Source organism: Paenibacillus yonginensis, from assembly GCF_001685395.1.
Taxonomy (GTDB): domain Bacteria; phylum Bacillota; class Bacilli; order Paenibacillales; family Paenibacillaceae; genus Fontibacillus; species Fontibacillus yonginensis.
Genome location: NZ_CP014167.1, coordinates 3280590 through 3395932 on the forward strand (window position 1 = coordinate 3280590; position 115343 = coordinate 3395932).

Genomic DNA, 115343 nt, shown 5'->3' on the forward strand with positions numbered 1-115343 from the left:
GCTGTGTACATAACGTTCGGATATGGGGTTGTTACGTAGTCGCTGCCGAGCTTGTCGAGCTGGAGCTTGAGGCCGTCGCCCGTTTTTTCGCTCAGCTTGATGTTCTGCTCGAAGGACGGGCTTACGTATTTAGGCCCGAAATCGCGCAGAGATTGATCCCAATACCAAGCGTCCGCGCTTGTGCCGGCCGGCGGGTCCATCAGGGAATACGTGCCGTCGTCATTTTTCTTGATGACCGTGCCAATGGCGCCCCAGAAATTCTGGATGCTGGCTTCGTTCGTGTAGAACTGGTCAGCCCAGCGTGCAGCGACTTCCGGATATTTGCAGGACGTGGTAATCAGCAGTTCGTTGCGGTTAAAGCTCATACCGTTCGGATCGCCCGGGTTGTAACGTTTGCCGTCAGGTCCGGCGATCGGCGGAATCGTTACGTATTGGTCGCTCCATTTGCCAAATACGGCGTCAGGCGTCCATTGGTTCGTGAAGCCGACGATCGGCGCGTCCGCATTCTGCTGCTTCGCCGAGGTCATGCTGGCGTCCTGGGTGAACAGTTCTTTGTCCAGCAGGCCTTCCGCATACAGCTTGTTGGCGTATTTCAGCGCTTCTTTATATTCGTCGGTAATCGGATAATAAACCGGCTTGCCGTCCTTCACCATCATGTTGTTGGCGTTGATGTCGGTAATGCCGAACGGATTCAGGAAGTCCATGCCCAGGCCGGTTTCGGTGTAAGGAATTTCGTCCGCTTTGCCGTTGCCGTTTGGATCCTGGGTTTTAAACGCTTTCAGGACGCTGTACAGGTCATCGGTATTGTCCGGCACCTGCAGTCCCAGCTTGTCGAGCCAGGTTTTGTTGATGACCGGCTGGTTTTTCGTTTTTGGACGGGATGGCAGCCGGGTTGGCAGCGAATAGATTTTGCCGTCCGGGAACGTGCTGATTTTCTTCAGCTCCGGCGTTTCCGCCATAGCCGCTTTCAGGTTCGGCATGTACTGGTCGATATAATCGTCCAGCGGACGGAAATAGCTCAGGTTGTTCACGATATCGGAATCAGAGAACGTCTGGTCGCCAAGGATGATGTCCGGCAGCGTTCCGCTCGCCAGCATGATCGATTTCTGCTCGGCCCAGTCGTTTGAGGAAACGACCTGCCATTCGATTTTGACATTGGTGTTCTTCTCAAGATCCTTCAGCCACTGATTTTGTGTAAATGTATCGCCCATATTGCCCCAGCGCATCGTCAGCACTTTCAAGGTAACCGGCTCATTAACGATCGGCAGCCCTTCTTTATTGAAGTTATCGGTTGCGCTGGCCGCCGTGTTGTTCGCGTTGTTCGAGCCGCCGCAGCCGGCGAGCCCTACGATCAGCGATGTTGCCAGCACCACTGCGCCGAGCATTTTGCCGGACTTTTTGTTTAACCATTTGCCCATATGAAATCCCCCATTCTAGTTTATAGAACCTGCCTTTATTCCTTCACAGCGCCGATCATCACCCCCTGGTTGAAATACTTCTGGATGAACGGATAGACACACAGAATCGGCACTGTAGCTACGATAATAACGGAATATTTCATCATGCTGGCCAGACGCAGCGCGATTTGTGCCGCTTCGCCCGTGCCCATGCCCGACTGCATCTGATTGGTGATCAGAATGTTGCGCAGGATGAGCTGCAGCGGGTACAAATCGGGATTTTTCAAATAAATCAAAGCGTTAAAATATGAGTTCCAATAGCCGACCGCAATCCATAAGCCAAGCACCGCAATAATCGCTTTCGAGAGCGGCAGGACGACCTGGAAGAAATACCGCAGGTTGCCGCAGCCGTCGATCTGCGCCGCTTCCCACAAATCCCCCGGAATGCTGGTCTGGAAAAAGGTCCTGGCTACGATAATATCGTATACGATAACCGAAAAAGGAAGCACCATCACCAGGAACGTATCGTACAGGTGGAAATCGCGGACGGTCAGGAATGTCGGAATCAAACCGCCGCTGAAGAACATCGTAAAGATAAAAAACAAAGACAAAAACTTCCGGCCCACCAGATCTTTGCGCGATAAGGCGTAGGCCGCCGCGATGTTGACCGCCAGTCCAATCGCCGTGCCGACGATCGTATACAGAATGGTGTTGCGGTAGCCGACCCAAATGTTTTTATGCTTCAAGAGTTCGGTATACCCGTCCAGCGTAAACCCTTTCGGATAAAACCACACCTTCCCGTTCGCCACGGAGGATGGATCACTGAACGATGCGATAATGATGAAATACAGCGGGTAGATCAGGATGATCAGGAACAATACTGCAAAGATGTACAGCAGCACTTCCATAACCGTATCCGAGGAACGGTTGTTTTTGATTTTCGGGTTTTTGGTTTTCTTGTGATTCAGCTGTTCGGAACCCGCCTTCTTGTTAAGTTCTGCCTCCAGCATCGCCATCCTTCATTCCTCCTTTCTACCACAGGCTGTTTTCGCTGAACTTTTTGGAAATCTGGTTGACCAGGATCAGCAAAATAAAGTTAATAACCGTATTAAACAGGTTGATCGCCGAGGAGAAGCTGTATTGGCTGCTCAGCAGGCCGATCTTATACACGTACGTCGATAGAATCTCGCTGGACGTGATGTTGAGGTCATTTTGCATCAGGTAGACCTTCTCAAACCCTACACCCAGCAGTCCGCCGACCCGCAGAATGAGCAGCGTGATTGCCGTAGGCATCAGCATCGGGATATCAATGTAACGAACCTTGTGCCACCGGCTTGCCCCGTCCACCGTAGCGGCTTCATACAAGCTGGGGTCCACCGCGGACAAAGCTGCGATATAAATGATGCTGTCCCAGCCGACATGCTGCCACACGTCCGACCAGACGTACAGGCTGCTGAACCAGCCGGCAGAGCCCATCAGATCAGGCGCTTCTGCGCCGAACAAGCGGTATACGCTTCCAAGAAGGCCGCTGCTTGGCGACAGCAGAATCAGCATCAGGCCGACCATAACCACCGTGGAAATGAAATGCGGCATATACGACACCGTCTGAAAAAACCGCTTAAACCGGTTGCCCCGCATCTGGTTGACCATCAGCGCCAGCAGAATCGGAATCGGGAACGTAACTAAGCTGTACACGCTGATAATCAGCGTATTTTTAATGGTGGTCGAGAACTGGTACGAATGAAAAAACTTATCAAAATATTTGAACCCTGCCCACGGGCTGCCCCCGATGCCGAGCGCCGGACTATAATCCTTGAAAGCAATCAGCACGCCGTACATCGGCTTGTAAGCGAACAGCAGCGACAGCACCACAGCGGGAAGCAGCAGCACATACAAGCCCCAATTTCTTCGGATCTGTCCCCATTTTTGTCCTGAGACTGCAGGTTGACCGGCTCTCATGACATCCCCTCCTTTTTCTCTATTTAAATGTGCCCGGGAAAAATAACCGGCGTTCCGGTCCTGGATGAGTCATCCGTTCGGGAACACCTTCAGTATATAGGCGGAATATCCCGCTTTACCGGACCTTGTGAAGCCGTTATCCGGACTTCTGAAGTCTGGTTCGTACCGGCCGCGCCGGAAGAGGAGTGCTGCGGACCGTTTTCCCTGACGTTATCCAGACTTTCCGTTGCACTATCCGGACTTTGCGCCTTCCAGGCCGGAAAAGTTTATAGTCGAATCCGGCAAACCTTTTTATAATGAAATTAAAGCGCATTCACAATGCGCCCCACGAAAGGATGCGGATAACTGAACCTATGGCTGCCGAAAAAGCGAACAAACAATATCCGATCCGTCATTACGTCAAGATGATGTTCCTGATCTCGTTTATCGTGCTGGTGCTCGATTTCGTCATCAGCCTTGCTACCATATCCATCGTCAAGCAGCAGTCCACCCGCTATCTGCAGGACACGGCAGATCTGTACATCAACCGGATCAACCACGATTTCGCCTACATCAGCCACTATATGGGATGGACGCTGGCCAACGACGAAAGCGTGGCGACCATGACCGGCTATCCGCTGAACAGCTGGGAGTTTTTTAAGGCAGGAGAACGCCTCCATAAACGGTTTACGGAGCTGCAGAAGAATTATGGCCAGGAGTATAACTTTTTCTTGTATTTGAAGAATCAGGATTATTTCCTGAACTACGCGCCGATCAGTATTCCTTACGGCGATTACCAGGATCTGAAGGAGCAGATTACGTCCGATTTGCTGAGCTCCAATGTGCAGGACAACGAGATTTATGAACGGTTTTATTCCAAATGGACGCCGGTGATGGTACGGGGAAAATATTACATGATCAGCATCGCTCCTTATCAGGACAGCTACATGATCGCGCTCATCTCGGCCGATAACCTGATCTCGCCGCTGCGGCAGATCAACCTTGGCGAAGACGGCCTGGCTTCGTTTGTCGCCGAAGACGGAACCAGCCTGACCAGCCCCATTCTGAATAATGGAACCCGGCTGACCCCTGAAGAAGCCCAGGCCAGCCAATCGCCGCCTTCCTTCCTTAATCTGATCCAGACCCGGACGACGGTGGACGGCGAATTTACGAATGCCACCTTCCACGTGAAGCTGGTCATTCAATTTGGCACCTTCGAGAAGATCGTCATCGCCCAGCTGCTGATCCTGCTGCTGGCCTTGATCATTGCCGGCAATCTGGCTTTTATCCTGATGTACTTCAGACGCAAGGTGCTGACCCCGATCAAACGCTTCTCCTATAATCTGTCCTTCTGGACGGAGGATGGGGAGACGATCGACATGGAGAGCAGCAAAATTATTGAGCTGGAGAAAGCCAACACCCAGTTCCAGCATCTGGTGGGCCAGATCAAGAAGTTCAAGATTGACCTGTATGAACGGGAGCTTGAGAAGCAGCGCATCCAGCTGGATTACATGAAGCTGCAGATCAACCCGCATTTCTTCCTGAACTGCCTGACCAGCATCTACAGCATGGCGCAGATGCAGATGTATGAAGAGATTGAAAATATGGCGATGTCGACGTCCAAATATTTTCGGTATATTTTTCAGAACGGGGAAAATTTCGTGCGTCTTGAGGATGAGATCGACCATGTCAGGACGTATCTCGACATTCAAAGGCACCGTTATCAGAACGCCCTCTCTTTCCGGATTGAAAGGGACACTGTTGAGGACACTGGCGAGAGCGAGAATGAGGGCAAGGACGCGGACCAAGGGAAGCGTGGAAATGATACTGGCGCCCAGACGGACGCCGGCCTGATTCCGCCGCTGGTGCTGCAGACCTTTATCGAAAATGCGGTCAAATACGGCGTATCCCGGACCCGCGAGGCCCAAATTATATTGAAGCTCCAGCGCAAGGCATCTGATCCGCCGGTTAAGGAACAGGAGAACCCGGCTTCTGCGCCGCCGCGGAACCTCATTCAGATTGCCGACAACGGCCCCGGCTTCCCGCCGGACGTTCTGGAAGCGCTGCGGCAAGGACGCCCGCTGGATCAGTCCAAAGGCACGCATATCGGCATTATGAACACGCTGCAAAGACTGGAGTCCCTTTACCGGCAGCAGGCTTCCGTCACCTTCTCGAATCTGGCAACCGGCGGGGCCTGCGTGACGATTGATCTTCCGGTTTACCCGCCTGAATAAAAGGAGTGTATGTTATGAACGCTTTTCCCGCGGATGCAAATCCGGCTGGAACGACAATAATGGTCCGGGGGGACGGAAGGAGCGAAGCCAGTGGCATAAAAAAGGACAGCCATGCAAACGAGGTCGATCGCCGGAACGAGAGCGACAGAAACGGACCGGACACACAATCGGACACTGTCCCTTTGTCCTCTTCTGCCTTTCCGGCTCCTTATCCCGCCCTCCGTACGCTGATCGTGGACGACGACTATTTTGTCGTGACCGCGCTGGAGCGCAAGATCAACTGGCGTTCCCTGAATATTGAACAGGTCTATACGGCGCATAATGTCGCCCAAGCCCGGGAAATTTTACAGCAGCATCCGGTTCATATCCTGATATCCGACATCGAGATGCCGCAGGGCAGCGGTCTGGAGCTGCTCGCCTGGATTCGGGAAATGAACTACAACGTGCAGGCCATTCTGCTGACCAATTACGCCGACTTCAACTACGCCCAGAAAGCGATCGAGCTGCAAAGCTTCGAATATTTCCTGAAGCCTATCGAATTCGACAAGCTGATGCTGATCATCCAGAAGGCGGTTCAGCGCGTGAAGGAGCAGCAGAGCGCCCAGCGGGCGATCCAGGAAGGCCAATACTGGCAGCGCAACCATTCCAAAATGCTGGAGCATTTCTGGAGGAAGCTCATTAGCGACAGCTCCTCTTCCCTGATTAAACCGGCCGTACTTGCCGAGTCCATCCGGGAACAGAATCTCGATTACCGGCTGGATGATAAGGTGCAGCCCCTGCTGTTCCACCTGTTCCCGCATAACGGGAGCATGGGCAGCCAGGAGAAAGGGTTGTTCGATTTCGCGCTGCAAAATGTGTTTTATGAGCTGTTTCAGCAGCCGTCTTTTTCCGTGGACACGATGCTTGAATACAAGGACGACCACTGGATGGCCATGCTGAAATGGAAGGGGGCTCCGGAGCAGGACCTGCTGCGGGAGTTATGCGCCTCTTTCCTCCAGAAGGCCCGCCCTTATCTCAAATGCGAGGCCTGCTGCACGATTGCGCTGCCCTCGCAGATGGAAGGCGTCAGCCTCTGCATCCGGCAGCTGTTAACCATGGACAGCGAAATGGTACAAGCCCGGAACGAAATATACGACGTGCAGGATTATTTGGAGCTTGCCCGGGAGCCAGCCGAATATGCCGCGCCTGATCTGGCCCACTGGGAGGAGCTGCTGAACCGCAACCAGCCTGAAGTTCTGCTGGCCGAAACCTCCCGTTACTTAAGGGGAAGGCTCAGCCACCGCATGCTGAACGTGTCCGTGCTCAGTTTGTTCCGGCTGGATCTGGTGCAGCTCGTTTATTCTTTTCTGAAAATGAAAGGCATTCAGGCCCACAAGCTGTACACCGGCAAAACGCACGAGCAGCTGCTGGCCCAATCCCTTAATTCGATTGAGGACATGGAAGCTTTCGTTCAGGATTTGGTCACTACCGCGATGGAGTACCGGGACTTTACGGAACGGGCCACGTCCGTAGTCGAGGAGATCAAACAGCATATCCTGAGCCACTATGGAGATGAGCTGTCGCGCAATGATCTTGCCGAAATCGTTTACCTGAACCCCGATTACCTGGCGAGATTGTTTAAGAAAGAAACGGGCATTTCCTTGGGCAGCTATGTGATCCAGGTCCGTATTGCCGCCGCCAAGCAGCTGCTGGAGACTACTTCCCTGTCGGTATACGCGGTAGCCAACAAGGTCGGATACGGGAACTATTCGTATTTCTCCAAGCTGTTTAAGCAGGCCGTCGGCTGCTCGCCGAATGAATATAAGAAAGAGCAGCAGGGCAGCTTCTAATACGAAAAAGGCAGAGATCACTGGCCAGTCCAGGATTCCTGCCTTTTTTCGTTAAAGAGGGAACACTATGTTATTGTCTAAGGGGTTTTGGTCCGGATCCCATAAAAGGCCGCATTCACAATCTGATGGACATAAGCTTCGTTTAATTCGCCGCCCGTCATGATCAGCCGATAGAAAAACGGCCCGTAGATCAGGTCAATAAACAAATCCATGTCGATCTCCTTGTTCAGTTCCCCCCGTTCGATCCCCCGCGCAATTATTTGTTTGGCTTCTGCACGCCGAGGGGCAAAATACCGCGTTTGATAAGCCTCAGCCAGCGTCGGATCGGACTGGCCTTCGCCGATGATTTCGGACAGAACCTTTCCTTCGATGCTGGTCAGAAACGAAACGACATAAGCCGCATGCTTCAGTAGATCCTCGTATACGGAACCTGTGTCGGGTACAGGCAATCTTTTGGATACGCCCGACAGAAATCCGTCCATGACCACAGCCGCTTTATTCGGCCACCATTTATAGATCGTCGCTTTGCTGACCCCTGCCCGTTCGGCGATTTTTTCAATCGTTACCGAAGCAAATCCCATTTCCAGCAGCAACTCGAAGGAAGCCTGCAAGATGGATTTTTCGGTTTCTATACTGCGCGGACGTCCTCTTTTTCCTGTCAAATCAATTCTCCTCCTTAACAAACCCACCGTACGAATAAATAAATGCAGTTAGTTATTATACTAAACAATAAAAAAACTATTTACAATACGCGTCGTTCAGTATATGATGAAGTCACAAATTAGTAAACTGTACGTTCATTATTTAATTAATAAACGTTTTTCCCGATTACGTACAGGGATTAATACATTTAAGGAGGCCTTTTTCTTATGAACGCTTCAGTACAACAGCACAAAAACATTCCCGGCTGGCTGTCTTTTTTATTGGCCGTCTCGTGCGGAATTATCGTCGCTAACCTTTATTATGCGCAGACTCTGGTGGGTCCAATCAGTGAAGCTACAGGACTTTCCGCTTCAGCGGCAGGACTGATCGTGACCATCACGCAGATCGGTTATGTGCTTGGACTTTTGTTTATCGTCCCGCTTAGCGACATATTGGAGAACCGGAGCTTATCCGTCGGGTCGTTGGTGATCGTCGTGGCGGCGCTGCTTGTAGCCACCTTTGTCCGCAACTCGGGGTTGTTTCTGGCCGCCTCGCTGGTGATTGGCTTAGGTTCAGTTGTTGCTCAGATTCTGGTGCCTTATGCCACATACCTGTCTTCTGACGAGCAAAGAGGCCGGGTTGTCGGCAATGTCATGAGCGGACTGCTGCTCGGCATCATGTTTGCCCGCCCGGTCGCCAGCTTTGTTGCCAGCCTGCTGGGGTGGCAGGCTATCTTTGCGATCTCTGCTGTTCTGGTAGCGGTGCTTGCCCTTGTGCTGGCACGGGTGCTGCCAAAACGCCTGCCAACCCATTCGTTGAGTTACGGGCAGCTTGTTGTCTCTTTGGGCACGCTTTTCAAGAATACGCCGATTTTGCGCCGGCGCGCTTTCTACCAAGCCTGCCTGTTCGGTTCGTTCAGTCTCTTCTGGACGGTTGTTCCGCTGCATTTGGCTGATGAATTCGGCATTTCGCAGCAGGGCATTGCCTGGTTTGCACTCGCCGGTGTCGGCGGAGCGGTCGCCGCTCCGATTTGCGGCCGGTTAGCCGACAGAGGGATGTCCCGTGTCTTAACCGCTGTCGCTTTAATTGTAGCCGTATTGTCTTTCCTGTTGGCAATTCTGGTACAGGGTCATTCCTTTGTCGCTCTGCTGCTGCTTGTCATTGCTGCCATCACGCTGGACATGGCGGTTTCCGGCAACCTGGTGCTCGGACAACGGGCCATTTTCTCCATCGGCAGCGAGGCCAGAGGCCGGTTGAACGGTTTGTTCATGTCGATCTTCTTCATTGGTGGAGCCATCGGCTCATCCGTGGGCGGCTGGGCTTATTCGCACGGCGGATGGAAGTTAGCGGCCTTAATCGGCATGATCCTGCCGGTCATCGCTTTGCTTTATTACCTGACGGAGAGAAAACCGCTAGGGAGCAAGGTGGAGGAAAGCTGACCCGGAGAGGAAATAGAAGAAAAATATAGGGAGAAGAACCACCAGGGTTCTTCTCCCTATATTTTGTCCTTTTGCGGTAATGCAATTGGAGAATTAGGTCATGGATCACCAGACCATAATGGGGTTCTCTGGCAGTCGTTTGATTGCTTCAGCCATAGCTGCCTTAACTTTTTTATAACATGGGATCCATATCTTTCCCGTATCCTCCTCTGAACTCAATTTTACCCTTTCCATTAACAAGGTAGCTTACAGGCCCGAACTTCCCACTTCGCCCCCATCTTCCCACAAAGGATCTGAGTTGTGGAACGTCTACTTGAACAACAAGCGGATTCCAGACATAAACCGACTTATCTGGATCCCAATATAAAGATTCATCACGCAGAACCTCTACTTTATGTTTGGCCTCGAAATTTCTCATGAATTCTTCCATTTGTTTCACCTCTTTTCTGGATGAATTGTCCTCAGAATACACCCCCTAGATAAAGAGATAAAGTTCGAAAATTGGCCATTTCTGAAGCTGCGTTTTACGAGCGGTAAGCTTGCCCTCGCCGGTTGACAAGCGTCTCCGTCGACAACTTTCAAATGCTCTGTTTTTCTTAGAATTTAAGATTTTTTGCTTATTGAAAATTTAGTAGATTCACAAACAAAAAAGACAGAAAAATGACCGGCATAAGCCAACCCATTTTCAGTCTTTTTTGAAACAAACAACAGTCAAGTTCGGCGGTTAGTTCGAATCCACGGTAGTGCTTTATCCCTTAAAATCCCGCTGCCGCGAAGCCTCAAACAGCAGCACCGACGCGGCCATCGCCACGTTCAGCGATTCGGCCTGGCCTTTCATCGGGATGATGACCGCGTCATCCAGCAGCGCCAGCGTGTCCTTGGACAGTCCCCCGCCCTCACTGCCGAACACCAGCCACTTGGCTCCGGTAAAATCATATTCATAACAGCTGCGCGCCGACTGCAGGCTTGTTCCGGCGATGCGCACGCCCCGCTCTTTCGCCTGCGGGAGCAGCTCTTTCAAATCCCCCTCCACAATCGGAAGATGAAAAAGCGAGCCCATTGTCGAGCGAATGACCTTGGGTCCGTACACATCGGCGCTGCCGCGCCCGATGACTACGCCCGCCGCGCCAACAGCGTCCGCGCTGCGGATAATGGTGCCGACGTTGCCGGGGTCCTGCACGCCGTCCATCACGACAACCAGGCTGTCCGGCTGCTCGAACAGCCGGGCCGGCGAGACGTTCTCCTTGCGGATCACGGCAAAGACGGGCTGCGGCGTTTTGGTGTCCGTACATTTGGCAATGACCGCCTCCGACACGCCGATCCATTCAACGCCCAGCGAATCGGCCGCCGCCCGTGCCAGTTCGGACGGTATTCCCCTCTCCAGCGAGAAGGCCACACACTCGATGTCGGCGTGCGCTTTCAGCGCCTCCTGAACCAGATGAACACCCTCAACGATAAATTTTCGGTGTTTATCGCGGTGTTTTTTCTCCAGCAGCGAGCTCCATTCCTTCACCCGGCTGTTCTGGATCGATTCAATTTGCATGCTTACACGACTCCTGTTTCTGATAGTATTAACGGTTTATGGCCTGATATTCCTGTTTAATTTCCTGTTTAATCCCTGCTAATCCCAGCATCTTATTTCCCCTGGGTCATTGCCAGCTCCAGCTTCACCAGATCATCCTTTTGCCCGACAACCACCAAAATATCGTCGCTGTTCAAACGATCATTGGCATCCGGGGAAATGTTCATCTGTTTGCCGCCTTCTTTTTTGATCGCCATGACGTTACAGCGGTATTTAGCCCGGACATTCAGCTCGATCAGGTTCTTGCCGATCATGGAAGGCGTTGCCTTCAGCTCCAGAATGCTGTATTCATCGGAAATTTCGATATAATCGATAATGTTCGGAGAAGTCAAATGATGGGCGACCCGAAGGCCCATATCCCGTTCCGGATGGATGACCTTGTCCGCACCAATCTTGGACAGAACCTTGCCATGCAGCTCGTTTTGCGCTTTAGCCACAATAATAGGGCCGCCCAGGTCTTTCAGAATTAACGTTGTCAGAATACTCGACTGTATATCCTGGCCAATCGCCACAACCACGACATCAAAGTTGCGGATGCCGAGCGCCCGCAGCGCCTCTTCATCCGTGGAATCCGCGGAGACGGCATGCGTAACCATGTTGGCAACGGCCTGTGTTCTATTTTCATCCGAATCAATAGCCAGCACATCAAAGCCCATCTGGCTTAACGATTTGGCGACGCTTAGTCCAAACCGTCCCATGCCGATAACGGCAAACTGTTTTTTTGGCATTGTTACCTCACCCTGTTGTATGATTTGACGCACTTATATTTTCCTCTATCTTAACACAATCCAAACGTTGCTTGTATTTCCACGACTCCTTAAGGGTACATTAAAAACGCTGCCTGTGTGCAAAGCCAAGCGCCACCCCCGCTTGCAGCACTCAGGACAGCTTGAGGATTAGACAGCTTTAAGCCCTGCTTCCCCCTGAAGCTGCGGCTGACAGCATTACTTCGAACCATGAGGAGGATGTCATCATGGCTATTATGATGAGCTTGAGAGAAGCGGTCATGCACAAAATGCAAGGCAACGATCTTGAGGGCCTGCGTTCGATGATCGACGGATCCATTGATGCCCAGGAAGCGGCACTTCCCGGTCTTGGCGTAGCTTTCGAGCTGATCTGGAAAAAGATCGACCCGGCCAAAAAAGACAAACTTGTCGCCGTTTTGGACAGCGCATTAAAAGCTTCTTCCGCATCGAAGTAAAACAACAAATCCCTCTTCCGGCCTTAAACCGGAACGAGGGATTTTGTTGTTTGCCATCAAGGCGCGGTTTCCAGAAACTTTGCTTCCGGAAGTTTCTCCATCGCCGTACGCATCGCGTATTCGTTCTCAAACAGCACGACATCATTGTCTTTCTTATCCTTCACCAGCACGGAATTAATCCGGAACTTCGAAGGGTCCACTTTATCCATCACGATCCAGCGGGCGAACTGGTAAGGCATCCGCTGAAGCTGCACATCCACCCCGTATTCGCCTTTCATCCGGTATTCGAACACCTCGAACTGCAGCTGGCCGACTACGCCAAGCAGAATGTCGTCGAAGCTGACCGTCCGGAACACCTGAATCATGCCTTCTTCCGTCAACTGGTCGATGCCTTTCTGGAACTGCTTCGACTTCAGCGCGTTTTTGATGCTGACCTTGGCAAAAATCTCCGGCGAAAAGGTCGGCAGCTCGTCAAAGACGATCTCGCTTTTTTCGCTCAAAGAGTCGCCGATCCTGAAGATGCCGGGATCAAACAAACCGATAATGTCGCCCGGATAGGCTTCATTGACGATGTCCCGGTCCTGCGCCAGGAACTGCTGCGGCTGGGCCAGCTTGATGTCCTTGCCCGCGCGGACATGTTTGACTGTCATCCCCCGCTCGAACTTGCCGGACACGATCCGCAGGAACGCAATCCGGTCACGGTGGGCCGGGTTCATATTGGCCTGGATTTTGAAGATGTAACCGCTGAACTTCTCGTCCGTCGGCTCGACCAGTCCGGCCGTGCTTCTGCGCGGCTCCGGCTTGGGCGCCAGCTCCAGGAAGTTCTCCAGGAACGTCTGCACGCCGAAGTTATTGACCGCACTGCCGAAGAAGACCGGTGTCAATTCGCCGCGCATAACCTTGTCATAATCAAACGGATCGCCCGCCACGTCCAGCAGCTCCAAATCCTGGCACAGCTGATCGTGCAGGTATTCGCCCGCAATTTCGCCGATCACCTTGTCTTCATACCCATCGACTTTGCGGACCTGAATGGTGGAGTGGTCGTCGCCCTGGAACAGTTCGACCTGGTTCTTCATCCGGTCGTACACCCCGGAAAGCTCGCGGCCCATCCCGATCGGCCAGTTCATCGGCACGGAACGGATGCCCAGCACGTTCTCCAGCTCTTCCATAAGCTCAAACGGGTTGCGGCCTTCGCGGTCGAGTTTGTTAATAAAGGTAAAGATCGGAATCCCGCGTTTCGCGCACACCTGGAACAGCTTGATCGTCTGCGGCTCGACGCCTTTGGCGACGTCAATCAGCATGACCGCGCTGTCCGCAGCCGTCAAAGTCCGGTAGGTGTCCTCACTGAAATCCTGGTGACCCGGCGTATCCAGTATGTTGATCCGGTGTCCTTTATAATCAAACTGCATCACCGAAGACGTAACGGAGATCCCCCGCTGCTTCTCGATTTCCATCCAGTCACTGGTTGCGTGTTTGCTGGCTTTTCTTGCTTTAACCGAACCTGCCAGACGGATCGCTCCGCCGAACAGCAGCAGTTTCTCCGTAAGGGTCGTTTTACCCGCGTCCGGGTGAGAGATGATGGCAAACGTACGGCGTTTGTCCACCTCTTGCTGCAGCACATTCAAAGCATTGTTCATTTCTTCACGGTTCCCTTCATTCCTCAAGTATTACGAACGCACATGTAATCCTATTGTACCACAATTCGCGGGCCAAGGCAGGAAAGCATTTGCAGACCCTTTCGTTTCCATATCCACATGCACAGCTGCATCTAGAACTACCTCTACAGCTACATCCACATTCCCGTCCAGGCGAAAAACATCCCCATACGTTAAGCGTATGAGGATGTTTTTCATCAGGTTCATATTCCTTTTTAACTTGCTTAGATCCGGCCTGCCTTATTCCGCCGGCTTCAGCCAGATAACGTTGTCTTCCTCCTGGCCGTTCACCGGCCACCATCTGAAGCCGTCTTTGGCCAGCAGATCGTGGGTCGCCTGAGGCCCCCAGGTACCGGCCGGATAGGTTTCCAGCTTAGGCGTCCCTTCCTTCCAGGCTTTGGCGATTTTATCAATAAATGACCAGGCTGTGGCCACTTCGTCCCAGCGGGTAAAATACGTCGAATCGCCGTTAGCCGCATCATGAAGCAGCCGTTCATAAGCTTCCGGCGAATTGATGCCGACCAGGCAGCTTTGGCAGAATTCCATCGCCGTTGGTTTGATCTCCGACTCCGTGCCCGGATTTTTGGCATTAATTTTGATATAAATGCCCTCCATCGGATTGACCCGGATCACCAGCAGGTTCGGCTCGAGCGAATGCTTTTGCCCCAGATAAACGTTATTCGGCATGTTCTTGAATTCCACAACGACTTCCGTTGTTTTCACCGGCAGGCGTTTGCCCGTCCGAATATAGAACGGCACACCCGCCCAGCGGAAATTATCGACGAACAGCCGGGCTGCGAAATACGTTTCCGTATTGGAATTCGGGTCCACCTTGTCTTCCTCCCGGTAACCCGGCAGCTTCTTGCCGCCCTTCTCTCCGCCCGTATATTGGGCACGCACGACGTTCTCGCCGACTTCCTCGTTCGTATTGTAATGACGAAGCGAGCGCAGCACCTTAACCTTCTCGTCGCGGATGTCTTCGGCCAGCAGCCTGCTTGGCGGTTCCATCGCAATCATGGTGAGCATCTGCAGCATATGGTTCTGCCCCATGTCGCGCAGCGCCCCCGCGTGGTCGTAGTAACCGCCCCGTTCCTCGACACCTACCGTTTCGCTGAGCGTGATCTGGACGTTCGAGATATGCTTGTTGTTCCAGAGCGGCTCAAAGAACGCATTGGCGAAACGGATCACTTCAATATTCTGAACCATCTCTTTGCCAAGATAGTGGTCGATGCGGTAAATTTCTTCTTCCTTGAACACTTCATTTAATTCAGCGTTGAGCTTCTCTGCCGACGGCAGATCGTAACCAAACGGCTTCTCAATCACCAGACGATGCCAGCCCTCGCTGTCCAGCATGCCGCCTTTCTTCAGATTCAGCGATACGCTGCTGAACAATTCCGGTGCCAGCGCCAGGTAGAACAAACGGTTGCCCGGGATGTTGAATTTCTGCTCCAGCGCTTCCGTGTGCTGCTTAAGCTCAACATAACCGTCCAGGTTGTTGATATCCAGCGATTTGTACTCAAAATGCTCGGCAAACCGGTTCCATTCTTCCTCGTCTTTGATTTTGTACCGGCAGAATTCCGTAATGGATTCCCGCAGATCACTCCTGAACTGTTCGGGAGTGCGGGGCCGGCGGGCTACGCCGATTACGGCGAAATCCTCGGCTATTTTCCCTTCGCGGTACAGAGAATAAATTGCAGGATAAAGCTTGCGGTGCGCCAAATCTCCGGTGGCTCCAAAGATAAAAAAGGCCGTTCCCGGCGTTTGCAGCGCTTCAACATTTTGATTATCAGCCATGGCTCCTCATTCTTTCTATAGTGGATTAGAAAATGAATTGATGCCTGAATCTTCTTCATTTCTGAACTCGATTCTCTGCCTTACCCATAAACATTGATATGCTCATCCAAGCGGATTTACGTGATGTATTTTAGCATATCCGAAATAGCAATTCCATCATCTTCCTGTTGAAAAATATCGCAGCCTCAGTATTCAATCGTGAGCATCGGCGAACCCCATGAAACCTCCTGCTGGCCCGTTACCGTATCCGTGTGCGCAGCCATCTGCAGACCGGCCTTCCGGCCGCCAATCAGCGTGGTAATCCCGAAGGAAGGCACCTCATAAGTTCGGGAAACCGTAGTTCCGTCTTCAAATGAATCAATTGGGCTCGCTTGAAGATCCCCCGCCTCCTTCTCCATGTGGTTCAGCATGACAAAAGTGTCTTCGGACGATCCGCCCGCGGATGAAGCTGCTGCCGCCTGCTTCCCAGGAAGCGGCGCCAAGCCTTGAACGGAGCCGTTCCACGCGGCAGCCACGCCATTGTCCAGCAGAAGCTGTCCGGCCTCATGCTGCAGCTGTACAAGCTTCGCCGCTGCTGAAGCTTCGGCATCCAGCCGGTAAATGACATAGAGCGCCCCATCTACTTCCATCAAGGAAAGTTTACCCATTACGGCGCCCTTTAACCCTTCGGACGTATAAACCTTGTGTCCCTGGACATTCTCCGTTCCCGCCGCAGGAAGAGCTAACTGGGCTGCCAGCCGTTCTGCCGCAGGTTTCGCCTGCAGACTGGTCTTCCACTCCCCTTGCCATTTAACGACCGTGTCCAGCTTGCCCGTCACCTGCTGGCGGCCAAGCTGCAGCAGCTGCTGCAGCTGTGCATCCGCCTGATCCAACTGAGCTGTATTTCCAGCCGCTAAAGCAGAATTTCCGGTCACGGGGCCAAATCCAACCACAAATAATAGAGCTGTAACCCATGCAATCATAAGGCTTATCAGTACAACGGCATTCCGTGTTCTCATCGTTTTGTTCTCCTCCGCACCGGCCTGCCGGAGCTATGCTCCCGCTGCCTCTCATTTTTCCGTTTATAGGAATCTATGAGACTAGCATGGACCGGATTAAGAGATTGTATTCATATCTCGAGCAAAAAAATAGAGAGTCTAAGAAGACTCCCTTCGAATCCTATCATCTCGTAGCCTACTCTGCCGGCTGCGCCCACCGCGGTTTGCTCGCCGTCACGGTCTCGCCCGTCTGGATCGCCTGCTCAATCATCCAGCCGAGATAGCAGTCCTGGGCCGCCTCTTCCAGACCGTAGAAAGCCGGCCCTCCGGCGATATAATCGGCCATTTGCTGCAGACAGGCCGCAATCGCGATTTCATCATCGTACAATCTGGCAGGGACAAACGGATTCGTATAAAGCCACTCCTCCCCGCACAGGATGCCCTGGAGAAAATAACCCTCCTGATTCTCATATTCGCCTTTGTTAACCCGCTTCAGCTCGAGCTGCCGGGGAATCCGGTCCTCCGGCTGAAGCAGCACCCGCAGGTCGAAGATTTCACCGCGTTCGCCCCTGACCGATAAATGGTTGGAGCGGATCCAGGAGCGGTGCTGGTCTTTCGTGAAATCATAAATGCCCAAGGCATCGCCGAAATCCAGCCAGGCCAAATCCCGCTGCATAGGGACCATTTGGTCTGCCTGCGGCGGGCCACTGCGGGTCGGCCCCTGCACCCACTCTGATTCAAAACGCATCGCTTTGATCTTCACTGCTTCAAACGACTTGCCCAGCATGCGTCGGATGAGGCTGACGCCATGATACATATGGGAAATGGAAACCGTCGTCTCCGTGATTCGCCCTAACTTCCCCGAGCGGATCAGCGCGAGCCTAGCCTGCTGAACCGGGTGGAACTGGTATTGCTCGGCCACCTGAATCCGCGCATTTAAAGAGGCCGCACGATCCAGCAAAGCTTCCAGCTCATTCAGCGCCGAAGCCGGCGGCGTTTCGGCCAGCACCGGCATGCCAAGCTCGGCCAGCTTCAGCAAATATTCGCTGGCGCCGCTTCCTGATACAGCCACAACTACAAAGTCCGGCGTTTCCTTCGCCAGCAATTCATCCAACGTGCGGTAAGAGGAGGTTCCCCATTCCGTCTCCATTTGTCTGCCTTTGGCTTCATCCCGCACCACCATGCCGCTGACCTGGAAGCGGTCCGGCAAAGCCCGGGCAATCCGCAGGAAATATTGGGCTCTGAACCCTGCACCGCCGATCAGGCCGAACTTGACCATTACGATTCGCCTCCTGAATTGCCCGGGGCTGTCAATGGAGCGGTCTTTGGGCCCCTACAGCCCGGCAACGGGGAAGCAGACGCTGCCTCCAGAAAGCCCTCCCGGGTATAGAAGCGGCTGTCCGGCTTGAGTGGGAGCTCGACCCGCTCCCCGGTCGCTGCGGCTTCATAGACAGCCGTAATCAATTCAAGCGTCTTCCGGCCTTCGCGACCGTCGATCAGCACCTTAAGCGAGCCGGTCTCGATCGCCGTCAGCACCTCATCCACCTGCCCGGCATGACCGTCATACTTCAGCGGCTCCAGCCGACTCACGAACAATTCGATCTCTTCCTCCAGCTCCGGGCTGCGGACCGGGAACCCGTCCTCCCGCTCCCGGGACGCATAAACCTTCCAAGGCGCCGACACCCTGGCCCGCTCTCCCTGAAAAATCATCTGCCGTTCCTCTCCGTGATGCACCACCGAACTTGTCATTTGAGCAAGCGTGCCGCCGTCATAAGCAAACACCGCCACGGACAGGTCCTCCACCTCCGAATTCGGATGGGACGTGTTGCTCATCACCGCCTGGACAGACCTCGGCATGCCCATCATCCACTGCAGCAAATCCATATGATGTACGCCGTGATTCAGCGTACAGCCTCCGCCTTCTTTCTCCCAGGTTCCCCGCCACCATACGTCGTAATAGCTGAGTCCTCTCCACCAGTAGGACTCGACCTGCGCATGCACGATCCGGCCGGCCAGCCCGGATTCCAGCACCGCCTTCAGCTTCACGTTCCGGTCCACGTACCGCTCCTGTCCGACTACCGACAGCAAGCGGCCGGATGCGGCCTGAGCCTCCAGCATCCGGTCGCATTCCTCAAGGGACATTGCCATCGGTTTCTCGATCAGCACATGGACGCCTGCCTTCAAACTGTTCACGGCAATCTCCGCATGCAGATGCGGTGGCGTGCAGATGGAGACCAGGTCCAGCTCCCCGCCTCGCAGCAGCTCCCTGTAGTCCTGGACGAGCCTGCAATCCAATCCGAATTGATCTCGCAGAACGGCCGCCTTATCAATACTGAGATTAGCCAGTGCCACTACCTGACACCGTCCGCCAAATTGTGCATACGCTTTCAAATGGGTCTCTGCAATTTTGCCCGTGCCGATAATCCCTACTCTAATCATGCGTTCCCCTCCCTTCCAATTTAAAACTCATTTAATAAGTTCAGTCGGATTCTGCCCCGTAATCTTTTTGAACAGCGTGCTGAAATACGGGATGTTTTTGTAGCCGACCCGTTCGGCCACCTCATAGACCAGCATCTTCCGTTCCAAGAGCAGCTCCCGCGCTTTCTCGATCCGCACCCGGGTCAGATACGTGTTGAAGGTCTCGCCCGTTATATTTTTAAAAATAATCGACAGGTGGTTGCGCGAAATGTACACCATATCGGACAAATCGGCCAGCGTCACATCCTCCGCATAATGCTCATGGATGTAACGGGTCATGAAATCCACGATTTGCCGGTGTTTGCTGCTGCCCTTCCACTGCCGGTCGTGGATGATGGCGCCGATTTTGCCGGACAGCCATTCCGTCAATTGATCGGGCTCGGACAGACTCATCAGCTCCTTGGCGATTTGGTCGCCGGAGAACAGCTCCTCCACCGCCAGTCCCGACTCGTACAAGGAATAAGTCACGATCCCCCAAAGCTCGCTGCCCAGAAGCTGCACATAGTCCTTCGTAATCAAGTCTTTGCTGGCTTTAAGCTCGGTAATATATTCGCTGATCAGCTGGACGGCCTCCAGCTCCTGGGAAGCTTTAACCGCCCCTGCCAGTTTGTACAGAAACTTCGCCGGCAGCAACGGGGCCGCATCCGGCTGCTCCGTCCGGATCTCCGCCGGATACCTGTACAGCTCATAACCCGGGCTTAACCGCTCCTGCTTTAGTTCGATAGCCTGGAAAGCTTCGTCCGTAGAATAAGGAATATCCGTCCAAGCTTCTTTGAATCTCCCGATGCCGATGCGGACCTCCAGCTTGAGACAGCTTTTGATGCTGTCGATCAGCTGTATGCCGAGCCCCCTCAGACTTTGCGTCATACCTTCCTGCTGCCCGGCCCCGCTTGGCGGGTGAAGCACAAGCAAAGCCCGGGTGCTGTGCAGCTCCGTATATTCCATGTTTGGGAACCCTTGACGTGCGACCTCGCAGGCAATGTTCCCGATTGCAAACCGGAACAAATTCCAATCGGATACGGACAAAGTCCGCGCCCAATCCTTGCGCACCAGATCAATGCCGAGGGTAACATGGCTGCAGTCGGTCCAGTAAGTATACGGTTCCGGCAAATAAGCCGCTCCGTCCCGGTTCCTCTCCAAAGTTCCGATTGCGGCAGAACGGACCCATTCTTTTTCGATAAACGGTTTGTATTGGACCATCGTCTGCTCCAGCTCCAGCCGTCTTAACCGGCTCTCTTCCTCCTCCGACAGCTCGTTGATGACTTTGGTTAATATGGCTTTCAGAGTCGGCACGCTGATCGGCTTGGAGACGTAATCGCTGACCTGATACCTCAGCGCCTGTCTGGCATGCTCGAAATCCGAATAACCGCTTAAAATAATAATCTTGCCGTTATAACCTTCCTGTCTGATCCGCTCTATCATATCCAGCCCGTTCATTTCGGGCATATAAATATCGGTAATGATGACGTCCGGCTGCGAGAGACGGGTCATTTCCAGTCCATCCGCCCCGTTCAAGGCCTCCCAGGCCCACTCCGCCTGCAGTTCATCCCATGGAATGACCCGCTTCATGCCCTGAAGCACATGACGTTCATCGTCCACAATCGCGATTCTCCACACGACGCATTCCTCCCTTAATTTCGGCAGTGATGACCAAGGTATATGGGGGCGCATTTTCGATCTCTATCCTAGCAACGAACCCCTGGGGTTAACAGATGACGAATACACGATCTATTGCAGAATAACACGGAATTATGAAGCGCTTTCCTCTTTGTTTGGAGGATGAGCCAGCAAAGGCAGCACGATATCCACCTTCGTCCCCCCCTCCGGACGCTCGGACAGCTCGACACCATAACCGTTCCCGAAATAACCGTCAATCCGCTCCTTTACATTGCGGATGCCGTACCCGCCGGTCCGCCGCTTCTGCGCTTGAGGAGGTGTTTCGGGGGGAATCCGTTTCAGCCCTGTCCCGTTATCCTCAATCGCAATCCGCAGCCGTTCGTTGTCATGCTCCATCCGAATCCGGATATGGCCGTGGGATTGTTTGTTGAATCCGTGTACAATTGAGTTCTCCACAAACGGCTGGAGGGTCAGCTTAGGCATGTAATAGACGCCCAGCTCCTCGGGAGCCTCAATCGTATAATCAAGCCCTCCGCTGCGGCGCAGCTGCTGGATTTCCAGATAACTTTCAATATGCACCAGCTCCTCGCTGATCGGAATAAAGCTGTCGCCGTTGGACAAGCCGATCCGGAACATGCGGCCCGTCAGCTCCAGAATCCGGCTGAGCTCATCCTGTCCGGCTTCGATGGCCATCCAGTTCAGCTGGTCCAGCATATTATATAGAAAATGAGGATTGATATTGGCCTGCAGGGCCTCAATCTCAGCTTTTCGCTGCTGCTCATAGCGGCGCTGCAGGGACAGGTAAAGCTCCTCAATCCGCTCATTCTGCTTGCGGTAACCGGCGAACAGGTAGCCAAATTCATTTTCGTAATCGGTCGGAAGCTCCGGCTGCTGCCCGCCGACCGAATACATCCGCATCGCCGTCACCAGCTTTTTGATCGGTTTGGTGAACTGGCGGCTCAGCAAATGGGTCAGCAGCAGGACAAACTGAATGGCAATTACGCCGATGAAGCCGATAATTTCCGCCAGCCTGAAGCTGCTCGCCGTAATCTGTTTCCATGATGTGATTTCGATCAGCGTCCAGTTGGAATTCGGCAGCCTGGAGTAGACCAGCAGAGAGTCTTCCTGTTTCTGGCCGCTTTGAATATGGACGTAACCGGAAGACTCCTCCCTTCTGGTATCAATCCAGCCCTCCAGCTCCTCCTGATCCAGCACGTTGCCGATCTTGAGCAGCTGCCGTCCTTCCCCGTCCGTCATAATCCGGTTGCTGCCTTCGGAATGGCCGGCCAGCAGCGTCTGAATTTCTTTGGCTTTGATATGAATGACCAGAACCCCCAGATAGGTGTTCTCATACATGATCTTCCGGGCAAAGCTCAGCACCGGAACATGGCCCTGGAAGCTGGACACTTCGTGTTCTTCCGACCAGGCGAAATCATTTTTCTGCAAATATTGGGATAAATCCCACTTCTTCAGCTCGGATAAATCATGAAACTGGATGTAGCTCTTGTCGTCTCCCTGAAACGGGTGCTCCATATACAAATCAATGCCCTGGATCAGCGGAATGGAATAAGTGAGATTGGCCAAGGCATGCTGGACGCCCTGATACCTGCGGTAGCGGTCATATTCGTCCCCATTGTCCCGCAGGAACGTAATCAGCTCATTGTCGCGCGACGTGGACAACGAGATCTGCTCGATGGTCACCATCCTCGTCGTAATCTCGTTGTTCAGCTCGTCCAGCAGCTGCTGCTGGTAATGCGAGGTGGTTCTGACCAGCGATTTGGAAGACAAGCTGTAGCCTGTCCAGGCGATCAAAGCGATAAAAATGATGATGACCAGAGCAAAACTCTGGAAAAACAGCCGGTCGATCCGGTATTTCTTAAAGGGATTAGTCACAGATGCAGGCAAAGGCCGCTTCACTCCTTCCGGGCGGTTCATAAGCAGAAAACGGCAAAGCAGGAGATCGTCAGAACCCCCGCTTTACCTCTGGAGAAACCCGATTTCGAGTTCACTTTATCCCTTAATGCCCGTTGTGGCAATCCCTTCTACGAAATACTTCTGAAGGAACATAAAGACGATTGTAGCCGGCAGGATCGAAACGAGCGCCATGGCAAGCAGTTGTCCCCACTGCTGGGCCGATTGCGAATCGTTGATCATGCGCAGCGCAAGCCCGACCGTATATTTGTCCACGGAGTTCAGATACAGCAGGTGGCCGAGGAAATCATCCCAGTTCCACAAGAAACAGAAGATCGTTACGGTTACGATCGCCGGCTTCGTCAAAGGCATGACCACCCGCCAGTAAATCCCGAACCACGAACAGCCGTCGATCTTCGCCGACTCGTCGAGCTCTTTGGGGATGCCCCGCACAAACTGGATCAGCAGGAAGACGAAAAAGGTTCCGCCCGCTCCGCCGGCCAGCAGATGCGGCACGATGAACGGAAGGTAAGTGTTGACCCAGCCAAGCTGGTGAAACAGCGCGTACTGCGGAATGATCAGCACCTGGCCCGGCAGCATCAAGGTCAGCATCAGCAGCGAGAACCAGAAATTCTTAAGCGGGAAATTCATTCGCGCGAACCCGAACGCCACAAGCGTGCAGGAGATCAGGGTCGCAACGAGAACGGCGGCTTCGAGCTGAAAGGTATTGAGATAGAAATCGGTAAACGAATGACCGGGAACCGAATGCCAGCCTTTCGTGAAGTTGCTCCAAGTCGGAGCGGAAGGGAAAATATTCGGCGAGCTCAGCTCCTGATTCGTTTTGAACGCGGCGCCGATCCACCAAAGGACCGGATAGACCATGATGACGCTGAATAGGATCATAACAACGTGGCGGACCATCGCTTTTCCTTGTTTGGTCATTTCTGCTTCCTCCCTTCCGGCTCCGTTTCATAGAACACCCAGTAACGCGAGGTGCCGGCGATAATGAGAGCCGCGATAACGATGATGACCAGCATGATCCAGGCCAGCGCCGAAGAATAACCAAGCTGGTAGCGGCTGAATGCCCGTTCATACAGATAAAGCGCGTACACATACGTGGAATTCACAGGTCCGCCGTTTGTGATAACGAAAGCAGAGGTGAACATTTGAAAGGAATTGATGACCGCCATAATCAGGTTGAAATACATGATCGGCGACAGCATCGGCAAGGTGATCCGGAAGAACTGGACAAACCGGTTGGCGCCGTCTACGGATGAGGCCTCGTACAGGTCATTTGGAATTTGCTTCAGACCGGCCAGGAAAATCACCATCGTCGAGCCGAATTGCCAGGCGGCCAGCAGAATCAGGGTCCACAGCGCCGAATCGGGGCTGGTAATCCAGCCTTTGCCTTCGATCCCGAACACAGCCAAGATTTTGTTAAAGATGCCGTCAACGCCAAAAATATTCCGCCACAGCAGCGAAACGGCAATGCTGCCTCCGATCAGCGAAGGGAAATAAATCGCCGTCCGGTAAAAGGTAATCCCCCTAACAGCCCGGTTCAGCACCATGGCAACAAGGAGAGCCGCAATCAGCTTCACCGGAACGGAAGCGATTACATATTTGAACGTGACGCCCACAGACTGAACAAATTTCGGGTCATTCATGAAGATGCGTTCATAATTCCGGGTGCCTACCCAATGAATGGGCTCCAGCAGCGTATAATCGGTAAAGGAGTAATACAGCGATAAGAACATCGGATAAGCCGTCAGCCCTAAGAAGCCGATCAGCCAGGGCGAAATGAACAGATAACCTGCCACGGATGTCTTCCAGCTGCGGTTTGCAGGCCGGCGCTTCTTGACTTTGGGGGCCGTGCCTGAGGTTACGGCTGCGGTACGGTTCATGTGCAATCACTTCCTGTAGTCAGTTTTATAATCTAAATATATAGGCAAGCCAGAGCGGTTGAAATGAGGGGAATGTTTGAATTCTTTCAAAATATAACGAAAAAAAGAAGAAGCGCGGTTGGTGCGCCTCCTCTTCGCTTTTTGGGCCATTTGCATTTGCCTGACAGCACCGGCATCCGGGCAGCTTGCCGCGTTCCCAGCATAAGGCACAGGGTCTTCCGATTAATAAATCGTCCGTCCCTGTTCGTCGGCAATCCCGCATCTCCGGTAGAAATACGTATTGATCCGGTCACGCCATTCCTTGGCATGTTCGGCCTGCTCCGCCAGCCGCTCGGCGACCTGCCGGTGCAGCCCTTCATCCATGCTTCCAGCCAAAGCTTCCCACTGCGCGGCCAGGCGTTCAGCCTGCTCCGCTCCGTCAAAATGGGTATCGTAAATATGCTGGATAACCGTTTTGCCGGAATGCAGCTTATGGGTATACGGAACATGATGGAAGAACAGCAGCAGCTCATCCGGACAGGTCTCCAGCGATTCATACCGCTCGAAATTAGGCCCAGCATACTGCCCGGTATATCCCGTTCCCGTCGCTTTTGTCCGGTCTACGCCGATCCCCTGCCAATCCGCAAAATGATAAGTGCCCCACATCGAATATTCATAACCCTCCACATTCGGGCCGTAGTGATGATCGGGATTGACCATGAACCCTACGCCAAGCGGAGCCGTATAAGATTCGTAGATTCCCCAGGAATCCAGCAGCATCTGCTGAACCGTACGGATCAGCTTCTCGCTGCCATTGCCGAAGGTAAGCCTGATCCACTCCTCGGCGATCGCCGAGGAAGTCAGCTCGGGATTCCAGGTCAAACGCCCATAGCCGTACAGATTGGCCTGAGCCAGCCGATGGCCGGTCCAGTTGGCGTCATCCCCGATGTTCGAGACGGCGGCAATACCCGCCAGGCGGCTGCCATGCAGCTCCCCGCTCGCAATCCTCTTCACGGTCGAGCCGTTCCCTTTGAGATGGGTATCAAAGTCCAGAATCTCCCTCCACTGCGGCACCAGATAACACAAATGCCGCTGCTGGCCCGTATATTCCTGCGTAATCTGCAGCTCCAGCACCTGATGGGTGGACGGCATCGCGCCCAGCAGCGGCGATATCGGTTCGCGCACCTGGAAGTCGATCGGACCGTTCTTGACCTGCAATATGACATTGTCCTTAAAACGTCCATCCAAAGGTTTGAAATGATCGTATGCCGCTCTTGCCCGGTCGGTCTTGCGGTCCCGCCAGTCCTGCTTGCAGTTGTAGACGAAACAGCGCCAAATCACGATACCGCCGTAAGGCTCAAGCCCTTCAGCCAGCATGTTGGCTCCATCGGCATGATCGCGGCCGTATGTGAACGGGCCGGGCCGGTTCTCCGAATCGGCTTTGACTACATAACCGCCGAAATCGGGAATCGCGGCATATACGTCTTGTGTCCGGCGCTGCCACCATGCCTGTACAGCCGGGTCCAAGGGATCTGCTGTTGGCAGCTCGCCCATTTCTACCGGCGCGGCGTAGTTCACGCTCAGAAACAGCTTCACAGCATATTCGCGGAAGATGGCGGCAACTTCAGCAACGTCCGGCAGAAACTCCTCCGTAATCAGCAGCGTTTCCTGCTTGTGGACGTTAACGTTGTTGATGGATACGGCGTTAATGCCGACCGAAGCCAGCAGGCGCGCATAATCACGGATGCGCTGCTTATCAGCTTTGAAGCGGTTATTCTCAAAGAAGATCGATTTACCGGCATACCCCCGTTCAATCGAGCCGTCCATGTTGTCCCAATGGTTGATCATACGCAGCGGATTGACCGGGTTCTCTTGGATATTCAGCCCGTCCACGGATTGGCCTGCTGCGAATAACCGCAGCAAATGAAACGCCCCGTAGAGCAGGCCCGCGGGAGCGGCTGCTGCTATCACGATCCGGCCTGTATCGGCTTCGGTTTGCATCGTAAAACCTTCAGGGCCGATTTCGGTTCTAACGGCCGCCGGAAACAGCCGATCCATCCCCGCAGCAGGGCTGCTGAACAAAGCCAGTTGTATGTATGCGCCAGATTCCGGCACCTCACCTTCGTTCACAACAGCTGCGGACAGACCCGACAGGCTTTCCAGCCCCCGGGCCAGCTCGGCAGCTGCCGATTGAATCACAGCCCCGCCGTCCTCGGCAGCGGCCGCCACAACAATCTGGCGGTAGGCTTTACAGCGCTCCAGCCCCTCTTTGGTCTCCTGCCTGCGGTAAGGCAGCCAAGCCAAATAACCGTCTTCCCCTTGCTTTCGTTCCGGTACACTCATTGCTAGTTCCTCCTCGGATCGCATCCTGATTATTGGGGTAGTGCTATCCTTCATATCCACTTAAATAAGGGCTCGCCCGGGATACAATGAACCGGAACGTCCGGAAACCTCTCCTTAAGCCGCTTCGCCAGCAGCTTCATGCCCGGTTCTTCGCTTGGCGCATGGCCGAGCAGCAGAAGACCTTTTGGCCAGCCTTGACTGCAGGCGTCCCGCACATACTCCGGGGTTTCCCATTCCGGCCCTTCGCCGGCGATGATCAGATCCAGACGTTCCTGCTCAAATAAAGGAATCGCCTGGCCGCCTCCCCCCCGGTACCCGACCAGTAGACCGACGCGGCGGCACGGCATGGCCAGGTCGCCCACCGCACGGACAAGCGGAATGCCCAGCCTCTCCTTAACAGCCGAGGCCACCTCCTCCAGCCGCATCGGCGGTATTTCCGCTATCGCCGCTACTGGCTGCCGGTCCACGATATATGGCTCCCAGCCGAGCTCCTGAATCAGCCCTTCCGTGATGCAGTCCGGCTCGTAGCGGTGGATGTAGTCGTGCAGCCGGAAGACGGCCAGACCCGACGATTCGATAAGCTTGCGCTTCTCCCGGTATACGGAATCCCTAGCGTCCATATCCGGCGGATCATGATGGCTGTAATACAGCCCTTCATGGGTAATCAGCAGATTGACGCCCAGCGGCGCAGTCTGAGCGATTACGGAATGAGTGGCCATAAAAGCTGTTGCAATCCCGTTTACCACGGCAGATTCGTCCCCCGCTTTCAGTCCATCCACCGTTTGCTCCGGTCCCTGAGCCTGCTCTGTCGTCAGCCAGGCCAGCACCTCTTTGATCTGCAGAGCCAAATCGTCCACCTCGCTTCAAACGCAAGGCCCGGAACACAGCTGCTTCCGGGCTTTGGCGTTTGTTTAATTATTTTTCGTAAGCAGTGGAAGCATCCTTCAGTTCATCAAAGGCTTGCTCCGGCGTTACTTTCTTGAAGCTGAGCTCGTCGCGGACCAGCGCCCAGTCCTTGTCGATGAAGTTCGTCCAGCCGCCGGCGCCTGCCGTCCAGGTTTGACCATCTGGCTCTGTAGCGCGAAGCAGCGCGAGACCTGCTTTGTCCAGATCGCTCATGGTGGATTCAAGCAGCGATGCGTTGTCTTTGTTGACCGGCAGCCCCCGTGAGGTCTTCAGCACTTTTGCCGCTTCCGGATCATTCAACAGCCAGTTGACGAACTTTTTGGCTTCGGCCTGCTGCTTCGAGTCTGCGGACACGCCCAGGAACATCGAAGGTTTGATCCAGCCGCCGGCTTCATTCGAGCGTGGCATTGTAACCAGCGCATAAGCGCCGGGCTTCAGGCTGTCCCAGGAAACCAGGTTGTTGGAGAAGCCATAACGGATCAGAATTTTACCGGCTACCAGCAAGTCCATTTGCGGGTCAAACTCTTTGTCAGAGGCGTTGACGTCCGCAGGTGGAACCAATCCCTCGTTGCGCAGCTCTTCAAACTGCTTGGTCCACTCCAGGAACGTATCCCGGTCGATGTTGAAATGGCCGTCATCCGTGATAACAGGTCCTTTGCCTTTACTGTACTGGTATGCGGAGTACATAAAGTAGTTGCCTGCATAATCCAGCGTAAAATATTGCCCGCTAGGCAGCTTGGATTTGCTTTCCTTCGCCAGCGCGAAGAAATCATCCCACGCCCAGCCGTTCGCCGGGCTTTGGATGCCCAATTTATCCATTGCCGCTTTGTCGTAAATCATGCCGAAGGCTACAGACCCCATCGGTATGGCATATTGCTTGCCGTCCAATTGGCCGCCGACCAGCAGATTGGGATCAAACTTGCTGACGTCGACTTCGGAAGGGGCCAGTTCGGCCAGCTGATTGCGGCTCATCCAATCCGGTACCCAGCCTGGATCCAGCTGAATGACATCCGGTGCGTTTTTGGCGGCTGCCTGCGTGGATAATTTATCCAGGTAGCCATCCATACCGGAATATTCAGGTTCAAAGGTGACATTCGGGTTGTTTTTTGTATACAAATCCAGCGCCGCCAAAGTGGTTTCATGCCGGTCCTGGGATCCCCACCACATAATGCGCAGCTTCACCGGACTGCTGCCCGTCTCCGCAGATGCCTCCGTTTGGCTGCCGGAACCGGAATTTACAGACGCATTGTTCTTGGCATTGCCGGAACTGCCGCAGGCCGTAAGAGCACCTGCCAGAACGGCCATGACCAGGATCGAAAGAGAACGCTTCCATTTTACCATTCGTTTAACCCCTCCGTTAGTTGTCTTTTTACATTAACAGCATAACAAGCCAGAGCGGCGGTGGGTATGAGAGCAATGCACGATTTATTTTAAAATCGTCCGAATATGGACGAAAAACAAGCCGTCCAGGTTCACAAAACATTCCCCCAAACGGCTTCTAGGCTGCCCGATATGATCTTGTTGTTAAGGAACCCGGTTTCAAGCTGTCCTCTATTCGGCCAGGCCGTTCTTGTACGCATAAATCGCCGCCTGCGTCCGGTCTTCGACCCCCAGCTTGGCCAAGATGTTCGTAACATGGAATTTGACCGTCTTGACCCCGATGATCAGCTCATCCGCAATATCCTGATTCGATTTGCCTTGAGCCAGCAGGCGCAGCACATCCATCTCGCGTTCGGTCAGCTCCTCATGGGCCGGTGCCGCCTGCTTGGGTTGACGGAAGCGGTTCATCATTTTGGAGGCTACCTGGGATTCCAGCACGGATTGGCCCCGGGCAGCAGCCCGGATCGCATCGGCGATTTCCGTCGCACGCGATGTTTTCAGCAGATAGCTAAAGGCCCCCGCTTCGATGACCGGGTACATTTTCTCATCATCCAGATAGCTGGTTAATACAATTACTTTGCAGTCCGGATACAGCTTCAGCAGCTGCCGGGTGGTTTCAATGCCGTCCATGCCTTCCATCACCAGGTCCATCAGCACCACATCCGGCCTGTATTCCGTTGCCAGCCTGATGCCTTCCTCACCGCTGCTGGCTTCGCCGACGACTTCAATGCCGTCTTCAGTGCCCAGCACCGCGGCCAAACCAATCCGCACCATTTCGTGGTCATCCACCAGCAACACCTTGATCGGATTCTCAAGCTCCATCCTGCACGTCATCCTTTCTTTCTTCGATTCCCGTCAGCAGCGGGACCGTGATTTCAATTCGTGTTCCTTTGCCCGGCGCCGTAATAAACTGGATCGACCCGCCGATCTCACGGACACGCTCCTGCATATTGGACAAGCCATAAGAGGCCTGTTTGGCATCATCCAGCTCGAAGCCAACCCCGTTGTCCCGCAGAATGACCCGCACTGCATCGCCACGCTTGAAGATCCGGATCTCCATTCTTTCGGCTTTCGCATGCCGCAGCGTGTTGGACATTGCCTCCTGGATGATCCGGAACAGGTGATTTTCAATTCCTTTCACCAGGCTGAGGTCACGGTCCATTTCAAGCACGATGTCCATCGGCACCTTCGTTTTGAGCTCGCGGACCAGCTCCTCGACGCCTTGCGTCAGTTCCTTGCCTTCCAGGTACACCGGACGCAGATGCAGCAGCAGCGCACGCATTTCGGACTGGGCGACCGAAGCCATCTCCTCGATCAGCTCCACCTGCCGCTGGGCTTTGTCGAAATCTTTTTCCAGTGTCCGCCCGACCGCCGTCGCCGTCATCGAAATGGCAAACAGCTGCTGGGACACCGCGTCATGCAGCTCGCGCGCGAGCCTTTGCCGTTCCTCCACGATCGCCGATACCCGGGCCTGTTCCGCCAGCTGGGCATTGTTGGTCGAAAGTCTCTGCAAGGAGGTCACCTGCTCTTCCCAACGTTTGCCGAGCCGCTCAAGCTGCTCACTCAGCTGTCCGACCTCGTCTTCTCCCAGCTTGGGTACCGTTCGGGACAAGTTGCCTTTCTCCCACTGCAGGAGCGAGCTGCGGAGCAGATCCAGCCGGCGTTTGATCCGGTAGACATCGTAGAAGCCGTATGCAGCGCCAACAACAACCAGCACCACCGCCAGCGTCAGACCCGCTACGACTGCCTGCTGCCAGGAGCTGTCCAGATTTAAATAGCCGTATGTATTAAGAACGTACAGAATCACGACCAGCAGAAAAAGAGACAGGAGGATCCCGTCCCGCATGCTGCGTGAAACGATGTTCACCGGCTTCTTCCTTCTCATCGGATCAAGACCCTCCCGTCAGTTGTTAATTCGTATATCTATATCTCCAACCAGGTAAGAGACGATAATTTTCACCTTTTGTTCACTCTGCTCATAGTTCGGGGAACGCCAATGAATACGATTCATCAAGCCGGTATCCGATTCCCTTCCCAGGCCGATCCGCCCGAAGAACACAAAAGCGTCGATCTCCACGCCATAATCCTCCGACAGGACCAAATCGAGATCCCCGACAATCCCTTGGAACATTAAAATATTGTCCCCGTCCTCTATGATAGCCAAAGTAAGATCGACATCAAGCTCACCCAGCACGTGCATCATGCCAATATTGCGAAGGGTCCAGGGATCGCGGTCCCAGTGAATGCTCTGCACAAAGTTGTGTCTTTGAATATAATCCTTATTCGGTCTTGCCTTTCGCGCCTTGGCGTAGAAGACCGCAAGCGAAATAGCCAATATGGTAATCACCAGCAGCAGATGATCGAGCAAAATAATGCCGCAGCCTACGGTCAGCAGGATGTAGCCGGTTTTGACATCGTCCCCCTGCCGGATCTTGTAAACGCCGTACACCAGCAAGACAAGTGCGACAATCGTAAAGAAGCCCATCCATTTAAACGCAATCAAGGCGATGCCGATGATCATCAGCGTTATCGCCCACATTCGGGTTCTGTCTCTCATGCCGCACCTCCTCTGGCTGTGATTTTAACTGTAGAAAAGCCATAGCAGCACCTCCGTGCCGTATGGCTCTTCTGTCCGTACAGAATCCCGTTCTGCCTGCAGGCTTCAAGCGCAGCAGCAGACAGATCGTCCATGCCTGTACAGCATAACATATTTATCGGGGTTCCTGAATCACTTATTCCTCAGAATCTGCAGCCGGTTTGGCCGTTCCGCCGCCCAGCTTCGATTTCAGCGCGTTCAGCTGCTCTTCAACTTTCATCTGTTTCTCTACATCCACCGGACTCGAATTGTAGAGGCTGCTGCCACCGCCATTATATGGCGTACGCATCACGTCCGCTTCGGCTTCCATCTGCATGATTTTCTCTTCCATACGCTGGAAGCCCATCGAAGCGCTGCCGCTCTCAATCGTATGCAGGCTGCTGATCGAAGACATTTGTTTCTTCGCTTTAGCCATTTGAGCTCGGGATACCAGCTCATTGCGTTTGTTGCGCAGCTTGTAGAACTCGTCTTTCATGTCATGAAGCTGCTGCTTCAGATCCTGGGCATGCACCTCGGCCTGAGTATGCAGATCATGGAATTCGACCTGCTTCTGGTCGTAGTAGATTTTCTCCTCAAGCAGCTTGCGGGCAAGCTCTTCCTGGCCGTTCGACAAAGCTGCGGCAGCCTGGCTTTCACGCTGTGCGGAAACGCGGACCGCTTCATCCAGACGCTGCTTCATGCGCCGCTCGTTCGCCATCTGCTTCGCTACTGTTACCTCAGCCTCGCGGATTTCAGCCTCCATATCGCGTAAATATTGATTGAGCATTACAATCGGATCTTCCACTTTATCCAGCAGTTCATTGACAGACGCCTTTGTTATATCCTTAATTCTCTTGAATACTCCCATTGTTATTCGTCTCCTTTCTCTTGCTTCCCATTTTCGTATTTAGCCAGCTTCTGACGAAGCTCTTCCAGTTCCTTCTGCATCGCTTTCTTCTCAATATCGCCCATCATGTAATCCAGATTGGATTCCTCTGTCCGGCCGTAGCCTTCAGGACCTCTGCGGTTATCATGCCCGAATTGCGGGGATCTTGGCGAAGGTGCATCAAAAGGTCCGCGCCGTCCCGAGAAACGCTCCTCGAAATCACGTTTGAACTCCTGATGCGAGAATCGGCGATCCGGTCCGTATCCTCCAGGACCTGGGCCAGGGCCAGGGCCAGGTCCTGGACCCGGATTGTAGCCGGAGTTCCAGCCTCCGCCGTAAAAAGGATCATGCGGCTGATAAGGTTCCTTCGATACCACCAGTGATGCGATCAAATAGAGCAAAATAACAGCTCCGCTTGTAAAAGGAATCGCAATGACGAGAAGCAGACGCAGAATGCCCGCACTGATGCCGAAGCTATCCGCCAGTCCTCCGCACAACCCGGTGATCCACCGGTCTTTGCGGGATCTGTATACTCTGTTCACGCGCTTACACTCCTCCCTGTTTGTTCAGCTTCTGTTTCAGCCGCTCCAACTCGCGCTCCAGAGTAGACTGAAGTCCTGCCGAGCTGAAGGTACCGGGGTCCCCGGCTGTTTCGTGTCTCCGGAGCTCGCGCAGGCTGCGCTGCTCCCACTCCATGTCGGATACGCGGTCCTCAAGCCGGCCGAACATCTTCGGCACGTCCCGGTCCGTCCCCATCCGCTGGTTCATACGCTGCTGCAACCGCAGCGTCTCCATCCGTGCATAATAATATTGGCGTTTACTATACACCGTCTGGTATTCGGTCTTCAGTTCCCCAAGCTGCAGCTCAAGCTCCTGCAAGGAATCAAAACTTTGATTGTAGAGCTCTTCATATTGCTCGAGCTTTTCCTCATACAGCATTTTTTCCTGCAAAGCGAGTTTGGCCAGGTTCTCTTCACCGGCTTTCAAAGCCAGCAGCGCCTGCTCTTCCCTTTTGGAGCGCATGGCCTTAGCCTGCTCAACCTGCCCTTTCAAATTGCGGGTATGGCTTGAGCATTGCTGGTACAGCTTTTCTACTTCCGCAATCTCCTGCCGGGTTTCGTACAGAAACCGGTCAATCATCTGTACCGGATCCTGTGCTTGCTCCAGCCGTTCGTTTAATGTAGCCAATGTGATGTCTCGTACCCGTCGAAATACGCCCATGCTGAGTTGTCCCTCCTAACCCTTCCGGATTTTGTGCTTGTTTATGCTATAAAATCCATTCGGTTCATTTCATTATTAATTTCGCGTCTAAAGCATTTACTTGCTGAATTCAAGCTCTCAGGAAACTTGGATCGCGAAGCTGCTCAACCTTAACCCTGCCTTCTTCCATGCCGGAATACGGAGATGCCGTACAGCACTATTCCGATGCCGATTGCCGGAACGATCAGCCAGGCCAGCTTGGACAGCAGGACCAGCACGCCGATAATCAGAACGATCCAGCCAAAAAAGGCGTTGCCCCGGCGAATTCCGTAATAACCTAAAGCAATCATCGCCGCCGCGATAATCAGTCCGAAGAAGAATCCAAATACATGACTGAGCAGCGGGATAAACTTACCGGTAATCACCAGCACTCCAATTACAATAAGTATAACCGCAAGCCCTTTAGATCCGCTGTTTCTCATATTGTTCACCGCCTCTCCTTAACCTTATGACTCTATTCTAATCTTCATCGGCTTTTCCCAAAACAGACCGGGGGCGGTTTTTGAACCTAGACCAAAGTCGAGGATCGCCTCAGACCGGAAGTTTAACTGCAAATGGTTTACAGGTTCAAAATTAAAATTTATACTTATTATAAGGGTATGCGGACATGCTTATGGACCATAAACTTATGGTCATTAGACGTACGGACAACAGAATGATGCAGTTTTATTGGGAGGAGCCTGTCACCGACGGGCTCCTTTTATCTTTTTTTAGAGCCGGAAGCTTTCATAGCGTGTTTATTTCCGTCATTCGCAGCTCATATTAAACTTATTAGGGAGGTTGTTATGCACGCACAAGCCTGGTGGGCAGTTGCTATCTTTCTAGTTACCTATGCCCTCATCATCAGCGAAAAGATTCACCGCACGATCATCGCCATGTTAGGCGGCATCCTGCTGATTGTCTTTGGCATCCTAAGCCAGGAGTCCGCTCTGGAGCACATTGATTTCAATACCCTGGGCCTGCTTCTTGGCATGATGGTCATCGTGAACACCACAGCCGAAACGGGATTGTTCAAGTTTATCGGCCTTTGGACAGCCAAGAGATCCGGCGGACACCCCATCCGCATTCTCTGGATGCTCGTGGTCATTACGGCGGTTGCTTCCGCCTTTCTGGACAACGTCACAACGATCATGCTTATGGTCCCCGTCACCTTCAGCATTACCCGGCAGCTTAAGGTTCCGGCTTTTCCGTTTATCTTCACTCAGGTCATGGCCTCCAATATTGGCGGAACCGCGACGCTGATCGGCGACCCGCCGAATATTATGATCGGCAGCGCCGTGAAGGAAATGACCTTTAACGCTTTCCTGCTGAATCTGGCGCCGCTCGTCCTGGTTATTCTGGCAGTCAGCATCCTGTTGTTTATTCTGATATTCAGGAAACAGCTAGTAACCTCGGATAAAAACCGGGAACAGCTGATGAATTATAATCTGAACGGAATCATTCATGACCGTAAGCTGCTGGTCAAAAGCTTAACCGTTCTCGGCCTTGTGATTCTGGGCTTCTTCCTGCATCAGGCCTTACATCTGGAGTCGGCAACCGTTGCGCTGGCTGGAGCTTTCCTGCTGCTGCTGCTTACTGGCGAACAAGTTATGGAACGTGCTTTCCGCTCTGTTGAATGGCCGACCCTGTTCTTCTTCATCGGGTTGTTTGTTCTGGTAGGAGGGCTTGTGGATACAGGAGTCATCGCCCAGCTGGCCGACCGCGCTATTTCGCTTACAGGCGGAGACGCTCTTGCCGGAAGCATGCTCATTCTGTGGCTCAGTGCCATTGCGTCCGCCTTTCTTGACAACATCCCGTTTGTTGCCACTATGATTCCTTTAATTCAGGACATGAACCAGATGGGCGTTCATCCTATTGAACCTTTATGGTGGAGCTTGTCCTTAGGAGCCTGCCTCGGCGGGAACGGGACCTTGATCGGAGCCAGCGCAAATCTCATTGCAGCCGGACTGTCAGCCAAAGAAGACGAGCCGATCAGCTTCCTGAAGTTTATCAAATACGGCTTTCCGCTGATGATCGTCACCGTCCTGCTGTCGACCGTATACATTTATTTGCGATATTTCTGAATGTAAACAAGCGCCTTTACACCCATTCTCGAAAGAACGGGTGTAAGGGCGCTTGATTTTGGTTGGTTTTGCATGCCTATGTATGAAAACCACAAACCGGTGTTTATTTTCTTAAAAGTTATTTGTGGTTTTTCTTAACTACTCTGCGTGTTAATTCAAGATACCGGACAGACTGCTCATAATTCCGGCTGGATACCGCCAGATACAGAATATCAATCAGATTAAGCTGAGTAATCCGGGAAGAAGTAGCTCCGCTGCGGATCTCCATTTCGGTTGAAGAGATATACAGTGGAATATCCGCCAGTTCGCTGACTGGGTTGTTTCCATAACGGGTAATCGAAATGACTGCTGCTCCCCGCTCTTTCGCATGTTTAAGACAATCCACAACCGTCTGGGTTTCGCCGGAATAAGAAATGCCAACCACCACATCCTCTTTAGTCAGCATGACGGAAGAAATCAGCTGCTGGTCCGGATCCATGAAGGCCATACTGAGTTTATTGATGCGCATAAATTTCTGCTGAGCGTCCAAAGCAATAAGATTCGAAGCTCCAACGCCGTAAAAAAAGATTTGTTTGGCTTTTACCAAGGTCTCCACAGCTTTCTCTACAAAAGCAGGCGTCAATATTTTCATCGTATCCACAATGGACTGCATGTTATTGTTGGAAACCGTCTCTATCAGCTCGGCGATCGTGCTGTCCGGTTTAATTTCCTGATAGCCGTTTGCGAAGCCCTGAGTCTGCAGGTCTCCGGCTACTTTGAGCTTCAGCTCCTGATACCCCTTAAATCCTGCAGATTTGCACAGCCGGATCACGGCGGCCTGAGAACCGCCGCTTTCTTCGGCAAGCTGAGCGACAGACATGTCAATAATCCGCTGCGGATCGTTTAATATAAAATCGGCCACTTTGCGCTCGGAAGACGTTAAGGTATTCACGAGTTCCCTAAGCCTCACTAAACCGCCATTCATGGAGTTCCCTTCCTCTCTCTCTTATCCTTGGTCCTCTATAATTCGTTCAGAATAATTCGTTCAGAGCCGTATCCTTTATTTTACAGCACCTGCCGTAAGCCCGTCCATAAACTGCCGGGAGGCTAAGGCGAAAATAATGATCATAGGCAGTGAAGATAAGGTCAACCCTGCAAACAGCACGCTCCAGTCAGTCGTGAATTCACCAAACAGCTGCAGCATACCCAAAGGGATTGTTTTCTTCGCTTCATCCTGAATAAAAATCATCGGGAAAAAGAAGTCGTTCCAAACACCAATAAAATTGATAATGACTACCGTCCCGATAGCCGGCTTCATCAGCGGTACAAGAATGCGAAGCAGCAGACCGCCGCTGGAGCAGCCATCCATACGCCCTGCCTCCTCCAGCTCTGAAGGCAGCGTCCGAAAAAATCCGCTGAGAATTAAAGCCGCCATCGGCAGACCCGCCCCGACCTGAATCAGAATGATAGACCAATAGGAGTTAATCAGGCCTAGATCACGAACCAGCAGAAATAGTGGTACCAGACCCAATTTAATCGGCAGCATCATTCCCAGCAGGAAGTAGAAAAACAACAGACCATTCCATTTAAAGCGGAACCGGGCGATATAAAAGGATACCATCACGCTGCACACGACCAGTATAACCAACGTTGCCACACTTACGAATGCACTATTGAAAATATACTTGGAATAATTCAATTCTACAAATAATTTATCATAGGAAACCACCGAGAATTTGCTGGGCCAGGCGAGCGGTTTGGTGAAAATCTCCACGTTAGGTTTAAAGGAAGAAATCAACATCAACAGCAGGGGAAATAAAGACACGATTGCATAACCCACAGCCAGCACATATAAAACACTTCTTTTCATTACCCTTAGTCTCATGTGCCTCCCCTTTCTGTCAGGCCGTTTCTTTATGATTGACGTACTTCATAAAGACGGCGGAAATAATGGCGATAATCGCAAACAAAACAACGGCAAGCGCAGAACCGATGCCCAGTGAACCCGTGTCACCGGAATTACCGCCAAAAGCGGTGCGATAGAAGAAAACAGCAAGTAAGTCCGTCGAATAAAACGGCTCTCCCGTTGAGCCCTGCATCGCAAATACCAATTCAAAAGCTTCGAAAGACTGGATGAAGGTCATCACGATCACAATCACCATAGGCTGGAACATCATGGGCAAAACGACCGAACGAATCAACCGGAAGCCCGTAGCACCGTCTAGACGTGCAGCCTCCATCACTTCTTCCGGAATGGACTGCAGACCCGCGAGTAAGATCAGCATATAGAAACCGATCGCAAACCAGGAATTGATCAGGACTACTGCCGTCAGCGCGGTGTCCGGGTTCCCCAGCCATGCTGTAGTGAACGATTCTAAACCGATTTTGCGCAGAGCTGCATTTAAAATGCCCATGTTGGGATTGAGAATAAGCTTCCATAGGAAACCTACGATAATAACAGACAGAAGACGGGGCAGAAAATAGGCCACTTTAAAGAAGGATGCTCCTTTGATTTTTCGGAAAATGAGATATGCCAGACCGAACGCAATGCCGTTCTGAACCACCATCTCAACAACAAAATAATAAAGGTTATGCCTGAGCGCCCGCCAAAACATCGTATGATAAGGCTCCTGGGTGAACAGGCGAATAAAGTTGTCAAAGTTGTTAAAGCGGCCCATCACGAGCCCCTTCCATTCGAAGAGACTGTAGGTAAAAGCCGCAAAAATAGGATAGACGATAAACAGGGTATAAAAGAGAATTGCAGGCACCGGAAATAAATGTATCAAATGTTTTTTCCATGTGCCGTTTCTCGGAGGGGTGCCGGCTGTTGGCGTATCTTCCACATTGTTCACCTCGCAGACCAAATGAGTTGCTCTTGTATTCCAAAATGATCCCATGACCAAAGCCGGATATTCTTGCTAACCTCTAAATATCCGGCCATTAGGATCAGGGTTTAAGACATTTGTCTAGAACGGTATCCTTTACTTAAACCAGGTATCTGCACTTTTCTGGACATCGGCGGCCACTTGCTCCGGCGTCATAGCATCCAGGAACATGCCCTGCAAATCCGTCTCCAAAGTGGATTTGGTCGTCGGGTTGCCCGAATTCAAATTAGTGACAGCGAAATAAGGTTGACCGTATTGGGAAGCCAGATCCGAGATGGCGTTCACCAGCTCGTCGTCTGTCGATACTCCTGGAATCGGAGAAGGAGACTTCGTGCTGCCGAGGATCATGCTTCCGTACTCTTTAGTTGTCATAAATTCCAGAACTTTGCGGGCAGCTTCTTTATTTTTGGAGTTCTTATTGATGGCGAAGCTGCCGTCCACCCAAGTGCTGACAGACGGCTCATCGCCCTCTTTCACCGGCGGCACTGCAAACGCACCAATCTTGATTTCCGGGTTCAGGGCCTGAATAGAAGCAATCTCGAAGTGCCCGTCGATGACCATACCAGCCTGCCCCGTGGCAAAGATCGTCCGGATATCCTCCATGCTGAGGCCCTCAAAGTTGGCTGGGAAATAAGGCTGCAGGCTCTTTAACGCCTGGATGGAGCTGATGTATTCCGGGCTGTTCAGCTTAGCTTCGCCTTTCAGGAATTTATCCACAAAGTCATGTCCATAAAACTGCGGAGCAATCGCACCGTGCATCAGGGACAATACCCAGCCTTCTTTGGAACCGAAAGCAAGCGGCGTTACATTGTTCGATTTGAGCGTATCCGCTAATTTGATGAATTCGTCCCACGTTTTAGGCTCCTGCAGATTGTATTTTGCAAAAATATCCTTATTGTAGAGTATTTGAGTAGAGCTTAGCATGTATGGTACACCATATTGTTTGCCATCAGATCCTTGGGCGGCCTTCAGTTGCTCGGGTGTAAAAACATCCAGCCCCTTCAGATCGTCTATCGGCTCAAGATAACCGGCATCAGCTATAGCGGTACCCGCAGCATAAGGGCGCAAATGGATGATATCGGCAGCCGTATCCGTACTCAGCGCTACATTAAGAGAAGTATTATATTCCGTAGCTTTTACCGGCTGGTAGTCAATCACGATTTCCGGCGCCGTTTTGTTCAGCTCTGCCTGGAGCTGTTTATAAAACTCCTGCTCGCTGGCTTCGGCCCTCCAGGACGTAATACTGACAGTGACTTTAGCATCCGGTGAAGCAGAGCCTCCGGTATTGGATGATGCCGAAGAACCGTTACTTGTATTATTTCCCCCGCATGCCGACAAAGCCACAGCGGTTGCAAGAGGTAGCAGGACAGTTGACATGAACTTGATTTTTTTCATTCCTATTCCTCCATTCCTTATTGGGTTTATCCTGATTCTTTAGCCAAATGATCCACGGCATCGGCCGCTGCATCATGAAATGTTTTTCTAAGCTCTGTTATATCCTGCTGTCTTCCAAAATGAACACGATTCGTCATAAGCACTGCAGCTAACCCACGCTGCGGATCCATATAAAGACTGGTTCCCGTAAATCCGGTATGTCCAAAAGAACGTTCAGAAAGCCGGCTTCCCGACACGTCATGACGATTTCCTTTGAGCACCCAGCCAAGCCCCCGGTTTGATGGATCCAAACCGTTTCCATGCCTCTTTTGCGCTTCGTCGATGGCAAAACGAGACAAAATCGGTTTTCCTTCAAACTGTGTTTGTTCAGGCTCAAGCCATAGCTGAGCGTACTGCAACAAATCAGAGCAGGTGGCAAACAATCCAGCATGGCCGCTGATCCCCCCTAAAGCCCGAGCGTTCTCATCATGTACGATGCCTGTCCAGAAATCGCCAAGCTCCTCACTCCATTCTGTCGAGGCAATTCGAAACCTTAAATCCGGGGATGGGCAAAAGCAGCTGTCTTTCATTTCAAGTGGAGAAAAAAGATACCTCCGGGCCGCTTCGTTCATAGTAGTACCAAAGAGTCTCTCTACGATTACTCCCAACAAAATGAACCCCAAGTCACTGTATACGGTTCCGTGACCGCCAAATTCGACTTTATTCCCCAGGAAATACAGAATATGCTCCAGTCTCCATGAGCTGCTGTGGAAATCCCACGTAGGCGGCAGTCCGGCCGTATGGCTTAGCAGCTGGCGTACCGTAATCAGGCTGCTATTCGGGCTGCTCAGCTCGGGAATATACAGGGAGGCCGGGTCATCCAAATCCAGCTTTTTCTGCTCCCACAACTTCAGGATTAGCGGAAGAGTGACTGTAACCTTGGTTAACGAAGCACAGTCATATAAGGTATGAATCCCTGCCTGACGTTCCTTTTCTCCTGCCTCGGCCAACCCGACTGCATAATATAAACAAACACTTTTATAGCGGATGCCGGCTACACCTCCCGGAATCAATCCCTCCTGAACAGCCTTTCGCAGCGGCTGCCAAACGTCCCGTAAACGTTCTCTGTAATCCGGCCCCCAAGCTGTGCCGGTTGCGTCCCATTCCTCGTAAGGCACAGCAGCATCAAACCTATTCATATAACAGATACGGACGGCGGATCTCCCGCCATTGTTCACTGTCCGCACGCCAGGCACTCAGGATTGACTGAAGTCCCTCGGGATCGGCTGCCTTTTGCCTGACCTCGGCAGTACCGCTTAGAATATCAATAAAAAGTTTGCCGTCTTCCCGGCCCCGCCACTCCAGCTTCTCCGGATGCAGCTCTAAAATCTGATGAAGCAGCGTTAGCCCACTCTCTACAGATCTAAAGCTGTCTTGATCCGTCACATAAGTCATTATTCCGTTGCAAAGTTCCCCGGCATATTTATGGAAAGAGGGAGTAAAGGTGACAGGATGATAGTGCACTCCCGGAAGCTTTAAGTCCGCCATCGTTTCTGCCAGCTTTCGATGGTTCAGCCATGGGGCTCCAATCATCTCAAAGGGTCTGGTCGTTCCTCGGCCCTCCGACAGATTGGTGCCTTCAAACAGACAATTTCCCCCGTATATACGAACCGTTTCCATGTTCGGCATGTTGGGGGATGGCATAATCCAGGGCAGCCCCGTATCAGGAAACTCCATGGACCGATGCCATCCTTCTAGAGGAATCACTTCCAAACGACAAGGCTTCTCCATTTGGCTGTTTACAAGACGTGCAAACTCTCCGATCGTCATTCCGGTAAGAATGGGCATCCGCCAGGCACCAACCATCGATTCAAACTCTTCCTCCAACATCCCTCCCTCAATGCGATGTCCTCCGAGAGGATTCGGACGATCCAGCACCAGCAGTTCTACTCCATAATCTGCGCAAGCCTCCATCACATAAACAAGTGTCGTTAAATAGGTATAAAACCTAACACCCAAATCCTGGATATCATAGACAATCGCGTCCAGATTTTTTAAACTTTCGGCAGTTGGTCTTCGGTTTGTCCCGTAAAGACTGTATACCGGCAGGCCATACCCCGCATCCATTTCATCTTCAAACTGTAGGCCCGCCTGCTTCTCATTCCGCAAACCATGCTCACAAGCAAAAAATGCAGTGAGTTTGCCCCCTTTTACGTTTTGACAAAGATCAATCGTTGACCGAAAGCTGGAATCAATGCCTGTTGGATTGGTCAATAAAGCGAACCTTTTGCCACCCAGCAGCTTGGGCCCCAGTCTTGACAATTGGTCGGCTCCGGTCTGAACGATTCCCGGCATTTGCAATCCCCCTTTCCAATAAAAAAATGTGGTAACTTTCTTTACACCGAAAATTATAACAGCATAAAACAAAATTTCAATATAAAATTTTACTTCAAAACGAATTTCGATGTATGCGTTAAACCAGTATATATATTGGAATATATTTTATAGTATACACCTAAAAACTCTTGTTTTAATAGTGATTCTTAATATCTTTCATACTGATAAGTAAATATTGTTTTGAAATTTTATTTTACATAAATGATTTTTTAGCTTATTCTATTAATGTGTTGAATGTGGAATGAATTACACCTGGTGTGATGTTTGGAACGGAGGGATTATGAGACACGTCATCGGAATTGATGGAGGCGGTACAAAAACCGAGCTGTGCGTGGCCGACCTGAGCGGTCATACATGGATAACCCATGGCGGGGCTTCCAGCAACGTAAAAGCCGTGGGGTTAAACCGGGGATTGGAAGTCATCCATCTTATGTTAGAAGATGTTTATAGAAACCACGACCTCCTGGCAAAAGATTGTGTGGGGATTTGCCTGGGACTGGCAGGCACCGAGCAGTTGGATGAACGAAACGCTGTTGCCGACCATGTCCGCCGTTACTTTGAGAAACAAGACCATACAGACGTGGGGATTCGGGTTACAAATGATGCCGAAATCGCACTTGCGGCCGCTTTCGGGAACAACCGGGGAGTGATGGCCATCAGCGGCACCGGGTCCATCGTTTTCGGTATTGCTTTATCGGGAGAACATCACCGTACTGGAGGATGGGGTCATCTGTTAGGGGATAAAGGAAGCGGTTATGAAATCGGCCTCTCCTCTCTTCAATCTGTCATGTTAAGCTTCGATGGGGTAAAACCTCCGACACTGCTCACCTCTTTCATCTTGAGAAAGCTTGGCTTGTCTGCCCCACCAGAACTTAGAACCGTGATGTATCAATCCCTTATCGAGAAGAAACATATAGCCGAATTGGCCGAGGTCTGTATCCAGGCAGCCGAAGAACAGGATGCAACTGCTTTGAACATCTTGTATACGGCAGCTGGAGACTTGGCAGCCTTAACAGCAGCACTTCGCAGACAAGACCCTTCATTCTCGGATGTCCCCCAAGGGGTAACGGGGTCGATCTTCAAACACTCCTCGTTATTCCTGACCTTTTATAAAGAACAGCTTGAAAAGCTTTGCGGGCCCATCGCCATCATCCAGTCCAAGCATCGGCCTGTCTATGGAGCCGTGAATTTGGCGTTACGATTGAAGGAGGAACCATAAATGAAAGAACCCTTGCATATGCTGGCAACCGAACAGCAGAATCCGAATACTCGACATATTGATCGCAAACCCCTGGAGGAGATACTACGTCTAATCAATCAAGAGGACCAACTTGTTCCCAAGATCATAGAGCAGTGCATTCCCGAAATTGCAAAAGCTGTCATTGCCATCACGGATGCCTTTACCGCTGGTGGAAGATTGCTATATTTCGGAGCCGGCACAAGCGGTCGTTTAGGCATTCTGGATGCGGCAGAGTGCCCGCCCACTTACGGAACGCCTCCAGAGCAAATCGTCGGAATAATCGCTGGTGGACAGCAGGCCATCCAGCAGGCCGTGGAAGGCGCTGAAGATGATCAAGAGGCAGGCAGGATGGCCGTGGAACAAATGAAAGTGACCGCTTTGGATGTGGTGGTCGGCATATCGGCAAGTGGACGTACCCCTTATGTGGTTGGCGCCATGAAAAAGGCAACCGAGTTCGGCTGCACCGTAGTGGGGATTGCCAATAACCGCAACTCTGTTATGAAGCAGGTTGCTGACATTATGATTGAGGCGGAGGTAGGCCCTGAGGCCATCTTAGGCTCGACCCGAATGAAGGCCGGAACGGCCCAAAAGCTCATTCTGAACATGTTGACCACTTCATCTATGATTCTCAGCGGCAAAGTATACGACAATCTGATGGTAGATATGCAGCCCTCCAATCTGAAGCTTGTTGACCGGGCCAAACGTCTTATCGCTTTGGCCACTGGAGCGGATGACCAAACCATAAAGCAGGCCTACGAAACCTCAGGTCGAAATATCAAAGCGGCAATCGTCATGATCCAGTCCGGCTCTCATCCCGATCAAGCCAAAGCCCTGTTGGCGCAGTCAGGCGGATTCGTCGAAGAGGCAATCCGAATGGCCCGGTCAGAGGTATAGAAGAAGCTGGCTGCGCCCAAAGTCTTTGCCCCTATTTGAAGAGCCAAGTTCATCTATGCTATCCTTTTAGTACGGAGTATTTAAAGCTGAGGAGGAGAGCGCCTATGACAATTCGCCGATTTGATTTAAGCGGTTTGAAACTGATTTGTCTGTTTGCGCTCTCCTTGATTCTTTTTCTGACGCCTCCCCACAGCACCGCGGCTACAGCCGCCACTTCTTTCACAGGGGTGCCGGCGGCTGCAGAAACCAGCGATGTGACAGAAACGGAAGAAATGGAGAACACCCTCCAGTTCCGTCCTGTCGTTCGAGTATCCCTTCAGCAGCCCTTCAAAGACTCCCTGCGCTTCTCCCCCATGCTGCTCTTTATTCTATCGTTACTGTGCTCCGCTTTTTTGGCCTTATCTTTTATGGATATCCGCCCCATTATCTCAAGGCGCCTCAAACGGATCATGCTTTACCCTGTTAAATTCACCTCCAGATTTGTGGCTTAAATTTCTCCAATTCACTCATGGTTTTCGGTTTTTTTAAACCTGACCAGCGGGTTTATTTTCGTGCTGCCATTTTGCGAAAAAAAAAAGTTCAATTGGAGGAATTTAAGCGATGAATTTGAAAGAAACCGATCTGCCGGGCATTGGCAAAAAATTTGTAGTGACCACCCGCAGCGGCGACAAGCTGGTTATTATCGTTCACGATGACGGAAGACGCGAGCTGTACCATTTCAAGCATGACGATGAAGAGGAAAGCATCTCCATGGTTACGCTTGACGATGATGAAGCCAGACACATCTCCGCTATTGTAGGCGGGATCAATTATAAACCTAAAGCGCTCGAAACCATTGAAGTCGCCCTCGATGATCTGATCATCGAATGGTACCGCATTGAAAGCGGATTTAAGTGTGTAGGCCTTTCCATCGGAGAGTTAAATGTAAGACAACAAAGCGGCGCAACTATTATTGCTCTTATCGACCCTACACACGGCAAGACAATCAATCCCGGTCCGGATGTAGTCATCACGGCCAATTCGATGCTGGTCGCCCTTGGCGAACGCCAGCACCAGAAGCGGCTCCGGCAAGTCCTCTTGAATGGGGGCGGTTAATTTGGACCATCTGATATTTGAGATCGGTTTGGCTGTGGCTTTGATCGCCGCAGGCGGGTTTATTTCCGCCAAGCTGAGGTTCTCGGTGATTCCCTTCTACATTCTTATCGGCATGGCCGTAGGCCCGCATGCCGGACAAATCTGGCATCTGGACTTTCGTTTTATCGAAAGTGCGCCTTTGATTGAATTTATGGGCCGGATCGGCGTATTGTTCCTTCTGTTCTATTTGGGACTGGAGTTCTCGGTGGGAAGATTGATCAAATCGGGTAAATCGATTGCCGTTGGCGGAACCATTTATATAGCCATTAACTTTACTTTAGGGCTTTTATTCGGCTGGGGGGCCGGGTTCCCGCTTCAGGAAACGTTGATTGTTGCCGGCATCACCACCATCTCTTCAAGTGCGATTGTGGCCAAGGTATTGGTCGATCTCAAGCGCACGGCCAATCCTGAAACGGAAATGATTCTGGGGATCATCATGTTCGAGGATGTTTTCCTCGCTGTTTATATCTCCATCTTGTCCGGTCTGGTCCTCAGCGGATCATCTACCCTTGGAGGCGTGCTGTTATCTGCCCTGCTATCGCTTGGGTTTATGCTGGTGCTCCTGATTGTCGGCCGCAAAGCCGTACCCCTGCTGAACAAATGGCTGAATGTATCCAGCAATGAGCTGTTTGCTTTAATCATCTTTGCTTTGCTGTTTATCATAGCCGGATTCTCGGAGACGATCCACGTAGCCGAAGCGATTGGCGCGCTGCTGGTTGGCCTGATTCTCGCCGAGACGGAGCATGTCCACCGGATAGAACGCCTGATCATTCCGTTCCGGGACTTCTTCGGGGCCATCTTCTTCTTCAGCTTTGGCCTGACCATCGACCCTCTCGCCTTGGGAGGAGCCTTATGGTATTCGCTTGGAGCGGTAGTCGTGACCTTGATCGGCAACTTTGTGGCCGGCATGTTAGCCGGCCGGAGCGCCGGATTATCGCCTAAAGCTTCCTCCAATATTGGCTTGACAATCGTATCGCGGGGTGAATTCTCCATCATTGTCGCCAACTTGGGCAAGGCCGGCGGGCTTCTACCGCTGATCCAGCCCTTTGCGGCTCTCTATGTGCTGATCCTGGCCATTCTCGGACCGCTTCTGACCAAAGAAAGCAAACATATTTATAAGCTGCTCAACCGGATATTCAAATTTGAGAAACGAAATCGGACGGATGAGAAAGCAGCCTTAGGAGATGACCCGGCCGGCTGATGTAAAGTACCTTTCAGTCCACAAATATACAAGCTTTTATGATTTTCGGGTCCTGCTTTCGTTCCGCCGCTTGGGAGGCCTACGATGGACGACATATTCCCGAATCCAAATGAAATTGCCTCAATCGAAGTTGTGGAAGCATCAGGTAGTGAACAAATTATCGGTTTTATCTTTGTGATCGCCGTTCTGCTGTTCGTTTATATTTGCATAATCAAAAAGGTGGGCTTTGCCGCCCCCAAAACGGCGCGCATTTACTGCAGCCATCATGCCGAGGTCGCTTTAGCGATCAAACAGAGATTAAATCGTGAGACCCGGTTAATCTCCCCGCCATCTCAGGCTGGCTCCAAAGCCCTGCTCAGCTGCGATATCAACCGGCTTGAAATTAGCAGGCTTGCAGCGATCGCCAGACTCGCCGACCCTGCATGTGATATCGAGGTCTCCGATAATTGAACCTGACCTTTCTTCCTTGTAAGGCAATCAAAAAAGCCTTCAGATCGCTTATGGCGATTTGAAGGCTTTTTCGCGGAAGCTGCACCGCAGCTGCTTCTTGGATCTGTTAATGGCCGGCCGGAATCCGGATGGACAAAGCGCTTTTGGCCGGCATAGGGAAAGCGATGATCTCGGCTCCCTGGAGTTTTAAGCTGACCGCTGCCTCCTGCTCACTGTCATTAAAGAGGACAACAGCCCTAGAGGCATCCTTATTCACAAAAGCCACGGAACGGATCGCTTCCTCACTCGATTCAGAGGCGATTCGCAAAGCGCCCGGACGAATGATTTTGCTGAAATGAGCCAAAGCATAATAATCCAAAGTATAAACAAGCTCGCGCGTCTGCTGGTTAACTTGCACGATTCCCCGGCATGTGCTGTTGCCAAATCCCGGGACCGTGGGTCCATTTTGCTCATCCAGCGCCATATTCCATAAGATAAAAGATTTGCTGTGGTTGCGCAGAATCTCAATCCCTGTCCGCATTACGTTGCTGAAGGCCTGCTCGAAAGGAGGAATCCATTCCCCGCCGGAGCCTTCCGTGAAATGCACTTCTTTGTTCGGGAATTTCTCGAACACTTCGCTTTGCGCCGATGGTTTCCCGCCGTACCAGTGCCACGCTACGCCGTCCACCTGCTCCATCGCCTGTTCCAAAACGGTCGTCGGGTAATCGGGACGATCCCAGTTATGATCATAACAAAGGATTTTGGTATGGAGTCCATGGCTAACGAATGCAGGCTTCAAATAATCTCTAACGAATTCGGCCTGAGCTTCAGCCAGCATCTTCATGCTCGGATAATGGCTTGGCTCATATAGGGGTTCATTCTGCGGCGTTACCGCATAAATATCAAGACCTTTTTCCCGATAAGCCTGGATATAACGTGCAAAGTATTCGGCAAAAGCCGGATAATATTCTTTCTTCAGTTCCCCCGTTTTCATGGAACCGCTTGTCTTCATCCAGGCCGGTGCACTCCATGGCGAAGCAAACAGCTTCACTTCAGGGTTCAGCTTCCTGGCTTTGTGCAGCAGAGGAATAATATCTTCTTCATCATGGGCGATGGAGAAATGCTTCAACTCCGGATCAATTTCGCCATCAGGCCTATCATTATAGCTGTAGATGGATCTTGCGTAATCAGAGGCTCCCATCGGATTCCTTAACACGGATATTCCTATCCCTTCTGACGGGTCAAACAAACGGGTCATGACCTCCGCCTGCTGCTCCATATCCAGAACTTGATGAATCAGATAAGCGGCCGAATCGGTAAAAGAAGCTCCGAATCCATCTATCTCCTGAAAGGTTTCTTTCTCGTCTAAGGTTACAGTAACTTTGTCACCCTCCGGTTTCGGACGGTTTGTCAGCTGCTGCGCAGACTGCTGTATAAACAGCTCGCCTTCCCCTTTGGACTGGTAAATCAATAGCTCGGACATGAAGTCGCCTCCTGATGTCAAATTAGGTTGAAGAAGAGAAGAGCCCTGCTTGTTCGGGGCCCTTCTTTCTAAACTGATTACTTGATTCCCAGTTTATCTCTGTTGGCCTGCATCTTCTCGCTGCGTATCTCAACGATTTTGCTCCAGTTGTTCTCATCAAGGAATTTCTTGTAAGCATCCAGCGTTTTATTGAAATCATCATCCGTCTTAGCTCTGATCAGACTAACGAGGGTCGTATTCCATGTAGTGTCAATTGCCGATAACGACCGTGCTTCCGGCGTACCTTGATCCGGGTTGATATTTTCCAGAATGAAATGGGGTTTCAGCTTGCCGTTGCCCCACTCCTGCAGCTGTTTGATCGCTTCCGGAGAGGAATCTTTATTCAGTGCTTTATAACGGTCGTGTCCAAAGAAAATAAATTCACCCATCCGGTAGTCCTTCTTGAACTTATCGGAATTGGTGAGCTGAAGCTCTTTCACAGCTGGCAAGAATTCTACCGTTCCATCCGAATTTTTCTTGTACGTTTCGCCTTCAATACCGAAGTTCACAAGCGCTTGGCCTTCGTCGCTCAGCAAATAAGTAAAGACTTGAATTGCTTTGGCTGGGTCCTTGGCTTTTTTCGTGATGTAGTTGATCATCCAGCCTGTAATCCCCGACTGGTTCAGTGTCGGCTGGTTGCCCACCGTGCTTTGTGGTCCGTCAACCGCAATGTATTTATCTTCAGGGTTATTGGTCATAAAAGTCTGCAGGTTGCCGCCTTGCTGAGGCACCCCGTCGAGCAGGATCGTCGCATATTTACCTGATTTCACCTTCTCTTCAAAAGCCGTACCGTCATCGGCAAAGCTGTCATCGCTGATATCGCCGTTGCGGTAAACGGTGTTAAGCGTTTTCAACCAGGTCAAGTAATCTTCATCCAGGTTGCGGTTATAGAACTTGCCGTCTTTGTCTTCCAGCGGAACGCCCAGATAGTCCTGAAGGACGTCGCCCAGCGAACCTGTACCGGTTCCGATCGAGTTGAAACCAAACGGAATCAGGGACGGGAACTGGCTTTTGATCTTCTCCATGGCACTAACAAACTCTTCCGGCGTCTTCATGCTAGGCTTGCCGATCGCCTCATAGACGTCCTGGCGGATAATGAAAGCCGTTTTAGCCGGAATGTCACCGCTGTCATAATCGGCCTGTGTATTGGAATAGTCCGGGTATCCATACGTTTTGCCGTCTTTCTGCTGGAACCAGTTCATCGTATCTTTGGCTGCTACCTGATTGAAATACGGATCATATTTCTCGGCCAGATCGTTAAGCGGCAGAGCCCATGTGGAGGCTTTCTGCGCAACAGCCGAATTGGAATCAAAAACAGTAATAATGTCAGGCATATCTCCGCCGGCGAAGAAGGTATTCAATTTCGTATCGTCACCGGTAATAAATTTGATGTTGATATTCAAATCTTCTTTAATTTTTTTGGTTACTGTATCTTTACCGAAGTCTGTATTCCACCAGTCCGCATTGACGTACCAGGTCAAATCGGTTGTTTCCTTTTTCGTATCCAGCTTCCATGCCGGTGTTGACGGGTCAGGTGTATAGCGGCCGTCCAAATCCGGAAGAGAAGCGCTTTTGCTCCCCCCTCCGCCACCGGAGCCGCAGGCGGTGATTGTCAGCATGACTGCCAGCAGGATGGCACCCAGCGAAAGTCCTTTTTTCCGCAATACTCTATTCATCTTTATCATGTTTGTTTACCTCCCTTTTTTATCAAAGCGATTACCCCTTGGACCAGACTTCACGTTAGTGTGCAGAATGTTTTTTATTCCTTCACCGCCCCCATCATAATGCCAGAGATAAAGTACCTTTGAAGCAATGGATAAATGACAACAATCGGCAGAGTGGTGATCACGATTGTCGCAAGTTGAACCCCTTTGGTGGTGGTTTCAATCACGGCCGAGCTTGCATTTTGCATGGACTGCGTCTGGGACTGCACAATGATCTCATACAGCTTCATCTGCAGCGGATATAAGGCCTGATCAGTAATGTACAGCTTAGTGGTCAAGAAATCATTCCACTGGCCGACCCCATTAAATAAAGCGATGGTAGCCATAGCCGGCATGGACAGAGGTATAAAAATCTTCAGGAAAATGCGCCATTCACCGGCACCGTCAATTTTCGCCGATTCTTCAAGGGCATCTGGCACATTGCGGAAGAAGTTCATCAGGATCACAACATCGTAATAACTGAAGAGGGCAGGAATAATGTACACCCAGAAGGTGTTTAACAGTCCCAGGGACTTAATCAGGAGATAGATCGGAATCATGCCGCCTGAGAAGAACATCGTGATGACACCCATCGCGACATACAATCGGCGTCCACGCAGATTTTTTTTGCTGAGCGCGTAACCGATCATCGCACAGAAGAAAACGTGAGTGACAACGCCAAGCACCGTCTTGGATACCGAGATGAAAAAGGCCTGCCAAATGCTGTCATCCTGGAATACGGCACGATAATTTTCCATAGAGAACTCGGGGCTCCAGAATATAAATCCGCCTTCTGCCAAAGCCCGCCCTGAGCTCAATGAGGAAATGATGACATTCCACAAAGGGATGATAATAACAAGGGTAATGATAATAAGCAGCGTTAAATTGAAGGCATTAAAGATACGGCTGTTTAAATCTTCCTTAATCGCCTTTCGATTCATGTAAATGCCTCCTCTTATAACACGGATTGATTGTCGTTCAGCTTGCTGGTCACTTTATTGGCTGTGACAAGCAGGATAACGGAAACAATGGAAACGCCCAAACCTACAGCGGTTGCGTAAGAGAAGTCCCCTTGAGTCAGACCCATACGATATACGTAGGAGTTGATGACCTCCGCCTTTTCCCGGTTCTGCGAGTTCATCAGCACCAAGGTTTGATCCAGGTTCGATCCCAATAAACCGCTTACAGTCAAGATCAGGTTTAAACTGATGATGGATCGCATGTTAGGGAGCGTAATATTCCAGATTTGCCGCAGGCGGCTTGCGCCATCGATCTTCGCGGCTTCATAGTAGGTAGGGTCAATCTTGGCCATGATGGCGAGATACAGGATCGTTCCCCAGCCTGCTTCCTTCCAAATATCAGATAAAGTGGCAATCCACCAGTATTTGCCCGGATCCAGCAAAATGTTCTGGCCCTTCGAAATAATCCCGAGATCCAGCAGGATTTGATTAAACAGCCCTGTTGTCGAGAACCAGTTGATCATCATGCCGCCGAGTACGATCCAAGACAGAAAGTGCGGCAAATAGGATACGGTTTGAACAAATTTCTTCATGCGTGTGAAGCTCAATTCGTAGATCATAATGGCCAAAATAATAGGAATGATGAACCCAATCCCTAATTTCAGAAAGCTGATGCCCAGCGTGTTGATAACCGCATCCCAAAAATATCGGTCAGACATAATAATTTTGAAATTCTCCATGCCTACCCATGGAGCAGAGTCCAGCGTATCGATGACCGTGTAGCTCTTAAAGGCAATGGTCAGACCGTAAATAGGAATATAACAAAAGATAATCATAAAAATGATGCCCGGAATGATCATCGACTGCAGTTCCCGTTGTCTCCAGAAATCCACAGCAAATTCCTTGATCTTTTGCCCGATCGTTCTTTTCTCGTTCAAATTGCTGCCAGACGGCTGTGTTACCGCTAATTTGGCCATGTCCTCTTCTCCCCCTTCAAGCTTTTGCCTTGTTGATTAATGAATGCAGTACAATAAAAACGTTTTTATTTTAGTGTAAAAAACCCCTAAAAAGTCCCTCCTCCTACCCGAATCCCGTTTCTTCACCTGTCTTTATCTCATTTGGACTCAAGCTTGACCTGGCTGCTGCCTCTGACAATCAGTTCGCCTTTCAGTCTTTGGCTGTGTCCCTGCTCTTTCTTCTCGATCATTCGGATCAGCTGCTCAATCGCCAGAATCCCCTGTCTTGCAATCTGATTCCTTACCGTTGTCAAAGGAGGAGAGAAATATGGAGCAATATCAATGTCGTCAAACCCAACGACACTAACCTGTGCGGGCACCTCATAACCGTGATTCTCCAGCGCTTTCATGCACCCGATCGCACTCAGGTCGTTCCCTGCCAGGAAAGCGTCCGGCAGCCGGTCTGGGTGCTGATGGATAAAGGACTTAATGGCGTTATAGGTGCTCTCTTCCTCAAAATATCCCTGCAAAATATATTCCTCTTTAATCGGTAGCTGGTATTGCTTGAGTGCGGCCAGGTAGCCTTCCTTCCGCTGCTCACTGTCAAACATCGTTTCGACCCCGGAAATATAAGCAATATGCTTATGACCCAGGCTGATTAAATATTTGGTGGCCTCATAGCCGGCGACGTAAGAATCAAAAATAATGCTGCCCATCGTCTCATTCTCAATATCGCGATCCAGAAAAACAGCTTTGACTTTGTCTTTCTTCATAGCGGCAATATCATTCTCATCAATCCGCAATTCTTCATAAATAATCACGCCATCAACCCGGCCGCCCAATATATTGTTCATAATGACCTGCTTATCACGGGTTACAAAGACATTCAGCCCATATCCATACCGGTCGCATTCCCGCGCCATCGTTTCAACCAGCTTGTAGAAGTATGGCCCCGACACACTTGTTGTAAAAAATCCGATCATATGGGTCTTCCCCGACTTTAACAGCTTGCCATTCAGATTAGGGACATAATTCAAACGTTGTGCCACTTCAAGCACATGCATTTTTGTCTCCGGATTAAGCACATCTACATCATTAAGAGCATTTGAGACCGTAGAGATGGAAACCCCAGCCTCGCGTGCTACATCTTTTATTGTTATTTTTGCCAAGGTGTTCACCTCAAAATAAAAACGTTTTTATAGTTGTTTCTAAGATTATCATAAAAGCGTTTCCATGACAACCCAAATCTTTCATGAAATTTCGAAACCGGCAGTATCCAAGGCTCCCCTAGGATACACAAAAACAACACCCACTTCCCTTCTGATAGGGAGCGGGCGTTGTACTTATTTTACAATAGAGCGCACGTCTTCAATTCCATTCCTGTTCTAACCTTCGTATCCATGAGCACCGTTATTGCTGTCCCGTCCAGAGCGGCGATTCCGGGAATCACTTCAGAACAGGATCGAACTCCGCTTCCTTCACTTCGAATCGAAACCAGTGAAACGGTCCCGTTCGCAGGTTCCAGCAAATCTCACCTTGCGAAGGAATGAGTATCCCCTGAAAGGGTTTGTAGGTTCCCATCCGAACCTCCCACTCTTCCATAGTGCAGGTTCCTCGATCTTCTTTAAATCGCTGCGCCACAAAACGAACGGGCTCTCCAGTTTCTTGAAAATAAAAGGTGCCCGACGCGTTGATACCTCCATAGGAGATGTTGGCTCGCGCTACATCGTCAGCGACGGCTTCCCAAGTAATATACGGCGACAAAGCCGCCGGGGGATACCAGACCATTTCAGCCAGATATCGTACCAGCGATCCCTGGTCAATCTCGCGGCCACGTGCATGCCCCACTTTAAACACGCCCATAAGCTTGATAAGCATATCGGCTTGACCGTTCAAGTACAAGTCTCTGCCATAAATCGCAACCCCCGGTGCCGCTGAATTCTCGCCATCCAGATGAAAGATGGCTGGTCAAGCAAGGAGTACTGCTTGGCGCGGAACGGCATCCAGGCTCCCTCGGGCTTCGTGCGCAGCATCCCTTCCTGCCTAATCCTAACGGATCGAATCGGCTTCCCTGCATCCAACGAACGAGTGAGACGCAACCACCTCAATACCGGCGGCGGCAACTGCTGCAACCTTTCTTCATTGAGTTGGATAACGGGCTCATGAGCGCATGCCTGCAGGAGAAGAGCGGTTTCCTTTTTTACGTTTCGCCGAAAAGTGAAATTTTGAACAAGCGCAGCTATGAGTAATCCTGATCCGATCACGACAACCGTAATGACTAAAATCTGAAGCCAATCCATGCGCCGCCTCCTCTACGATTCTCAATGATTAAGATGAAGAACGTGCTTCCAACTTCATGATGTTCGATATGAACTGGTCAATCAAGGCTGCGAAGTGCCGGAGATCATCCTCCGAGAAGCCGCCGAACAAATCATGTAAAAAAGCCAGCTCCCGATCCCCTCTCGCCGCAAAATACTCCTGACACCTCTCGGTAAGGCCGATTCGTTTGAACCGGCGATCCGAATCATCGACGGAAATCTGGACAAACCCTTTCTTTTCCAGACTCCGGACCATTTGCATGACATTCTGATGAGAGACACCGAGTACGCCGGCAATTTCTTTCACAGAGAGTATGCGCGGCTGACTTTTGTACATAATGGCAACCAAGAGCCACTGCTTCACCGTTACTTCGGGATCCAGCCGATCCCCGAGCACCTGCAGCCGATTGGCGATAATGAACAGCGAGGCGAAAATCTTCCCTTTATGCTCATCCACAGTCATCCCCTGCCTCTCCCGAACCAATAGGTAATATATTATATATCTAGCATGAGGATATTTTTCCTGTCAAGGAGATATGTTTTCTGTTCGTCAAAACCGTAACAAAACGCCCTGGCCTTTTTACGACCAGGGCGTACTTTTCGATTCATTTCTCAGCACTGAATGGTGATAACCGCTTGGGCAGGATCGCTCTGACTTGCAGCTACCTCCACCTGCTTCACACATTCCTGACCATTCGGTACAATGACAGGCGTTATCACGGGATAACCCGCTTGCTCAATCAGGGCGATGTCGAACTCCAGCAGCAGTTGTCCCCGGGTGATCACATCCCCCGTTTTGACATGTGCCGTAAAGCCCTCCCCCTTCAGAGATACGGTATTCATTCCGACATGAATCAGGATTTGCGCGCCTGAAGCGTGCTCCAGTATAATCGCATGGTTCCTCTCCTTACTCTCTACTTTTCACCGAGCTTCTTTCTATAATTTCCGAATGGAAAATAGCGCCCTTCTGCAGCTTCTGGACCAAATCGGCCTTAACTTTATTCCCCTCTAGCATGGCGATTAAGGATTTGGCCACTCTACGCATAATTTGCTGCTGATGCAGATCCACCGTCGTAATCGGCGGAGTGACCATTCTGGAGATTGGATAGTTGTTGTAACCTACAATGGATACGTCATCGGGCACAGCGATCCCTCTCTCCAGCAGCTTCTGCAAGCCTCCTACAGCCAGATCATCCGTAGCGTAAAAGATTCCGTCAACCCGGCCGGATTCAATGTGTTCCACAATGCTCTCCGTAATGCCGTAGCCGTGGTCATAATCGCTGCCGCGCGCTTCAAACACAAGCTCTTTATCCAGCTCAAATTGATATCTCTTCAACGTTCTCAAATATCCTTTATACCGATAGTTCGAGCCAATGGATGTCCGGCTTCCCCTCACGAAAGCAATCTTGCGATGTCCCTTGTCAATGAGATACTCGGTGATATCCTCCCCGACACGCTTATAATCGAGGGGGACATTGATCACATGTTCATTTGTAATCAGCTTGGCGGCCCGGCCCAGCACAAACACCGGCATATTCTTATTGGCATAAAGATTAATAAATTCCTCAGAGATAAATTTGGACATGCAGATGACCGCGTCCGCCCGATTCTCGGAAATAAACCGCTCAGCCGTTCCTTTATGCTTGTCATTCGCTGTAATAATGACCAAATCGATTTGCTTCGCAATCAACTCCTGCTGGATGACCTGCAAGGAGTCGGTAAAATAGGAACGGGTCGGGTTATCCGTAATCAGCAGCACGATATTGGTCTTCTGCCGCTGCAAATCAATCGCCGAGCCGTTCTTGATATAGTTAAGCTGCTTGGCAGCTTCTCTTACTTTGATCTTGGTCTTCTCGCCAATTTCCGGACTGTCATTCAATGCCATAGAAACCGCCGAAACTGAAATATCGAGTAATTTTGCAATATCCTTAATCGTTGCCATGGTTGTCTCACACCTCGCGCCTAGGGTTCCGTTTTTCTTTATATTATAGAGTACGCTCAAGGGATTTGCAGTTTCGGTTGCTCTATGGCTTCTGCTTGGCTAGTAGCGTGACAAACGGTTGGAAACCTACGACTTCTGTTTCTTGAACTGAATGTTTTGCTTGCTTAATAGAATCGTAGCAAAGAAGGAAACCGCCAAAGTTACCCCCACTGCGATGAAATAGGTCGTTGCCGTTGGCGAAGACAGAAAGGCCGGCAGGCCGAACAGACCCGTAAACGCAAAGTTCGTAATATAGGACTTGGTCATGCCGAAGATGATACCGCCAACTAAACCGCCCAGTGTGAGCGAGATGAAATATTTCTTGTTCTTCATGACAACCCCGTACAATCCCGGTTCAGTCACACCTGACAAGAAGTTGACGAAGGCGGAGGAACTGGCAATCGTTCTCTCTTCCTTGCTCTTGGAGATGACCATCACGGCGAGGCACACTCCAAGCAGCGCGTAGTTCCCCATTCCGCCTGAACCCAGGCTGTATTCCATGCCGTGTTCAGCCAGATAGGACAGTTGCAGGGGCAGCACAACCCAATGAATCCCCAGCATGATGACGTAAATGAACAGAGCGCCAAATACGGCGTTAAAAAGAATAACGTTGGAGTTCAGGAAGAACTCGTACCCATCAGCTACCAGATTCGCCAGCAGTCCGCCGACAGGGCCAAATACCATCAAAGTCAAAGGAACCATAATCAGCATGGACAAGAGCGGCACAAAGACGAATTGCAGCATCTTGGGCAGAAATCTTTTCAGGAGCTTATCCAGATGGGAGTAGGCCCAGATAGCTAAAATAATCGGAATAACCGTACTGGAAAAGTTCATCGCCGTAAACCGGATCCCCAGGAAGTCGATCACATTCCCCGTCGTCGTGATGCCCGTAATGTTCGGTTCCATCAATGCTGCGCCAATCGCTGCCCCGATGTAAGGGTTAGCCCCGAACTTCTGAGCTGCTGTGAAGGCAAGCAAGATCGGGAAGAAATAGATCAAGGCATTCCCTGCGCCAGCCAGGATTAAATAAGTGTTGCTGGTAGCCGGAAGTACCCCCGATTGAGCCAAAATATCAATAAGCCCTTTAATAATCCCCGATGTCGCCAAAATAGGAATATACGGCGTAAAAATCGCGGAAATCGTTGCCAGCAGCTTATCAAACCAGGACTTCTTGCTCCCCTTGGCATTAGTAGCCGGGCTTGCCGAGCTCGCCGCCGCGGCTCCTTCAGCCCCTGCGCCGCTCTCCAATTGCTGCATGATTTCAGCGTGCATCTCATTGACTGTAGGGCCGATGATGACCATCGTTTGCCCTTGAGCATCCATCACCCCCAGCACTTTCGGCAATGCTTTGAGCGCCTCGCGATCGGCCTTGGAACTATCATGCAGTTCAAAGCGCAGTCTTGTCGCGCAATGAATCAGGCTCGAAATGTTTTGGCTCCCTCCCACGAGTTTAATGATGCTTGTTGCCGTCTCTTTGTTACTCATTTGCGTCACCCCAGTAACTTTATCATGTACTAAAACCCGTTTACTGAAACGTTACAGTAGAAGCCTAAAAAAATATTTTGAACAAACTGAAACGTTTCAGTTATGCTCAAAAAAATAAATCCCTGCAGGTATGTGCCTAGTATAAGTGACAAGATTCGACTTGTCAATAAACCGTTTTCAAAAATAATGAAACTCCAGAACAAGACCATGAACTCCTTCACTGGCATTGGGTCAGTGAAAGAGCTTATGGTCTTGTTGGTTAAAGAGGCTGCTCGCTTTATTCCGCAGCAGCCCTGTGACAAAAAAATCAAAATAGGGTCGGTACCATTCCCCCATCCATGCGGATCGGGGATCCTTTGAAGGCGGATGCCATCGGGCTGCAGATGAAAGCAGTCAATCGGCCGATCTCCACGGGTCTGATAAACCGTCCGATTTCCGATTGAGGCAGGTTCTTCGTCATGAAGTCCTTCTCTTTCGCTTCAAAGGTCATCTCTTCGTTTGCATACACGCTCTCAATAATCTGGCGCACGTTCTCGGAGAGGGTGGGTCCCGGCAGGATCGTGTTCACTGTAACTTCGGTGCCGAGCGTCAGCTTGGACAAGCTCTTGGACAAGGACAGCAGCATCGATTTGGTTACGCTGTATTGAGGCATCTGTCCGGAAGGCATGACGGCCTCCTCACTTGCGATGAAGATAATACGGCCGTATTCGCGGCTCATCATGGAAGGCAAGTAAAACTTGCTTAAGGCGTTGGCAGCGAGAAAGTTCGTACGGAAGTACTTCTCCCATACAGCATCGTCTACGTCGTCATAGGACATGATCTCATAGATCCCCATGCTGTTGACGAGGATATCGACGTTGGGGAATTTCGCGAATAAAGCCTCCCTCTGCTGCGAATCGACGAGATCGGCAGCTGCATTTCGAGGTTCCGTTTCCGGGAATGCCGCTTGGATCTCAGCTACCGTACGCTCTACGTCATCGTTGTTACGACCATTTATGAGAACATGAACGCCTTCCCTGGCAAGTTCAAAGGCAATTGCTTTTCCTATGCCTCTAGTTGATCCCGTTACTAAAGCTGTCTTATTCTTTAATCCCATATCCATCTTGCCTACACTCCTTGTGTCTAGGATAGGGATTATGATACCTTGTTTCGTCTACTCGGTAACTAGTCCGGAACGCCAATTCTCTTGCGCAACACGCCAATTGGCAGGCGTCTCCCCTGTCCATAAGCGAAACGCGCGATAAAACGAATTTTGATCCTCATAGCCGACTAGAAAAGCGACCTCTTTGATCTCCAGCGCAGAGTCCGCCAAGTAAGCGACGGCCATCTCCCGCCTCGTTTTTGCCAGCAACTGCTTAAAGCTTTCGCCTTCTTCCGTCAGCCTGCGCTGCAAGGTGCGCTCGCTCATCCCGAGCTCGGCGGCTACGGTTTGGATGTTGATTCTCCCTTGAGTCAGGCATCGGGACAGGACCCACTGCACCTTAGCGCTCACGGTGAGCTGGCCCTGCCGTTCTTCCAGCGTACGATCCAAGGAGGGCGTCAGAATCTCGAGAAGTTCTTCGTTATATGACGTGAAGGGGCGGTCCAGATCCTCACGCTTCAGCGTTAGACGATTGCGATCCGCCCCTATCCGTACGCGGCAGCCGAAATAACTTTCAAGGGCTTGGACGTCGCCCATGTAATTTATAAATTCTACGGAATGTGCCTTCAGTTGACGGCCGGTTCCCCGGCGTCCGAGCTCAAGCAGGTAGGCGAGCGTAATGCCGACAAGCACCGGCGGTCCGGGCAACTCGGCATGCTGCCATTCCAATTCAATTGCATATTGCTCGCCTTCTTCCTGAATCCTCAAGTTTTCCGGAGGACACATTTGCTTATAACGGGCCATTCGGTTCAGCGCGTCCCGGTAGTCGCGAGCGTGAAAGGTCGCCAAAGCAGCCGGCGGATACTGAGCGGTCTCGTACGCGGTTGCAAGCTTGACGATTCCCGTAGCGATGTCCCCGACTAATTCGGAATAAGCTTGCCAGATGGAATAATATTGTGCCGTCGTCACGAACGGTTCGGTGATGACGGTTAGCGGCAGACGTGCCTGGCGCGCTACCGCAATGGGTTCCACCCCTATTCCCTCCAGGCTGGTCCAGAAACCCGGCGCAATCTTGATTCGGTCTACAGAAGGAGCATTCATAGTTGGTAATCGACCTCCAAGGACAAAGTCAAATTGCAATCATCCACGAACCGCGGACCATTGATTCTTGATTATAGCCTATTCAAGGGGGGCCAGGCCACCCGGGTCATTATTCCTTTGCGGTAGACTCGTGATATTTTGTTCTGCGTTATCGTTGAACACTCCCGCCAAGAAATTCATGGCTATATATATCAGTGATTCTATCCAGCACACGCTGCGCGTGTTCTGTAAACTTCAAGCCCGCAACCCGGTTCTTGAACAAAAACACGCCGGTTTCATTGCGGTGTTTGCCGAGGGCCGCCTCAAACAACAGGTTGGCGCCATGCGTAGGTGGAGAGGAGAAAAATCTCATAAACAGTTCAAAGCCTGCGGTCAGTCCGGAATCTTTCCCTTTTCTTAGCGTGTTGTTAATGCCTGGATCAACGCTGCGGATTTTGATGCCTTCCTTGGCAAGCTGCGGTGCGATCGCTTGGGTCCACAACGAAAGGGCCAGCTTTGAAGTCGCATAGGGTCCATACATTTTGCGGAAGGTTTTGGGGTGCTCCAGATTTTCCATTGAAAAATCCTTCGTAAATCTGAACACCTGCGACGAAGTGTTAATCACCGTTTTTAAGCTGCCGTTCTTTATCAGTTCCTTCAATTCCATCAGAATAATATAGGGAACGACCGTCAACAATTCATAATGCAATTCGCGGCCTTGCTTCGAATAGCGCAGCTCACTTAAGCCTCCTCCGGCGTTGTTAAACAAAATATCAATCCGCTGCTCCTTGCTTTTGATTTCTTCCAAAGCGTGTCTCAAGCTGTCATAATCGGTGAGATCCTTCACCTTATAGGCCCGGAGCTGTCCGTCCTTGAGATGATCCTGGAGGAATTTATCATCCGCTGGAAAATCCGACCGGATTAAAGCAGCCACCTGCCAATTCTCCGCCAACATTTTCCGGGTCAATGCCAACCCGATCCCGCTGCTTGCGCCTGTAATCAGTGCGTTAGGTTCCCGTTGGTTCTTACTCAAAGCATGTCCTCCTTCATTCAGAATTCCACCAGTTATATCTGTTTATCAGCCGGAGTCGGCAGGAAGATCCGTTTGCCATGGGCACTCCCACTCCGGCTGATTTCGGGCAGCTGTACGCCCCCTGCTTAACTTTAATAGTCAGGTATACGAACTGAGGAGCTTAGATCTGGGAGCCGCCTCCATCAACAGGGAACTCAGCCCCGGTGGTATAGGTGGCCTCAAATGCCAGGAAGGCAACAGTCTTGGCTACCTCAACTGGATCGCCTAAACGCAGCATAGGGATCTGCTGTCTCATCTGTTCCTTTGTCTGCTTTGCAGCTTCTTCCGGCATTGACTTCTCCATGATGCCTGTATCAATAACACCCGGACTGACTGCGTTGACGCGAATATTTCGAGGCAATAACTCGCGCGCCAGCCCCCGAGTCATGGAGCGAAGCGCCGCTTTACTAGCTGCGTAAGCACTGAGCATCGGGAGACCCACTACGTTCACGATTGAGGTGGTAAGGACTACCCCGCTTCCTGAGCTAAGCAACGGAGCGAGTTTCTGCACGGTAAAGTAAGGTCCTTTGGCATTGATGGTAAGTATCTCGTCGTACTTTTCTTCTGTCATTGTCTCGAAAGGGACAAACCCTGTGACACCAGCGTTAACGAACAGAGCATCTATGGTTCCAAATTCAGCTTTCACTCGATCAGCTAACGCGGCGATATCCTTCGATGAGGCGGCATCACTTATAACGGTGATTGCGTTATTGCCGAGTTGTTCACGAGCCGCATCCAACGTCGCCTGAGTACGTCCAGTAATCAGAACTTGTGCGCCTTCATCCACCAGCAACTTCGCCGTTGCAAGACCGATTCCGCTGCTACCTCCCGTGATCACGACCTTTTTGTCTGAGAATTTCCCCTTATTGAATGATTCCATTTAAATGCTCCTCCCTTTGGTTAATCCGTAATCGGATGATTAGGTACATGAGCGATTATACTGCAATAAATTTAATAAGTAAACAAAATTAATTAGATTAGTTAATTTAATTATTTAAGTACATAAAAGTCAGCAAATTTGTTATACTGTATTTTATAGGCATCAAAGGGAGGTACTTTTCCGTGAGAAAAGCTGTGAGTGCAGAAACATATGTGGAAAAAATAAAAACCATTATAAGAAAAACAAAATTCAGCCAGCTGAAAATCGACGATCTCGCAAAATATATGGATATCAGCAAAGTGACACTTTATAAGCATTTTTCCTCCAAGGATGACATCATTGAGCAAGTCGTTAATTATTACATTGATTATTCGAAGAAAGCTGACACCGTTGTCAAAGATGATTCCGTCTCTTTTTTGGATCGTTTTCAATTAACATTTTTACAATCCTTGATGTGTGCCGCGTATATCTCTGATTTGTTCTTGCAGGATCTTAAGGAATTTTATCCGCGCCATTTTGAGAATCTGTCCGTTGCGCTGCAAAATCGGAATAAAAGCCTACAAACTTTTTTTGAATCCGGTATGGAGCAGCAGATCTTCAACAGATTGAATGCCGTGTTGTTTATGGTTCAGGATGACGCTGTGCTGCGACGCTTTATCGAGCCGTCATTTTCGATTCAATATGATATTACTTTGAAACAAGCAATTTTGGAGTTCTACTACATGAAGCAGTATCAATTGCTAAAACCTGAATATCTAAAGATCATAGATAATTCCGATATTGAACGGAAGATCATTAATATTTTGCAAGCCATTTCATAAGTGAAACGCCGATATCCATTTTCCGTGGTGTTACGCTGAACGCAGGATAGGTCAAGGGCGTCAAAAAAAGGAACTCCCCTTGAGGAATCCCTTCTTATAAAAATTATAATTTTCAACTTTACATCCTCTTTTAGTTGGAAGCTGGGGCTGGGCCGACATCTTCTGCTGGAGGTGCGCCAACCTTGAAGCTTTCACCTCAAGTACAGCTTTATTCCCCTTCACGCTTCCCATGTTCTCCTTCCCCGTTTGCGATTTTTTCTTTATGTTGAATTATCATTTGAAAGAACTTCAGGACGGCCTGAAGCTCCGATTCCGAAAAGTCGTTCATTGAATCGATAAACCGGTTCTCGATGATGACATGCATCCTGGCATGAACCTCGAAGATCTGCCGGCCTTTGGGCGTCAGGCTGAAATAGACTTCTTTTTTGTTGTCGTTCATTTGGCTGCGCTTGATGTAGCCTTCCTCCAGCAGCTTGGTGCTGATCTTGGTAATGCTCGCCTTGGATAAATTCATTTTCTCTGCAATGGAAGTATTATTGATAGGCTCATAATGACCGATGCAGTCGATGGTATGGACGCTGGTTAGATTGGTTGGGAACGAACTGAGCCCTTCCAGCCGGGCAAAATCCGCAAATTCTTCGCTCTCGATCGCAAAGAGTTGTTCGGTCAAATGTGAAAAATGAAGAAATCGGCTGTACAGCAACCTCTTAAGTCCCTCGGACGAGTTCATATCTTCTGTCTCCCCTTATTGTTTATCTGTAAACCAACATATCACAATTCATTCAAGCAATCAAACCGCATCATTCATCCAAATTTCCATTTGACAACACACCACACCTGAATATATAGTTTACTTATTAACAAAATAAATTGTTAACCAGTTAATAATATGAGTAAAGAAGGGAATTCTTATGAATACTTCTGCAACGATAAGAGAACGAAGAACGATTCGCAAATTCAAGTCTACGCCGGTCCCGCAAGAGCAGATTATTTCCTTGTTGCATGAAGCCGCCGGTTTGTATGAAACCGAGGGCAATCCAAGCTGGCGCTGCATCTATTAAAATTCCCTGGAATCGCGTCAACGACTGGCCGGAAGCATGCTCTCCAAAATCAAGGAAAGTCGTTTCGGCAAGTTCATCCCCGACAAAATGACCGACTTCTATAGCAAACAAGCCACCGAGATTCCCGCTCACTTGGTTTTCATTACGGAATCCGCCAACACACGGCAGCAAAGCGACGAGAATTATTCCGCGGTTTGCAGCATCATGCAGAATTTCCAGCTGCTAGGCTGGGAGCAAGGACTGGGCATGCTGTGGTATACGGACCCGCTAATCATGAGCGAGACTTTCTTCAAGGAAATCGGATTGCAGAACGGGGAGCGTTTTGCCGGGATTCTGAGTATCGGATACTTTGATAAAGTGCCCCGAGCCCGGAAGAGAACGCCGGCGGAACAGAAATGGACGATGATCGGTGGGGATGACCACCCGCATCCGCATACGAATGCGGACACGCTGCCGTATTCCCCGCAAACCATTCTGGGAATGTTGAATGAAGCTGTCTATGCGCCAAACGACGGGATGCGGGAACCGTGGCGTTTTGTTTATGTAACAGGAGAAGAAGCGGCCGGCAGGCTTCGCAGTCTGCAAGGGAGCTCGTCCACGACATTCCTGCTCATCGTAGCCAAGGAAGAAAGCGATCTCCACAAGCAGGATGAAGATTACGCGGCCGTATGCTGTCTGATTCAGAACTTTCAATTATTGGCCAAGACCAACCTCGGGCACGTTTACCGAACCCTTCCGGAATGGACTTACAATCGAGAAAATTGTACGCCATTTGGAATTCGGCCTCAGGAACGGATCGTCGCAGTGCTGGAATTCGGTGCAGACATTCGCCGCCCAAGCTCTGCATCCACACCTCCGGCGGTGAACGTCACGCAACGTTAGCTTTTTCGAAAGAACCTATAGTTTTAAGCACCAGATTACGCAAAAAATCACCCTTTCTGTAGCGGTTTTGGTTGCCATAAGAGTTGTGTGTTACGCTGAATGAACTCCGCGGCACCTTGACCTTGCATCCGGCGATATGGAATGAATGTGAATTTCCATAGAGTTGCCCTCATAAAAAAGTAATAGCTGCCCTCTAAATCGAAAAAGCGACAGCCGTGGACGAGAAATAAAGTCCTAGACTTTCGCTTTTTCATTGTTTCATTGAACGTTTTGTTACCTGTTAAATTAAACCCATAAAAGGATTAAGCAATCTACCTCTTCAGCGTAATTATTCACCGTCCCCTAGAATCATTTGGTCCAGCGGCGTACCGGCAAGCACCATGGGGTACACATTCTCATTAGCCGGGATGACGAACTCGACGAGCACAGGTCCTGTCGTCTGCAGCGCTTCTAACCAAACCTTGGCGGCTTCTTCTTTGTTCGTTGCCCTTAATCCCTTGACTCCGTATGCTTCCGCAAGCTTGACGAAATCCGGACTGCCGGACAGATCAATTTGGCTGTAGCGACGTTCGTACATCAATTCCTGCTGCTGCTTAACCATGCCGAGCACCTGGTTGTTCAACACTACGATCTTGACCGGAATCTGATGAATTGCGCAGATCGCCATCTCCTGCGCGCACATCTGCATGCCCCCGTCGCCGTTGATCGAGACGACGAGACGATCCGGATTTCCGACTTGCACACCAATCGCAGCCGGGAAGCCAAAACCCATCGTGCCAAGACCGCCCGACGTGATGAGTGAGCGAGGATGCTTGAAGCGGTAAAACTGCGCGGTCCACATTTGATGCTGACCTACATCCGTAGTGATGATTGCATTTCCTTGCGTCGTCTCGCTAATCATCTCGAGCACATATTGTGGTTTAATGACAGTATCCGAATCAGTATACCGAAGCGGATGCTGTACCTTATACTCTTGAAGCTGCTCGAGCCAGGTATCCGTCTGGGCTGCTTGCGCTTTCGTGTTCGCATAAGCCAGCAGGTTTCTAATATCGCCGGTGCATGCGAGATCTGTCTTGACGTTCTTGCCGATTTCCGCAGGATCAATATCGATATGGGCGATACGTTTGGCATGAGGCGCAAACCCATCCAGCTTCATCGTAACCCGGTCATCGAAACGCGAGCCGATCGAAATAAGAAGATCCGCATTCTGTACCGCCATGTTCGCCGCATATACGCCATGATGTCCGAGCATGCCCAGCCGCAACTCGTCATCGCTCGGAAACCCGCCGAGGCCGAGCAAAGTCGTCGCGACCGGAATCCGAGTAGTGTGGACGAACTTGATCAGCTCCTGCGAGGAGTTCGAATAGACCACGCCGCCGCCCGCGATAATAACCGGCTTACGCGCTTCTGCAATCGCTTGAAGCAGCGCATCCATTTCTGCCGGATTCGGTTCCGGAGCTCCGTGGTATCCGCGCAACCGAACCGTTTCCGCTGGACGATATGCCATCCGCTGATGGGTCACGTCTTTTGGAATATCGATCACGACAGGACCTTTGCGGCCCGTATTTGCGATGAAGAACGCTTCATGAATGATGCGAGGAAGGTCGTGTACATTCCGAACCATGTAGTTGTGCTTCGTAATCGGCATCGTGATGCTAATAATGTCCGCTTCCTGAAAAGCATCCGTGCCCATTACGGCCGTAGATACGTTCCCCGTTATGATCACCAGCGGCACCGAATCCATATAGGCGGTTGCAATGCCGGTCACCAGATTTGTTGCTCCTGGACCGGATGTCGCAAGGCATACCCCAACCTTCCCCGTCGACCTGGCATAACCATCCGCCGCGTGAATGGCACCTTGTTCGTGCCGGGTCAAGATATGTTTGAATTCAGGCTGATGGACCATTGCGTCGTAAATATAGAGCACATTACCTCCCGGATAGCCGAATACGCACTCTACCCCTTCCTGCAGCAAGCCGCGCAAAAGCACCTCCGAACCGGTGATATGTTCCTCTGATGGCGTCGTTGTTTCATTCGTCATTCCTAATTGCTGTTCCACTCGGGCAGCCTCCTTTGCAAAATAAAATCCCCTCTCCTCCTGAGCAAACTGACAGCGACCCAGTCAGCTTCATACAGGGACGAAAGGGGATTTTTTCGCGGTACCACCCAAGTTCGCTGCCACCCTCGCGGATGCAGCCTCATGAGGTAAGGCCGATGCCTTACCTGCGGCGCGTTAACGAGCACCATTTCGGTTGAGTCTACTTGCGGTCATGGAATAAGAACAGCCGCTTTCGGTTAACAGCTCCGAGACGACACTATACATGCGTTACGACGGAGGTTTCAGCAATCCCTCCGCTCTCTGGGCATAACCGCCATTGCTGGCTTTCTCTTCATTGCCTGTTGATATTAAACAAATAACCCCTTCCTTCCCAAGGCTCGAAGCAGATGCTTAAAGCCTTGGGACGAAAGGGGAATGTTCGCGGTACCACCCAGGTTCACTGCAATCTCGCAATTGCAGTCTCACGAGGTAAAGCTGACGCTTTACCTGCAGCATGTTAACGGATGCCAAGCCGGTCGATCCTAATTGCGGGCGTGTTATCACGCTTTCCGTGTTCGGTCAACAGCTCCGAGACGACACTATACATGCGTTACGACGGAGGTTTCAGCAATCCCTCCGCTCTCTGGACATAAACGTTATTGCATAGCCTTCTCTTCTTCGCTATATTTGAACTTTTTTCTGATAATAACACAGAATGCTCCAGATGAGAATTCACGGTTTCGAAAAATATAAAATGGCCGGCAGCACCACATGATCAACAATCTCTTCCAATTTCTGATGCGACACCCGTCCATTTTCAAGCATAAACGTATAGCGAATTTGCTCAAAAAGAATGAGTTTGGTCGCTTTAGGCGGGAGCTTTGTGATTTCTCCCCGTTGTACGGCCTGTTGAAGAACGCAATCCATAATCTTGATATTGGAACCTGTTGCTTCGGCCAACATCTGGCTGGTCCGTTCCCGCTCCTGCTGGCTAATCATCTCGGAAAACAGCATTTTAAATAGTCTAAACGGTCCATTGTCGGACTCCAAAATAAAATGCTGACCCACAGATACTAAATGATCACGGAGACAGCCCCTGTCGAAATCCAGACTCTTGAATACCCCTTCCGATTGTTGCATCCGATGTTGAACAGCTGCAAACACTAGATCAAACGGAGTATCCCAATAACGATAAACCACCGAACGACTGGTATTCGCCTCGCGAGCAATACGCGCAAAATTAATCGCACTGTACCCTTCCGTCTCCAGCAGACGATACGCTGCTGCATAAATATCATTTTGTAATTGGTCGCCGCGGCGGCGGCTTTTATTTGATTCCGTCATCCCTTTTTCTCTCCTTGTATGCTCATTATACAGGAAACTGTATCTTAAATAAATAAGATCCATTCATGTATCTAATTGACTCATTAAGATACATTGATGTATCTTAATTATAAAATAAGATACAGTCATGTATTTAAAGGAGAGATCATCATGAAGGTTATTGTTTTAGGAGGCTCGCACGGGGGGATTGAAGCGGTTGAAGCGTTACGGCTGATGTGTCCGAAAGCGAACGTTCAATGGTATGACAAAGGGGACTTCTCCTCCACTTCGGCCAAGGATCTTGAAACCATTCAACAACAAGGAGTATCCATCTTCAGCCACACTGAAATAACTAAAGTAGAACCTGGCAAACACCAAGTAGAAATAAACGATCTTATGACAGGGGAAACGCGAAAGGAGGGTTATGACAAAATCATTTTAAGTCCAGGTGCAAAGCCGTTTATTCTTCCTGTCCCTGGACAGCATTTAACAAACATCGGTACGATGAGCAGTCGACAAGATCTATTTACTATGAGAAAACATGCTGCAGATCCAGATATTAAAAACGTTGTTATTGTTGGCGCAGGATACATTGGGACGGGAGCCGCTTCATTATTTGCCGAATCAGGGAAAAAGGTTACGTTAATGGACATCAACAATCGTCCTTTAAGCTCCTATTTAGATCAGGAATTTACGGATGTACTTGAAGAAGAAATGAAAGATCGGGAAGTGGAATTGGCACTAGGCAACTCGATCCTCGAATTTGTCGGTGATGAAAATGATCGAGTCGTCGAGGTTGTCACTACAAAAGGCACCTATTCAGCAGACCTGGTCATCTTGTCTGCCGGCAATCGTCCCAACACGGAATGGTTGCAAGGCGCAGTGGAATTATTGCCGGATGGCAGAATTAAAACAGATGAATACATGCGTACAAGTGATCCCGATATTTTCGCCATTGGGGATGCAACAACGGTTTGGTACAATCCCGGAAAAATGCGGATGAATGTTTCATTAGGAACCAACGCGCGTCGTCAAGCCCATTATGCAGTAAAAAACTTATACGAAGCCATTCATCCGCTTCCCGGTGTACAAGGCTCTTCAGGTGCGCATAATTTTAATTATTATTTCGCTACAACTGGTTTGAATGATAAAACGGCAAAAAAGCTGGGCATTGAAATCAAATCCGTCTACTTGGAACAAGGGGCTGCCCTGTTCTCTCCGGAGAAGACCGTTATGTTCAAACTGGTTTACGATCCGGCCACTTTAGAGATTTTAGGGGGACAAATCATGTCTAAAGTCGATATGACTGCTCATATCAATACGGTCTCCCTTGCGATTCAAACCGGATGCACCTTAGAACAATTGGCCTATGCCGACTTCTTCTTTCAACCCGAATTAAACACACCATGGAATGTAATAAATGCGGCAGGATTAAAAGCATTACAACAAGAGAAATTAATGTAACCGGCTTTCCTTTTGCATCCATGAGAATGCAAAAAGATATTTTCTAATATAAGGAAAATTTCTCAGATTGCAGACAAACTCCTTTGTTCCGAATAGAACTTAGGAGTTTGTCTTGTTTTGAAAGCTATGAAAAGGAAAAATCCATTGAACCGCCGGCCTTGGCCACCTGGCTTCCAGAGCCAGGTAGCTAACTTTGTGAGGTTCATGCAAGCAAAAACAAGCATGGCATGCACAGGCCGTTGTAACCGCAAGAATTATTCAAGCAGCTGGTGCTGCGGCTATTCCCTCCCTAGCATATGTAGTTCCGCCTAAATATTTCAAACCCGAGAACAGAGGCAAAGCGTTGAGCCTTGTGTCTACTACTTTCACGCTAATGGACGGAGTATACCCCATTAGTATCACCCGCTGCCAATGTTGTGCCATCGACCTTGAAAAAGACGGAGATTGGTTATCGGGATGGGACTCTTCACCCTTTTAAGTATTTTAGGAGGTGCATTTGGTCCTTCTATTTTAAGTCGATTTTTATCCTTCAATACTAACTTTACAATCTCCTTTATCATTGTCATCGTTATGTCAGTTATCGGCATTTTTCTAATACTCGCAACGTGAGCAAGATAATTCCAAGGATGATCTGAACAGGCACCCGGCCAATGGCTTAAAGTGATTTAGGGATATCCCAGTGTACGTAGGAACGCTATCAAAAAGACCTTCCCGCAGCGCAAGACCCTAATGCACCTGATGGTGAAGAGGATCACGCTGGACGACAGGAAGCACATCGGCAGCGTCGAGCTCGCCTTCAACGAGGAGACGAAAAGTATTTTTTAAGCTTAGCCCCTTCCGCTGAAACAATAGCGCAAAGGGCTTTTCCTTTATCCAACACTTGGGCATTCTGTTACCCTTCACTATGACAATATTACCGCTAAATTCGTTTTACTGTAGATCCTCAAAAGAACCGAATCCCGCTATCAGTGGCCTTTTGGCCTTGACATGCGTTCCATGAACAAGGCTACCCTGCGTCTGCTCAAAAATCGAATCATCTGACCCATAAGGTAATTGTTACGGCCATCGATGATATAGCTGCGTCCCTGATCAATCCCGCGAAATCCGGCCTGTACAACCTTATCCGGGGTCGAGAGTTTTTGGCCCGCACCCATTTCCTCACTGCCGACCGCATCGAAAAAACCCGTCTCGGTTGCACCTGGACACAGTGCGAGCACGCGAACGCCTCTCCCGCGCGTTTCCGCCCATAGCGCCTCGGAGAAGGACAATACAAATGCTTTGGTAGCCCCATAAACGGCTGAATAAGCACAAGGCATGAACGCGGCCATCGAAGCCACGTTAACGATGACTCCGTCCTTTCGCCTCAGCATATCGGGCAGCAACCGATGCGTAAGATCGACTAACGCAGCCGTGTTCAGCATAATCTCTTCCTGCTCGCGCTCCGGGTCTATTTCTTCGAAACGGCCATAGGTGCCAACACCTGCGTTGTTGATGAGAATATCCACGGACAAGCCCAGTTCGGAAATTTGTTCGACCAATTGGCGCGAGGCGTTCGCTTTGGACAAATCGCAAGCGAGTGCATAAGCCTGTACGCCATACTGGCGGTTGATTTCCTTGGCCATTAAATCCAGTTTGTCCTTGGAGCGCGCTGCCAGAACAACACGACAGCCTTGTGCTGCCAGTTCGTTGGCATAGGCTTTCCCTATTCCGGATGAAGCACCGGTGACTACCGCTAGCTTGTTACGATAAGTATACTTGATCAAGAGAAAAACCTCCTATTTAGAACTTTTCTGATATCAATTATCTTCATCGTACTGTCGATAGGAATGGGTTAACCACATCATGTTTATACTATTAGTGACATTAATAGCCTCAGTACTCGTTTTTGGTTCTCGTTGGGGGCAAGGTCAATTGACATCAATTATAGTAATAATCATCATGCATGAAATACTTTTGGTCCATTTGGTTACTAAAGGTATGTATTTTTCCATATGATTAAAAGAGGTGATCTATTTGATAATAAATCGCTTCTCATCCGCATTGGGTGACTATGTAGACGCGGAGAGTATCGTGACAGTGTCAAATAACGGTGGGCCGGATACGGGAGTTCTGCAGAAAATCGTAAATCAACTGCATTATCCTTCTTCTAGTCACAGACGAAGGTACGGATATTATCGTCTGGAATCGAGCGGCAGAACTGATCGTAGCCGATTTCGGCAGTCTGCCGGACAACGAACGGAATATGATGGACATTATGTTTTTAAAGCCGGATTACCGCAACAGACTGGTGGATTGGGTAAGCAAGCAACGCCGTATTCAGATGATGTGGTGAAACCCTCGTAAAGGGATACCAAAGAATGCGGCATCCACGATAACTGTATGCTCCTCTGCAAGTAGCCGGTTTATTGATTAAACCTCTTACTTAAAGGGGGGCATTTTTAAAACTTGCCGTTACTTATGATACAATTCTCCGTTTCAACTACAAGCGAAACTATAAGGCATCCGCTCGGATGTCTTGATTCATGCCGAATAAGACTTCTGATTGCTTTCCTAGTCCTAAACATTTGAAGATGATTCGAGCTGCTCTGAATGCTGGCTCCGATAGTCAATTCACAGTTGCTGCATATTATCCACCGTGCCATCCGGATGAGGAACATGAAGGGAAACGGCCAAATTGGAATTGTGTACGAAGCCACTACTTACTTGACCAACTCGTAACGGGTCGCAATAATACCTGAACCAAGCGTTCGACTGGACCGCAAGTTGAGCTTGATTTTCTCGCCGCCGCCGTCAAAAACAGACTTCCCGCCGCCCAAGACAACCGGACAAAGGGTCAGCAGGAATTCGTCGATCAGGCCAAATTGAAGCAATGTCTTTGCTGCTCCCGGACTTCCAAAGATGACCAGATCCTTGCCAGGCTGTTGCTTGAGTGCCGCAATTTCCTCTGCGATACGGTCCTTAATCAGCATCGTATTCTTCCACTCCGCTTTGTTCAACGTACTGGAAATGACGATTTTCTTTACGTCCTGCAGCCAAGTGGCATGATCCAGATCATGCTTCGACGCATTCGGATCATTCAACACTGCGGGCCAATAACTCTCCATTAACTGATACGTGTTGCGTCCATATACGGGCGATCCAACTTCGGATACAACCTCCTCGGCATATTTCTCCATTTCCTCATTGTATGGAATCCAGTCCAATCCCCCGTTTAAATCCGACGCATACCCGTCAAGCGAGACATGCATAAATAATACGAGTTTCCTCATGCCGATTCTCCTCCAATGCAAGTTATAATTAGCTGACGTAAGGTGCAAGTAAAATCTTATCCGGGGCACCCGGTGCCGATATGGTCATTCCCTCTAATTTTATTGTCATGCGGGTCCTCCTTTGGGAGAAGGCTCGCCATAAAGCAAGCGCATGGCTTCCATTTTTCGTCGCATATACGCCTTGGCCTCAGCAGGCTCTACAATAATAACTTCTTCCCCCCACTGCCAGATCAGGTCCAGATAGAAGGCCATATCCTGTGCCGCAATCTCAAGGGTCAGGGTTCCACCGCCATCCTCATGGCGATGGAGGTGTGGACCAAAACGAGCATTCGATTCCAGCATCCATACCCCTTTTTTCGTGACCTCAAGTTCGAGTGTGATCTGTTCCTGGTCCGTCTGTACAGGCTTATCCAATAAAGTCTTCCGGCTTACCTCCGCGCGGCCAGGAACAGCTCTGTTCAGCTCGGCGGAGAGAATCCGATCGGCTCTAAATTGCCGGATATCCTCTCTGGTGAAGCAATACGCGGGACAATACCAGTAACCGGAACTGGCATACAGGCCAATCGGCTGAATGTCTCGCTTCGAGACCCCGCTGCTGGATTTATATTCAATGGTCACCACACTTTGGATCATGATGGCTTGCAGCAGAGTCTGGAGAATTTCCACAGACATCGAGCGGTACGGGCTCCAGAACATAACCCTGTTTTTAAGGCGGTCAATCTGTTCTCTTATATCAGCGGGCAAGTAATGATAAAACTTGTGAAGCGCTCCTTCGGCTCCCTCGCCAAAAGGCATAGAACTGTAATAGTCCATCGACTGACATGCAAAAAACAGGGCTACCGCCTCATTTTCGGTAAAGCTGATTGGCGGCAAAACTCTCTCCCGGAGCAGCTTGTAGCCCCCTCCCCTGCCCTGAATCGAATACACCGGTACACCGAGTTCACTTAGCTCTTGCAGATCCCTGGTAATCGTTCGAGTGGATAAGCCAAACTCTTCAGCCAACTCCCTGACCGTGAAAGATCGCTTGGCGTTAATCCTCATCATTAATTGAATGAGACGCTGTGATTTTTGCAAAGGCCACCTCGTTCCTGTTTTATGATCTTAACGCATAAATAAGACATGATCTGTCTTGTTTTGGTGATACCATTATCTTATAAGATATCTGAATAGACAACCAACAGGGGGCATGATCCGTATGCAACAGCATTTCCACGAAGAAATAGGCTTTGTGTTCATCCATGGGGCGGGCTTGGAGGGCCAAGTTTGGAGTAAAGTCGTTGAAGGGTTCGAACATCCTTATTTACTTGTTGAGTTTCCTTTGCGGAAGAGCTCGTTTGATTCCAGGAGCGGTCTTTCGTTGGAGGATTACGTCACCCATATGAAGAAGCAAGTAGAGGATTGGGAAATTCGCAGGTTTGTTATCGTAGCGCATTCGCTTGGGGGCGTTTTTGCTTCCAGACTGGCATCCGAATGGACGGATCGGTTGGTAGGCATCGTCGCTGTAGGGGCCGCAATTCCGAAGAACGGCGGTTCATTCTTATCCATTTTGCCGTTCCCCCAGAAGCAGCTGATGTCTGTTATCCTTCGCTTGTCGGGTACGACACCGCCGGAATCGGCCATCCGGAAGGGGTTATGCAGCGATCTCTCACCGGCTCAAGCCACAGAAGTCGTAAGCGGATTTATCCCCGAGGCTGTCCGTGTTTATACCGATCGCATCCACGTGTCCGTTCCGGATGTACCCAAGTTATACGTGAAGCTCACCCAGGATAAAGAGCTGAGTCCTTCTTTACAAGATAAAATGATCGCAAACTTCTCCCCGCAGTCCGTACAAGTCTTGGAGACCGGGCATTTACCGATGCTAAGCCATCCGCAAGGTTTAAGATCCATCCTTGTAAACTTCCTGTCGGAAGAACTGAAGCAGCGCAGTCTGCAGGGGCAAATTTGAATTTGATATTGGCCCCTGCGGCATTCCCTGAATCAAGATCAGGTCCGCTCGTTTCCCGATACGATATTCAAATCCGGGAGGTTGAACGACCGGTATGGCATAATCCCGTCCTTCTGCGTTGAAGTGAAGCTGAAGAGCTTGACCTCGGTTTACATTTCCATACCGTTCGATCCGGGCGAGGACCACACGAGGAATAACGGGGGAGAGGACCATCTTGATTTCAACCTCTTTCACTTGACCTTCATCCTCAAACTGGACAACTAATCGGACCTGCGGACGTTCATTCACATAGGCCCCCGTTTCTTCCATACGGATGATCCTGCCCTGAATCGGCTGGCCTTCTCTCACTTTTTTTCAAATGGGATCTCGCCAATAGGCGAGGGACGAGTGCGATGCCTAGGAATAAGAGAAGATCGATGAGTATCCAAACCACCCAGTTTATCACGAGGGCACTGCCCTGTTTGAGATAGTTCCAGAAACTTAGAAGGGAAACCTTGTTTTCTTCCTCCTTCAGCAGCCAGCTTTCCACCTGGTCGTTCGAAAGGACCTTAGCCTCCTGGTGTTCAGATTCACATAACCTGACGCAAGATCACCGCTGCTAAAGGCATCTTGGAATTTACCGGATTTCTCATTGAATACATACCCCGTCCCCGTTCCATTTATTTCATCTTCTGCACTAGATCCGGCAATCAGCACTTCCTCGTCATTCAATAGGAACACCCGGGCTTGATAAACCGGCTTCGGTGTAGGAACCACAGCCCCCCACTTCTTCTCGTTCGCATCATAAAAGGAGGCTTCTTCCGGGTAGTTCCCGTTTTCGCGCACCCATTTGCCGTTATTGAAACCGAAGTGATCAGCGAAATGAGCGCCCGCTCGATCCTGTGCAGCAAATGTCCCTTCCTCTTCGCGTTGAAGCAGTACGGACACATCTCCATTCTTATCCAGAATCCCGCTGACGAACGCCGTCCGATCGTCCTTTAAACTGACCGCAAACAGCGGAACGGCCTGGCCGTTCTCCCTACTCCCATGCACTTCATCGATCCGAACCGGCCTGGCTGGAAGCAGTCCCTCTTCGCCCAAATTGACAATCTCCAACCTGCCGTCCTTCACCTGGGCTACAAAAAAGGCTGAATCCGGCGATTCCCATGCTGCAAGGAGTCTGCCGTGCCAGGAATAAACGCTGGAACGCCAGGAGGATGGGATATGGATCGTCTCCCCTGAGCCAACTCCTCAACCTCACCTGTTGCATGAAAATAATTGACTTGCAATCCACGCGAATCGTCGTAGGTTGGTACAAGGATCCCGTTGTTCTGATACACCGCCGGGCCCAGTTCGGCTTGGAAATCGGTAGGTACCGTCGTCATGTTCACCACGGTTTCCGTGTCGGTATCCATGAGATAAACCTCGTATTTCTCCTGGAATCGATCTCCGTTTGAAAAGCCAATCAACTTCTTCCCCTCATCCAGTAGGTAAGCCCGGTTCAAGGTTGGGGTTGAGACCGCCATGTCACTCTTGTAATCTTTCCACATGAAGAAACTCAAGAGCAGTACAGGAATCAAAAACACCAAATTGCCGAGAACAAGCGCCCTCCTCTGCTTCATCCTATTTCCCTCCGACATCCCCAGTCTCATTTTCATTATAAGGATCGGCTCTCCCTAATCCACCTATTTTATACCCAATTTCTGGAATCTCAGCTTCGCCAGTGTCTGCGGGCCCCGCGCTGTCACCAGCGGCAAATGTCATAAACCGTCCTAACTCAAAGCGAAGTCAACAGCAGACTCTGCGTGAAGTCTTGTTGTATCGTAGAGAGGGACCCGGCAGTCCTCTTGTGAAATGAGCAGCGTGATCTCCGTGCACCCAAGAATAATAGCCTCGGCTCCCTGCTGACTAAGCTGATCTATGATCCTTAGATAGGATTGCTTAGATTCATCCTTAATGACTCCAAAGCACAGTTCTTGATAGATGATGTCATGAACGATCATCCGATCTGACTCGCCCGGGATGATCACATCGAGTCCGAACTTATCCAGAAGCCTGCCTTTGTAGAAATCTTGTTCCATGGTGAAAGCTGTACCCAATAAAGCCACTTTCTTAATCCCATCCTTAACCAGCTCTTTTGCTGTCGCATCTGCGATATGAATCAGAACCACCCGTCCAACGGGTGGTTTGCACTAGGGGTATAACCCCTTGTTGCCAAACTGCGCCTAAAGACGCTAGCCTGACCACAAAGCGTTCAGGCTCAGTGTTATTTGTCTCTTTCACTTACCAGTTAAACTGGTTTTACTTTTTCTTGCTCTTGTTGCTGCTGAATGGATCTTCATACTCTTTTACACTCAGCTTATCCACTGCCTGGTCATGTGCCTCTTGCTCTCGAATGTATTTGGCGACGGTGGCTTCATTTAGCCCCACTGTACTTACGTAGTAGCCTTCCGCCCAGAATTTACGATTCCCATACTTATACTTCAAATTGGCATGCTTCTCAAAGATCATGAGTGCGCTTTTCCCTTTTAAATAGCCCATAAAGGAAGACACAGATATTTTCGGTGGAATCGCCACCAGCATGTGCACATGATCCGGCATCATATGTCCTTCTAATATCTCGACTCCCTTGTATTTACATAGACGCTTCATGATTTCAATTAGATCTCGTCTCACTTGATTGTAGATCTCTTTACGTCTATACTTCGGGGTGAACACAATGTGATACTTACACATCCACTTTGTGTGCGCTAAACTAAAGTTTTTATTTGCCATTTAAGACCATCCTTTCGAATTGAGCCTGAACATCTCAATTTTATCGGGATGGTCTTATTGGTGTAACCCTAGATCCCTCCACCCGCATAGCGGGTGGTTTTATATTTCGCGCGTTTCACGCGCTCAACAGGCTGAAGCCTAAAAACAAAAAGCCGCTTTTGGAGCGGTCAGATAGGGATTTATAATTCCTGAAAAATTCGGCATAGTCGTTGATATTCGGCTATGTCGTTTTTCGTTTAGTTTGGCAAATCAATAGCGCCAATGCAGTTATAGAAAATTTGAATCCGCTGGGTTCTGCGGCCATCTACCTTTTCAGCCTTGAATACTATAATTTTGTCAATGAACTCTCGAATAATCTCTGCATCCAATTCTGTAATTTCTGTGTACTTTTTAACCAGTGCCAAAAAGCGGTCGGTATTGAGGGACTGTTCATTTACTGTATCAATGGTATGCTTTAATTCAGTTATCCTTTCTTCCAGTGCCTTCTGCTCGGTTTCATATTCAGCCGACATCTTGTAAAAACGCTCTTCGGGAATTTTGCCCATCACATTGTCTTCATATAGCTTTCGAATGATTTTGTCTATGTCAGCAATACGAGCCTGTGCTTGTTCGTATTCCTTTTGACTTTGGCGGAGTTCCTTGGCAAGTTCCTTTTCTGAATTATTCATAACTATACGGATGAATTCCTGTTCATGGTCTTTTGCAAAGGAGGTTACACGCCTTAAGTCCTCTAGCAAAAGCTGTTCCACTACTACATTGCGTATCTGATGTGAACTGCACATACCCTTTTTCTTGCGGTAAGTCGCACAAACGAAGTATTCCTTATCGTGTGTCCATCCCTTGCCTCTAACCTGATACAGCTTTGCTCCACAGTCGGCACAAAACATCATGCCAGAAAGCATTCCCATTTCACCTAATCGTGATGGTCTTCGCTTGCCATCTCTAATTTTCTGCACTGTTTCCCAAGTGCCTTCATCAATAATTGCTTCATGGGTATTTTTGAAAACCAGCCAATCTTCTGGATTGTTCAATATCTTGACTTTGCTCTTATATGACTTTTTAGAAGTCTTGAAATTCACCGTGTGACCTAGATATTCCATTTTAGCCAGAATATCTGCTACGGTACGAGCCGACCAAGCATATGGGTTTTCTGGTGGTCTTGCTGGAGTGTTAATACCCATTTTACGAAGATGAACCGTAGGTGTATCAATGCATCGCTTTTCAAGTTGCTTTGCTATCTGCGTGGGTCCAAAACCAGCCATGCACAGTCGGAAAATATCTCTGACCACTTCGGCGGCTTTCTCATCTATTATCCAGTGCAACTTGTCTTTAGGGTCTTTAATATAACCGTAAGGCGGATTGGTGCAGAGCGGCTTGCCAGATTGTCCCTTGGATTTGAACACAGCACGGATTTTCTTGCTAGTATCCTTAGCGTACCATTCATTAATAATATTAAGAAACGGTGTAAAGTCACTGTCTGCTTGGTTTGCACTATCAATACCGTTGTTAATAGCAATGAATCGTACATCTGCTTCAGGAAACATAATCTCGGTATAATAACCTACTTTAAGGTAATCCCTGCCGAATCGGGACATATCCTTGATGATAATCGTTCCGATTCTACCGGTCTCCACATCTGCAATCATGCGGTTAAAGTCTGGTCTATCAAAAGTTGTACCGCTGACCCCATCATCCACATAAAATTCGATGTTGCGAAAACCGTTGTCCTCAGCATACTTTTTTAGAATTGCCTTCTGGTTTACTATACTATTACTGTCTCCTGCAAGCTCATCATCACGTGAAAGCCTGCAGTAAAGAGCAGTAAGTTTTGCTTCTTCAAATGCTAATGTTGATTTACGTATAGTGCTAAATGTTGACTGTCTATTCATTTTTCTCCTCCATTTCCGACAGTCTTCAAGCGGTTTAGCACTATGTATATTACCGTACTACCTTGAAGAAGTCGAGTTGATTTCCGTGGATTTATTTGAACTATCTGATAACTTTGAAAGGCTTTTTGCGTTGACTGTAATCAGTCGTTTCAGCTTGGAATATGCACTTTCCTTTGCTGAATCACTTATTCGTGATTCCACCACATAGACCGTACCTCCGATATCGGATTTGGTTGTTCGGCTGTTAATTTGGTTTTCCATATCGTGACCTCCTGTCCGATGTTTTGAAGGACTGGCACTGAGCTGAATTGATGACTCAGTGCCTAATCCATTATTTAAGCCTTTATTTGTAATATTTTCAGAGCATCCGGTTGAATTAGCTTTCCATCCAATCTCTCGTAAGCAGAAAATCCAATTTGCCCCTGCAATGCATATAACTCACTTAATTTTTTTATTGTTATTGGTTGACGCTCAATCAGCCAGTAGTATGATAAATCTCCAAATACAAGGCTTTTTGCTCCTGCTAATACTGTAGGCATATATGGAGAGGTAACTACAGGCTTTCCGAAGATGGTGTTATCTGAAGGATTCCACAGATAACTGCCGCTTGTATCCTTAAGGGTTCTAAGAAGCATAGCTGTATTATCGTGCATGATAAACACAGCGTTGTTGCGATATTCATCTTTTAATGAAAAATACAGTGAAATAATCTCGTCAAAAGAGATGGTACTATTGTCTGCTGTAGTTACATCTGCGTCTGCCGTAAGTATACCTGTTGGCTGTGTTGTGCCATTTCCATTAAGCAATGCATTTTCCTCAGCCTTGCCAAAACGCTTCGCAAAATCACCCATCAAATATTTTTCAAGATTAAAGTTCATATCGGTGACAAATGAGCGGTTTAGCTTGACAAGAGATGCCAGCTTGTATGATTTCACCAGAAACTGTGTAAATGTATCGGCACTTTCAGGGATTGGATCCCCGTCTTCAACCCAATCTGCTGTACCCGTTGAGGATACCGCTTGAATTTTACCTTCTGCAGAAGATAGATTGATAACAGTGGCAAATCTGCGGAATATATTCTCCTTTGCCAAAGCAGTGTTAAAACCTTCCCTGAATTCATCTGGTGCGACATATGCTCCGACATTATCGTACCCCTCGTTCAGATTCTGATAATTTTCGTCTTTTCCTTTCATAACGTTCCAAAACGCTCTATTATAAGTTGTTGATGTTGCCATAATCGTTTACCTCCTAAATTTAATTCGATTGTGGGGTATATACCCTGTTTGAAACCGCGTTTTTTTACGCATTGCCCCACGCCCGTTACACAAATGAAAAGCTGTGGAGATTTGACCTCCCCTAGGGGGTAGGTATTAACACATAGGGTTGTTTCAGTGTTTTTTGTGGTTTTAAGCTTTGTAGCAAGATGTAGCAGGTAAAAACTAAACTCTCTATACGAGAGTGATTTTTAATATAACCTGTTTTTCTTGCTACAAGCTGCTACACTGTGTTTAAATAAGAAAAAATTCTTCTTCTGTCAGCTTATATCCGATAAGCATTGTGGTCATCCCACCACCAGAACGTGGTCGTTTCCGTTCTACACGGGCGATAGCTGTTAATGCTTGTTTGAAGTTTCTTGCATTCTCCGAATAACATCCATTGGCACTGCACCAACGCTGATACCGGGCATACACTTCGGATGTCCGCACCTCACTATTAGGACTTTCCTCCAAGGCATCCTCGAAAAATAATGCTATTTTGTCGCTATCACGTTTATAAGCCTCCGTTGCTGTCTTAACAGAATCAGGTAAAGTCAAGCCTTCCTTCTTTAACAGCTGATAGCCTTCAATTAGCCAGTTAAGGATAGCACTCTGATTCTTCGGTTTAGCGAATTCACGTTTTAGGTTTTTATCCTGCTCGCTTTCATCAAAGTGTCGTTCAAAAGGGATAATCAACACTCTGCCACTGGAAAACAGCGTCATATCCGTAATAACGGGCAGATAATTGGTGTTGATATACAGCTTAAACTTTGGCGAAAAGTCAAAAGAATTCTCATGTAGAAACCTTGCGTTGATGGTGTCACCACCCGTCATGCTTTTTACCTGTGCAGCATTTAGGACAAGTCCTCTGCTAGGTTCGGAGATATTCACAAAGCGTACTCCTGCAAGCCGGGCAATATCTTCACTTGGACTTGAACTGTTATTGTTCTTTTTCAGACTGATAGTCTCCGGCCTTGCGGTACAGCCATAACTGCCTAACACCTTAAGAACGCTCTCACATAGCGTACCTTTACCGTTTCGAGTTGTAGCACCATAGAGAACAAACAGGCATTCATACCGAGTGTCTCCGCTGATACTGTAGCCAAAGGCTTTTTGGAGGAATTTTGCCTTTTCCTCATCTCCGCTCATAATCTCATAAATAAATCTATCCCATCGCTCACTTTTTGCTTCTGGATCATATTTAACGCCAGATATCTTTGTAAGTCTGTCCTCGCTGTTGTGGGGATGAAAATCCATGGATGTTAAAAACAATGTTCCATTGGCACAGTTGAGTACCTGCGGGTCTTGGTCGAATTCAGCCATTGATATGGGATATACACTCTGTGCATCTTTAAGTACCGTTTCTCGGTATCTTCTTGACTGCCACTTTCGGCAATAGTCAATGTATGCTTTTCTTTGATGTTCATCCTGAATAGTCAAAGCATAGGTTAGCAGTTGATTAGCCAATGATTTACACATTTCCATCACTTTGAGATTGCCGACATCAGGAATCCAAATGCCATTCGCATAGCAAAACCACATCTTCCTTTCGGGAACAAAGCGGGCAAAAGACTTATAATAATCAGCAAACAACCTGCTTGCCCCAATATCCGTCCAAGGGTAGCGATCGTTACTCTCAGGCTTAAAGCCAGCAAGGGAACATTCACCAAAATCTTCTGTAGCTGATGAACGCTTGCCACCTGGTTTATATATTTCAGTAGCATTTGCGATTGCTTTTTCTATGGTTATCATTCCATAAGTACTGCCGGACTGTGGTCTATTCCATTTATCTCGCATTAGGCCGCTCTGCCGGAAAAGTCTGTCTATCTGTCCAATATCCCTGCCACACCAAAAAGCCAGCATACCGCAAAGTGCCAAATCAGCTTCACTGGCAGAAGCATAGCCTGATGTATCCCCTTGCCATAATGCTTTGAACCTTTCTCCATTTGCCGATTTTAAAGCCTTCTCAATAACAGACTTGTCAGACAGATATGATTGACTTTCTGTATCCAGAAGTTGCTTCACAGTGGTAGGACGTAGCATATACTTGTCTAGTATCATCTGTAGTTCATTCGATTTCTCCGCTATATCACCATCTGCATATACATTGCCTGTTACGGTAACAAAACGATTTGTTGCTCCAGCCACATAGACCTCAACTCCCAGCTTTCTGTTGTTGATATAGTATTTTGTTTTGTCAAAGTTAAAGCCTGTGGCCTTAAAGAAAATATGAAGCCCTTTTTCAGATGGACTGTGTTCCATATAACAACCACTAAAAGCCTCTACAATACTTTGGGCAACAGGCTTAAGCTTACCGCTGCTATCGAAGCAATCATCTAAGTCGATAGCACAAATATCATTACCTACCAAAAATCCCATACCATCATAATCACTTACAGTAGCTACCGCCGAACTAAAATCTTTAAATGTACTCCGCTGATCCGCTTTTGCCCTTTTTCCTGTTACAGGGTTATAAGGAACTTTGGTTTTCCTACCACTTCGCTCTTCATATTTCCAACAGCAGAACTGTGGCTTATCTTTAAGTTTCTGCGGCAAGTTATCGTATTGTGTATTCAGTTATTTCACCTCCTTGCCTTTCATAAATCGCCCGAAATACTACCGTTCCAGAGGGCTTGCCTTGTTTGGCATAGCCTCGTTATCTTTCAAGGAATACGCTCGGAATCTTCGTCATGGCATATTCTGCATGATGTATCTCTTGCATTTCGGGGTATTCAGTTGTCAAGGAGCAGTGAGAGCAAAAACGTTGCTTTAATTAGTAGTCCACGAGAAAAGCAAATCCGCAGAATATGTTTTGAAGGTTATTTCCTCCCACCAACCACTGGACAAGTCTGCAGTTTGAGTACTGGAACAAATATTTCTGTAATTTTGATTTCCTCTACTAATAGCCGAAATAATTAACTCCCTAGCTAAATGCCACAGCAAATAGTTACTCGGACGGTCGTGCATAGTATTTTTCCTCTCACCTTATAGCCTTGGTAGAGCAAATTAGTTGAGGATTTTCAAAAAATATTTTTTGTTCCTAATTAATAAGCGAAGGATTTGGTTGATTCAAATCCATAAAATAAAAAACAACCTGTCCTCCTTGTGGCGGAGTTGGTTGTAATGGTTATGCTTTTGCTCAAATAAGAGCAAAAGTAATATTTAGTTTAAAAAGGCTTAATGCTATAGCTTTGACTTTATAATAGACTTTCCGACTTTTTTGTCTAAATGCCTTAACTTGAACACATTTAAATAAATTCGTAAATATGAATATGCAATTAGAACAAATGAAAATTGATGTGTAATTAAAAATTTATACTGTTTATAGCGTATTTTTGTGATATAATTATTAATATTTGCGGGAGGTGCAAAAAAATGGCAATACATTATAACAAGCTATGGAAGCTGTTAATTGATAAGAATATGAAAAAGAAAGATTTGCAACGCTTATCCGGTGTTAGCTCTGCAACTATCACAAAGCTTGGCAGAAACGAAAATGTAAATACAGAAATACTTCAAAAAATATGCACAGCTTTAGAATGTGACATTTGTGATATTTTAGAGTTTGTACCTGATAAAATTGAGAAAGGTGAGGTAGATTGAAACAATGATTAAAGATATTATGAATGCCAATGAAGGTGTAACACCGAACAGCCGAGAAATGGCTGTATTAAAAGAGAACTTTCCGTCATGCTTCAAGGAAGACGGTTCCTTTGATATTGAACGGTTTAAGGAATTTTTAAGTGATAAGATTGCTGTAACTGGAGAAGGTTATGAACTTAAGTTTCTGGGTAAAAACTATGCTCGATTGCTGGCTTCAATTGATACCACAACAGTTGTAGTGCCAGACGAGGAACATAACTCAAAACCAGAAAATGTGAACAGTGAGAACATTTACATAAGCGGAGATAACCTTCATGGATTAAAGCATCTTTTGAAGTCCTATTCTCGCAAGGTGAAAATGATATATATTGACCCGCCTTATAATACGGGAACAGACGGATTTGTGTATAATGACCAGTTCAATTTTACTGTGGAAGAACTTTCAGAAAAACTAAGTATTAGTGAAGAACAGGCACAGCGTATTTTAGACTTAACAAAGCGTGGTTCGGCATCAGACTCAGCATGGTTGATGTTTATGTATCCAAGACTTCTACTCGCAAGGGATTTACTGAGTAATGAAGGGACAGTATTTATATCAATAGATGATAATGAACAAGCAAATCTTAAATTAATATGTGATGATGTATTTGGAATTGATAACTTCGTTGCCCAAATCATTGTTCAGTCAAATAAAAGAGGGCAGACATACAAGCAACTAGCTAAGACACATGAATATATTCTAGTTTATACGCGAAATATTGATGGTAAGATAAATGAACTTATGAAAGAGATAGGTTCATTCAAGATGGAGGATAATATAAGTGAATTTTCAGAACGGGAACTTCGAAACAGGAATCCGAAATTTGGAAGATTTAACAGACCTAATTTATATTATCCAATTTATGTAGATACCACTCAGGTAGATAAAAATGGATATTCGCCTATATCCTTGTCTAAACATGGTAACTTTATTGAAGAAGTGTACCCACTAAACAGCGAAGGACAAGAAAGTTGTTGGCGATGGGGTACTAAAAAATTGGAAGCCAATAATAATGAGGACACTATGCTTAGTAATGTTGTCGCTAGGCAAAAAAACACTGGAGAATACGGCATTTATGAGAAGTATCGTAAAACAACATATAAAGCAAAGACTATATGGTTTAGCGATGCAATCATTGATGATTTAATCGATGAAGATGATGACATTTGGGATGAAACAGGCGTAATTACAGAACAAGGTTCTGTCGAGCTAGGAAATTATGAAATGGGCGATGTTTTTGATTTTCCGAAACCTAGTTATTTGATTAAAAAGGTTCTTACACTTGGTTCAGATCATGATAGCTTATGCGTCGATTTCTTTTCTGGTTCTGCAACAACAGCAGAAGCAGTTATGCGTCTTAATGCTGAACTAATGTCGAAAGGACAAAGACGTTATATAGCTGTACAATTGCCAGAGGATTTAGACATAAAATATGAAAATGCCTCCGCATCGGAGAAACCTAAAATTCAAAGAGTTATTGATTTTCTTGATAGTGTAAACCGACCTCATACACTCGACCAGATTGGTATGGAACGCATTTTAAGAGCGGCAAAAGCTATAAAGGAAGAATTTCCGGACACAACGTCTGACCTTGGTTTTAAGCACTTTACTCTTGCCGAGCCTGAGCAAAATACTCTAGACAAGCTTGAAAAGTTTGATCCTAACGAGAATAAATTATTTGCAGATAAAGACCTTCTTGGTGAATTTGGAAAACCTACAGTCCTTGCTACATGGCTCGTTAGAGATGGATATGGACTCACTACAAATGCCGAGGAGTTAAACTTTGCGGGATACAAAGGCTATTATATAGGAAAACATCTTTATCTTGTTGACCCTGAACTGTCAGATAAGGCGATTGAAGCCATTGTTGTAAAATATGAAACTGACGGTAGCTTTAATCCCGAAAATGTGGTGTTATTCGGTTATAGTTTCACTTGGACGGAAATGGAAGCTTTGAAAATTAATTTGAAACGGTTGAAGGATACAGAGAAAAACTTGCGTATCAACTTCGATATCCGTTATTGATTGGAGGGTATGTCATGGAACTTATCCTACAACGAGGATTACCACACCAACAAAAAGCTGTAGATGCAATAAGCACTGCCTTAGATGGTGTACAAATTACCTCACCAGTACAATTTTATGAAAACCCACATATTTCTCTTTCTGACTCTCGGCTTTCTGCAAATATTAGAGAAATTCAAAAAAGCATACCTGCAGAATATCGAAGCAGTATGCCAATTGGGGATTGCCTAAATATCGATATAAAAATGGAGACAGGAACAGGAAAGACTTATGTTTATACACATACCATATACGAGCTGCATAAACGATATGGATTTAATAAGTTTATTATCGCTGTGCCTTCTCTTGCGATTAAAGCGGGAACAGCACAATTTTTGCGTGATGAATATATAAAACGGCATTTTTCAGATGTTTGTGGTTATGGGACAGAGATTGAGATTGGAGTACTGGAAGCACCGAAAAAGAAGAAAAAAGGACGTTCATATTTTCCAAGTGTTGTAAGTGATTTTGTAAAAGGTTCCTGCCAGAACACTAAGAAGATTTATATCTTGCTAGTTAATATGCAACTACTCACAGGTGCAAAATTGCTAACGCGTGATGATTATGATTATGGAGTAGAAGGTTTTTATAGACCGCTTGACGCTATTCAGGCCACTCGCCCAATTGTTATTATTGATGAGCCGCACAGATTTTCTCGTGGCCAAAAGGCATTCAAGGTTATCGCTGATGAAATAAAACCACAATGTATCATACGTTTTGGTGCTACCTTTCCTGAAACCACAAGCGGACGTGGAAAGAACAAAATAACTGTAAAAGATTACCAAAATCTACTTTACGATTTGAATGCATGTGAATCTTTTAATCAAAACTTGATAAAGGGAGTAACCAAGGAACATTTTGAGCCAGTATCTAAGCGTGAAGAAAAAGTGAAAATTACTTCCATTACAAGCAAGGATTCTGTTACCTTTCATTATAAAAAGCGTGATGAAGCAACTAAAACCTTTACCCTTAAAACGGGTGATTCACTATCTATCATTAATGAAGCTTTTGAGGGAATTACTGTTCATGCTATCACCGCATCAACAGTGGAGTTTTCTAACGGTATTCAGAAGTCAACTGGTGAGGAATTGGATGTAGACATTTATATGACCTCTTATCAAGAGCAAATGATGCGTCTTGCACTTGAACGTCATTTTGAAACTGAGAAAGCAAACTTCTGCGGTCGCAATTTCAAAATCAAAACATTGGCATTATTTTTTATTGACGATATATCATCTTACCGTCCAAATGTGGAAGGTAAAGAGCCTTATCTTCTTCAAGCTTTCGAGAGATTGCTTAAAGAGAGGATAGAAACTGTACTATCCACTCTTGGTGAGCATGATGCAGAATATCGAGCCTACCTTGAGGCAAGTCTTGCAAATATTTCTGATTGTCATGCAGGTTATTTTTCACAAGACAATAGTGATTCAGATGAAGATATAGCAAAAGAAGTAGAAGTTATTCTTCATGGTAAAAAACAGCTGCTCTCATTTAAGAATCCAGATGGTGGCTATAACACTTTACGTTTTCTGTTTTCTAAATGGACACTTAAAGAAGGTTGGGATAACCCTAATGTATTTACCATAGCCAAACTACGCTCCAGTGGAAGTGAAAATAGTAAATTGCAGGAAGTTGGTCGTGGCCTGCGTTTGCCAGTAGATGAGAACGGGAACAGAATCTCCAATGAAGAATTTCAACTTAACTATATTGTTGACTTTACAGAAGCCGACTTTGCCAAACGTTTAATTGATCAAATAAATGGTGAAATACCTCAAGCTGCTTCGATTAGCGAAGTACGACTGGAGGCAGTGGCTAAGAAACTCGGCTTAAGCTCTGATGAACTTTTTGATGCTTTATATGATAAGCATTATATCGACAGACGAATGAATATAAAACCGGATACGAGAGAGGCTTTCTTTGCAGAATACCCAGACTTTGCGACAGGACTGTCCTCTGGAAAGGTTAAAGACCGAAATGTTAACAAGCCAAAGCCTGTAAAAATCCGTAAGGCTGTGTACAGCGAGATACGAGAATTATGGGAGACAATCAATCAGCGGTACTTGCTATTTTACGATGCGGATTTGGATTCCGATATGATTGATGTGGTGGTTTCATTGTTGGAAAAACCCGGGGTATTTACAGATGTTGTTATGACTAGCTCAAGGGATGTTGTAAAGAGCGATGGTTCGCAGATGACGATTGTTTCTGATACAGGTACCCAATACATTGTATCGAAACCTATTCCCTACAATGAATTCCTTAAGAGAATAATGCGTTCTACAAATATTCCAATCAAAGTATTGCATGAAGCACTGTGTGAGTATGTAAAAAGGAATGGAACTATCAATCCTGAACACATTAATGAAAATTCTGTCAGTATGTTTATCCAGCAGTTTCATGACTGGAGAGGCAATAATTTGCAAGGCCGATTCCATTATGCAAAAAGTAATACCCCTGTTGGTGCAACAGCACTCACCTATTCAGACGGTTCTCCACGTGAAGATATCGCACAGGGACGTATTGGCACAAAGATGGCTCCGGGAACACCAAGTGGTAAGTATTTATACGACGCCTTCGCTTACGACTCGCCATTGGAACAAAAGAATATTATGTCAGACATCGAAGAAGTCATTGTATACGGAAAAATCCCACGCAGCAGTATTGCTATACCAACTGTTACTGGTGGAATGTATAGTCCGGACTTTATGTATGTTGTAAGGCGGGCTTCTGGCGAGAAAGAACTTAATATTGTGGTCGAAACAAAGGATGTAGAAAACAAATCTGATTTACGTGGTACAGAAAAGGCCAAAATTGAATGCGCTCGAGTTTTCTTCGATATGCTATCAAAAGATGGATACACCGTCTACTTCCGCGATCAGCTAAATAATAAGCAGATGGCTCAGATTATAAAAGATGTATTGGTAGAGTAATTTTTTCTTAAAGGGGGATGTAATTTTGAATTTGGAAGCAATCGTCATTAAGCATTATCGTTCTATTGAAAATGTTACTCTTTCTCTTCCACAAAATAAGCCGCTTGTTCTATTTGGGCCAAATAATGCAGGAAAGTCTAATATATTATCAGCTATAAATAGAGTACTCGGTGAACGGTATCCAACTTATATTGAAATGCTAGAGAGTGATTATTTTAGAAGAAATCAAAAAGATTATCCAACTGCACAGATTACAGCTAAGTTTACAGAGCCTCTTTATTATGATTACAGAGGAAACGGATATGATGTTATATCTGTAAGTTATGGACACAATGGGCAAGCTAACAACAACCTCTTCCATGATGGGTATGGTAATAAAATATATCCCTCAAATGAGCAGCGTTCCGCTTGTCAATCCTACTTAATTGATGCAGAAAGAAATATTCAGAGTGCCTTTAATTACGGTAGTAGCTACTCTTTATTAAGCAAGTTCTCAAAAAAAATACATGAAGCCTTGAGTTCTGAACACAAGGAGGAATTGTCGCAAGCTTTTAATCAAATAACTACATCTTTTGAGCAAACAGATGAGTTTTCTGGTTTTTTTAATCGCTTCTCAGAAGCATTAAAAGGCGCAGTTAAAGGATTTGTTCATTCATTAGCTGTTGATTTTTCTGCTTATGATCCAAATAATTACGCAAAGTCACTTCGAATCTACGCAAAAGAGGAAGATAGTATTCGTGGATTTGAAGAATTCGGCACAGGGGAACAACAAGTTTTATTAATGGCTTTTGTAAAAGCATATATGGAAGTATTTACAGGCGAGAATTTTGTATTGATTATTGAAGAACCAGAGGCCCACCTTCATCCTTTAGCTCAAAGATGGTTAAAAGAATATGTTGTGGATATGTGTTCCAGTGGCATTCAAGTAATCATTTCAACACATTCATCAGAATTTATTGATGCGGAATATTTGGACGGACTTGTTCGAGTACATAAAGAAGGCGGAGTTACTAAAGCAATACAATTATCTGCACAACAGCTTTGCGATTTTTGTGTAGGGTCAGGCGTTCCAGAGAATAGTGTTTCACCAGGAAATATAGTTGATTTTTACTCAACCAAACTATTTTCTGACCAGTTAAAAGGAATGTTTGCAGAAACAATCATATTAGTAGAGGGCGCAACTGAATATTTTACTCTGCCTATCTATTTAAAACGTATTGGATATTCTCTGGCTGAACATGGAACTGAGATTGTTAATTGTCGTGGTAAAGATGCAATCCCTTTGTACTGGAGGCTGTTTAAAGCATACGGTTATAATTGTTATGCAATATTTGACTGTGATAAAAATGATTCAAAGACCAGAAGTGTGTTTAACGGCATCTTCAGTGAAGAAGCTTGGGACACAGAAACTGGGAACTGCATTGTTCGAAACGATTATGCATACTTTGGCAAAGATTTTGAATCCTATTTACGTACGTCAATAGTTGATTATACTTCTATGGAACAAACCGTTTCTGAAAAATATCATATTTCATCAAAGCCAGGGAAGGCTAAAGCTATTGCACAGCATATAGAGGAAATTCCCCAATTTATTAAGGATATTGCAGATAAACTCTTGATAATTGAACTGTTGGGACAAAATTAGCTGAGTATTAAAAAGACCACATCGGAGTTTTACACTCTTATGTGGTCTTTTTTGCCCCGCTTGAAGCTGTTCATTTAAGTTTTTCTTCAATCCCTAAGTGAACGCTTCGTTTACGCGGCTCTTTTACGCGGCTTGTCATCGTGTATGTTCTCGTCGTCTTACAACGCTCCGCCTGATTTACTTTAATTAAATACCTTTTTAACAAAATCAATAAGCTTGAACTTTAAGGCATCACCGTGCTCTCCCCTATGGTACATATCTGTTCCGTGATAACCACTCTCATCCACAATCAGCTCTTTATCCGTCGCTCCGGATGCTTGATATAATTTGCGCACTTCTTTTTCAATGGAACCTCCATAATCGCTAGGTGAAAAAACAAACACGGATGGTGCTTTAATCTTCTCAACGCCCGGAATGGCATCAAGGGGCCCACATTGTGCAGGAGACGAAAGAATAATCAGCCCCTCAATAGGAAGCGCCTGACGAACGCCTGCAATGATTGCTGTACTACCGCCACATGACGCTCCCGCCAAAAACACTTTTTTTGCACCCAATCGATTAAGTTCACTTAAGGCAGCATCCGCATCACGATCTATATTCTGATTATCCTCCGGAAAATTCTGTGAAGCACCATGATTACGATACTCAGGAATAACTACCAGATACCCACTGTCAGCCAGTTCCGTTCCTATGTCAAGAAAAGAGCAAATATTATAACCTTGCTCGTGTGCAAGCAGGACTCCTTTATCTCCGCTGCCAAGCACAAGTGCAGACAGATGCACCCCATCACTGGTTGTTAATGTAGTTGCTTTATCGCGCAGCTCATCCGGAACACAACTATTCACAAGATGCCCGTTAGAAGACTTCACCGACTGATCCGGCCAGGCAGGATCATATTCAACCGGTTTGTTTGGGGGGACGTTCTTCACTTCGGCAACTGGTGTTTCAGGTACAGCACTTTCTACAAGGTTCGTATTTTGAGATTGATTAGATAAAGATTGATTTTCATTTGAAGATACAGGCATTTTGGTGGTGCATCCTGTAATCGCTACTAATAAAATGAGCAATACAAATACCATTTTTGTTCCTTTAGAAAATACGTTCATAGATTTTCTTCACCCCCAACTATTACTGAAATTATAAGTGATTATTAAGCTCTATTCCATTCATCATCGGTATTCTGTTTTATTGAATAAATAAATCCATTCTGTAAATGAGCCCCATTAAGGAGTTCTCCAGGGTTTATAAGGTCTTCGTCAAATGAATGGTTTTATTAAAAAAGTCCATTCCGTCCATTTGATGCGAGATCACAATTAATATCCCCTTATAACGCTGTTCCCGCAAGACGTGAATGATGGTGCGGCGAGTCTCTTCGTCGACGTTAGCTGTTGGTTCATCTAAGATTAATACATCCTTTTCGGCAAGCATGGCTCGTATAAAAGCGATGATTTGAGCCTGCCCCCCCGAGACACCTGAAGTGTTTTGATTGATTTCGGTATCCAGCCCTTTTGGCATCCTGCCGATATACTCTTTCAATCCAAGTTCGTCAATCAGGTCTTCAACAGCGCTGCGGCTTTTACCATTTTGCCCGTATAAAATATTGTCCAACACAGTCCCACGGAAGAGAAAGGTACTCTGGGATACCACACCCATTCTTTGCCTTAAGGAGTCGCTTTGAATCGATGAGGCATGGATTCCGTTAAAGGAAAGGGTTCCGTAAGCCGGCTGGTACAACCCTAATAAAAGTTTAATAAGCGTCGTTTTTCCCGTACCGTTATCTCCAAGAAGAAGCACCTTATCCCCTCTCATGAATGAGAAAGTCAAATCATTAAAAACCAGAGGCAGATCCGTGCGATATCGATATCCTACATGGAGGAATTCTATCGTTTTGATCCTTGAATCCAACTCGGCAACCTTACCGCTGTTTTCGTCCTCCATGTTCAGTAGCTGGTAAATTCTTTCGGCACTCAGGCAAACCGGTTTCAAGATCGTATTTAAGGATGTGATACTTTGTGCACTAGCAAACACTTTTGTGGTGTATAGGGAAAAGGATGTGTACATGCCAACCGTAAATTGCCCCTTCAAGATGAGGATGCCGGAGATGAACAATATGATTAGGGTGAACAGGTTATGACATCAAGTAAGAGATCATAAGTCCGAACAATGTAGTGACATGCCGGTACATGCCCATTTGCAGGAAAGCTTTCGATTTATCTGTATTACCCAGCATTTGGTATGCGTAAGATTTGATCCATTCGACGGGCATGAGTGGCGGGTTCATTTCCCCGAGCAGGTCCAGTGCCTTATTAGGATCGCCAAGGGCCATCCAGCAGCTTGCTTCCAAATACACGGCTTGATGGATCAGTTCTATGTCGTCACTTTCTTCTTTCAATTGAACAAAAAGCCTTTTTGCCTCTTGGATCAACACATTCATCTCAGAAACATCTTGCAACAGTGTACTGCGGTTTAAGATCAACATTCCCACTTTTTTGAGCAGCGGAAAGCAGGCGCCATATTTCTTCGTTATTTCGCGGCATTGATTCAAAGCTTCATCCAAGGGTAGTGAATCGAAAGCACTGGATAACTGATCACAAAGTTTTCGAATATCCTCCGGTGCTAATTGCGGTCGATAATCCATTAAATCATCAATAGTTGTATTAAAGAATGAGGCAAGAATCGGCAGCATTGTAATATCCGGGTAACTTTGGCCCGTTTCCCATTTGGAGACCGAGGCTTTCGATACCCCTATAAAGTTGGAGACATCCTCCTGGGTCAGGCCCTTTTCTTTTCGCTTTCGAGCAAGCACTTCGGCTATATTGATTGCTCTCATTTTCATCACCTTCCGTTATTAAGTCTAACGAAAGGATTGGAATGATGACAATGGAGTCGTAATCAATTTCAGTTAAAAAAATCAACTAACACGAAACTTTGATTAAAATCGCATGGCGGACCGCTTGCCCAATATCTTCTTGATTTTCTCTCACTGTATCCACTTCCCCGCACTGTTCTACAGTTCTTTAACAACCTGGCCCTGGTCTATGATTCGGGTCTCCTCGTGTCGTTTAGTTGTCATGCATCATCTTCCGAAAATCAGAAGATGATGCATTTTTGTCGTTTGCAAATAAATGCAAGTTCGATTCATTTAATGGATACCTTTTTAGACTTCATCTCAAGGTATTTCCGACCTTGACTGCCGGCACTTATTCGCACCTTCAAGAACGACACCACTAAGATCGCAATCGCGACACCAACCATCCCGACCCATGTAATTGATGACAGAGACACCCGGTCGACCATGACGCCTCCGATTGCCGCACCCGCAGCCATGGACAACTGCATCATGGACTGGTTCAGGCTCAGCATGATTCCAGAATAATTCGGTTCAATCCGAACCATATTGACCTGTTGTGTTGGACCGGAGGTCCATGCCGCAAACGACCACAGGATCAGGAGGATGACAATCGGCAGCCACGAATGCGTATAGGTAACGGTTAGAGAGAGAAGCAGCAGCGCTATGACGTGCAAAAGCATTCCCCCAAATAGTGTCGGGAATACCCCCCATTTATCCGCGCTGAAACCGCCGAATTTGGATCCGAGCAGGCTAGCAATGCCGAAAGCCAACAGCACTCCGCTCAATATCCCTTCTTTCAATCCGGCAACTTCAAGTAGATACGGTGAAATGTAGGTGTAAGCGATCGAGTATCCGCCGAGCCAGAAAAAGGTAATTGCAAGCCCTAGCGCTACGTTCCCGTTTTTCAAAAAGGCAAGCTGCTTGGACAACGGCACCGGTTTATCCCCTTGAACTCGAGGGAGGATAGCGTATAAAACGATCATAGCCAACAGACCGGCCAGTGCCAGTATACCAAAAACAGATTTCCATCCGAGTTGTGCTGCAACGATACGTCCAAGAGGAACACCGATAATCAAGGAAGCCGTAAAGCCCATGACCACGGTAGCAATCGCGCTGGCTTGTTTGCCTTGGGCGGCAATTTTCGAGGCGATGTCCAAAGCGGTTACCACGACCATTCCCGCGCCTAAAGCCATGATGACGCGAGCTGCAAGAAACGATGCATAGCCAGGCAAAACAAATGATAGTATATTCCCAATTACAAAGATACCTAGCGCCAAAACCAGCAGTTTATGTCTTTCCACTTTAGCAGTCAACGCCATAAGGATCGGGGTGCCGATGGCGTATACAAAGGAAAAAATCGTAACTAACTGCCCCGCAGAAGTAACGGAAATTCCCATTGTATCCGAGATTTTATCCAAGATACCGGATATAACGTACTCGGATGTACCCACCAAAAAAGTAACTAAAGCCAATAAATAGACTTTCCACGTGTTAGCCAATACTCTCACTTCCCATATTTACATATCGCGATATGTCGATGTATGAAACCAATTAAAAACTGAATACGGTTGAGGTATTCAGTCCGTTTAGAGTTTTTGATTCAAGAAAGCAGCCAACTCGCTTATCTTTTCTTCGTCACGTTTGTAGTAAGTATATTTACCAATCCGCTCGGTTCGAATCAGTCCGGCCCGCTGCAATATGGATAAATACTGCGAAGCTGTTGACTGCGTCATTTTCAACTTATCCGTAACTTGACTAACGCAAACCCCGATTGTCCTCATATCCACTCCTTCATGGGGCACAAAATGTTTTTCGGGCTCTTTGAGCCACTGTAAAATCTGCAGTCTCGATTCGTTGGCCAACGCCTTGAACACTTCAATTGGATCCATACTTCGATTATATTGATACTTTACGATATGTCAATGCTATTGTTACTGATATCCCCGAACGATAAAGATGAAGAACGTGATGAATATCGTCCATTGAAATTTAGTAGACTTGTACAACCTCTTTAATATCTTCGATTTCTTCAAGAATGGCGCGTTCAATAGCGGCCTTTAATGTGATCGTCGCACTTGGGCAACCGTGGCAAGCTCCCAAAAATCTTAATTTGGCTACACCGTTCTCAACCTCGACCAATTCTGCGTCTCCCCCGTCACGCAATAAGAAAGGACGTAGCTTGAATAGCACTTCCGATACTTCGTCGAACAAAATCCCGTTATCCTCCATACATGCCAGCTCCTCTCATTGTTTTAAAAACAACATAAATTCATGCCTTTATCCTTCCGGATGGTCGGATTGATCCTTTGCCTTTTTGGTAAGTGAAGCCTCTTGATCTGAAAGTTCCATTAAAATCTTATAAATGGGATCCGTAGGTATCATCACACCACAACTGGCACTCAGTCCTAGGAGCATATTCAGATAGAATTGAATTTTCTTTTTCTCGCGGGTAATTTGCTCTAATTCTGAGATGTCCGAGTTATTGTTCTTCATGAAAACACACCCCATGCCTCCTAATAAGTAAAACGCTTGATGGGTGAAAGGAATAAATCAACCGATGCTTCCTTCCATCTCAAATTGAATGAGCCGATTCATTTCAACGGCATACTCCATCGGCAATTCTTTGGTAAACGGCTCAATGAAGCCCATGACAATCATTTGTGTGGCCTCTTGCTCCGTAAGCCCGCGGCTCATTAAGTAAAAGAGTTGCTCCTCAGACACTTTGGATACGGTAGCCTCGTGCTCCAAAGTAATCTGATCGTTTTTAATTTCATTGTACGGAATGGTATCTGAGGTTGAGAGATTGTCCAGAATCAATGTATCGCACTTAATATTGGACTTGGACCCTGCGGAATCGCGGCTGAAGCTGGACAACCCCCGGTAGTTGACTTTGCCGCCCTGTTTGCTGATAGACTTGGATATGATCGTAGAGGTTGTCTCAGGAGCAAGGTGAATGACCTTCGCGCCGGCATCCTGATGCTGATCTTTACCAGCTACGGCAATAGACAGAATGGACCCCTTGGCTCCCCGTCCTTTCAAGATTACAGCCGGGTACTTCATCGTTACTTTGGAGCCGATGTTGCCGTCCACCCATTCCATTGTGGCGTTTTCCTCGGCCACAGCCCTTTGGGTTACCAAGTTGTAGATATTAGGCGCCCAATTCTGAATGGTCGTGTACCGAACACGGGAATCTTTCCGGCAAATAATTTCGATAACGCCGCTATGTAAAGAACTGGAACTATAAATTGGTGCTGTACATCCTTCAACGTAATGGACGAAACTTCCCTCTTCGGCAATAATTAAGGTCCGCTCGAATTGGCCCATATTTTCGGAATTGATACGGAAATACCCTTGTATCGGAACCTCACACTGAACGCCCTTCGGAATGTATACAAAGCTGCCGCCTGACCAAACCGCACTGTTAAGCGCCGCAAATTTATTGTCGGCGGGCGGGATGACCGTACCGAAATATTGCCTGAACACTTCAGGATATTGCTTTAAGGCCGTATCCGTATCAAGGAAAATAACGCCCTGCTCCTCCAGTTCCTTCCGCATACTGTGATAGATGACTTCCGACTCGTATTGAGCGGATACGCCTGCCAGGAACTTTTGCTCCGCTTCTGGGATGCCCAGCTTATCAAAGGTGGCTTTGATCTCGGAAGGAACCTCCTCCCAGGTCTTTCCTTGTTTTTCAGAAGGACGAACGTAATATTGGATGTCGTCCAGATTTAGTCCAGTTAAATCCGCTCCCCACCCAGGCATCGGCATTTTGTAGAATTGTTTCAACGCCTTCAGCCGAAAATCGAGCATCCATTCCGGCTCTTCCTTGATTCGGGATATTTCCCGGACAATCTCTTCAGTCAAGCCTTTTCCGGATTGAAAAATAGACCGGTGCCCGTCGCGAAACCCGTATTTATATTCGCCCATATCCGGCGCTTTTTTAGCCATTCTTAACACTCCTTTTAACTTTCCAGGACTTATTTGATGTGCTAGTATCTGCCGAGCTTGCTCTCCACCAAAGCTTGCAGACGACCACGAACTGCCTCCAGCGGGATTTCCGAAATGACCGGAGCGAGGAATCCGAAAATAACTAGATATTCAGCTTCGCTCCGTGATATCCCGCGCGACATCAGATAATAGATTTGTTCCGCATTTACCTGCCCCACGGATGCAGCATGGCCGGCGGTTACATCATCCTCATCAATCAGCAGGATCGGATTGGCATCGCCGCGCGCTTTAGGACTTAACATCAGCACGCGTTCGGTTTGCTGACCATCGCAATGGGTTGCGACTTTTTCAATCTTTGTAATTCCGTTGATAATGGCGGTAGCTTCCTCAAGCATGACAGCACGCGTAATCATCTGGCTCGCCGAGCTTCTGCCAAAATGCTGGGCTTGCGTGGTGTAACACGATTTTTGAAGGCCCGTGCCAATCGCAATCACCTTCGTGTCGGATACCGACCCATTGCCTTGAAGCAAGGTCTGGGTATCGCTGGCGGTATTCCCCTTGTTCATTTCGCCGATAATCCATTCCACCGCGCCATCGGCAAGAACAACCGCCCGCCGCTCGGTGAAATCCGTTGTTGCTGCAGCAAGCTGATGAACCGAAGCGACTTGCACCTTAGAACCCGCTCCCGCAAAGACCTCAACCACACCGTTATGCAATGCCTTGACATCATCCCCGCTCGACAAACAATGATCCACATAAGTGACCTTGCTGTTGCTCCCCGCCACAATTAAGACGTGAGGAGCGAAACGCACCCCGCTGGTATCGTTAAGAAAGATCGCCTGAATCGGCGCTTCAACCTCGACACCGTCCGGGACATATAGGAAAACGCCGCCACTCCATAAGGCGCTGTGTGCAGCAGATAAACGATGCTCTTCCGGCTTCACGGCCTGATAGAGATAACGTTGAACCAATTCCTCATGCTCTTTTGCCGCAGTATGCAGGTCCATTAAAATAACTCCCCGGGCGGCTAAGCTCTCGGCCAATTCCGTATACACTACATCCGAATTGGCCTGAACGATCAGTCCGCCTTTCACTGGAGAAGCAGCCAAACCCCGAACAACCTCCGGCGCCTCTTCCAAACTTGACCAGGGCTTCTCCGCTTTGTAATCTCCGGTTTCGTGGATATCCCATTTCTCCAGTTTCGTTTTCTCCACTTTTGGCAGTTCCAGCGTCCCTGCCAGCTTGAGTGCCTGAATCCGGCGTTCCAGCAGCCAATGAGGCTCACCTATAGCACCTGACCAAGCGCGTAAAGCGTTCGCGTTTATTAGATTGATGGCTTGTGTCCCCACTTTGCTTTTCCTCCTCCGCTTTTAAACTTCTTCGCCTACCGTCTCATCCGTAATCCCTAGCTCCTCTTTGACCCAATCGTACCCTTCAGCCTCCAGACGATGGGCAAGCTCCGGGCCGCCGGATTTGACAATCCGGCCTTGCATCATGACATGCACAAAATCCGGGGTGATATAATTCAACAGGCGTTGATAGTGGGTGATGATTAAAAAACCTCGATCCGGGCTGCGCATTTCATTAACACCATTCGCCACAATACGCAGGGCATCAATATCAAGCCCGGAATCCACTTCGTCCAGAATCACAAACTTGGGTTCAAGCAGCATCATTTGCAAAATTTCATTCCGCTTTTTTTCGCCGCCGGAGAATCCCTCATTCAAATAACGATGCGCGAATTCCGGATTCATCTCCAGCCCTTTCATTTTGCTCTCCATTTCACGGATAAAACGGATTAGGGAGATCTCATCGCCTTCTTCACGCCGTGCATTGATGGCGCTTCTGAGAAAGTCCGAGTTCGTTACGCCGGCAATTTCACTAGGATATTGCATCGCGAGAAACAAGCCCGCCCGGGCACGCTTATCCACCTCCATCTCCAGAAGATCTTCATTGTCCAATGTCACCTTACCATCCGTAACTTCGTATTTGGGATGGCCCATTAAGGCCGAAGCCAATGTGCTTTTTCCCGTCCCATTAGGCCCCATAATCGCATGAATCTCGCCGCCATGAATCTCCAGTGTGAGTCCTTTTAAAATCTCTTTCCCTTCAATCTTGGATCTCAAATCCTCAATCTTTAAGGTCGTCATACTCCCTAACTTCCCTTCCGTAGAGTTGTTCGGCGCGCGCCAGCAAATCACTCATAAATTTTCCGATCGTTTGTAACTCCGTCTCAGAATAGGATTCGATAAATTGGTAGAAGCCCTCTTCTTTCTCTTGATGCAGTTTTTTATGCAAATGATAAACACGTCTCCCCTTATCCGTTAAGCTAAAATAAATCTCCTTCCGATTGTTGTTCAGTTGACTTCTCCTAATAAAGTCCGTTTCCAGCAGCTTTGAACAAATATTAGTAATGCTTGCTTTGGACAAATCCATTTTCTTCACAATTCCGGTATGGTTTATAGGTTCATAATCACCGATGCAATCGATCACGTGTACACTTGTAATATTGTTAGAAAGCATGTCGATCTGGTGCTCTTTGGCTTGTTGCCGAAACAGTTCAACTTCATGTTCCGTATACAACTCGTTCAGATGCAGCATTTTTATATACTGCTCGTAAAGATGACCTTTAAAATCATTTGGAAACTCCAATTTCGCATTTCCCCTCTTTTGTAGTCGTTGCCCACCCAGCCAAGTGTCAGGAATAGATAATTTTGTTCAGTACTGAACAAAATCATCCTAACACAAGTGATAATGATTATCAATATCATCTATATTAACTTTTTTTGATAAGACACATTTCTGGAGCCGCTTTTCATTGGTTCAGGCGTCTTATGCTGCTTTTCCGACCTGCCATCTTACCTCTATGAAAAGGGCAGTCATTAACCCCTTATAGCGAGAAAAAAAGAAAGAAGCTGTGCGTCTTCGTACAGAGGAGAAGTGGGCATACTCCATGATCAGGGGAAGTTCGAAAAGCAAGCCCGGGGTCGAGTCCATACGCGAAATGAGCAAGGACTACCCGATTCTTAAGCTCTGTAACATTGCTGATTGCAGAGGTTTCACGAACTGGTTACTGCAGGTCTTGACGGGGCTATAACCAAACCTCCTCCCCCTTTTACAGCATCTCACTTCATATAGCAGGATCAAATGATGATTTATAGATACCAAAAACTTCGCTTACTTTAACACTTCATGAATTAGCATTTTAGCAGGCCATCTACAGATAAGAACGTCTTATTTTTTACATGGTTTTAAACTGCACAGAATGAGGAAGGAAAGTGTCAACCAAAATGGGGTCCCCTGGACTTTCCGTAAAGGGGAATAAAAAGAATGGAGGCTTAAGGCGCATACCGTTCGATACATCGCGGTTCGACCGCTTAATTATCATCCTTGCCAGGCGTACATATAAAAAGGGTTCATGAAATTGTACACAATTTCATGAACCCTTTTGCAATGCCGGTGAAGGGACTCGAACCCCCACGGTTTCCCTCACGATTTTGAGTCGCGCGCGTCTGCCAATTCCGCCACACCGGCTTATTAAATTAGAAGTGTATATGGCGTGCCCTAAGAGATTCGAACTCCTGACCTTTTGATTCGTAGTCAAACGCTCTATCCAGCTGAGCTAAGGGCACATATGAGATATACAACTTCAGAAATATACTGGAGGCGCCACCCAGATTCGAACTGGGGATAAAGCTTTTGCAGAGCTGTGCCTTACCACTTGGCTATGGCGCCAAAACAATGGAGCGGACGACGGGAATCGAACCCGCGACCCTCGCCTTGGCAAGGCGATGCTCTACCGCTGAGCCACGTCCGCAAAATGGCTGGGGATATAGGATTCGAACCTATGCATGACGGAGTCAAAGTCCGTTGCCTTACCGCTTGGCTAATCCCCAACAGATTAAAAAGTTAAAAATGGGGCGATCGATGGGACTTGAACCCACGAATGCCGGAGCCACAATCCGGTGCGTTAACCCCTTCGCCACGACCGCCATATAAACTTTCTATTTTGTTTAAAACTTGGCAGGGGCAGCAGGAATTGAACCCACACCAACGGTTTTGGAGACCGTTGTTCTACCTTTAAACTATGCCCCTATAACTGGTGGAGGCTGATGGATTCGAACCACCGAACTCGTCAGAGAACAGATTTACAGTCTGCTGCGTTTGGCCACTTCGCTAAGCCTCCACAAATGGTGCCGGCGAGAGGACTTGAACCCCCAACCTACTGATTACAAGTCAGTTGCTCTACCAGTTGAGCTACACCGGCTTATTTAATTTTGTTAAATGGTGGCTCGGGACGGAATCGAACCGCCGACACGAGGATTTTCAGTCCTCTGCTCTACCGACTGAGCTACCGAGCCAAAAACATGGCGGAACCGACGGGATTCGAACCCGCGATCTCCTGCGTGACAGGCAGGCATGTTAGGCCTCTACACCACGGTTCCACAGCCTAAGGTCTTGCATGGATCCCTCTTGGGGATAATTGCGGGGGCAGGATTTGAACCTGCGGCCTTCGGGTTATGAGCCCGACGAGCTACCGGGCTGCTCCACCCCGCGTCGTTATAAAGATTGTTTTGTTGTATGGCGCCTCCGAAAAGTAATCGGATTACGCTCCAAAGACTGAACTTCACTTTTTGGAGTGAAGTGGTGGAGGCTGAGGGGATCGAACCCCCGACCCTCTGCTTGTAAGGCAGATGCTCTCCCAGCTGAGCTAAGCCTCCAAATTGAACACAATATCTAATATACCATATTCAAGCCATCATTTCAACTTCTTTTAAAGTTGATGGTGACCCGTAGGGGATTCGAACCCCTGTTACCTCCGTGAAAGGGAGGTGTCTTAACCCCTTGACCAACGGGCCTTACATAAGAGAAAGTATTATGGCGGAGAGAGAGGGATTCGAACCCTCGAGACGCTTGTGACGCCTACACGATTTCCAATCGTGCTCCTTCGGCCAACTCGGACACCTCTCCATATGGCTCCCCGAACAGGACTCGAACCTGTGACAACTCGATTAACAGTCGAGTGCTCTACCAACTGAGCTATCAGGGAATATTAAGTTTCAAGTGTTTGATCACCTGAAAACTGGATACGAAACAATCAATTGCGATTTAGTTGTTCTCGGGGTCCCCGCCAAAGCATTCGGAGTTCGCTTCGTCAGCGTCTCTTCACTTTGGTGGGTCCATTTTGGATAAGCCCTCGACCGATTAGTACTGGTCAGCTCCATGCATTGCTGCACTTCCACCCCCAGCCTATCTACCTCGTCGTCTTCAAGGGGTCTTACTAATTGGGAAATCTCATCTTGAGGGGGGCTTCACGCTTAGATGCTTTCAGCGCTTATCCCTTCCGCACTTAGCTACCCAGCTGTGCTCCTGGCGGAACAACTGGTGCACCAGCGGTGCGTCCATCCCGGTCCTCTCGTACTAAGGACAGCTCCTCTCAAATTTCCTACGCCCACGACAGATAGGGACCGAACTGTCTCACGACGTTCTGAACCCAGCTCGCGTACCGCTTTAATGGGCGAACAGCCCAACCCTTGGGACCTACTTCAGCCCCAGGATGCGATGAGCCGACATCGAGGTGCCAAACCTCCCCGTCGATGTGGACTCTTGGGGGAGATAAGCCTGTTATCCCCAGGGTAGCTTTTATCCGTTGAGCGATGGCCCTTCCATGCGGTACCACCGGATCACTAAGCCCGACTTTCGTCCCTGCTCGACTTGTCAGTCTCGCAGTCAAGCTCCCTTTTGCCTTTGCACTCTTCGAATGATTTCCAACCATTCTGAGGGAACCTTGGGGCGCCTCCGTTACTCTTTAGGAGGCGACCGCCCCAGTCAAACTGCCCACCTGACACTGTCCCCATACCGGTTCACGGTACTAGGTTAGAACTCCGATACGATCAGGGTGGTATCCCAACGGCGCCTCCAAGGAAGCTTGCGCTCCCTCTTCCTAGGCTCCCACCTATCCTGTACAAATCGTATCAAAGTCCAATATCAAGCTGCAGTAAAGCTCCATGGGGTCTTTCCGTCTTGTCGCGGGTAACCTGCATCTTCACAGGTATTAAAATTTCACCGGATCTCTCGTTGAGACAGCGCCCAAGTCGTTACGCCATTCGTGCGGGTCAGAATTTACCTGACAAGGAATTTCGCTACCTTAGGACCGTTATAGTTACGGCCGCCGTTTACTGGGGCTTCAGTTCATAGCTTCGGAGTTACCTCCTAACCACTCCCCTTAACCTTCCAGCACCGGGCAGGCGTCAGCCCGTATACTTCGCCTTGCGGCTTCGCACAGACCTGTGTTTTTGCTAAACAGTCGCTTGGGCCTTTTCACTGCGGCCCCCTCGGGCTATTCACCCTACCGAGGCACCCCTTCTCCCGAAGTTACGGGGTCATTTTGCCGAGTTCCTTAACGAGAGTTCTTCCGCGCGCCTTAGAATTCTCTTCTCGCCTACCTGTGTCGGTTTACGGTACGGGCACCTTCACCTGGCTAGAGGCTTTTCTTGGCAGTGTGAGATCATGACCTTCGCTACTGCAATTTTCGCTCCCCATCACAGCCCAAGGTTATGTAGCACGGATTTGCCTATGCTACCCTCTCACTGCTTGGACGGACATCCATCAGTCCGCGTCACTACCCTGCTGCGTCACCCCACTCGCTCATAACGGTTTACGGTGGTACAGGAATTTCCACCTGTTGTCCTTCGACTACGCCTGTCGGCCTCGCCTTAGGTCCCGACTTACCCTGAGCGGACGAACCTTCCTCAGGAACCCTTAGGCTTTCGGCGGATCAGATTCTCACTGATCTTTTCGTTACTCATACCGGCATTCTCACTTGTGTACTCTCCAGCGCTCCTTACGGTACACCTTCAACGCATACACAACGCTCCCCTACCCCTGAATCGACTTCACTCCAGCTTCGAAGTGATGTGTCTAGCCCCTGGAGCATTTGGCCGAAACCTCTGAATTATTTCAGATGCTGCTTTCGGCAAAAATGTCTCGGTGCCTCACCGCCTCAAAGAAGCAGTGAAGTCGATTCAAGCCATAGCTTCGGTGGTGTGTTTAGCCCCGTTACATTTTCGGCGCAGAGTCACTCGACCAGTGAGCTATTACGCACTCTTTAAATGGTGGCTGCTTCTAAGCCAACATCCTGGTTGTCTGGGCAACTCCACATCCTTTCCCACTTAACACACACTTGGGGACCTTAGCTGATGGTCTGGGCTGTTTCCCTTTTGACAATGGATCTTAGCACTCACTGTCTGACTCCCGGTTAATCAGTCTATGGCATTCGGAGTTTGACTGAGCTTGGTAACCCTTGCGGGCCCCGCACCCAATCAGTGCTCTACCTCCACGACTGTACCACCGAGGCTAGCCCTAAAGCTATTTCGGGGAGAACCAGCTATCTCCGAGTTCGATTGGAATTTCTCCGCTACCCCCACCTCATCCCCGAACTTTTCAACGTTCGTGGGTTCGGGCCTCCAGTGCGTGTTACCGCACCTTCACCCTGGACAGGGGTAGATCACACGGTTTCGGGTCTACGCCCACGTACTATACTCGCCCTATTCAGACTCGCTTTCGCTGCGGCTACGGCTTCTCACCTTAACCTTGCACGGGAACGTAACTCGCCGGTTCATTCTACAAAAGGCACGCCATCACCCTGCTGACGAACAAGTTCGCAGCATAGGGCTCTGACTTCTTGTAAGCACACGGTTTCAGGTTCTCTTTCACTCCCCTTCCGGGGTGCTTTTCACCTTTCCCTCACGGTACTGCTTCGCTATCGGTCACTAGGGAGTATTTAGCCTTACCAGATGGTCCTGGCAGATTCATACGGGGTTTCACGTGCCCCGCACTACTCGGGATCCGTCTCGGAGGGAATAGACTTTCGGTTACAGGGCTTTTACCTCTTCTAGCGGGCCTTTCCAGACCTCTTCGCCTACCCTATTCCTTTGTAACTCCATGTGAGACGTCCCACAACCCCAAGAGGCAAGCCTCTTGGTTTAGGCTCTTCCGCGTTCGCTCGCCGCTACTGACGGAATCACTACTTGTTTTCTCTTCCTCAAGGTACTTAGATGTTTCAGTTCCCCTGGTCTGCCTCTTCATTACCTATGTATTCAGTAATGAGTGACTGGCTATTACACCAGCCGGGTTTCCCCATTCGGACATCCCCGGATCAAAGCTTGCTTACAGCTCCCCGAGGCCTTATCGTTGTTCGCCACGTCCTTCTTCGGCTCCTAGCGCCTAGGCATCCTCCGTGTGCTCTTAGTAGCTTAACCAAATCGCTCGGATTTTGGGTCAACACGCTCTGTTGTTCCCCGGTTTCTTATTTGAAATGAATCAAGGTTGAAACCGACTCACAAAGGATCGATTGCCTCCAAAATGCCTCGCTCTACAGTTAGCACTTCACTTGTTCACTACGATCACAAGTTCAGCTAAAAAAGAATGTTCTAATTCGCATTTGTTGTTTCGTTATCCAGTTTTCAAGGATCAAAGCAGTTTCGGAAAACTGCGAACCTGTGTGAATTTCGATCAAACTATTTAGAATGATAAAATTCATGCAGTTATTTGAATCAATTATGGTGGAGCCAAGGAGGATCGAACTCCTGACCTCCTGCTTGCAAGGCAGGCGCTCTCCCAGCTGAGCTATGGCCCCATACTATACTCCAAAAGGGAATAAACTTATGAGAGTTAGGAATGGTGGGCCCTAGTGGACTCGAACCACCGACCTCACCCTTATCAGGGGTGCGCTCTAACCAGCTGAGCTAAGGGCCCTAACTTACTATATAGTTGTAACCCTAGTTAGGGTTGCGCTTGGCGACGTCCTACTCTCCCAGGACCCTGCGGTCCAAGTACCATCGGCGCTGGAGGGCTTAACGGTCGTGTTCGGGATGGGTACGTGTGGAACCCCTCCGCCATCGCCACCAAACGCACTGCTTGAAAGAGGCTTGCTCTCTCAAAACTGATCAACGAGTGAGAATATTTTGGTTAACTCATGGTTAACCGGTATTTGTACCGCTTCGCTGCGGAAGCGAGGTACTCCATAGAAAGGAGGTGATCCAGCCGCACCTTCCGATACGGCTACCTTGTTACGACTTCACCCCAATCGTCTACCCCACCTTCGGCGGCTGGCTCCCTTGCGGGTTACCCCACCGACTTCGGGTGTTGTAAACTCTCGTGGTGTGACGGGCGGTGTGTACAAGACCCGGGAACGTATTCACCGCGGCATGCTGATCCGCGATTACTAGCAATTCCGACTTCATGCAGGCGAGTTGCAGCCTGCAATCCGAACTGAGACCGGCTTCTAAAGATTCGCTCCAGATCGCTCTTTCGCTTCCCGTTGTACCGGCCATTGTAGTACGTGTGTAGCCCAGGTCATAAGGGGCATGATGATTTGACGTCATCCCCACCTTCCTCCGGTTTGTCACCGGCAGTCACTCTAGAGTGCCCAGCCTTACCTGCTGGCAACTAAAGTCAAGGGTTGCGCTCGTTGCGGGACTTAACCCAACATCTCACGACACGAGCTGACGACAACCATGCACCACCTGTCTCCCCTGTCCCGAAGGAAAGGCCTATCTCTAGACCGGTCAGGGGGATGTCAAGACCTGGTAAGGTTCTTCGCGTTGCTTCGAATTAAACCACATACTCCACTGCTTGTGCGGGTCCCCGTCAATTCCTTTGAGTTTCAGTCTTGCGACCGTACTCCCCAGGCGGAATGCTTAATGTGTTAACTTCGGCACCAAGGGTATCGAAACCCCTAACACCTAGCATTCATCGTTTACGGCGTGGACTACCAGGGTATCTAATCCTGTTTGCTCCCCACGCTTTCGCGCCTCAGCGTCAGTTACAGCCCAGAAAGTCGCCTTCGCCACTAGTGTTCCTCCACATCTCTACGCATTTCACCGCTACACGTGGAATTCCACTTTCCTCTTCTGCACTCAAGTCACCCAGTTTCCAGTGCGACCCGGAGTTGAGCCCCGAGATTAAACACCAGACTTAAATGACCGCCTGCGCGCGCTTTACGCCCAATAATTCCGGACAACGCTTGCCCCCTACGTATTACCGCGGCTGCTGGCACGTAGTTAGCCGGGGCTTTCTTCTCAGGTACCGTCACTCGGATAGCAGTTACTCTACCCGACGTTCTTCCCTGGCAACAGAGCTTTACGATCCGAAAACCTTCATCACTCACGCGGCGTTGCTCCGTCAGACTTTCGTCCATTGCGGAAGATTCCCTACTGCTGCCTCCCGTAGGAGTCTGGGCCGTGTCTCAGTCCCAGTGTGGCCGTTCACCCTCTCAGGTCGGCTACGCATCGTCGCCTTGGTGAGCCGTTACCTCACCAACTAGCTAATGCGCCGCAGGCCCATCCACAAGTGACAGATTGCTCCGTCTTTCCCAAGAAAGTCATGCGACTCTCTTGCGTATCCGGTATTAGCTACCGTTTCCGGTAGTTATCCCAGTCTTGCAGGCAGGTTGCCTACGTGTTACTCACCCGTCCGCCGCTAAGTGGATCAGGAGCAAGCTCCCGATCCACTCCGCTCGACTTGCATGTATTAGGCACGCCGCCAGCGTTCGTCCTGAGCCAGGATCAAACTCTCCAATAAAGTTTGTTTAGCTCATTTTGAATCTGACGAGATCGAATCGCCTCAAATCGACATGGATTTGAAGGTCATCCAAAACTCGATATATTTCTCACTCGTTGTTCAGTTTTCAAAGATCAAACCAGCGATTTTGACTCGCTTTTGTTCTTCACCGCATCTCAGCGGCGACTTTTATAATATATCACGTTGCCGGCTATTCGGTCAAGCATTTTCTTCAAAAACTTTTAAAGCGTTATTCGCTAACCCTTAAGAGTCTTCATCTGCCCATTTAGCGGCGAGTTATAATTTAACACACGCTTGATAACCAAGTCAACACTTCCCACTGGATTTTGTCAGAACGTGTAGAACAGGCTTAAGCCCAATATAAAATCCCCTGTCCGTGCCCTGTAACTTCTCTGACCTTCCCATTCGTCGTCTGCTTTACAACCGAGCGGTAAACGAGCTTGCGGAGCACCATTGGCAGCTCCTCTCTTACCTCCTGCAGCTCAGCTTTATGCATGAGCTCCTGCAGACTCCACGGCTCCTTGCGGCTTCGAAGAATCCTTAGAAGCATAACGCAGCTATCCGTCATTTTGGAGGTCGCCGAGAATTCGAAGGCAAGCAGGGCCAACTGCAGACGCTGCTCCAGCGTCTCCGTACTGCAGCTCATTTCGGCATACAGTTTATAAGATGGGGTATTTAAGGCATGCAACTGCTCCCAAATCTGCTCTTCCGCCCGTATATTCCTCTCCAGCAGCTCTAAGCGTCCCAAATGCTGGAGTCCGCGCACCACAGCCGCATAAGCATCAAAAAAGTGTCCTTTCTGATTCAAGGCTTTGGCTTCATTATAAAACTTCAGGAAGCGGGCAAACTCTTTAAATTTACGTTTCTCTCTTACCGTTAATTCAAAATCAATAATTTTCCCTCTCAATTGCTCCAGTTCCTCCCGCTCATCCCATATAATCTCCCCCTGAAAAAAACAGCTCAGAAGCTCGGCATTTTCACCTGTGATGACCCATCTCTCCAGATCATTACTGGTTACATAGATCAACTGGTAATCAAACAAACCGATCCGAGCATGTTCGGGTTCAGGTTTCTCTTCTATATTCTTGCATACAATAAGAATCAAAAAATCAAAATCAAGCATAATCGCATCATGATTGCCGTTTGCTGAATGGCGGAAGCCAACTGCTCCAAAGGTATGCTGACCTATCATTTCTTCATTCATGAACAATGGTTTCACGGTACCCTCCCTGGCGGTTTGGCGTCGCTTCGCAAAACTATCGATACATAAAAATTCTACAGACGGTGTCAGTTTCCTCCTTTTTCTCTATGCCAAATCCACCCCGCTTCCCATGCAAAAAAACTGCGTGAGAAACGAATATCGTTTCCCCCGCAGCTGAGAGCAGACCAGAACTTTCACTAAATGATAAGCTGAACGATTAATCTCCGTTGACTTGTCCAAGAACGGTCCATGCTTCAGTAGACCCGAAGCTTCTGGTCCAGGAAGCAATTCCGGCCAAATGCAGGTTCTTCACAAGTGCTACACGCTGAGACAGGGAATCCTTGTCTTCCAGCCATATTTTTTTGACGGCGCCATCCTCTTTGTACTGAACGAAGTTCTGTCCAGTATCGTCAGCCTTCTCAGGCTTCAGTCCGTATTGCTGAATAATGCTCTGCGCCTTGCTCATCCCGATCGCTTTGGAGCTTACCTTGGTCTCCCCTTCTTTGGCAGTCTCGGTCCAAACGCGCGTATAGAGCGGCACCCCCAGAATCAGTTTGGAAGGCGGCACGGCATCCTCGGTCAAAATCTTGTTCAAAGCCGCTTCTGTCCAAGGGAGAGAAGCAACCGAGCCCGCTACGGGACTCGCCGCCCAGTGCTCGTCATAAGCCATAAGCGCCATATAATCGATTACTTCGCTTAAAGCCCGCCGGTCCAGAAACTTCGACCAAAGCTCGCTATCCGACTTCGGCGTAACATCCATGGAAACAACAAGCCCCTGAGCGCGGGCCAAAGGTCTTAACTCCCTCATGAACTGCGTGATGTTATCGCCGTCTGTTGTTTTTACATTTTCAAAATCAATATTGATGCCGTCCAGGTCCAGCTGCTTGGCATAACCCAGAAGCTGCTTGATAGCTCTTGTTCGGGTTTCAAACGTAGCAAACGCAGGGGTCGTCAGGTCGGGACTAAAGCTGTTGCTGTATACTCCCCATACCTGCATGCCCTCGCTGTGGGCCGATTTCACATAGTTGGCGTCGCCCTTGCTCTTGACGTTGCCTTTCGCATCCGCCAGTTCAAACCAGGTTGGACTGACCACGTTGATCCCCGGGAGGCTCCCTACATTCTTTGGATTGGCCGGCACCTGATACACCGCTTCCCAAGTCATATTGATTCGTTTGTTCTGCCAGGCTTGAACGGCTGGAAGCATCTTCGGCTGTTGTTTCGGAACAGCCTCTTTCTCCCCCGGCGTTACCAGCTTCGTACGAATGAAGCCCGTCTCCCCGCTGTCCATCTGGGCATAATACCAATCGCCCTCGCGGTTCAGAATTCGCAAATGAGCTTCCGGAGGCACATCGGCTACGATCGGCGAGTGAATGGAGGCTCCCAACCGAAGCGGGGAGGTTTTCCCCCTCTTATCCGGCTTCGCTATGGCATGCTGCATGCTTTCTCCCGGCATAAACACCCGAACAGCTCCTGAAGATTTGTCCTCCTCCACCTGGATTCCATATATCTGTTCAAGCAAATCCACGGGCACATAAACGACTTCGCCCTGCTTAGAGGGTGCCGTTTTAAGCTTCAAAGCCGCGTTGTTCAAGGAGGCTTGTGTGTTGCCGACACGCACGCGCACCAGCTTGTCGTCCGTTGCCATTATGACCGATTCCGTTTCTTTCTCATAACGGACAGCCCTATCCATTTTAGCCTGAATGACCGGTAAAGGAAGGCTTAATGAAGCCCCGGTGCCAGCCGCGGAGTATTTCTCAACCTCATCGGCAAAGAAGATCGGCTTGTCCATTCCCTTCCATTCGGGGGTCAGATGTGTATAACTAGGGACAAAAATTCGATAGACTATAAACGCTGATAACAGAAAAATGACCGATAACCCCAGCTTGCGCCACGGTTTCCTACTACGTCTTCCCCATTTGCTTTTGCGGCTCATCTTGTATTACAACCTCCGTATCGACGTTAAACATCCTAGCAAACTAGAGCGACTCTTCCAAAAGAAACAACTCTACTAATAGTTTATTCGGGTTATGTTACAGGAATGCGTAAATTTAAAATTTATAGACTAGTTCATTTCATTACTAGAATGACCCTACGTTTTTCACCCTGTAAAAAAGGAAAGACGTGAAGAACTCCTACCGGGAATTCCGCACGTCCTTGTTTAAAATTCAATATAGAAGGTTACGCCCTTGCTTATTGGGCCAGGCATTCCTGGCAAACGCCATACAACTCAAGCCGATGGCCGTATACCTTAAACCCGGTCGCCCGCTCAGCAGCCTCCTCCACTTCATGCAGAGAAGGATACATAAAATCTTTAATTTTGCCGCACTGCTGACAAACTACATGATAATGGTCGGAAACGTCCGCGTCAAACCGACTCGAACTGTCGCCATAGGTGAGTTCGCGTACCATGTTGGCTTCAATAAAAACTTTAAGATTGTTGTATACAGTAGCAACGCTCATGTTGGGAAACCTCGGTGCTAACGCGCGATATATCTCATCAGCCGTTGGATGCTCCATCGACTCCATTAAGAAAGAAAGTATTGCGTGGCGCTGCGGCGTGATGCGGACACCGTTTGTTTTCAGCTGCTCCAGGGCATGATGCACCTTTGTAGACATGATGTCCACCGCCTTTTTTCAAAAAGTTTACAAAGTAAAAATCGGATTAATTTTATTGTACGTTTCTGTTAAATCTTTTGTCAACGCATAGGGAGGCTCTCCCTCCTGAAAAAGAGAAGTCAATTTTTAGTCGGCTGCGGGTCCAAAGCGTTAATGGATTCCTTATAAATGAACACATTGCTGTTGCCGTCCAGATTCACTTTGTATTCGCCGGTGCCCCACACGCCTTTAATCGTTTTGTTCTCAACCGGGAACGGCAAATTGGTTTCGATGCCTCCATATCCGCTCGAAGCTTCTAGGGTGTAGTCAGCCTGTTCAGGCAGCGTGATGCGCAGTTCACCTACCGCGCTGTACACGTCCCAATCCCCGCCGACAACATTGGACTTCACTTGGACCATGCCGTTTAAGGTTTGAGCATTCAGCGTTTTGGGGACCTCTTCGATGTCCAGATTCCCGTTTTTGGTATTGACGTCAATGTCTCCTGTCGTATTCATCACCGCAATATCGCCAACCAGCGCCGAGAGCTTCAAATGGCCCTGCACATGATCTGCCGACAAGTTCCCGCCCTGGGAACTCGCCGCAAGGTTCCCCTGGAATCCGGAAACATGAACGTCTCCATTCAACGTAGATGCCTTAAAGTTGCCGAGCAGGTTGATGAGATCGATTTTGCCGTTCCCAGTCTCCAGAACAACATCGTCAGCGGCCAGATTCTTAACCAGCAGATTGCCGTTGGTCGTTGTCACGTTTAGCGTTAAGCTGCGATTAAACGGAATTACAATGTTCATGTTGACTTTCGGATGGCGTTTGCCGGACGGCCCGTAGCTGGCATCTCTCACCTTAAGTCCCAGCGTCCCCCCAGGCGCTACTTGCACTTCGGTCTGATCCGCTATACTGGCAGCCTCCTGCAGATTCCCGCTGTCCACGTATACTTTATATTGGACTTGAACATGAAAAACAGCTTCCCTGCTGATTGTAATATTGCCGTTTATGCCGTCAACAGACAGCTTGCGTGTTTCCGATGGCAGCGAAATTTCAAGAGGCGGTTTGGTTACCGCGTAACCTGTCTCCTCGCTAAACTCCATACTGGCTGCCGTCAGATCCAGACTGACCTTCTTCCACAGCTGCACATAATGGTCCTGTTGGGTTATCGCAAATACAGAGGCCGATGCGATCAGAGTCAGCAGCATGCCTTTTAAATCAAAGCGAACGCGGCCTATGCCGGTCCCATTTCGTTTCCTGCGAACCCGCAGGATATTGATAATAGCTTCAACGCCAAGGAGGATCAGCAGAACCGGCCACCACCGAAGCAGCAGCAGCATGGCATCCCGGTTCAAGCGAAGATCCAGAATAAGCAGCACGGCAACTCCTGCCGCAAGCAACGCTGCCGTCAACCGACCCGTCCGCTTGAATTTGCGCCGGCTTTCCCCCGCGGTCAGCAGGGCTGCGGCAGCAAGGAAAATGACAGCGACCGTATAGCCGGCATAATCCCGGATAAAGCTGCTGAGCCATGCCGGCTGCTGCCGCAGCAGAAACAGAATCAAGCCGCCACCGATCAGCTGCGCTCCCAAACCAAGCCCCCGCCATAAATTCTGCACAGGCGTCCGTTGTGTTCTTGCAATCCCGCTGCGCCGGGCGTTCCAATAATCCGTCGACTGCAGCACATCATAAATGCTATAGAAATAAATAACAGGTATCAAAAGGGCAAGAAGAACCAGCAGCGGAACATTAATATGCATCCTTACGGATGAGAAATAAACAAGCGAAGCTGCATCAATAAGCACAAAATAAATGAGCGCTATACCTTTACCCAGCTCTCTTAAATAAAGATGACCCAATCCGGGAAAAAGAGCTGTAAGCAGCACGGAAATCAGCTTAAGCTTCCGTCTTCGCGGTTTAAAGCCGCTGCTCCTGGAGCTTCCATCACTTCCATCCTTCTCTTCCGCATCCTCTCTATGTCTGCTCCCGTCCTCCGGGAGAATGTCGTCTACCATGTTGAACTCAACTCCTATGTCTGGCCTTGCCATAAGGTTATAATACCCGATTTTGCAATGCCAATAAAAGAAACCTCCCAAATCCGCAAGGGAAATATGGAGGTTCTTGAACTAAATCAAACTATCCAGGATCAAAGCTGCCGACATGATGATACCGCACCACATGGAAGCTTTAAGCGATGCGCCCATAAGAGGCAAATAAGCTGGGGAAGGATTTTGGGCCTGAAGACCCCGATATACCCGGTACAGCGGCAGCACAGACAATAGAGCCAATACCGCATAGAACGGCAGTATTCCGGCAAAAATACACACCAGCAGCAGCACATAAGCGAGCACCGTCATGATACGCGACAGTACAAGCGCCTTTCGCTCTCCCCACACGACTACCAGAGTTCGTTTCCCCACCTGTTTATCACTCTGCCAATGCAGGAAATGATGGTTAAACAAAAGCAGCGTCGTCAAAATTCCAACGGGTAAAGACAATAAAACGGAACGCAGGCTGAATTCTCCGGTCTGCACAAAATAGGAGCCGGTTACCGGCATAATACCGAATGCAAACAGGATCGCCACTTCACTGTAACCCATGCCCCGATAGCCGAACCGCAGCGGCG

General features: G+C 48.8%; 96 protein-coding genes, 18 tRNA genes, 3 rRNA genes and 2 pseudogenes (2 of these 119 cut by a window edge). 21 read left to right on the top strand and 98 right to left on the bottom strand.

The features are described from left to right. From AWM70_RS14805 to AWM70_RS14815, 3 genes are all read right to left on the bottom strand, one after another. Positions 1–1418, bottom strand: partial view of an extracellular solute-binding protein gene (locus AWM70_RS14805; protein ID WP_068697690.1) — the 5' portion only. The gene continues 196 nt to the left of window position 1, outside the view; only the first 1418 of its 1614 coding nucleotides appear in the window; the start codon lies at positions 1416–1418; its stop codon lies beyond the left edge, outside the window. Positions 1419–1453: 35 nt separating this feature from the next. Then, a complete protein-coding gene (locus AWM70_RS14810; RefSeq protein WP_068700714.1) occupies positions 1454–2305 on the bottom strand; it encodes a carbohydrate ABC transporter permease in 852 nt (283 codons plus the stop codon). Positions 2306–2429: 124 nt separating this feature from the next. Continuing rightward, positions 2430–3356, bottom strand: coding sequence for an ABC transporter permease (locus tag AWM70_RS14815; RefSeq protein WP_068697694.1), 927 nt, complete (start codon positions 3354–3356; stop codon positions 2430–2432). Between the two features lie 353 nt (positions 3357–3709). Between AWM70_RS14815 and AWM70_RS14820 the strand changes: the two genes are divergently transcribed. Then, on the top strand, positions 3710–5569 hold the full coding sequence (locus AWM70_RS14820) for a sensor histidine kinase (RefSeq protein WP_068697696.1): 1860 nt from the start codon (positions 3710–3712) through the stop codon (positions 5567–5569). A gap of 14 nt (positions 5570–5583) precedes the next feature. Then, on the top strand, positions 5584–7398 hold the full coding sequence (locus tag AWM70_RS14825; RefSeq protein ID WP_237167726.1) for a response regulator: 1815 nt from the start codon (positions 5584–5586) through the stop codon (positions 7396–7398). A gap of 77 nt (positions 7399–7475) precedes the next feature. Here AWM70_RS14825 and AWM70_RS14830 read toward each other — a convergent pair whose 3' ends face one another. Continuing rightward, complete coding sequence (locus AWM70_RS14830) at positions 7476–8060, bottom strand: TetR/AcrR family transcriptional regulator (RefSeq protein WP_068697700.1); 585 nt, start codon at positions 8058–8060, stop codon at positions 7476–7478. 207 nt (positions 8061–8267) lie between these two features. Here AWM70_RS14830 and AWM70_RS14835 point away from each other — a divergent pair, with 207 nt between their 5' ends. Next, positions 8268–9479 (top strand): MFS transporter, encoded by a 1212-nt coding sequence (locus AWM70_RS14835; protein ID WP_068697701.1) that lies wholly within the window; start codon positions 8268–8270, stop codon positions 9477–9479. A gap of 172 nt (positions 9480–9651) precedes the next feature. Here AWM70_RS14835 and AWM70_RS14840 read toward each other — a convergent pair whose 3' ends face one another. The 3 genes from AWM70_RS14840 to AWM70_RS14850 all read right to left on the bottom strand — a co-directional run bounded on the left by AWM70_RS14840 (position 9652) and on the right by AWM70_RS14850 (position 11789). Continuing rightward, positions 9652–9909, bottom strand: a complete 258-nt coding sequence (locus AWM70_RS14840; protein WP_068697702.1) for a hypothetical protein — start codon at positions 9907–9909, stop codon at positions 9652–9654. 318 nt (positions 9910–10227) lie between these two features. Then, positions 10228–11022: a TrmH family RNA methyltransferase gene (locus AWM70_RS14845; protein WP_068697703.1), complete on the bottom strand. Its 795-nt coding sequence runs from the start codon at positions 11020–11022 to the stop codon at positions 10228–10230. A 92-nt stretch (positions 11023–11114) separates the two neighbouring features. Further along, positions 11115–11789, bottom strand: a complete 675-nt coding sequence (locus tag AWM70_RS14850) for a potassium channel family protein (protein WP_068697704.1) — start codon at positions 11787–11789, stop codon at positions 11115–11117. A gap of 245 nt (positions 11790–12034) precedes the next feature. Between AWM70_RS14850 and sspI the strand changes: the two genes are divergently transcribed. Further along, positions 12035–12262 (top strand): small acid-soluble spore protein SspI, encoded by a 228-nt coding sequence (gene sspI, locus AWM70_RS14855; protein WP_068697706.1) that lies wholly within the window; start codon positions 12035–12037, stop codon positions 12260–12262. Positions 12263–12318: 56 nt separating this feature from the next. Here the strand turns inward: sspI and AWM70_RS14860 are convergent, their stop codons facing one another. The 20 genes from AWM70_RS14860 to AWM70_RS14955 all read right to left on the bottom strand — a co-directional run bounded on the left by AWM70_RS14860 (position 12319) and on the right by AWM70_RS14955 (position 34346). Then, positions 12319–13899, bottom strand: a complete 1581-nt coding sequence (locus AWM70_RS14860) for a peptide chain release factor 3 (protein WP_068697708.1) — start codon at positions 13897–13899, stop codon at positions 12319–12321. A 258-nt stretch (positions 13900–14157) separates the two neighbouring features. After that, complete coding sequence (gene zwf / locus AWM70_RS14870) at positions 14158–15711, bottom strand: glucose-6-phosphate dehydrogenase (RefSeq protein ID WP_068697710.1); 1554 nt, start codon at positions 15709–15711, stop codon at positions 14158–14160. A gap of 185 nt (positions 15712–15896) precedes the next feature. Next, positions 15897–16709 carry a hypothetical protein gene (locus AWM70_RS14875; RefSeq protein ID WP_068697711.1) on the bottom strand — a complete coding sequence of 271 codons (813 nt, stop codon included), beginning with the start codon at positions 16707–16709 and terminating at the stop codon, positions 15897–15899. A 175-nt stretch (positions 16710–16884) separates the two neighbouring features. Then, the gene (locus AWM70_RS14880) at positions 16885–17967 is read right to left on the bottom strand and encodes a Gfo/Idh/MocA family protein (RefSeq protein ID WP_068697713.1); all 1083 of its coding nucleotides are present in this window, start codon (positions 17965–17967) and stop codon (positions 16885–16887) included. Continuing rightward, positions 17967–19127 carry a Gfo/Idh/MocA family protein gene (locus tag AWM70_RS14885; RefSeq protein ID WP_068697715.1) on the bottom strand — a complete coding sequence of 387 codons (1161 nt, stop codon included), beginning with the start codon at positions 19125–19127 and terminating at the stop codon, positions 17967–17969. The genes AWM70_RS14880 and AWM70_RS14885 overlap by 1 nt, the downstream gene beginning before the upstream one ends. A 27-nt stretch (positions 19128–19154) precedes the next feature. Beyond that, positions 19155–20783, bottom strand: coding sequence for a response regulator transcription factor (locus AWM70_RS14890; RefSeq protein ID WP_068697718.1), 1629 nt, complete (start codon positions 20781–20783; stop codon positions 19155–19157). Positions 20784–20915: 132 nt separating this feature from the next. Continuing rightward, on the bottom strand, positions 20916–22676 hold the full coding sequence (locus AWM70_RS14895; RefSeq protein WP_068700719.1) for a cache domain-containing sensor histidine kinase: 1761 nt from the start codon (positions 22674–22676) through the stop codon (positions 20916–20918). Positions 22677–22793: 117 nt separating this feature from the next. Beyond that, complete coding sequence (locus AWM70_RS14900; RefSeq protein WP_068697719.1) at positions 22794–23636, bottom strand: carbohydrate ABC transporter permease; 843 nt, start codon at positions 23634–23636, stop codon at positions 22794–22796. Continuing rightward, positions 23633–24595: a carbohydrate ABC transporter permease gene (locus tag AWM70_RS14905; protein WP_068697720.1), complete on the bottom strand. Its 963-nt coding sequence runs from the start codon at positions 24593–24595 to the stop codon at positions 23633–23635. The genes AWM70_RS14900 and AWM70_RS14905 overlap by 4 nt, the downstream gene beginning before the upstream one ends. 222 nt (positions 24596–24817) lie before the next feature. Further along, positions 24818–26917: an alpha-glucuronidase family glycosyl hydrolase gene (locus AWM70_RS14910; protein WP_068697721.1), complete on the bottom strand. Its 2100-nt coding sequence runs from the start codon at positions 26915–26917 to the stop codon at positions 24818–24820. Positions 26918–26967: 50 nt separating this feature from the next. After that, a complete protein-coding gene (locus tag AWM70_RS14915; protein ID WP_068697727.1) occupies positions 26968–27765 on the bottom strand; it encodes a Nif3-like dinuclear metal center hexameric protein in 798 nt (265 codons plus the stop codon). A 67-nt stretch (positions 27766–27832) separates the two neighbouring features. Then, positions 27833–29164 carry an ABC transporter substrate-binding protein gene (locus AWM70_RS14920; RefSeq protein WP_068697728.1) on the bottom strand — a complete coding sequence of 444 codons (1332 nt, stop codon included), beginning with the start codon at positions 29162–29164 and terminating at the stop codon, positions 27833–27835. 210 nt (positions 29165–29374) lie between these two features. Next, entirely contained in the window at positions 29375–30025 is a 651-nt protein-coding gene (locus AWM70_RS14925) for a response regulator (protein WP_068697729.1), read from the bottom strand. Next, positions 30015–31088, bottom strand: coding sequence for a sensor histidine kinase (locus AWM70_RS14930; RefSeq protein WP_068697730.1), 1074 nt, complete (start codon positions 31086–31088; stop codon positions 30015–30017). The genes AWM70_RS14925 and AWM70_RS14930 overlap by 11 nt, the downstream gene beginning before the upstream one ends. An 18-nt stretch (positions 31089–31106) precedes the next feature. Beyond that, positions 31107–31760, bottom strand: a complete 654-nt coding sequence (gene liaF / locus AWM70_RS14935; protein ID WP_068697732.1) for a cell wall-active antibiotics response protein LiaF — start codon at positions 31758–31760, stop codon at positions 31107–31109. Beyond that, entirely contained in the window at positions 31757–31912 is a 156-nt protein-coding gene (locus AWM70_RS23500; RefSeq protein ID WP_169823454.1) for a hypothetical protein, read from the bottom strand. Before AWM70_RS23500 ends, liaF begins: the two co-directional genes overlap by 4 nt. A 23-nt stretch (positions 31913–31935) precedes the next feature. Beyond that, on the bottom strand, positions 31936–32646 hold the full coding sequence (locus tag AWM70_RS14940; RefSeq protein WP_068697735.1) for a PspA/IM30 family protein: 711 nt from the start codon (positions 32644–32646) through the stop codon (positions 31936–31938). Between the two features lie 2 nt (positions 32647–32648). Further along, positions 32649–33206, bottom strand: a complete 558-nt coding sequence (locus AWM70_RS14945; RefSeq protein ID WP_068697737.1) for a PspC domain-containing protein — start codon at positions 33204–33206, stop codon at positions 32649–32651. Positions 33207–33210: 4 nt separating this feature from the next. Then, a complete protein-coding gene (locus tag AWM70_RS14950) occupies positions 33211–33885 on the bottom strand; it encodes a PspA/IM30 family protein (protein WP_068697739.1) in 675 nt (224 codons plus the stop codon). 149 nt (positions 33886–34034) lie between these two features. After that, on the bottom strand, positions 34035–34346 hold the full coding sequence (locus AWM70_RS14955; RefSeq protein WP_068697741.1) for a hypothetical protein: 312 nt from the start codon (positions 34344–34346) through the stop codon (positions 34035–34037). Positions 34347–34709: 363 nt separating this feature from the next. Here AWM70_RS14955 and AWM70_RS14960 point away from each other — a divergent pair, with 363 nt between their 5' ends. Further along, positions 34710–35987 carry an ArsB/NhaD family transporter gene (locus tag AWM70_RS14960; RefSeq protein WP_068697744.1) on the top strand — a complete coding sequence of 426 codons (1278 nt, stop codon included), beginning with the start codon at positions 34710–34712 and terminating at the stop codon, positions 35985–35987. Between the two features lie 118 nt (positions 35988–36105). On the opposite strand, the gene AWM70_RS14965 is transcribed toward AWM70_RS14960, so the two are convergent. From AWM70_RS14965 to AWM70_RS14990, 6 genes are all read right to left on the bottom strand, one after another. Continuing rightward, complete coding sequence (locus AWM70_RS14965; protein WP_068697746.1) at positions 36106–36951, bottom strand: MurR/RpiR family transcriptional regulator; 846 nt, start codon at positions 36949–36951, stop codon at positions 36106–36108. A gap of 75 nt (positions 36952–37026) precedes the next feature. Then, positions 37027–37851 (bottom strand): carbohydrate ABC transporter permease, encoded by an 825-nt coding sequence (locus tag AWM70_RS14970; protein WP_068697748.1) that lies wholly within the window; start codon positions 37849–37851, stop codon positions 37027–37029. Positions 37852–37867: 16 nt separating this feature from the next. Then, the gene (locus AWM70_RS14975) at positions 37868–38863 is read right to left on the bottom strand and encodes a carbohydrate ABC transporter permease (RefSeq protein ID WP_083180333.1); all 996 of its coding nucleotides are present in this window, start codon (positions 38861–38863) and stop codon (positions 37868–37870) included. Positions 38864–38947: 84 nt separating this feature from the next. After that, positions 38948–40246 carry an ABC transporter substrate-binding protein gene (locus tag AWM70_RS14980; protein WP_068697750.1) on the bottom strand — a complete coding sequence of 433 codons (1299 nt, stop codon included), beginning with the start codon at positions 40244–40246 and terminating at the stop codon, positions 38948–38950. A gap of 26 nt (positions 40247–40272) precedes the next feature. Continuing rightward, positions 40273–41424 (bottom strand): serine hydrolase domain-containing protein, encoded by a 1152-nt coding sequence (locus AWM70_RS14985; RefSeq protein ID WP_083180334.1) that lies wholly within the window; start codon positions 41422–41424, stop codon positions 40273–40275. Further along, positions 41417–42580: an exo-beta-N-acetylmuramidase NamZ family protein gene (locus tag AWM70_RS14990; RefSeq protein ID WP_068697752.1), complete on the bottom strand. Its 1164-nt coding sequence runs from the start codon at positions 42578–42580 to the stop codon at positions 41417–41419. The genes AWM70_RS14985 and AWM70_RS14990 overlap by 8 nt, the downstream gene beginning before the upstream one ends. A 322-nt stretch (positions 42581–42902) precedes the next feature. On the opposite strand from AWM70_RS14990, the gene AWM70_RS14995 reads away from it, so the two are divergent. The 6 genes from AWM70_RS14995 to AWM70_RS15020 all read left to right on the top strand — a co-directional run bounded on the left by AWM70_RS14995 (position 42903) and on the right by AWM70_RS15020 (position 47541). Beyond that, on the top strand, positions 42903–43841 hold the full coding sequence (locus AWM70_RS14995; protein ID WP_068697754.1) for a BadF/BadG/BcrA/BcrD ATPase family protein: 939 nt from the start codon (positions 42903–42905) through the stop codon (positions 43839–43841). After that, positions 43842–44756, top strand: a complete 915-nt coding sequence (gene murQ, locus AWM70_RS15000; RefSeq protein ID WP_068697756.1) for an N-acetylmuramic acid 6-phosphate etherase — start codon at positions 43842–43844, stop codon at positions 44754–44756. Between the two features lie 104 nt (positions 44757–44860). Further along, complete coding sequence (locus AWM70_RS15005; RefSeq protein ID WP_068697758.1) at positions 44861–45247, top strand: hypothetical protein; 387 nt, start codon at positions 44861–44863, stop codon at positions 45245–45247. Between the two features lie 109 nt (positions 45248–45356). After that, complete coding sequence (locus AWM70_RS15010) at positions 45357–45851, top strand: cation:proton antiporter regulatory subunit (RefSeq protein WP_068697760.1); 495 nt, start codon at positions 45357–45359, stop codon at positions 45849–45851. Position 45852: 1 nt separating this feature from the next. Continuing rightward, complete coding sequence (locus AWM70_RS15015; RefSeq protein WP_068697762.1) at positions 45853–47091, top strand: cation:proton antiporter; 1239 nt, start codon at positions 45853–45855, stop codon at positions 47089–47091. A gap of 84 nt (positions 47092–47175) precedes the next feature. Continuing rightward, positions 47176–47541 carry a hypothetical protein gene (locus tag AWM70_RS15020; RefSeq protein WP_068697765.1) on the top strand — a complete coding sequence of 122 codons (366 nt, stop codon included), beginning with the start codon at positions 47176–47178 and terminating at the stop codon, positions 47539–47541. A gap of 106 nt (positions 47542–47647) precedes the next feature. Here the strand turns inward: AWM70_RS15020 and AWM70_RS15025 are convergent, their stop codons facing one another. From AWM70_RS15025 to AWM70_RS15090, 14 genes and pseudogenes are all read right to left on the bottom strand, one after another. Continuing rightward, on the bottom strand, positions 47648–49003 hold the full coding sequence (locus AWM70_RS15025) for a glycoside hydrolase family 30 protein (protein ID WP_068697767.1): 1356 nt from the start codon (positions 49001–49003) through the stop codon (positions 47648–47650). Positions 49004–49080: 77 nt separating this feature from the next. Beyond that, positions 49081–50727: a type 2 periplasmic-binding domain-containing protein gene (locus tag AWM70_RS15030; protein WP_206093360.1), complete on the bottom strand. Its 1647-nt coding sequence runs from the start codon at positions 50725–50727 to the stop codon at positions 49081–49083. A gap of 74 nt (positions 50728–50801) precedes the next feature. Then, positions 50802–51686 (bottom strand): carbohydrate ABC transporter permease, encoded by an 885-nt coding sequence (locus AWM70_RS15035; protein ID WP_068697770.1) that lies wholly within the window; start codon positions 51684–51686, stop codon positions 50802–50804. Between the two features lie 14 nt (positions 51687–51700). Next, positions 51701–52681 carry an ABC transporter permease gene (locus tag AWM70_RS15040; RefSeq protein WP_068697772.1) on the bottom strand — a complete coding sequence of 327 codons (981 nt, stop codon included), beginning with the start codon at positions 52679–52681 and terminating at the stop codon, positions 51701–51703. Positions 52682–52818: 137 nt separating this feature from the next. Further along, positions 52819–53829, bottom strand: a complete 1011-nt coding sequence (locus AWM70_RS15045) for a LacI family DNA-binding transcriptional regulator (RefSeq protein ID WP_068697774.1) — start codon at positions 53827–53829, stop codon at positions 52819–52821. A 277-nt stretch (positions 53830–54106) separates the two neighbouring features. After that, positions 54107–54960 (bottom strand): annotated as a pseudogene (locus tag AWM70_RS24330) (DUF6544 family protein). Positions 54961–54988: 28 nt separating this feature from the next. After that, on the bottom strand, positions 54989–55441 hold the full coding sequence (locus AWM70_RS15055) for a MarR family winged helix-turn-helix transcriptional regulator (RefSeq protein WP_068697784.1): 453 nt from the start codon (positions 55439–55441) through the stop codon (positions 54989–54991). Between the two features lie 149 nt (positions 55442–55590). After that, entirely contained in the window at positions 55591–55869 is a 279-nt protein-coding gene (locus AWM70_RS15060; RefSeq protein ID WP_083180338.1) for a PTS sugar transporter subunit IIA, read from the bottom strand. 16 nt (positions 55870–55885) lie between these two features. Continuing rightward, positions 55886–56920: a LacI family DNA-binding transcriptional regulator gene (locus AWM70_RS15065; RefSeq protein WP_068697788.1), complete on the bottom strand. Its 1035-nt coding sequence runs from the start codon at positions 56918–56920 to the stop codon at positions 55886–55888. 126 nt (positions 56921–57046) lie between these two features. Next, positions 57047–58444 (bottom strand): PTS transporter subunit EIIC, encoded by a 1398-nt coding sequence (locus AWM70_RS15070; protein ID WP_068697790.1) that lies wholly within the window; start codon positions 58442–58444, stop codon positions 57047–57049. 307 nt (positions 58445–58751) lie between these two features. Next, entirely contained in the window at positions 58752–59546 is a 795-nt protein-coding gene (locus AWM70_RS15075; protein WP_068697792.1) for an SDR family NAD(P)-dependent oxidoreductase, read from the bottom strand. A gap of 51 nt (positions 59547–59597) precedes the next feature. Continuing rightward, on the bottom strand, positions 59598–60626 hold the full coding sequence (locus tag AWM70_RS15080) for a helix-turn-helix transcriptional regulator (protein WP_068697795.1): 1029 nt from the start codon (positions 60624–60626) through the stop codon (positions 59598–59600). 148 nt (positions 60627–60774) lie between these two features. Further along, the gene (locus AWM70_RS15085) at positions 60775–61638 is read right to left on the bottom strand and encodes an SDR family NAD(P)-dependent oxidoreductase (protein WP_068697797.1); all 864 of its coding nucleotides are present in this window, start codon (positions 61636–61638) and stop codon (positions 60775–60777) included. 160 nt (positions 61639–61798) lie between these two features. Beyond that, complete coding sequence (locus AWM70_RS15090; protein ID WP_068697799.1) at positions 61799–62557, bottom strand: SDR family oxidoreductase; 759 nt, start codon at positions 62555–62557, stop codon at positions 61799–61801. 182 nt (positions 62558–62739) lie between these two features. Here AWM70_RS15090 and AWM70_RS15095 point away from each other — a divergent pair, with 182 nt between their 5' ends. Then, positions 62740–63378, top strand: a complete 639-nt coding sequence (locus tag AWM70_RS15095; protein ID WP_068697801.1) for a TetR/AcrR family transcriptional regulator — start codon at positions 62740–62742, stop codon at positions 63376–63378. A gap of 208 nt (positions 63379–63586) precedes the next feature. On the opposite strand, the gene AWM70_RS15100 is transcribed toward AWM70_RS15095, so the two are convergent. Next, positions 63587–64048 (bottom strand): MarR family transcriptional regulator, encoded by a 462-nt coding sequence (locus AWM70_RS15100; protein ID WP_237167727.1) that lies wholly within the window; start codon positions 64046–64048, stop codon positions 63587–63589. Positions 64049–64289: 241 nt separating this feature from the next. Here AWM70_RS15100 and AWM70_RS15105 point away from each other — a divergent pair. Next, a pseudogene (locus tag AWM70_RS15105) lies at positions 64290–65321 on the top strand (nitroreductase family protein). 328 nt (positions 65322–65649) lie between these two features. On the opposite strand, the gene ilvB reads toward AWM70_RS15105, so the two are convergent. Next, a complete protein-coding gene (gene ilvB, locus AWM70_RS15110) occupies positions 65650–67362 on the bottom strand; it encodes a biosynthetic-type acetolactate synthase large subunit (RefSeq protein ID WP_068700725.1) in 1713 nt (570 codons plus the stop codon). A 729-nt stretch (positions 67363–68091) separates the two neighbouring features. Then, a complete protein-coding gene (locus tag AWM70_RS15115; protein WP_068697805.1) occupies positions 68092–68703 on the bottom strand; it encodes a TetR/AcrR family transcriptional regulator in 612 nt (203 codons plus the stop codon). A gap of 150 nt (positions 68704–68853) precedes the next feature. Between AWM70_RS15115 and AWM70_RS15120 the strand changes: the two genes are divergently transcribed. Continuing rightward, on the top strand, positions 68854–70146 hold the full coding sequence (locus AWM70_RS15120) for an FAD-dependent oxidoreductase (RefSeq protein WP_068697808.1): 1293 nt from the start codon (positions 68854–68856) through the stop codon (positions 70144–70146). Positions 70147–71111: 965 nt separating this feature from the next. Here the strand turns inward: AWM70_RS15120 and AWM70_RS15125 are convergent. Beyond that, positions 71112–71909 carry an SDR family NAD(P)-dependent oxidoreductase gene (locus tag AWM70_RS15125; protein WP_068697810.1) on the bottom strand — a complete coding sequence of 266 codons (798 nt, stop codon included), beginning with the start codon at positions 71907–71909 and terminating at the stop codon, positions 71112–71114. Positions 71910–72346: 437 nt separating this feature from the next. Between AWM70_RS15125 and AWM70_RS23940 the strand changes: the two genes are divergently transcribed. Then, on the top strand, positions 72347–72478 hold the full coding sequence (locus tag AWM70_RS23940) for a hypothetical protein (protein WP_237167929.1): 132 nt from the start codon (positions 72347–72349) through the stop codon (positions 72476–72478). 367 nt (positions 72479–72845) lie between these two features. Here the strand turns inward: AWM70_RS23940 and AWM70_RS15130 are convergent, their stop codons facing one another. Together AWM70_RS15130 and AWM70_RS15135 are read right to left on the bottom strand one after the other, a co-directional pair. After that, positions 72846–73415, bottom strand: a complete 570-nt coding sequence (locus tag AWM70_RS15130) for a dihydrofolate reductase family protein (protein ID WP_068697812.1) — start codon at positions 73413–73415, stop codon at positions 72846–72848. Positions 73416–73520: 105 nt separating this feature from the next. After that, positions 73521–74489: a helix-turn-helix transcriptional regulator gene (locus tag AWM70_RS15135; protein WP_068697814.1), complete on the bottom strand. Its 969-nt coding sequence runs from the start codon at positions 74487–74489 to the stop codon at positions 73521–73523. 121 nt (positions 74490–74610) lie between these two features. Here AWM70_RS15135 and AWM70_RS15140 point away from each other — a divergent pair, with 121 nt between their 5' ends. Both AWM70_RS15140 and AWM70_RS15145 read left to right on the top strand, forming a co-directional pair. Beyond that, positions 74611–75360 (top strand): alpha/beta fold hydrolase, encoded by a 750-nt coding sequence (locus tag AWM70_RS15140; protein WP_068697816.1) that lies wholly within the window; start codon positions 74611–74613, stop codon positions 75358–75360. Between the two features lie 81 nt (positions 75361–75441). Beyond that, entirely contained in the window at positions 75442–75624 is a 183-nt protein-coding gene (locus AWM70_RS15145; RefSeq protein ID WP_068697818.1) for a hypothetical protein, read from the top strand. A 246-nt stretch (positions 75625–75870) separates the two neighbouring features. On the opposite strand, the gene AWM70_RS15155 is transcribed toward AWM70_RS15145, so the two are convergent. From AWM70_RS15155 to AWM70_RS15185, 8 genes are all read right to left on the bottom strand, one after another. After that, positions 75871–76455: a hypothetical protein gene (locus AWM70_RS15155; protein WP_068697822.1), complete on the bottom strand. Its 585-nt coding sequence runs from the start codon at positions 76453–76455 to the stop codon at positions 75871–75873. A gap of 20 nt (positions 76456–76475) precedes the next feature. After that, positions 76476–76961, bottom strand: coding sequence for a hypothetical protein (locus AWM70_RS15160; protein WP_068697824.1), 486 nt, complete (start codon positions 76959–76961; stop codon positions 76476–76478). A 150-nt stretch (positions 76962–77111) separates the two neighbouring features. After that, positions 77112–77510: an aspartate/glutamate racemase family protein gene (locus tag AWM70_RS15165; protein ID WP_083180339.1), complete on the bottom strand. Its 399-nt coding sequence runs from the start codon at positions 77508–77510 to the stop codon at positions 77112–77114. A gap of 130 nt (positions 77511–77640) precedes the next feature. Then, the gene (tnpA, locus tag AWM70_RS15170) at positions 77641–78114 is read right to left on the bottom strand and encodes an IS200/IS605 family transposase (RefSeq protein ID WP_068693347.1); all 474 of its coding nucleotides are present in this window, start codon (positions 78112–78114) and stop codon (positions 77641–77643) included. 236 nt (positions 78115–78350) lie between these two features. Further along, complete coding sequence (locus AWM70_RS15175) at positions 78351–80003, bottom strand: recombinase family protein (RefSeq protein WP_063383971.1); 1653 nt, start codon at positions 80001–80003, stop codon at positions 78351–78353. Positions 80004–80060: 57 nt separating this feature from the next. Then, positions 80061–80264: a transposon-encoded TnpW family protein gene (locus AWM70_RS22885; RefSeq protein ID WP_063383970.1), complete on the bottom strand. Its 204-nt coding sequence runs from the start codon at positions 80262–80264 to the stop codon at positions 80061–80063. Positions 80265–80338: 74 nt separating this feature from the next. Next, positions 80339–81238, bottom strand: a complete 900-nt coding sequence (locus AWM70_RS15180; RefSeq protein WP_063383969.1) for a phage major capsid protein — start codon at positions 81236–81238, stop codon at positions 80339–80341. Positions 81239–81511: 273 nt separating this feature from the next. After that, complete coding sequence (locus tag AWM70_RS15185; protein ID WP_068697825.1) at positions 81512–83815, bottom strand: phage/plasmid primase, P4 family; 2304 nt, start codon at positions 83813–83815, stop codon at positions 81512–81514. Positions 83816–84634: 819 nt separating this feature from the next. Between AWM70_RS15185 and AWM70_RS15190 the strand changes: the two genes are divergently transcribed. Genes AWM70_RS15190 through AWM70_RS15205 form a run of 4 tightly spaced genes read left to right on the top strand, consistent with a single transcriptional unit; the run spans position 84635 to position 91541 of the window. Continuing rightward, positions 84635–84862 (top strand): helix-turn-helix domain-containing protein, encoded by a 228-nt coding sequence (locus AWM70_RS15190; RefSeq protein WP_063383967.1) that lies wholly within the window; start codon positions 84635–84637, stop codon positions 84860–84862. A gap of 4 nt (positions 84863–84866) precedes the next feature. Beyond that, positions 84867–86927 carry a site-specific DNA-methyltransferase gene (locus AWM70_RS15195; protein ID WP_063383966.1) on the top strand — a complete coding sequence of 687 codons (2061 nt, stop codon included), beginning with the start codon at positions 84867–84869 and terminating at the stop codon, positions 86925–86927. A 14-nt stretch (positions 86928–86941) separates the two neighbouring features. Further along, positions 86942–89896 (top strand): type III restriction-modification system endonuclease, encoded by a 2955-nt coding sequence (locus tag AWM70_RS15200; protein ID WP_063383965.1) that lies wholly within the window; start codon positions 86942–86944, stop codon positions 89894–89896. A 25-nt stretch (positions 89897–89921) separates the two neighbouring features. After that, entirely contained in the window at positions 89922–91541 is a 1620-nt protein-coding gene (locus AWM70_RS15205; RefSeq protein ID WP_063383964.1) for an ATP-dependent nuclease, read from the top strand. A 182-nt stretch (positions 91542–91723) separates the two neighbouring features. Here AWM70_RS15205 and AWM70_RS15210 read toward each other — a convergent pair whose 3' ends face one another. From AWM70_RS15210 to AWM70_RS15390, 37 genes are all read right to left on the bottom strand, one after another. After that, positions 91724–92647, bottom strand: a complete 924-nt coding sequence (locus tag AWM70_RS15210) for an alpha/beta hydrolase (protein WP_068697827.1) — start codon at positions 92645–92647, stop codon at positions 91724–91726. 136 nt (positions 92648–92783) lie between these two features. Beyond that, positions 92784–93479 (bottom strand): ATP-binding cassette domain-containing protein, encoded by a 696-nt coding sequence (locus AWM70_RS15215; protein ID WP_169823455.1) that lies wholly within the window; start codon positions 93477–93479, stop codon positions 92784–92786. Between the two features lie 190 nt (positions 93480–93669). Next, positions 93670–94371: a helix-turn-helix domain-containing protein gene (locus tag AWM70_RS15220; RefSeq protein WP_068697831.1), complete on the bottom strand. Its 702-nt coding sequence runs from the start codon at positions 94369–94371 to the stop codon at positions 93670–93672. Positions 94372–94679: 308 nt separating this feature from the next. Continuing rightward, a complete protein-coding gene (locus tag AWM70_RS15225; RefSeq protein WP_068697833.1) occupies positions 94680–95891 on the bottom strand; it encodes an MFS transporter in 1212 nt (403 codons plus the stop codon). 87 nt (positions 95892–95978) lie between these two features. Next, positions 95979–96281 carry an ArsR/SmtB family transcription factor gene (locus AWM70_RS15230; protein WP_068697835.1) on the bottom strand — a complete coding sequence of 101 codons (303 nt, stop codon included), beginning with the start codon at positions 96279–96281 and terminating at the stop codon, positions 95979–95981. A 100-nt stretch (positions 96282–96381) separates the two neighbouring features. Beyond that, positions 96382–96621 (bottom strand): NifU family protein, encoded by a 240-nt coding sequence (locus AWM70_RS15235; RefSeq protein WP_068697837.1) that lies wholly within the window; start codon positions 96619–96621, stop codon positions 96382–96384. Positions 96622–96669: 48 nt separating this feature from the next. Next, a complete protein-coding gene (locus AWM70_RS15240) occupies positions 96670–96885 on the bottom strand; it encodes a hypothetical protein (protein WP_068697839.1) in 216 nt (71 codons plus the stop codon). A gap of 57 nt (positions 96886–96942) precedes the next feature. Further along, positions 96943–98340: a Fe-S cluster assembly protein SufB gene (sufB, locus tag AWM70_RS15245; RefSeq protein WP_068697841.1), complete on the bottom strand. Its 1398-nt coding sequence runs from the start codon at positions 98338–98340 to the stop codon at positions 96943–96945. Positions 98341–98381: 41 nt separating this feature from the next. Further along, complete coding sequence (gene sufD, locus AWM70_RS15250) at positions 98382–99689, bottom strand: Fe-S cluster assembly protein SufD (protein WP_068697846.1); 1308 nt, start codon at positions 99687–99689, stop codon at positions 98382–98384. 21 nt (positions 99690–99710) lie between these two features. After that, entirely contained in the window at positions 99711–100490 is a 780-nt protein-coding gene (gene sufC / locus AWM70_RS15255) for a Fe-S cluster assembly ATPase SufC (RefSeq protein ID WP_068697848.1), read from the bottom strand. Next, positions 100471–100992, bottom strand: coding sequence for a MarR family transcriptional regulator (locus AWM70_RS15260; protein ID WP_068697850.1), 522 nt, complete (start codon positions 100990–100992; stop codon positions 100471–100473). The genes sufC and AWM70_RS15260 overlap by 20 nt, the downstream gene beginning before the upstream one ends. An 802-nt stretch (positions 100993–101794) precedes the next feature. Continuing rightward, positions 101795–101874 (bottom strand) — tRNA-Leu (locus AWM70_RS15265). A gap of 21 nt (positions 101875–101895) precedes the next feature. After that, positions 101896–101972 (bottom strand) — tRNA-Arg (locus AWM70_RS15270). Between the two features lie 29 nt (positions 101973–102001). Beyond that, a tRNA-Cys gene (locus AWM70_RS15275) sits at positions 102002–102075 on the bottom strand. Between the two features lie 7 nt (positions 102076–102082). Continuing rightward, positions 102083–102157 (bottom strand) — tRNA-Gly (locus tag AWM70_RS15280). Between the two features lie 4 nt (positions 102158–102161). Further along, positions 102162–102236: transfer RNA gene (locus AWM70_RS15285), tRNA-Gln, on the bottom strand. 20 nt (positions 102237–102256) lie between these two features. Then, positions 102257–102332, bottom strand: a tRNA-His gene (locus AWM70_RS15290). 29 nt (positions 102333–102361) lie between these two features. Further along, positions 102362–102435 (bottom strand) — tRNA-Trp (locus AWM70_RS15295). A gap of 5 nt (positions 102436–102440) precedes the next feature. Then, a tRNA-Tyr gene (locus AWM70_RS15300) sits at positions 102441–102526 on the bottom strand. A gap of 5 nt (positions 102527–102531) precedes the next feature. Further along, positions 102532–102607 (bottom strand) — tRNA-Thr (locus tag AWM70_RS15305). An 18-nt stretch (positions 102608–102625) separates the two neighbouring features. Next, positions 102626–102701: transfer RNA gene (locus tag AWM70_RS15310), tRNA-Phe, on the bottom strand. 7 nt (positions 102702–102708) lie between these two features. Continuing rightward, positions 102709–102785 (bottom strand) — tRNA-Asp (locus tag AWM70_RS15315). A 38-nt stretch (positions 102786–102823) separates the two neighbouring features. Further along, positions 102824–102897, bottom strand: a tRNA-Met gene (locus AWM70_RS15320). An 88-nt stretch (positions 102898–102985) separates the two neighbouring features. Beyond that, a tRNA-Val gene (locus AWM70_RS15325) sits at positions 102986–103061 on the bottom strand. A 63-nt stretch (positions 103062–103124) separates the two neighbouring features. Beyond that, positions 103125–103199, bottom strand: a tRNA-Glu gene (locus tag AWM70_RS15330). A 20-nt stretch (positions 103200–103219) separates the two neighbouring features. Then, a tRNA-Ser gene (locus tag AWM70_RS15335) sits at positions 103220–103311 on the bottom strand. Between the two features lie 3 nt (positions 103312–103314). Then, positions 103315–103390, bottom strand: a tRNA-Asn gene (locus AWM70_RS15340). A gap of 135 nt (positions 103391–103525) precedes the next feature. After that, positions 103526–106601, bottom strand: a 23S ribosomal RNA gene (locus AWM70_RS15345). A 301-nt stretch (positions 106602–106902) separates the two neighbouring features. After that, positions 106903–106978 (bottom strand) — tRNA-Ala (locus AWM70_RS15350). Positions 106979–107020: 42 nt separating this feature from the next. After that, positions 107021–107097, bottom strand: a tRNA-Ile gene (locus AWM70_RS15355). A gap of 37 nt (positions 107098–107134) precedes the next feature. After that, positions 107135–107251: ribosomal RNA gene (gene rrf, locus AWM70_RS15360) — 5S ribosomal RNA — on the bottom strand. A 118-nt stretch (positions 107252–107369) separates the two neighbouring features. After that, positions 107370–108924 (bottom strand): 16S ribosomal RNA (locus AWM70_RS15365). The 16S, 23S and 5S rRNA genes sit together here with 18 tRNA genes alongside, the layout of an rRNA operon. Before the next feature lie 349 nt (positions 108925–109273). Then, positions 109274–110143, bottom strand: a complete 870-nt coding sequence (locus AWM70_RS15370) for a nucleotidyltransferase-like protein (protein ID WP_151208763.1) — start codon at positions 110141–110143, stop codon at positions 109274–109276. A gap of 199 nt (positions 110144–110342) precedes the next feature. After that, a complete protein-coding gene (locus AWM70_RS15375; RefSeq protein ID WP_068697854.1) occupies positions 110343–112058 on the bottom strand; it encodes a glycosyl hydrolase family 18 protein in 1716 nt (571 codons plus the stop codon). A 257-nt stretch (positions 112059–112315) separates the two neighbouring features. Further along, entirely contained in the window at positions 112316–112741 is a 426-nt protein-coding gene (gene perR / locus AWM70_RS15380; protein WP_068697856.1) for a peroxide-responsive transcriptional repressor PerR, read from the bottom strand. A gap of 119 nt (positions 112742–112860) precedes the next feature. Then, positions 112861–114732, bottom strand: a complete 1872-nt coding sequence (locus AWM70_RS15385; protein ID WP_169823456.1) for a DUF4097 family beta strand repeat-containing protein — start codon at positions 114730–114732, stop codon at positions 112861–112863. A gap of 111 nt (positions 114733–114843) precedes the next feature. Beyond that, positions 114844–115343, bottom strand: partial view of a prenyltransferase gene (locus tag AWM70_RS15390; protein ID WP_068700729.1) — the 3' portion only. The gene runs 418 nt beyond the window's last position; the window shows 500 of its 918 coding nt (coding positions 419–918); the start codon falls outside the window, past its right edge; it ends in the stop codon at positions 114844–114846.

Excerpts from the sequence above, each read along its gene's own strand:
- AWM70_RS14970 (WP_068697748.1), bottom strand. The coding sequence starts at position 37,851 with ATGAGACTAAGGGTAATGAAAAGAAGTGTTTTATATGTGCTGGCTGTG.
- AWM70_RS15160 (WP_068697824.1), bottom strand. The coding sequence starts at position 76,961 with ATGAAGCAGAGGAGGGCGCTTGTTCTCGGCAATTTGGTGTTTTTGATT.
- AWM70_RS15075 (WP_068697792.1), bottom strand. The coding sequence starts at position 59,546 with ATGGATATGGGATTAAAGAATAAGACAGCTTTAGTAACGGGATCAACT.
- AWM70_RS14880 (WP_068697713.1), bottom strand. The coding sequence starts at position 17,967 with ATGGTCAAGTTCGGCCTGATCGGCGGTGCAGGGTTCAGAGCCCAATAT.
- AWM70_RS15040 (WP_068697772.1), bottom strand. The coding sequence starts at position 52,681 with ATGGCCAAATTAGCGGTAACACAGCCGTCTGGCAGCAATTTGAACGAG.
- AWM70_RS15235 (WP_068697837.1), bottom strand. The coding sequence starts at position 96,621 with ATGGAGGATAACGGGATTTTGTTCGACGAAGTATCGGAAGTGCTATTC.
- perR (WP_068697856.1), bottom strand. The coding sequence starts at position 112,741 with ATGTCTACAAAGGTGCATCATGCCCTGGAGCAGCTGAAAACAAACGGT.
- zwf (WP_068697710.1), bottom strand. The coding sequence starts at position 15,711 with ATGGCTGATAATCAAAATGTTGAAGCGCTGCAAACGCCGGGAACGGCC.
- AWM70_RS15130 (WP_068697812.1), bottom strand. The coding sequence starts at position 73,415 with ATGAGGAAACTCGTATTATTTATGCATGTCTCGCTTGACGGGTATGCG.
- AWM70_RS14905 (WP_068697720.1), bottom strand. The coding sequence starts at position 24,595 with ATGAACCGTACCGCAGCCGTAACCTCAGGCACGGCCCCCAAAGTCAAG.
- AWM70_RS14910 (WP_068697721.1), bottom strand. The coding sequence starts at position 26,917 with ATGAGTGTACCGGAACGAAAGCAAGGGGAAGACGGTTATTTGGCTTGG.
- AWM70_RS14975 (WP_083180333.1), bottom strand. The coding sequence starts at position 38,863 with ATGGGATCATTTTGGAATACAAGAGCAACTCATTTGGTCTGCGAGGTG.
- sufC (WP_068697848.1), bottom strand. The coding sequence starts at position 100,490 with ATGACGACCTTAAAGATTGAGGATTTGAGATCCAAGATTGAAGGGAAA.
- AWM70_RS14840 (WP_068697702.1), bottom strand. The coding sequence starts at position 9,909 with ATGGAAGAATTCATGAGAAATTTCGAGGCCAAACATAAAGTAGAGGTT.
- AWM70_RS15230 (WP_068697835.1), bottom strand. The coding sequence starts at position 96,281 with ATGGATCCAATTGAAGTGTTCAAGGCGTTGGCCAACGAATCGAGACTG.
- AWM70_RS14885 (WP_068697715.1), bottom strand. The coding sequence starts at position 19,127 with ATGATTAGAGTAGGGATTATCGGCACGGGCAAAATTGCAGAGACCCAT.
- AWM70_RS23500 (WP_169823454.1), bottom strand. The coding sequence starts at position 31,912 with ATGTTATGCTGTACAGGCATGGACGATCTGTCTGCTGCTGCGCTTGAA.
- AWM70_RS15030 (WP_206093360.1), bottom strand. The coding sequence starts at position 50,727 with ATGATAAAGATGAATAGAGTATTGCGGAAAAAAGGACTTTCGCTGGGT.
- AWM70_RS15210 (WP_068697827.1), bottom strand. The coding sequence starts at position 92,647 with ATGAACGTATTTTCTAAAGGAACAAAAATGGTATTTGTATTGCTCATT.
- AWM70_RS14930 (WP_068697730.1), bottom strand. The coding sequence starts at position 31,088 with ATGAGAAGGAAGAAGCCGGTGAACATCGTTTCACGCAGCATGCGGGAC.
- AWM70_RS14825 (WP_237167726.1), top strand. The coding sequence starts at position 5,584 with ATGAACGCTTTTCCCGCGGATGCAAATCCGGCTGGAACGACAATAATG.
- AWM70_RS15115 (WP_068697805.1), bottom strand. The coding sequence starts at position 68,703 with ATGACGGAATCAAATAAAAGCCGCCGCCGCGGCGACCAATTACAAAAT.
- AWM70_RS15200 (WP_063383965.1), top strand. The coding sequence starts at position 86,942 with ATGGAACTTATCCTACAACGAGGATTACCACACCAACAAAAAGCTGTA.
- AWM70_RS15220 (WP_068697831.1), bottom strand. The coding sequence starts at position 94,371 with ATGAGAGCAATCAATATAGCCGAAGTGCTTGCTCGAAAGCGAAAAGAA.
- AWM70_RS14990 (WP_068697752.1), bottom strand. The coding sequence starts at position 42,580 with ATGCCGGGAATCGTTCAGACCGGAGCCGACCAATTGTCAAGACTGGGG.
- AWM70_RS14985 (WP_083180334.1), bottom strand. The coding sequence starts at position 41,424 with ATGAATAGGTTTGATGCTGCTGTGCCTTACGAGGAATGGGACGCAACC.
- AWM70_RS14960 (WP_068697744.1), top strand. The coding sequence starts at position 34,710 with ATGCACGCACAAGCCTGGTGGGCAGTTGCTATCTTTCTAGTTACCTAT.
- AWM70_RS15055 (WP_068697784.1), bottom strand. The coding sequence starts at position 55,441 with ATGACTGTGGATGAGCATAAAGGGAAGATTTTCGCCTCGCTGTTCATT.
- AWM70_RS15240 (WP_068697839.1), bottom strand. The coding sequence starts at position 96,885 with ATGAAGAACAATAACTCGGACATCTCAGAATTAGAGCAAATTACCCGC.
- AWM70_RS15120 (WP_068697808.1), top strand. The coding sequence starts at position 68,854 with ATGAAGGTTATTGTTTTAGGAGGCTCGCACGGGGGGATTGAAGCGGTT.
- AWM70_RS14995 (WP_068697754.1), top strand. The coding sequence starts at position 42,903 with ATGAGACACGTCATCGGAATTGATGGAGGCGGTACAAAAACCGAGCTG.
- AWM70_RS14950 (WP_068697739.1), bottom strand. The coding sequence starts at position 33,885 with ATGGGCGTATTTCGACGGGTACGAGACATCACATTGGCTACATTAAAC.
- AWM70_RS22885 (WP_063383970.1), bottom strand. The coding sequence starts at position 80,264 with ATGGAAAACCAAATTAACAGCCGAACAACCAAATCCGATATCGGAGGT.
- AWM70_RS14955 (WP_068697741.1), bottom strand. The coding sequence starts at position 34,346 with ATGAGAAACAGCGGATCTAAAGGGCTTGCGGTTATACTTATTGTAATT.
- AWM70_RS15140 (WP_068697816.1), top strand. The coding sequence starts at position 74,611 with ATGCAACAGCATTTCCACGAAGAAATAGGCTTTGTGTTCATCCATGGG.
- AWM70_RS15005 (WP_068697758.1), top strand. The coding sequence starts at position 44,861 with ATGACAATTCGCCGATTTGATTTAAGCGGTTTGAAACTGATTTGTCTG.
- AWM70_RS14925 (WP_068697729.1), bottom strand. The coding sequence starts at position 30,025 with ATGGAGCTTGAGAATCCGATCAAGGTGTTGCTGGTGGATGACCACGAA.
- AWM70_RS14850 (WP_068697704.1), bottom strand. The coding sequence starts at position 11,789 with ATGCCAAAAAAACAGTTTGCCGTTATCGGCATGGGACGGTTTGGACTA.
- AWM70_RS14835 (WP_068697701.1), top strand. The coding sequence starts at position 8,268 with ATGAACGCTTCAGTACAACAGCACAAAAACATTCCCGGCTGGCTGTCT.
- AWM70_RS15065 (WP_068697788.1), bottom strand. The coding sequence starts at position 56,920 with ATGGCAACGATTAAGGATATTGCAAAATTACTCGATATTTCAGTTTCG.
- AWM70_RS14940 (WP_068697735.1), bottom strand. The coding sequence starts at position 32,646 with ATGGGAGTATTCAAGAGAATTAAGGATATAACAAAGGCGTCTGTCAAT.
- AWM70_RS15070 (WP_068697790.1), bottom strand. The coding sequence starts at position 58,444 with ATGAGTAACAAAGAGACGGCAACAAGCATCATTAAACTCGTGGGAGGG.
- tnpA (WP_068693347.1), bottom strand. The coding sequence starts at position 78,114 with ATGGCAAATAAAAACTTTAGTTTAGCGCACACAAAGTGGATGTGTAAG.
- AWM70_RS14875 (WP_068697711.1), bottom strand. The coding sequence starts at position 16,709 with ATGAGAACACGGAATGCCGTTGTACTGATAAGCCTTATGATTGCATGG.
- sspI (WP_068697706.1), top strand. The coding sequence starts at position 12,035 with ATGGCTATTATGATGAGCTTGAGAGAAGCGGTCATGCACAAAATGCAA.
- AWM70_RS14920 (WP_068697728.1), bottom strand. The coding sequence starts at position 29,164 with ATGGTAAAATGGAAGCGTTCTCTTTCGATCCTGGTCATGGCCGTTCTG.
- AWM70_RS15190 (WP_063383967.1), top strand. The coding sequence starts at position 84,635 with ATGGCAATACATTATAACAAGCTATGGAAGCTGTTAATTGATAAGAAT.
- AWM70_RS15090 (WP_068697799.1), bottom strand. The coding sequence starts at position 62,557 with ATGGAATCATTCAATAAGGGGAAATTCTCAGACAAAAAGGTCGTGATC.
- AWM70_RS15035 (WP_068697770.1), bottom strand. The coding sequence starts at position 51,686 with ATGAATCGAAAGGCGATTAAGGAAGATTTAAACAGCCGTATCTTTAAT.
- AWM70_RS14965 (WP_068697746.1), bottom strand. The coding sequence starts at position 36,951 with ATGAATGGCGGTTTAGTGAGGCTTAGGGAACTCGTGAATACCTTAACG.
- murQ (WP_068697756.1), top strand. The coding sequence starts at position 43,842 with ATGAAAGAACCCTTGCATATGCTGGCAACCGAACAGCAGAATCCGAAT.
- AWM70_RS15080 (WP_068697795.1), bottom strand. The coding sequence starts at position 60,626 with ATGAATGCTCCTTCTGTAGACCGAATCAAGATTGCGCCGGGTTTCTGG.
- AWM70_RS14820 (WP_068697696.1), top strand. The coding sequence starts at position 3,710 with ATGGCTGCCGAAAAAGCGAACAAACAATATCCGATCCGTCATTACGTC.
- AWM70_RS14980 (WP_068697750.1), bottom strand. The coding sequence starts at position 40,246 with ATGAAAAAAATCAAGTTCATGTCAACTGTCCTGCTACCTCTTGCAACC.
- AWM70_RS14815 (WP_068697694.1), bottom strand. The coding sequence starts at position 3,356 with ATGAGAGCCGGTCAACCTGCAGTCTCAGGACAAAAATGGGGACAGATC.
- sufB (WP_068697841.1), bottom strand. The coding sequence starts at position 98,340 with ATGGCTAAAAAAGCGCCGGATATGGGCGAATATAAATACGGGTTTCGC.
- AWM70_RS15215 (WP_169823455.1), bottom strand. The coding sequence starts at position 93,479 with ATGGAGGACGAAAACAGCGGTAAGGTTGCCGAGTTGGATTCAAGGATC.
- AWM70_RS15375 (WP_068697854.1), bottom strand. The coding sequence starts at position 112,058 with ATGAGCCGCAAAAGCAAATGGGGAAGACGTAGTAGGAAACCGTGGCGC.
- AWM70_RS15010 (WP_068697760.1), top strand. The coding sequence starts at position 45,357 with ATGAATTTGAAAGAAACCGATCTGCCGGGCATTGGCAAAAAATTTGTA.
- AWM70_RS15195 (WP_063383966.1), top strand. The coding sequence starts at position 84,867 with ATGATTAAAGATATTATGAATGCCAATGAAGGTGTAACACCGAACAGC.
- AWM70_RS15180 (WP_063383969.1), bottom strand. The coding sequence starts at position 81,238 with ATGGCAACATCAACAACTTATAATAGAGCGTTTTGGAACGTTATGAAA.
- AWM70_RS15020 (WP_068697765.1), top strand. The coding sequence starts at position 47,176 with ATGGACGACATATTCCCGAATCCAAATGAAATTGCCTCAATCGAAGTT.
- AWM70_RS14845 (WP_068697703.1), bottom strand. The coding sequence starts at position 11,022 with ATGCAAATTGAATCGATCCAGAACAGCCGGGTGAAGGAATGGAGCTCG.
- AWM70_RS14900 (WP_068697719.1), bottom strand. The coding sequence starts at position 23,636 with ATGACCAAACAAGGAAAAGCGATGGTCCGCCACGTTGTTATGATCCTA.
- AWM70_RS15175 (WP_063383971.1), bottom strand. The coding sequence starts at position 80,003 with ATGAATAGACAGTCAACATTTAGCACTATACGTAAATCAACATTAGCA.
- AWM70_RS14860 (WP_068697708.1), bottom strand. The coding sequence starts at position 13,899 with ATGAACAATGCTTTGAATGTGCTGCAGCAAGAGGTGGACAAACGCCGT.
- AWM70_RS14810 (WP_068700714.1), bottom strand. The coding sequence starts at position 2,305 with ATGGAAGTGCTGCTGTACATCTTTGCAGTATTGTTCCTGATCATCCTG.
- AWM70_RS15025 (WP_068697767.1), bottom strand. The coding sequence starts at position 49,003 with ATGTCCGAGCTATTGATTTACCAGTCCAAAGGGGAAGGCGAGCTGTTT.
- liaF (WP_068697732.1), bottom strand. The coding sequence starts at position 31,760 with ATGAGAGACAGAACCCGAATGTGGGCGATAACGCTGATGATCATCGGC.
- AWM70_RS15385 (WP_169823456.1), bottom strand. The coding sequence starts at position 114,732 with ATGGTAGACGACATTCTCCCGGAGGACGGGAGCAGACATAGAGAGGAT.
- ilvB (WP_068700725.1), bottom strand. The coding sequence starts at position 67,362 with ATGACGAATGAAACAACGACGCCATCAGAGGAACATATCACCGGTTCG.